Source organism: Arthrobacter humicola, from assembly GCF_039531445.1.
GTDB classification, from domain to species: domain Bacteria; phylum Actinomycetota; class Actinomycetes; order Actinomycetales; family Micrococcaceae; genus Arthrobacter; species Arthrobacter humicola.
The window spans coordinates 1-92,272 of record NZ_BAAAQB010000039.1; the positions used below are offsets into that span (position 1 = coordinate 1).

The following is a 92,272-nucleotide window of genomic DNA, read 5'->3' on the forward strand; positions in this document are numbered from 1 at the left end:
ACCCTTCACCACGGACCGGCAGGCACCAGATGAGCGGCCCCGGAACCAAATCCCAGGAGCCGCTCATCTATGCCTCTTGACAACCAGAACTACATATCAGTCTGACACTGCAGTCGACAACGACCCGCCAACACCCTTCACCACGGACCGGCAGGCACCAGATGAGCGGCCCCGGAACCAAATCCCAGGAGCCGCTCATCTATGCCTCTTGACAACCAGAACTACATATCAGAATTTAAGCGTTCCCAAGGATCCCTTCAGGAGGCATGCCATGGACTTCGACACCGCCCTCGCCCAGTACCACGACGCGTTGGACACCTTCGCCAGAGGCGACGCCGAGCACCTCAAGCGTTTGTACTCCCACGGCAACGACGTCGTCCTCGCAAACCCGTTCGGCCCTGCTGTCCAGGGCTGGGCCGATGTCGAAGATCGAACGGATTTCGCAGTAGCGCACTTCCGTGGCGGGGAGTGCAGGTCATTCGAAAGCCTGTACCGTCTGGTGTCGGCTGACACAGCCATCATCCACGAAGTCGAACACTGGAAGGCCATGGTTTCGGGGCGGGCGGAAGCAAGTCCGTTCACCCTTCGGGTCACCACGGTCTTCCGAAAGGAAGACGGTACGTGGCGTGTCCTGCTCCGCCACGCGGACCCGATCAGCAGCCCAGACGATAACGGACCACTCCGGGGCGGGACTGCGTAGTCAAATGGCCCGCAGTATCAGCAGTGGCGGGAGCTACTGCACAGGTTCCACGAGCCGTTTCCGCTGATCGAACACTACGGGCTCGTGAACTCTGTTCCTCGGTAGAGTGCCCGTATGCTGGCTGGCGGACGCCGTCCCGGAAGGGATCCCCTACCGGGCACCTCACCACGGAACAGCCGCTTTCACACCAATCGCGGCGCGGCATGCCTTGAACTGAACATCGCGAGACGGGGGGTAGCCTTCTGGCTATGCAGCCACTCGTGGCGACTTGCATCCGACGGCCGTTTCATTGGGGAATCGTCATCATCGCCGATGCCAGGTCTGGAAGCCAGATTCCGGACGTGGACCCCGAGAAAGCTGTTTCGTCGAACGAACATGGCATTGTCGCGCTGATCCGTCATGCACAGGACATCGACACGTTCGAGGGCGAATTCGACTGGGCCGAGGCTCAAGTGCTCGTTCGCCTTCTGACCCGGCCGGAGCCTCCCTCGACGGATAGGCGCGAGGTGTTCCGAGGAAGGCTAATGATAGCTAGCGGCAGAATTTCAATCGGGGACGCCGATGGTGAAGTAGTCCATCCCGCCCACGAAGGTTGGAACGAGCTCATCGTCACGGTCGCGTCCAATGTCGCTGTCAGCAACCTCTCACCGGAAGAACTCCGGATCGACCTTATTCCCGCCGGTTAGCGTTCGAGCTTTCAGCAAGAACGAGGCGCCCGAAAGCTGAACACCTGCAGGCAAGCTAAGGCTATGGCATCCAGATCTTGGGCATTACGGTGGCTCCATGAGGGACAGGATGCTGCCGATCATATGCGGGACGACAGAGTTCCATGACGCCCTCGACCACGACAAGACGGAAGGCTGGCGCCATGCGAAAACTGATCTACGGCATGAACCTGACCCTGGACGGGTACATCGCCGCGGCCGGCGACGACATCGGCTGGGGCGGGCCGGGCGACGAACTGTTCCAGTGGTGGCTCGACCAGGAGCGGGCTAGCAGCCTGTCGCTGTACGGCCGCAAGCTGTGGGAGACCATGAGCTCCTACTGGCCGACCGGCGACCAACAGCCCAACGCGACCCCGGCGGAGATCGAGTTCGCGCGGAACTGGCGGGACACGCCGAAGGTGGTGTTCTCCTCGACGATCGACAAGGTCGACTGGAACACCCGCCTGGTCACCGGCGACGCGATCGCCGAGATCACCCGGCTCAAGGCCGGGGACGGCGGCCCGATGAGCGTCGGCGGCGCAATGCTCGCCGGGGCGGCCATGCGGGCAGGGCTGATCGACGAGTACGCACTGGTCACCCATCCAGTCCTGGTCGGCGGCGGCACGCCGTTCTTCACTGCGCTGGACAGCTGGGTGAACCTGGACCTGGTGGAGACGCGGATGTTTCCCGGCGGCGTGGTCCTGACCAGGTACGAGACGAGGCGCTGAGCGCGATTCCTCCGCGCGGTCGGGGAAGTACATCCACCACCAGCCGCCCCATGGCGGTGGCCAGCAGATAGTCCGGAGTGTGCCTGCGCACCGCCCCCGCCCCGCACATCGGCGACATAAATGGCGGTCGCCAAGGCGAAGGGCCGCCTCCATGGGAAACAGCCGAAGCTTTCCACGAAGCAGGAGGCCCACCTGGTCTCCGTTGACCAGGCAGGAGTGCACACGACGGCGGAACCTGCCGAACTCTTCACCGTGGCGCGCTCAACCGTATACCCGCGCCAACAGAAGCGCAGGCGACATCGCATGACCCTTGGCGCAGACACCAAGGGCAGTGATTTCAGCGTTGACCTGTATCTGCGCCGGTACGGACTACCACCACAGGGCAATGGGCATGGTGCACTGCATGGCTCGACACCGACCCCAAGAGCATTCCGGCGAAGCCGCCGTGGCCATGCGATCCGACCACCAGGAGATCGGCTCCGGCTGCAGCCTTCGCGAGTACGTCGGCGGAATGCCCCTCCGTCACCTCAGCGGTGACCGCAAGGCCGGTTCCGGTTGCCCGCCGCAGCGCACCAGCGTTTGCCCGCCGGGCGTTGTCGCCGAACGAATCATGGTCCTCAGCCTTGCCGGCAGCATCACCGATGACGGGGTAATGCCATGCAGTGACGACGTGAACCTCCCCGGTTCTCAGCCGGGCCTCCTCAAGGGCCCAATCCAACGCCGCCAGCGACGAGTCCGACCCATCGACCCCGACGACAATCCGGAAAACCGTACCCGCCGCCATCGTGCCTCCCTACGGAAACTGCGTGTTCGCCACACGGCGTCGTGCCGCACGGCCCACGATCCTCCCGTCGCACCGTGGAATCAAGGCGCCACTGTTGGAGGCGGCCGTGGCGGGCAACGAGAAGGGCGCCGGAGGACAGGTCCTCCGGCGCCCTTCTCAATCCACGGGCAGCCACTCTCAGGAGAGGAGCGCCTGCATAGCGACATAGGCGGCGATCACCAGCACCAGGATGCCAAAGCCCCGCTTGAGGACTTTGTCCGGGATGCCGGTGCCGATCCGCCCCGCCATGAGCGATGCGACCATTGCGGCCCCGGCAAAGGCTGCCGTGACGGCCCAGTCGATCTGCAGATCACCCAGGTGGGCGGCGAAGCCGGCCGCCGAGTTGATCACGATGATCACCAGGGAGGTCCCGACGGTCAACGCCATCGGGAGTCCGAGAACCAGGGTGAGCGCCGGGACGATCAGGAAGCCGCCGCCGACGCCCAGCAGACCGGTCAGGAACCCGACGACGGCGCCGGTGGCGATTGCCTTGGGCAGGCAGCTGCGCCAGTTGACGCCGCCGCCGGGCAGTGCGCAGGCACCGCCCAAGGACTTGGACGGCATCAGCATCCGGATGCCGGCGAAGACCATGATTGCGGCAAAAGCCAGCAACAGGATCTTCGGGTCCAGAAGCCGGTTGACCATCGCGCCAAGGTACGCCGTCACGGTTCCTGCCGCGCCGATGATCAGCGCCAGGCGCCAGTTGACGCCGGCCCGCAGCCGGGGCAGCACCGCGACGGCGGAGGAAGCGCCGACGACGACCAGCGACGTCGGGATTGCCGCCGCAAGCGGCAGCCCCACGCCATAGACCAGGGCGGGCACGGCGAGGATGGATCCGCCGCCTCCGACCAGGCCCAGCAGGCCACCGACGATCAGCCCGAAGGCCGCCGCGGAGATGATCATGCCCGGGCGTCCAGGTTCTTCAGGGCCTGGTGCGCGGTGGGCTCGTTCGCAGAGCGGTTCCACGGCATCTTGGAGAGCATCTGACCCATGGCACAGCTGTTGGTGGCCGCGGAGAACGTCAGGCCGGCGCCGATGCCGCCGGCAATCAGGCCGAGTTTGGGCGAGATGAACTTGCTGCCGAGCACGCCAGCAAGGACAAGGGAGCCGGCGGTCATCCGGACCTGACGTTCCAAGGCCCAGGCGCCACGGCCGCGGACAACGTTCCCGCCGGCCGCTTCATAGGCGGGCACCCCGCCGGACAGGACACTGGCACTGGCCAGGCCGACGGCGTCCAGGTGCTTGCGGGCCTGCTCGGCCCGGTTGCCGGACTGGCAGACAAGGACCACGCGGGTGCCCATCTTGGCCGCGAACTCTTCGGTGTGTTCGCTCAGCATGGCCAGCGGCACATGGTAGGAGCCATTGATGTGCATGGCATCGAACTCTGCGCCGCTTCGCACGTCGATGATCATCAGATCATCGTGGTTGTCTTCCCAGGCCTTCAGGGTCGAGGCATCGATGGATTTGGGGGCTGCATCAAGGGCATTGGTCGTGTTCAAGGAAGTCATGATCTCTTTCGGTATATCTTGGAGCATTTCTTGTGGCGGCCCCGCGCTTGCGGGTGGCCGCCCTCCACCGCCCGGTTCGCCATGTCAGGGACACGGTCCGGGCAAATGGAAGCCCGGGCTGCATGTGGGGGCATGCCGCCCGGGCAGTCTGGTGTGATCAGGCGGTCGGGAAGCCCGCGGCCGTCCAATCAAGCATTCCGCCGGGCACGGTGTACGCCGTGTAGCCCGCGGCCGACAGCTGGTCCGCGGCGGCCGCACTCCGGCGTCCGCTGCGGCACACGGCGATGACGGGACGGGCCTTGTCCAGCTGGCTGAGGCGGCCGGCCAGTTCGCCAAGGGCAATGTGCCTGGCACCGGGGATCATGCCTTCAGCGATTTCGGCTGTTTCGCGCACATCCACAATCTGGGCATCGCTGCCGCTCTTGAGCTGTTGTGCGAGCTGCTGTGGGGTGATTTCCATGTGCTGGACCTTTCGGTAGGACGGGGCTGAGGTGCCACACAAACTAAGGACCCGGCGGTTCCCGGCGGGCATCTCCCTCCTTCAATAATGATACCCCCAGGGGTATAAAAGCAAACCGGCACCGCCCTTGAAGTAATACCCCCCGGGGTATAGAATTCCTGCATGGCAACCATCGACATTTCCGAAAAGACCTTCAACGACACCATCACCGGCAACGGCATCGTGCTGGTTGACTTCTGGGCAGCCTGGTGCGGACCTTGCCGGATGTTCGCCCCCACCTTCAGCAAGGCCTCCGAGAACCACAAGGACGTCGTCTTCGCCAAGGTGGACACGGAGGCCGAGCCGGGCCTCTCCGCTGCCGCCCGTATCACCTCCATCCCCACCCTGATGGCCTTTCGGGAGGGGATCCTCGTCTTCTCCCAGCCCGGGGCAATGAACGCGGCCGGGCTGGAGCAGCTCATCACCGCCATCAAGGACCTGGACATGGACGCGGTCCGGGCAAAAATGGCCGCTGTCCCGGCATCGTAGGACAACCCGAGCACAGCTAGGCACAGCCATGGATACGAACAATACGGTCGCGCCGGAAACCGCAGGCGGCGATGCCCAGGGAAGGGTCCACGAACGGCTCAGGTCCCTGGGCGCTGACTGGCGCCGGCTTCGCGGCTGGCAGCGGTCACGGGTGGCCGCCGCGGGCATCGCCGCTGCCGCCGCCGCCGCGCTTGTGGTCTCAACGAATGGCATGATGACAGCAGTGGGTGCCCCGTGGTGGTCTTTTGTGATCGGCGGGGCCGGTTCGCTCCTGGCCGGACTGGTGGTGGGCAGTTACATCAGCGCACCCGTCGGGGCCGAGGCGACCTGCTCTTTCCAACCACGCCGGGCTCGTAGGGCCGCCCCGATGCCTGAGGCATCGGGCATCACAGACGGATAAACGACCAGTTTTCCGGCAGCCGGGGCCTTCATCACCCCAGCATGGACGCCGGCGGCAGGGCAAACGGCGCGGCGGGGAACTGCTGCGCTGCAGCATCCATGAGGTGCCCCCATTGGCCTCCGGCAATATCGGCGCCGTCGACGGCGGCATAGTACTTTCCGTTGATGGTGATGTTCTGGTTGACCCAGCGCGGGCCGATGCCCTGGTAGCTTCCGAACCATGATGCTGTGGATATGCCCGAGGTGGCACCGACGGTCCAGGTCATGGTGTTTCCGTCGGTGGTGCCGGTTTTGGCGAAAATGTCATGGCTCTTGGTGACCGGGATGTTGTAGCCGGAGCCCCTGGTCAGCACGTTCTTCAGGGCGTAGGTGACGCCGGCAGCGACATTGGGGTCGATGGCTTGCCGGCAGTCCGCGCCGGGCACAGGGTAGTTCCGTCCATGCGGGCCGGTCACCGAGTCCAGGGCGATCGGGTCGCAGTGCACTCCCTTGGCGGCGAACGTGGCGTAGGCGTTGGCCATGGTCAGCGGGGCGACGTCCTGGGTCCCGATCAGGTTGGCGATGCTGGACAGGTCGTAGGGCTGGTTCGTGTGTCCGTTGGTGACTCCTGCCGCCGTCGCCATTTTTTGGATGTTGCAGAAATCCAGCTGGGCGGCCGACTGGAAGGTGATGGTGTTGATCGACTGGTAGAGGCCCTGCAGGACACTCATCGGGTAGTAATGATTGGGGTCGTCGTTCGGCAGCGGGGTCTGGCCGAGGGCCGGGTCGTAGGATCCGGTGGTGACACCGCAGGAGTTCTTCCAGGGGTATCCGGCCCTGTAGACGCGGACCGATCCATCCAGCTGGGTGGCCATCGATTTTCCGGCGTTGAGCCATTCCGCGAAAATGAACGGCTTCATGGTGGAACCGATCTGGAACCCGCCGGCACCGTCGAGCGGCTGGCCGTTGGCGTCCTTCTCGGGCAGGGCGAAGTTGCCCATATAGTTGCCCGGCGCCGTGGCAGGGTTGTAGACGGTGTTCTGCGCCATGGTCAAAACCTTGCCGGTTCCGGGTTGGACGCTGACCAGCGAGGAACCGCGCTGCAGGGGATCCGCGGCGGGCAAGGAGGCGTCAACTTGCTCCTGGGCTACTTTTTGGAGCGCCGGGTCCAGTGTCGTGTGGATGGTGAGCCCGCCCAGGTAGAGGAGCTTCTTGCGGGCCGCTTCATCGGCCCCGAAGGCGGGGTCGTCGAGGATCAGCCGCTGGACGTAGTCGCAGAAGTACGGCGCCGTCGCCGCGCCGAAGCAGCCCTGGCTGCTGGGGTGGACGTTCAGTCCAATCGGCGCTTCCACGGCGGCGTCGTGTTCCGATGCGGTGATACGTCCTTGTTGGAGCATCTTGTCCAGGACTTCGTTCCGGCGGGCCACCACATGGTCAGGCTCGGTGAGCGGGTCGTAGTAGACGGGACTGTTCACGACGCCGGCCAGGGCTGCGGCCTCGGGCAGGGTCAGGGCACTGGCGGGGACGTTGAAGTATTCTTCGGCGGCGGCGTCGATGCCGTAGGCGCCGTTGCCGAAATAGACGATATTCAGGTAGCCCTGCAGGATCTGGCCCTTGGAGTATTTCGTCTCCAGGGCAATCGCAAGCTTCATCTCCCGCAGCTTGTCGCCGATCGTCTTGGCGTAGCCCAGCTTGACCTGATCGCCTTTGCCCTGCTGGACAAGGGATTCGATGATCATGTTGTTCACGTACTGCTGCGTGATGGTCGAGGCGCCCTGGCGTCCGCCCTGCGCGGTAGCCACGATCGCCCTCAGGATCCCGGTGGTGTCGATTCCCCCGTGCTGGTAGAAGCGCGCGTCCTCGATGGCGACGATCCCGTCCCGGATGAACGGGGACATCTTGTCCAGCGTCACGGGCGCACGGTTTTCTGCGTAAAAGGTGGCAATCACGGACCCGTCGTTGGCCAGCACCGTCGAGGCCGCGGGCGGGGCGCTCATATCCAGGTCATCGGGCAGCCGGTCAAACATGCCGATCGAATTGCTGACAGTTGTTCCCGCCACGGCGGTCGCCGGGAGGAAGAGCCCCGCGACCAGGACGCCGCAAAGTGCGCCGGCACTAACGAACGAGAGGATCTTCCCCCATCGCGAGTCCCTACTCGGCATCGGCGTGTTCCCTCGGTGCACTCTCCTGTTTCGGCCGCAGGCCGGACGACGGCGGTTGTTCATCGGCGTCGACGCCGGCGTCGATGCGGGCTCCATCCGGCAAGGCGACCGAGCGACCGCGGCGGAAGAGCAGGACGAATCCGGCGGCCCCTGCCAGGAAGATCAGTGCCGCCACCCAGGTGTTCACCCTGAGCCCCAGTATCAGGTTGGCGTAGTCCGAGCGCATCAGCTCAAAGGCAAACCGCCCGGCCGTGTAGCCCGCGACGTAGAGAGCGAAAACGCTTCCGGCTCCGAGGCTGAATCGCCGGTCCAGGTAGAGGATCAGGAAGCCGACCGCGACGCACCAGAGGGACTCGTAGAGGAATGTGGGCTGGAAATAACCGAGAACGACCGGAGCGCCGGAGGCGTTGGTGAGCGCGGACCCGGTGGCGTAGTCCATCTGGTGGATCTGGAGTTTCCACGGCAGCGTGGTCGGGTCCCCGTAGAGCTCGTTGTTGAACCAGTTCCCCCAGCGCCCCAGGGCCTGGGCAAAGAGCACGCCCGGCGCCACCGCATCCAGGAATGCAATGAGTGACACATTCGACCTGCGGCAGCCGATCCATGCCCCAAAACACCCCAAGGCGATCGCGCCCCAGATGCCCAGGCCGCCGTCCCAGATGGCGAACGCATTCCAGGGGTTCGCTCCGGGAACGAAGTACAGCTCCGGATCGGTGACGACGTGGTAGATCCGGCCGCCGACAATTCCTGCAGGCACCGCCCACAGGCAGATATCCAGAACCTGCCCGGCGTCGCCGCCGCGGTCCGCCCAGCGGCGGGATCCCAACCAGACGGCCACTGCGATGCCGGCCATGATGCACAGGGCATAGAAGTGAACGGTCAGCGGGCCCAGATGAATGGCACTGACCGTGGGTGAAGGAATGAAGGAATCACTGTCAAGAATTAGTTCGGTCACAGAACTATTCTATAGGGGGAATATTCGGGATAGGCTGGCGTCGTGGACATGGCCGATGTATCGATACAGGAAACGGGGACGGCCGGCACCGCCGCGTGGTCATTGACCGGCGCCATCACACGTCTGCGCCGCGTCCTGCGCTCGAGCGTGCGGCAGGAGTTTCCCTGGGAATCACTGCCCATGGCCCAGGTCGAAGTCCTCCAGCGGCTGGCCGACGAACCGGGCCTGGGCGTTAGCGGGCTTGCCGCTCGTCAGCGCTTGGCAACCAACACGGTGAGCAACCTGGTCCAGCAAATGGTGGCGTCCGGACTCGTTGAACGCCTGGCCCGTCCCGGCGATCGCCGGTCCGTGAGCCTGAGCCTGACCCCTCAGGGCACTGAGGTGCTAAGCGCGTGGCAGGCAGCCAATGACCGGCGGCTCGGCCATGCCCTAAAGCGTTTGCCGTCGACCTATCAGAAAGCCATCGAAGACGCTGTGCCAGCCCTGGCGGCGCTCGCGGCCCTGCTGGAATCCGACGAGCAGAACCGGGACAGCCGCCCGGGAACAGAGCCGACCCCGCCCAGATGAGTGCTACAGGCTAACGCGGCCCTCACGCAGCGCCCGATGGCGCGGAATCAGTCTCCGATTCCTCCGTCGGCTTCCGCCGGACCAGTGCGGTGGGGATGTTCTTCGAGAACAGCAGCGAAAGCGATCCGATGAACACCAGGGCCACCATCGATGCCCTGAGCGAGGACACCTGCGAGTCGGCGTAGAGCGTAGTGAGCGTGGCGGCGTCGCCAGGTGAAAGGCCCGCCTGCGTCGCAATGTCGTCCACGGTGGACACGGGCACAATGTTGACGCCGGCCTGCGTTTGGGCCGCAACGAGATCCTTCACGTTGCTTGGAAGGTCGCTGCTGTCCACAGCACCCAGGAACGAGCTTGAGAGCGACGCGATCAGGACGGATCCGATGAGGGCCGTTCCCAGCGAGGAGCCGAGGTTCTGGAAGATCCCCTGGAGCCCGCCGATCTCACTGGACCGCTCGACCCCGACACTCGACATCGTCACGTTGCCGATCTGGGATGCCAGCAGCCCCAGGGCGGCTCCCGCGAAGAACATTCCGACCGCAAAGAGCACGCTCCGGAGGTCCAGGGACACCGATCCGAGCAACACGAAACTGCTCGCCACCAGGATGAGCTGCCCGAGCCGAACAATGCGGCGCGGGGACCAGATGGCCGTCAGCCGGGTGCCAACAACCGAGAACAGAATCAGCGAAACCGAGAGCGGAAAGATCTTGATGCCGGTATCGAGCGCGTTGAGTCCAAGGGTCATCTGCAAATACACCGGAATCATGAAGAACAGGCCCGCCGTGATCATGTATTGGGCGGCGAGGACGGACAAGCCGGAACGCAGCTGCTTGATTGACAACATCGAGACGTGAACCAGCGGGGGACGCCCCCGCCGGATGAGTGCTTCCTGCCGGGCAAAGAAGGCCCACAGCAGGAATCCTCCGGCCAATATCAAGTAAGGCACCAGGGACAGGCCCAGCGGATTGATGGGAACGCCGCCGATCTCCGGCGAGTGCTTTGGCAAAATCCAGCCCCACGTCTTGCTTTGGAGCATGGCGAAAACGATCAGGGTCAGGCCCGCCGCCGAGAGCAGGACACTGACACCATCAATTTTGATGCTTTGCGGGCGGCTGGTGTCGGGCACAAGGCGTGAAAGGACGACCACGGCCGCCATCACCACGACTTCGCCAACGAACACATACCTCCAGCTCAGGTACGTTGTGACGTAGCCGCCGATGAGGGGGCCCAGTGCGACGGCGGCCCCCGAGGTCGCCCCGATGATCGCGAACCCTGTCACCCTGTCCTGGTCCTGGTAATTGTTGGCGATGAGGGCCGCGATAGCAGGTATCACCAGAACGGCCCCGACGCCTTCGATCACGGACCACCCGATGAAGAGGACCACGATGTTGGGGCTGAGTGCGGTGAGCAGGGAGCCGCAGGCGTAGATGATGGAGCCGATGACGAAGGCGCGCCTCCGCCCCCAGACGTCGCCGAGTTTCGCGCCGAGCAGCATCAGTGAGGCCATGGTCAGCGTATAGAAGGTGATGGCAGCCTGCATCGCGGCTACGGTCGTGTTGAGGTCATTCACGACCGTCGAGATCGAAACGTTCATCACGGTGCTGTCCAGCACCATGACGAATTGTGCGCAGCCTAGGATGATGCCGGCGGTCCACTTCTTCATTTGGTGACACGCAGTTCTCGAGGTGTTGTGCGCAGCCGCTGCGGGGCGCGGCGTGCGCCTGGCTCACGTCATGCCGCCGCACCGGGCCCAGCGGCGCAACTCAACAACGGTCCGCCGGCCCCGCTGACGGCACGGGCGACGATGAAGCCCATGAGGGCAGGACACAAACGGCCGGTCAGGCCCGGCTCAACGCTTTCGCCTTGAGCGCATCGAACTCGCCCTGGGTCAGGGTGCCGGCGTCGAGGAGCTCCTTGGCCTTGGCGATTTCCTGGGTGGGGGACGCCGTGGCAACGGAGCGGATGTATTCAGTCGTTTCGGCTTCCGCCTGGCGTGCACTCTTGGCCTGGCGTTCCGCCATGCTGCGGCCGCGCGCGATCAGGTAGACAAGAACGGTGAGGAACGGCACGAAGACCAGAAATAGTATCCACACGGCCTTGAGCCAGCCGTTGAGGTCGCGGTCCCGGAAAATATCGGAGATCACGGCAAAAAGTGCAAACAGGTACGAGACGAAGGCAAATCCCCAAAAGAATAGCCAGATGACGTTCCAGAATTGCTCCACGGGAGCCATCCTTTCGTTCCGAGGAAGCCCTGCTGGCATTCCCTTAAGGGCCAAAGTAGCCTTCCCTGGCACTCGCCATTAGGACCATAAGGCCTGTATTGAGCGGGGTGGGGCCGCCATGCTCCATCTCTATGCACGGAGAGCGCAACCGCCTCGAAATCCGGCATTACCCAAGTGACATTTATCCCAAGGCCCTGGCCTTGAGCATCTGGAATTCGTCGCGGGTGATCGTGCCTTCATCAAGGAGCCTTTTCGCCGCCGCGATCTGTTCGGCGGGGTTGCTGTTGGCGGTCCGACGAACGTAGTCCGCCATGTCATCACTGGCCTCTCTCTGGCTTGCGTCCTGCCGCACGGATTCCCGGACGGCCATTTGCTGCCCGTAGAACAACATGTAGGCAAGGCAACCGAGGAGCGGGAAGAGGAGAACGGCGAGAATCCACATGGCCTTTACCCACCCGGGGCGCAGACGATCCGAAAAAATGTCCTTGATGACCAGAAACAGCACTATCAGGTACGCGGCGAACATAACGAACGAAAACATGAGCCATATGGCATCCCAAAAACCCATTGCCTCCGCCTTTCGAGAGACCTTGATGCCTTCATGAGCCGGGGCGACTCAGGCGATCGACTCAGCTCGCCCCAAGCCTACGCACGGGGCCCGCATTGTCAATGAATCGCATTGTCTCTCCAGTGGGCGACGTCGGTCCTCGTCCAGTCGGACCGGACTCGACGAGGTGAACGAACGATGAATTATTGTTCCTTAGCAACGACGGCGGCACGCCGCCTGATAGCATCAGCCCAAATGGGCACACCCGGCGCGGTGGATGGCGTCATTGAGGGTCGACGGCGACCAAGTCTTGGGCCGCGGTCCGGGCATGTCTTGAGAGATTTGGGCGTCACCACTTCCTGGGAGGACCTCATGACCGACGACACGGCGCCGCCAGCGGCACCTCGAATTGCCACCGCTGAGCATGCCCGGCTGGCCGAGGCCACGGGTGCGGCGGAGGATGTCCTGTTCGAGGCGAATCCCTGGTACGAGTGGGGGCCTTACCTGTCGGAGCGGGCCTGGGGCACGGTTCGGGAGGACTACAGCGACGGTGGTGACGCGTGGGATTATTTTCCGCATGACCATGCCCGGTCCCGTGCGTTCCGATGGAACGAGGACGGCATGGCGGGGCTGTCCGACATTCACCATGACCTGTGCTTGGGGTTGGCGCTGTGGAACGGGGCCGATCCTATCCTGAAGGAGCGGATGTTCGGGCTGACCGGTCCCCAAGGCAACCACGGGGAGGACGTCAAGGAATACTGGTGGTACCCGGACGCGTTGCCCAGCCATGCATGGCTGCGGTGGCGGTATCACTACCCCCAGGGAGAGTTTCCCTATCAGCAGCTGGTTGAGGAGAACGCCCGTCGTTCCCGGGACGAACCCGAGTTCGAGTTGCTGGATACCGGTGCCTTCGACGGGGGCCGGTACTGGTCCGTGGACGTCGCATACGCAAAGGCCTCACCGACCGAGGTACTTGCCCGGATCACCCTCGAAAACCATTCAGCCGAGGAAGCAGCGATTTCGGTGTTGCCCACCATGTGGTTCCGCAACACGTGGCGGGTCTCGGGCGGCGAGGCGCCGTCGTTGTTCCTGGACGGAGACGGGGTTGCGGTCGAACACCCGCGACTGTCCGGCTACCGCCTCGATGCCGCTCCCACCAAGGACGGCGTCCGGCCACAGGCGTTGTTCTGTGACAACGAGACGAACACAGCCCGCCTGTTCGGGTCGGCTCCGGTCACCGCCTATCCGAAGGACGGCATCAACGACCACGTCGTCTCGGGCGCAGACACCGTAAATCCGCAACATCGGGGCACCAAGGCATCCTGGTGGTATCAGGTGACCGTGCCGGGAGGCGGTCGGGTCGAGCTGCGGCTGAGGCTGCACCGGCCGTTCCCCGACCAGGCCACTCCCCCCGCCGGCTGGTCCGACTCCTACTTCGATGACGTCATGGCAGCCCGGGAGCAGGACGCGGACGAGTTCTACACAGCGATCGCCCCCGCTGAGATCGGTGCCGAACCGATGCAGGTGATGCGCCAGTCCTGCGCAGGGCTGATCTGGAGCAAGCAAATGTACCCGTATCGGGTCAACCGGTGGTTGGATGGCGACCCCACCCAGCCGGCGCCGCCGGCCGGGCATCGTAACGGCCGGAACACGGGGTGGCGGCACCTGGACTCGTTCGACGTGCTTGCCATGCCCGACCCGTGGGAGTACCCGTGGTTCGCGGCCTGGGATCTGGCGTTTCACTCCATCACCTGGGCGCACCTGGATCCCGCGTTCGCCAAATACCAGCTGTTGGTGCTCCTTCGGGAGTGGTTCCAGCATCCGAACGGCGCGCTGCCCTCCTACGAGTGGAACTTCGACGATGTCAATCCGCCCGTCCATGCGCTGGCCGCCATCCGGGTGTTCGTCATCGACGGCGGCACCGACCTGCACTTCCTGAAACGGGTGTTCAACAAGCTGCTGCTGAATTTCACCTGGTGGCTCAACCGGCAGGACCCCGACGGGAACAACCTGTTCGGCGGCGGCTTTTTGGGTTTGGACAACATCAGCCCAATCGACCGATCCCACCTGCCCCCCGGCTTCAAGCTGGACCAGGCCGACGGCACCGCATGGATGGCGTATTACTCCGTGGCCATGCTCACCCTGGCCACCAAACTCGCCGAATACGACGACGTCTATGAGGACATGGTGGTGAAATTCCTGGAACAGACCGTACTGATCATGGACGCACTGGAGGATTCAGGCTGCTATGACACCGAGGACGGCTTCTTCTACGACCGGCTCACCGACCCTTCCGGGAACAGCTTCCCGATCAGGGTGCAGACCCTCGTCGGGTTGATCCCGGCACTGCCCGCGGTCGCGCTCCCCACGCAGGACACGGACCGGAACCGCCGGCTGCGGAAGCGGTTCGCCGGACGGTTGGAACAGACCGAGCGGCACGAGATCCTCGATTGGCAGGTCCGTGGCTCCGGGGAGTCCAGGCGGACGCTGCTGTCGGTCCTCCCGATGGACAAGCTCGCCCGGCTGTTCGGTACCTTGTTCGACGAGGAGGCATTCCTGTCTCCCCACGGCCTGCGATCGCTCTCCAAGCGCCACAACGCGCCCTACACGGTTCCGGGACTGCCCACCGCCGCAATCCAGTACGAACCAGCCGAATCGCGGACCGCCATGTACGGCGGCAATTCCAACTGGCGGGGACCTGTGTGGCTGCCGGTCAACTACCTCATCATCCGGGCGCTGCTGCAGTACGACCAGTTCTTCGGTCCCGACTTCACCGTCGAATACCCCACCCGTTCCGGTCACCGCCTGACCCTGCGGGAGATTGCCGGTGACCTCAGCGATCGCCTGGTGAGCATCTGGCTCCCCGGGCCGGACGGACGCCGACCGGTCTATGGTGGCGCGGACCTGTTGCAGAACGATCCCGCGTGGAAGGACAACCTGCTGTTCTACGAGTACTTCCACGGCGACAACGGGGCCGGACTCGGCGCCATGCACCAGACCGGGTGGTCCGCGCTGGTCGCGGACCTCCTTCTGGACCCGCCCCACCATAGCCACCGGCTGGTGTTCGGGGACACCGCGGACCCCACCACCACGACAGGACCGCAGGAAACGCACCACCGAAACCATGTCCAACAAGACTGAGGGGCGGCTGTCCGTCTCAGGAGAGTCACGATCGGCGAGGGAGTTGTGATGGACGGGATGCCAGCGCCGGACCGGCCACCGGGCCTGACGCCACCGGTGGCCCACCCCTTTATCTACGAGATCAACACATGGGCATGGCTCGAATCACTCAGCGTGGAAGAAAACAAACCGATCGATCTTGGCTCCGTCCCGCCTCGGCACTGGGACGAGATTGCCGGCCTGGGCTTCGATTCGGTCTGGTTGATGGGAGTCTGGCGTCGCAGCGCCGCCGGAATCGCGATCGCACTGGCAAATCCAGCCCTGCGGTCCGATTTCCAGGCCGCTCTTCCCGATTGGCGTGCCGAGGACGTCGTCGGGTCGCCGTACTGCATCAGGGACTATGTGGCCGACGACCGCCTCGGTGGCCCCGCCGGGCTTGCCGCCGCCCGGGAGGCGCTCGCCGCGCGAGGTCTCCGCTTGATCCTGGACTTCGTGCCGAACCATGTCGCCCCGGATCATCCGTGGACCACGGGGACACCCGGGCTCTTCGTATCGGGAACTACCGCGGATCGGGACCGGGATCCGACGTCCTTCATCGAGGTGGGCGGCCGGGTGCTCGCCAACGGACGGGACCCCTACTTCCCGGCGTGGCCTGACGTCGTTCAGCTCAATGCCTTCGACCCGGCCCTGCGATCGGCGGCAGTGGAGACGCTCAGATCGATCGCCGATCAGTGCGACGGGGTACGTTGCGACATGGCGATGCTGGTCATGAACGACGTTTTCGCCCGCACTTGGGGTGCCCGGGTCGGGCCGGCACCCAGCGCAGAATACTGGCCCACGGTGATCACCGCCGTCCGCGAATCCCACCCGGGTTTCGTGTTCCTCGCCGAAGCCTATTGGGATCTTGAGTGGTCCCTGATGCAGCAGGGCTTCGACTACTGCTACGACAAGCGCCTGTATGACCGTCTTCTCCGCGGCAGTGCCGAGGAGGTGCGGCTCCACCTGCTGGCGGAGCCAACGTATCAGAATGCCCTCGTCCGGTTCGTGGAGAATCACGACGAGCCACGGGCCGCGGCTGCGTTCGGGGGCGGCCGGACACAGGCGGCAGCGGTGGCGGCACTGACCCAGACCGGGGCTCGGCTGATTCACCACGGCCAGCTGTTGGGGCGGCGGGTACGCCTTCCCGTGTTCCTCGGTCGTTTCCCTGCCGAGCCGGCCGACGACGAGCTGGCGGCCTTCTACCGCCGGCTCCTGGCGGTTGTCGCCGACCCGACCCTTCGGGCCGGGCACTGGCAATTGTGTGAACGGGCGGGGTGGCCGGGCGACAACACCTTCGAAAACCTCGTCGCCTGGAGCTGGAACGGCGCCACCCGGTGGCTGATCGTCGTGAATCTGAGCGATGCGCCCGCAACAGGTCGAGTGAGCGCGCCGTGGCCGGACCTGCGGGGACACCGGTGGCAGTTGACCGACCCGACCCGGGACATGCGTTTCGACCGCGCCGGCGACGATCTGGCCGACGGGCTGTTCGTCAGGCTTGACGCATGGCAATGGCATTTGCTCCGCCTCGACCCATTGCCGGAAGGCGCTGACCACGGCTGACGGCAAAGTCCGCTACAACGGCGACCCTAGAAGAAGTGCCGTTCGCTGGCGGCGTCAGGCGAGGGATGCACGACGGGAGCCTCGCCGAGTTCGAGCAGGATGTCGTTGATGCTCAGCTGGCCGTCCAGTTGTGGGTCCAGCTGCACCGGGACGATCGCGTCCGGGACGGCATCGGTACTCATGCCACGATCATATGTGCGGACCGGCACGGGGCCCGGGGGCCACGCCGTCCGGGCATTATGCGCCGTCGTAAGCCTGATTGCGCATGGCGAGGCTGCCACCGGCCGGACACCACGACGCCGGAGCGGCAAGGCTACGCTTGTAGGTATGCCTTCTCGAAGCCCGCAAGCCCCCCGCCCGTCAGTCCACGACGCCGCCAAACCCGGCCTCCCGCCCGGGCAGACGGCGGCCCTGGCCGCCTGCGCCGATGCCTTCCTGATTCTGCTCTTCGCGGCGATTGGCCGCGACGCGCACCAGCGGGGTGAAATCATCACGGGCGTCTTTGCCACCGCGTGGCCGTTCCTGGCAGGCGCGGCACTTGCATGGCTCGTCCTCCGGCTGTGGCGCGACCCCCTGCGGCTGTGGCCGGCCGGCGTCGGCGTCTGGCTCGGAACAGTCGGCGTCGGCATGATTCTGCGCGCCGTCACCGGGCAGACGGTGGTGCTGCCGTTCATCATCGTGGCCCTGCTGAGCCTCGGGGTGTTCCTCCTGGGTTACCGCCTTGTGGCAGCCGGCGTGCGGCGGCTGCGTTCACGCCGCCGGCAGGCCTGATGCACTAGGCTTGCAGAAGATGGCAGGGCCCGCACACGGGCCGCCGACAGGCCCGCAAACGGCGCAACCGATCCGGAAAGGCTCACACGTGGTCACCGCATTCGTCCTGATCAAGACAGACGCTTCACGCATTCCGGAGACCGCTGAGGAAATCTCCGCCATCACGGGCATCAGCGAGGTCTATTCGGTGACCGGCGAATGGGACCTGATCGCCATTGCCCGGGTCGCCAAGCATGAAGACCTGGCCGAAGTCATCGCGGACAAACTCTCCAAGGTTCCGGGCGTGGTGCACACCACCACACAGATCGCCTTCCGCGCCTACTCCCAGCACGACCTCGACGCGGCTTTCGCCCTCGGGTTCGAACAGTAGCCGGCACCAAGTAGCGCAAACGTCAGGGGCGGGGCCGGCAGATTCTGCCGGCCCCGCCCCTGACGTTTGCGGCTCAGGCAGCCTGCGACAACGCGACCCACCGGTCCAACACCGCGGAGGCCGCCCCGGACTCAATGGATTCCTCGGCCCGCTTCAGCGCAGCCGCCATGCGCTCCGCGAGAGGACCGGCGGCGTCGAGGTCGAACGCCACGAGGCCGGCGGCGGCATTGAGCAGCGCCGCATCGCGGGCCGGCCCGGGCGCGCCGGCGAGGACAGCACGGACGACGGCGGCATTGGCCGCAGCGTCGCCGCCGCGCAGCTCCTCCAGCGTCGCCTGCCGGATACCGAGTTCCCGCGGGTCAAACGTCTCTTCTCTAACCTCGCCGTTGCGGATCTCCCACACCCGGGACGGGCCGGTGGTGGTCAGTTCATCCAGGCCGTCATTGCCGCGGAACACCAGGCCCCGGCTCCCCCGCTTGGCCAGCACGCCGGCCACGAGGGGGGCCATCCGTTCATTGGCGACCCCCACGGCCGAAGCCTGGACATGTGCCGGGTTGATCATCGGGCCCAGGAAGTTGAACGCGGTCGGGACGCCGAGTTCCCGGCGGGCGACGGCGGCATGCCGCATCGAGGGGTGGAACACCTGGGCGAAGCAGAAGGTGATCCCGGCTTCTTCGGCGTTGAGCGCCACGCGGGCAATCGGCAGATCCAGCCGGACGCCGAGCGCCTCCAGGACATCGGCAGATCCCGACGACGACGACGACGCCCGGTTGCCGTGCTTGACCACCTTCGCGCCGGCGCCGGCACAGATCAGCGCGGCCATCGTCGAGATGTTAACAGTGTTCTGCTGATCGCCGCCGGTGCCGACGATGTCCAGCTTCTCGCCGGCTATGTCAATGGGGTTGGCGTTGGCCACCATGGCTTCCACGAGGCCGGCAACCTCATCAACGGTCTCGCCCTTGGACCGCAGGGCCACGAGGAAACCGGCCACCTGGACCGGCGTGGCCTCGCCCGACATGATCGAGTTCATGGCCCATTCGGTGCTCCCGGCGGTGAGGTCCGCGCCGCCGATGAGTGCGTTGATGAGCCGCGGCCAGGTGTTGCCTGCCGCCTGTGCGGATGCCTGAGAAGTCACCTCCCGATGCTATCGAGGTCGGCCCCGCAAAGACCAATGTGAACCCCTCCGGGAACTTTTCCGCGCGAATTCGCGTCTTTGTAGAAAAAGTCCTCCGAAATGGCGGTTTGCGTTGGGCAGGACGGACTTTTATAGACATAATGTCTATGTGACATCTGCGACCCATGCCCCCAGTACCCCGGCGCACCCGACGCTGAACCGCCCGAACATGGTTTCTGTTGGAACCGTTGTGTGGCTGTCCAGTGAGTTGATGTTCTTCGCCGGTCTCTTCGCCATGTACTTCACACTCCGTTCGACCTCCGGACTGATGTGGGCTGAAGAGACAGCCAAGCTCAACTTCCCCTTTGCGCTCGTTAACACGATCGTCCTTGTGGCAAGTTCCTTTACTTGCCAGATGGGCGTCTTCGCTGCGGAGCGGCTCCAGCCGCGCCGGACCGGCGGAGTCTTCAGCTTCACCCGCTGGGGGATGAACGGATGGTTCATCCTCACGTTCCTCATGGGTGCCTTCTTCGTTGCCGGTCAGACGACCGAGTACTCCATGCTCGTATCCGAGCACGTCTCGCTGTCCTCCAACGCCTACGGTTCCGCCTTCTATATAACGACAGGCTTCCACGGCCTGCACGTCATCGGCGGCCTGATTGCCTTCCTGCTCATCTTGGGCCGCTCCTTCGCCGCGAAGAAGTTCGGCCACTTTGAAGCAACCTCGGCGATTGTCACCTCGTACTACTGGCACTTCGTGGACGTCGTCTGGATTGGCCTCTTCCTGGTCATCTACGTCCTCAAGTAGCCCTGACTTGACTCTTTTTCTACAAGAGGCAGAATTTCAAGAAGCGGCTCCAGGAGCCACCGCAGGATCGAATAAAGGAACCACCACGTGAAGGCACTCTCGCAGAAGCGACGTCACCCACTGGCAGCAATTGCGCTGCTGCTGATGGGCCTCTTGGTCACGGGTGGGCTGTACGCCGTTGCCACCACCGTCAACCAGGCCAAGGCCGACACCAACACCTATAGCGCAAGCGACGTAGAGGAAGGCGGCAAGCTCTTCGCCGCCAACTGCGCAACCTGCCACGGCATGGGTGCCAGCGGCTCTCAGTCCGGACCGTCGCTTGTGGGCGTCGGCGCCGCCGCTGTTGACTTCCAGGTCGGCACCGGCCGCATGCCCATGCAGATGAACGGCCCGCAGGCCCAGAAGAAGCCCAACCAGTTCAACGAGGAACAGACCAAGCAGCTCGCTGCTTACGTTGCCTCGCTGGGCCCCGGCCCGGCCGTCCCCGAAGCGGGTGTGCTCGATGAGAAGGGCGACGCCGCCAAGGGCGGGGAACTCTTCCGCACCAACTGCGCCATGTGCCACAACGCCGCCGCCGCCGGCGGTGCCCTGACCCGGGGCAAGTTCGCCCCGGCGCTCTCGGGTGTCTCCGGACAGCACATCTACGAGGCCATGGTCACCGGCCCCCAGAACATGCCGGTATTCAATGACGCGAACATCTCCCCCGAGGGGAAGCGCGACATCATCACCTACCTGAAGCAGATTGAATCCAATGGCTCGCCCGGTGGCGCAGATCTTGGAGCTTTGGGACCGGTTTCCGAAGGTCTCTTTGTCTGGATCGCCGGGTTGGGCGTCATCATCGCGTTCACGATCTGGCTCACATCCCGCACCTCCTAAGCGGACCTTGCACCTGTAAGAATTTTCTGCTGACCCGTCAGCAGTTTGAATTGAAACCTAACTCGGCATAGGCCGAGACGAGAGAAGGATGAGGCGAATTATGGGCAACCATAGTGACGGCAGTCCGAACCACTCGGGCACCGTAGCTACGGCTGGTCAGAATGAGGTGGAGAAGTTCCAGGATCCTGGAATTCCCCCGCACCGTTTGCGCCTGGCTGACACGGACCCGAGGGCCGCAAAGAAAGCAGAACGGCAGGTAGCCCTTCTGTTTGGCACCTCGGTCGTTGGCACCCTGATATTCCTGGTGTCGTACTTCGCGATCGATCTGGGGAACGATTCCTCGATCGCCACGATCCGACTCCAGAATGCCTTGCTGGGCATCGGCACCGCGTTCGCGATGCTGGGCATCGGCACCGGCATCGTCCACTGGGCCAAGGCCCTGATGCCGGACCACGAGGTCTCGGAAGAGCGCCACGCGATCCGCACCGAGGAAGACCGCCAGGCTGCCGTCCGCATCGTTGATGACATTGTCGAAGAAACCGGCATCAAGCGCCGGCCGCTGATCCGCAATACCCTGCTCGGCGCGGTCGCACTCGCGCCCCTGCCGGCCCTCGCCATCTTCGGTGACCTCGGCCCCCGGCCGGACTTCGCGCTGGCGCACACGCTGTGGGCTCCGGCCCCGGATGGCAAGCTGAAGCGCCTTGCCCGCGACCCCGATGGCACTCCCATCAAGGCCGCGGACGTCACCATCGGCTCCGCTTTCCACGTCATCCCGGAAGGGCTGAACGAACTGAGTGAAGGCAAGCTGAACGAGAAGGCCAAGTCCGTCGTTCTGCTCATGCGCCTGGACCCGAACGAGCTCCACCCTTCCCCCGGCCGTGAAAGCTGGGCCTACAACGGGATTGTCGCGTACTCCAAGATCTGCACCCATGTTGGTTGCCCTGTTGCCCTGTACGAGCAGCAGACCCACCACCTGCTGTGCCCGTGCCACCAGTCAACCTTTGACCTCACCCAGCAGTGCAAGGTTATCTTTGGCCCGGCCAGCCGTCCTCTCCCCCAGCTGCCTATCGCAGTCGACGCCGAGGGCTACCTGGTCGCCACGAGCGACTTCCATGAACCCGTCGGACCGAGCTACTGGGAGCGTGAGCAGCATGTCCTCAACAACAACGCCTGATGCCCCTGTCTTCGTCGCCAAGACTACAGGCGGCCGCATCACCGACTTCGTCGACCAGCGTGTTGGCGGCTCCGGAATCCTCCGCGAATTCGGCCGGAAGGTCTTCCCTGACCACTGGTCATTCATGTTTGGCGAAGTGGCACTGTACTCCTTCGTCATCCTGCTCCTCTCGGGCACGTTTCTGACGTTCTTCTTCGATCCGTCCATGGCGGAAACGCACTACGCGGGCTCGTACACGCCGCTGAAGAACGTTGAAATGTCCGTGGCGTACAGCTCCTCCCTGAACATCTCCTTCGATGTCCGCGGCGGTCTGTTCATGCGCCAGGTACACCACTGGTCCGCACTGCTGTTCGTCGCCTCCGTGTCTGTGCACATGCTTCGCGTGTTCTTCACCGGCGCTTTCCGCAAGCCCCGCGAGCTGAACTGGGTGGTGGGCGGCGTCCTGCTCATCCTGTCCATGGCTGCAGGCTTCACCGGCTACTCGCTCCCCGATGACCTGCTCTCCGGCAACGGCCTGCGCATCATCGACGGCGTCATCAAGTCCATTCCGGTCATCGGCACCTACACCTCGTTCTTCCTCTTCGGCGGCGAGTTCCCTGGCACCATGATCATTAGCCGCCTCTACATGCTGCACATCCTCCTGGTTCCCGCGCTCATCCTGCTGATGATCGTGATGCACCTCTTCATGGTGGTTGTGCACAAGCACACGCAGTACCCCGGCCCCGGCCGTAACGACGGCAACGTCGTCGGCTACCCCCTGGGTCCGGTTTACGCGGCGAAGGCCGGTGGCTTCTTCTTCATCGTGTTCGGTGTGGTCGCCCTCATGGCGGCGTTCTTCACCATCAACCCGATCTGGAACTACGGTCCGTACGACCCTTCACCGGTGTCGGCAGGCACGCAGCCTGACTGGTACATCGGTTTCGTTGACGGCGCCCTGCGCCTGATGCCGGGCACGATCGGCGACTGGAAGGTCGAGCAGGTGTGGTTCGGCTACGTCTTCACCTTCAACGTCCTTCTGCCGGCGCTCGTCCCGGCCGGCATCCTGTTCACCGTGATGTTCACCTACCCGTGGATCGAACGCTGGATCACGAAGGACAACCGCGAGCACCACGTCCTGGACCGTCCCCGCAACGCTCCTACCCGTACGGCCATCGGCATGGCGGGCTTCGTTTGGTACTGCGTGATGTGGGCCGCCGCAGGCTCGGACCTCATCGCCACGCACTTCAACGTTGCCCTGAACGATGTGACCTACTGGCTGCGCGCGCTGTTCTTCGTCGGCCCGGTGATCGCATTCGTCGTGACTAAGCGCGTCGCCCTGGCGCTCCAGCGCAAGGACCGTGAGATCGCCCTGCACGGCCGTGAAACCGGACGCATCGTGCGCCTGCCGCACGGTGAGTTCATCGAGGTTCACGCCCCGCTGGACGAGTACAAGCGCTATAAGCTGGTCGGCTTCGAGTCACCGGCCCCGCTTCCCGCGGTGCCGAACGAACACGGCGTCGTGGACCGCAAGGAAAGCCGCCGCGCCAAGCTCTCCCGCTGGTTCTTCGAGGACCGGGTTGCCCCGGTCACTCCTGCCGAGTTGGAAGCCGCACACGGCCACCACGGCAGCCACGAGGCCGTCGAGGCAGCAGCTTCGCAGAAGACGCTGAGCCACTAGGCAGCACCAAGCAGCACTAGCAGAAAGGCCCGGTCCCCCTTGGGACCGGGCCTTTCTGCATCTGGCTGGCTGCTGTGGCTACGGGCGGTAGCCCGAGGCGTAGTTACGAGTGGGCCGGACGCCGGGGCGCTGCAGGGGCACCCAGAGCTTGTACCGGTCGGCCCGGTAGTAGGACACGGAGTAGTCCACCATCGCGCGGGCCACAAAAGCATGGCGCTGGATCTTCAGCAGCGGCGTGCCGACCTCCACGTTCAGGAGCCTGGCCGTTGACGGCGAGGCGGCCGTCGCCTCGATCATGTCCTCGCCCCATTCCATGACCAGCCCGTAGCGTTCGCTCAGCACGTTGTAGAGGGACGTGGGCGGTGCCTCATCCAGCAGGCCCGGCACCCGGTGGGCCGGGATGAAGTTCTCGTCCACGCTCATGGGCTCGTTGTCGGCCAGCAGCAGCCGCCGGAACCGGACCAGAGGCGTGCCCTCCTCCAGTTGCAGCTCGCGGGCCAGGAAGGCGCTGGCGCCGATCTGTTCGAAGCTCAGGACCTTCGCCGCCGGGACCATGCCGCGGCGCTGCATCTCCTCACTGTACGAGGTCAGTTTGACCTGGAGGTCGAGTTTGGGCTTGCGCACGAACGTGCCAAGCCCCACGACGCGTTCAATCACTTCCTCGCCCACGAGCGCATCGATGGCCTGGCGGACGGTCATCCGGGCGAGTCCGAACCGCTCGGCGAGGTCGCGCTCAGACGGCAGCGCCGAACCCGGCGGGCAGGCCGCAGCGATGTGCGCACGGAGGATTTCACGCAGCTGGACGTAAATGGGGATGCCGCTCTGCCGATCAATGTCGCCAACCATCGCGGACGCGTTAGAAGACGGCATGATGCAGCCTCGCAGCGGGTCCCGGCGTGGGAAAAACAGTCATGTATCAAGGGTAAACCCGCAGCCCCGCAGGTCTAGACCACCCGGCCGTCGCAGTTCGTCCCGTCCGCTCCCCCGCGACTACCCTTGAAGATACGGACCGGCACCAGGTGACCTGATCCTGTCGCTCCGGACTGGTTCCCCGTCCGGATGCGCGCGTCCGCCAGACCATCATGAGCAGAACCTGCACCAGCACAAGGGAGTCCCGTTGCCAGTTCGCAAGGCAATCGTCACGGCCGCCATCGGCCTTCACGCCCGCCCGGCGGCGGTATTTGTCCGCGCCGTCACCGCCACCGGGCTTCCGGTGACCATCAGCAAGGACGGCAGACCGGGCGTGGACGCCCGCTCGCTGCTGGAGGTCATGACCGAGGACTTCGCATGTGGCTGTGAAGTGGAGCTTGCCGTCGCGGCGGACGCCCTCCCGGGCCGTTTCACCCTGGCGCAGGCAGAGAACGCACTCGAGGAGCTTAGGATCCTCCTCGAATCGGCGGCCGCCGCCTGAGGCCCCTGGGCGGCGCTCCCGGTTCGCGGTGCGGACTCGGATTACCGCCCCGCCTGCGGACCGCTCTCTGAACTTCCCCAGCCTTAAGCACGCATACGACGGCGGGCCCCACCTTTGTGGTGGGGCCCGCCGTCGTATGCGATATGGAGATTTGTCCGTGTGGACGCTAGTGAGCGTGGTCACCGCGGCTGTACTCGTAGACCCAGCCGACCAGCGCGACGACCGCGAGGCCGCCCGCGATGAAGACAATCCAGAATCCGACGGCCATGCCGAGGAATCCGGTAGCGCAGGCGATGCCGAGAACCAGCGGCCACCAGCTCCAGGGGCTGAAGTGGCCCTGTTCGCCGGCACCTTCGTGGATTTCGGCGTCGTTGCGGTCCTCGGGTCGCATACCCACGCGCCGGCCGGTGAAGCCGAGGTAAGCACCGATCATGCCGGCAAGGCCACCGACAAGCAGGATGGCAAGTGCTCCCACCCATTCGGTCCAGTTCGTCAGGTACCCGTAAATGAACGCCACCGGGACAAAGAAGAAGACGCCGAGGCCAAAGATCCTTGATTCGATTTTCACTTGCCGGAGTCCTTCTGGTCGGCGTTACCGAGCGCTGCTGCTGCCGGAGCAGGAGAATCGACGGTGTAGTTCTGGGAGAGCTCCGGGTGGTGCAGGTCCAGCGCGGGACGTTCGGAGCGGATGCGGGGCAGGGACGTGAAGTTGTGGCGCGGCGGCGGGCAGGACGTGGCCCACTCGAGCGAGGCACCGAAGCCCCACGGGTCATCAACTTCCACGCGGTCGTTGCTGCGCCAGGTGATGTAGATGTTCCAGAAGAACGGGATCAGCGAGGCGCCCAGGACGAACGAGGAGATGGTGGAGAACTGGTTCATCCACGTGAAGTTGTCCTGCGGCAGGTAGTCGGCGTAGCGGCGCGGCATACCCTCGACACCCAGCCAGTGCTGGATCAGGAAGGTGCCGTGGAAGCCCAGGAACAGCATCCAGAAGTGGATCTTGCCGAGACGCTCGTTGAGCATCTTGCCGGTCCACTTGGGCCACCAGAAGTAGAAGCCCGCGAACATGGCGAACACGACCGTACCGAAGACCACGTAGTGGAAGTGCGCCACGACGAAGTAGGAGTCCGAGACGTGGAAGTCCAGCGGCGGCGAGGCCAGGATGATGCCGGTCAGGCCACCGAAGAGGAAGGTCGCCAGGAAGCCGATGCTCCACAGCATGGGGGTTTCAAAGGTGATGGAACCCCGCCACATGGTGCCGATCCAGTTGAAGAACTTCACACCGGTCGGAACGGCGATCAGCATCGTCATGAAGGAGAAGAACGGCAGCAGGACCGAGCCGGTGACGTACATGTGGTGTGCCCACACGGTCACGGACAGTGCGGCGATGGAGATGGTCGCGTAGACCAGGCCCTTGTAGCCGAAGATCGGCTTGCGGCTGAAGACCGGGAAGATCTCCGAGACGATGCCGAAGAACGGCAGGGCGATGATGTACACCTCAGGGTGGCCGAAGAACCAGAACAGGTGCTGCCAGAGGACGGCACCGCCGTTCGCGGGGTCGAAGATGTGAGCGCCAAAGCGGCGGTCGGCACCGAGCGCAAACAGTGCGGCGGCCAGCGGCGGGAAGGCCATCAGGACCAGGATGGACGTCACGAGTGCGTTCCAGGTGAAGATCGGCATGCGCCACATGGTCATGCCGGGGGCACGCATGCAGATGATCGTGGTGATGAAGTTGACGGCGCCGAGGATGGTGCCGAAGCCGGAGAGCGCCAGGCCGAAGACCCAGAGGTCACCGCCCACGCCGGGGCTGAACGTCGTGTCAGACAGCGGCGCGTAGGCGAACCAGCCGAAGGACGCGGCGCCCTGCGGGGTGATGAATCCGGACACCGCAATGGTGGAACCGAAGAGGAAGAACCAGAAGGCCAGTGCGTTCAGTCGCGGGAACGCGACGTCGGGTGCACCGATCTGCAAGGGCATGATGACGTTGGTGAAGCCGGCGAAGAGCGGCGTCGCGAACATCAGGAGCATCACTGTGCCGTGCATGGTGAAGAGCTGGTTGTACTGCTCTTTGGTCTGCAGGATCTGCATGCCCGGCTCGAAGAGCTCGGCACGGATCAGCAGCGCCATGATGCCGCCGAAGCAGAAGAAGATGAACGACGCGATCAGGTACATGTACCCGATCGTCTTGTGGTCGGTCGAGGTGATCCAGTTGACGACGATGCGTCCCTTGGATTTGGGTACTACGGGAGCCTCGAGGATCCCGGCGGATTGAGTGTAAGTTGCCACGTCGCTCCCCTTACTTGGTTTCGGTCGGGACCGGGTTGCGGTCGTACTCGTCACCGAGCAGGCCGGTGTTCCCGTCCTGGCGCAACTGGTTCATGTGCGCCTGGAACTCCGAGTCGGAGACAACCTTCACGCGGAACAGCATTTCGGAGTGGTACTCGCCACAAAGTTCGGCACACTTGCCGTCGTAGGTTCCCTCCTTGGTGGGAGTGAACCGGATGTAGTTGGTCTTGCCGGGGATCATGTCGCGCTTCTGCAGGAAGGCAGGCACCCAGAAGGAGTGGATGACATCGCGGGAATTCAGTTCGAGGTCAACCGACTTGTTGACCGGCAGGTAAAGGGTGGGCAGCTTTTCCTTGTCCACGTCGTTACCGGTCAGGTGGGCCTGGACGCCGGCTTCGTGGACGTCGTCGGTGATGACGTCGCCCTTCTTGTAGTTGAAGTCCCATGCCCACTGCTTGCCGCGGACGTCGACGACGACGTCGGCCGGCTTGGAGCGGTCATCGATCTGCTGCTGGTCGCGGTCGGTGAAGTAGAAGAACACCAGGACCATGAAGAGCGGGATCGTCAGGTAGAACACTTCCAGGGGAAGGTTGAAGCTGTTCTGACGGGGGAAGCCCACCGTGCCCTTGCGGCGGCGGTAAGCAACGATGCACCAGATCATCAGGCCCCAAGTGATGATGCCGACGACCAGCGCGGCAATCCATGAGTTGACCCAGAGGTCCATGATGCGGTCAGTATTACTGGTGGTGCCACGTTCGGTGGGCAACCAGCCCCTCTGTACCTCTGGTGAACATCCAGTCAAAGCCAACGCGCCGGCTAGTGCCAAGCCAGTGATCGTAGTGATCTGTTTGCGTCGGCTGCCGGTTCGGTTCTGCGAACTCACAGACGGCCCTTCCTACTTGTTGCTGTTGCCCCGCGAATTACGGGCAGGGCAAACGAAAAGTTTTACTACTCGGTGTAGAGCTTACCGCTCCCCGGGAGTTTTCGCCCACATGTCCGCGCCGTGCGTCGGGACCTTTTTCCGGGTCCCGCTCGTTGAGGCCCGGGCGGCACTAAGGCCGGGCAATATGCCCGGCCTTAGTGGAAGGAATTAGTGGAAAGAATCCCCGCAGGCGCAGGAGCCGCCGGCATTCGGATTGTCGATCGTGAAGCCCTGCTTCGAGATGGTGTCCTCGAAGTCGATGCTGGCACCGCTGAGATAGGGAACGCTCATCTTGTCGACGACGACTTCCACGCCGTCGTAGTCGCGCACAGCGTCTCCGTCGAGCAGGCGCTCGTCGAAGTAGAGCTGGTAGATCAGGCCGGAGCAACCGCCGGGCTGCACGGCAACGCGCAGGCGCAGATCAGTGCGGCCTTCCTGCTCGAGGAGGCTGCGGACCTTGCCGGCCGCGACGTCAGTCAGCATGACTTCGTGCGTGGCCAGCTCGCCGGCCTCGGGGGCCGTGGCGTCGGCGCTGTTTTCATTGGTTGTAGTGCTCATGGCCTACCTTCTTGCAACGGTGGTGGCGGCCCCGCTTGCGCGGTGCCCGCCCCTACTTAAACGGTATGGGCTATAGCTACATGCTACGTCGATCAGCCCTGTAGCTCTAACTCCTGACGTAACCGTCCCAGCACGCTGGATGTTCCCCGGGAACGGAGGTTAGAGCGCCCCTTCCTCGTTGAGGCGCGCCAGCAGCAGCGCCTCGGCGATGATCGCGTTCCGGAAGTCGCCCAGGTGGAGGGATTCATTGGCGCTGTGCGCGCGGGAATCCGGATCCTCGACGCCGGTCACCAGGATCTGCACGTCCGGGTACAGCTCGGTCAAGTCCGCGATGAACGGGATGGACCCGCCGATCCCCATTTCCACCGCCGGTACGCCCCAGGCTTCGCCGAGGGCCCACATGGCCACGCCCGCGGCCTTGGAGGCCGTGTCCGTCAAGAAGGAGTTGCCGCTCTCCCCCGGCGTGAACACCACCTGCGCGCCGAACGGCGCATTGGCTTCGACGTGCTTGCGGACGGCTTCCATGGCGGCTGCCGGATCCTGCCCGGGAGCCAGCCGCAGGCTGAACTTGGCCCGGGCGCGGGGCAGCAGGGTGTTGGAGGCGACGTCGACGGCCGGAGCGTCAAAACCGATGATCGACAGGGCCGGCTTGGTCCACATGCGTGAGGCAATGCTCCCGGTCCCGGCGAGCTTGACGCCGTCGAGCACGGAAGCGTCCGCCCGGTATTCCTCTTCGGTCAGGTCCACGGTGACGTCGTCACGGCTCACGAGGCCCTCGATCGCGACGCTGCCATCGGCGTCGTGAAGGGTCGCGATCAGACGGGACAGCAGGGTCGGCGCGTCAAGCACCGGACCGCCGAACATGCCCGAATGCACCGCGTGGTCGAGCACCTTGACTTCGATGGTGCCGTCCACCAGGCCGCGCAGGCTCGTGGTCAGGGCCGGGATGCCGACCTTCCAGTTGCTGGAGTCGGCCACGACGATCACGTCAGCGCGCAGCAGTTCGCGGTGGGTCTCGAGGAATGTCCGGAACGTCGGTGAACCGGCCTCTTCTTCCCCTTCGAAGAAGAATGTCACGCCGAGGCCAAGCTCGTCACCGAGCACGCGCGTCACGGCGGAGTAGGCGGCGACATGGGCGAGGATGCCCGCTTTGTCATCCGCGGCGCCGCGGCCGAAGAGCCGCCCGTCGCGTTCGACGGCGGTAAAGGGGTCGGTTTCCCACAGCGCGAGGTCGCCGGTGGGCTGGACGTCGTGGTGGGCGTAGAGCAGAACGGTGGGCTTGCCGGCGGCGGCCGGGCGGCGGGCGACGACGGCGGGCCCGCCTGGCGTTCCGTCTTCCTTGTCGCAGCGGAGGATACGGACGTCTTCGAAGCCGCTGGCGCGCACGAGGCCGGCGACGGCGTCTGCGCTGCGGTTCAGCGGGGCCGGGTCAAAGCTGGGCCAGGCGATGCCCGGAATGGCGACAAGGTCCTTCAGCCGGCTGATCGTTTCATCGAACGATTCCGTCACGGCCTGGCGGAGGGCCTCGGCATCGATGGTGCCGGCGTGGTCCATGGTGGTTTGCGGGTTCCCCGCAGTTGATGAAGTCATGGCGAAAACACTACCGTGTGCTGGATCACGGCAAACAGCGTGAGGGCGTGGCTGACCGCGTGTGTGCTGGGTCTCGCGCCGGGATCTGCGGGGTATTCTTTAGGGGTGTTTGGACGAAAAAAGGAAGCGCCCGCGGCGCAGAACGTAGTTGACCAGCAGGCGGCCGAGGCGGCAGCCCGGGGCACCGTGACCGGCAAGGGCGCGCCCACGCCCAAGCGGAGCGCCCAGGAGGCCGCCCGCAAGCGGCCGCTCGTGCCGGAAGACCGCAAGGCTTCCAAGGCGGCCGAGCGCGCCGCCGTCACGGAACAGCGGCTCAAGATGCGGCAGGCCATGGACAGCGGTGACGAGAAGTTCCTGCCGGTGCGCGACAAAGGTCCGCAGAAGCGTTTCACCCGTGACTACGTCGATGCCCGCTTCAGCCTGGGCGAGTACCTCATGTTCGGGGCACTCCTGTTCGTCGTCATCTCGCTGCTGGTGCCGGCTTCCAGCCAGCAGATGATCTACGTCCTGGGCGCCTTCTGGGTTATGTTCCTGGCCGTCTTCGTGGATGTCTTCATCCTCTCCCGCAAGCTCAAGAAGCGGCTCAGCGAGAAGTTCGGCGAGGTGGAACGCGGCACCGTCTGGTACGGCTCGATGCGCTCCCTGCAGTTCCGCCGGCTGCGCCTGCCCAAGCCCCAGGTCAGCCGCGGAGAGTTCCCCGCCTGATCATTTGTCCCTAGGATTTCCAACCACGAAGCCCCCGGCAGTTCAATACTGCCGGGGGCTTCGTCGCGCGGGGCAGGTGGGCCGGCCCGCGGCGGCTTAGCGCCGGCTTGGGTGCGTGGCCAGCAGCCGGTTGATGCGGGCGGCCCAGAACGGGCCTTCGTACAGAAACGCCGTGTAGCCCTGGACGAGGGTGGCGCCGGCGTCCAGCCGCGCCTGCACATCCTGGGCGGTTTCGACGCCGCCCACGGAGACGAGGGTCAATGCGCCGCCCGTAACGGACTTAAGCCGGGCCAGGACCTCCAGCGCCCGCTTCTTCAGGGGCGCCCCGGAGAGTCCCCCGGCCCCGCAGGCCTCGACCTTCTCCGGGCTGGCCGAGAGTCCGGTGCGGGCGATGGTGGTGTTGGTCGCGATGATGCCGTCCAGCTTCAGGTCCAGCGCCAGGCGCGCGACGTCGTCGATGTCCTCGTCGCTGAGGTCGGGTGCGATCTTGACCAGGAGCGGAACGTGGCGGCCCGCCGCTTTGTCCGCTTCCTCGCCGACGGCGGTCAACAACGGGCGCAGGGTCTCGACGTCCTGCAGCAGCCGCAGGCCGGGCGTGTTGGGCGAGCTGACATTGACCACCAGGTAGTCGGCGGCCGGGGCGAGGCTGCGTGCGCTGATCAGATAGTCGGAGACTGCATCCTCGAGTCCCACCACCTTGCTCTTGCCGATGTTGACCCCGATTACGGGCCGCACGCCGGGGTAATGCCGCTGCAGGGCGGCCCGGGCGGACTTCAGACGCGGAGCCACCGCCGCGGCGCCGTCGTTGTTGAACCCCATCCGGTTGATGACGGCCCGGTCCTCCACGAGGCGGAAGAGCCGGGGTGCCGGGTTGCCGGGCTGGGCCTGGCCGGTGATGGTGCCGACTTCCACGTGGCCGAAGCCGAGCTCGGTGAGCGCCTCGATGCCGTGGCCCTCCTTGTCGAAGCCGGCCGCGAGGCCGAACGGCGACGGGAAGGTCAGGCCAAACGCCTCGGTCTGCAGGGACGCCGCCGGGGCGGTGAACTTCTGCAGCACCCGGCCGGCGCCGCAGCTGTGGGCCAGCCGGATGGCCTTGAACCCGATCTTATGGGCGCGTTCGGCGTCCATCCATGAGAAGGCCAGCCGGAAGAATGTGGGATATACGCGCATGCCTCTAGTTTTCCGGTTCGGGCCGTCCAGACCAAACCAGCGCGCTACGGGCAACCGTTATGACTGCCGGTATGACGGCCGTTGCAACTGCGGTGCTGCGTGCCGTGGATGCGGCGCCCAAGAACCCCGGGGCGCGTTAGCATGAAGCCATGACCAGCATTGATGGTGTCGGGACGGGCAGCCGTGGGGTGCCGGGGCGCGGGATCGAGGCCGATGTCGTGGTGGTCGGCGCGGGCCTGGCCGGGCTCGTGGCCGCGGCGCAGGCGTATGCTGCCGGCCGGCGGGTGGCGCTGCTGGATCAGGAGCCGGAGGCATCCGTCGGCGGCCAGGCACACTGGTCCTTTGGCGGCCTCTTCCTGGTCAACTCCCCCGAACAGCGCCGGCTCGGCGTGCGGGACAGTGAAGAGCTGGCCCTCGCCGACTGGCACGCGTCCGCAGGATTCGACCGGCCCGAGGATGCGCTGGCGAAGGAGTGGGCGGCGGCGTACGTGAACTTCGCGGCCGGGGAAAAGCGCGCCTGGCTCGCCGCGCTGGGCGTCGGGCTGTTTCCCCTGGTGCAGTGGGCCGAACGCGGCGGCTACGGCCCGGACGGCCACGGCAACACGGTCCCGCGCTTCCACGTCGTCTGGGGCACGGGACCCGCCCTGCTGGCGCCCTTCCTGGCAAAACTCCGTGAAGGCGTTGACGCCGGACGCGTGAGCTTCCATTTCCGGCACCGCGCCACCGGGCTCATCAAGACTGCGGGCCGGATCAGCGGCGTCCGCGGCGAGCTGCTCGAGTCCAGCGCTGCGGGGCGGGGCGAAAAATCCTCCAGGCACCGGGCCGGCGACTTCAAGGCAGCGGCAGCAGCTGTCGTGGTCACGACCGGCGGGATCGGCGGGAACCACGAGTCGGTCCGCAGACAGTGGCCGGGAGGCGGAGCGCCGGAAACGATGCTGAGCGGTGTGCCCGCCTCGGTGGACGGAGACTTTCTGCCGGCCGTGAGCCAGGCCGGCGGGAACCTCATTAACGGCGACCGGATGTGGCACTACCCGGAGGGCATCCATAACCATTCCCCGGTCTGGCCGCGGCACGGCATCCGGATCCTGCCCGGGCCTTCGGCCCTGTGGCTGGATGCGGCGGGGCGGATGCTCCCCCCTCCCCTGTTTCCCGGCTTCGACTCCCTCGGGGCGCTGCGCCACATTCTGACCACCGGACATGCCCATTCGTGGTTCGTCCTTAACAGGACGATTGCCCTGAAGGAGTTCGCACTTTCCGGCTCCGAGCAAAACCCCGATCTCACGGGCAAGGACGTCCGGCTGCTGGCCTCGCGGCTGCGGCCGGGCAGCGACACGCCGCTCCAGCGCTTCCTGGACCGCGGGGTCGACTTCCTGCAGGCCAAGACTCCCGCCGGGCTGGCCGGAAAGATGAACGACCTCACCGGCGCCGGGCTCATTGATGCCACGGAACTGGAGCGCCTGGTCCGTGCCCGCGACCGGCAGTTTTCGAGCGGGTTGGGCAAGGATCCGCAGCTGGCCGCCATCCGGGCCGCCCGCCGCTTCGCCACGGACAAGATCATGCGGGTGGCGCCACCGCACCGGCTCACGGATCCGCGGCACGGGCCGCTGCTTGCCGTCCGGCTCTCCGTCCTGACGCGCAAGAGCCTTGGCGGCCTCCACACGGATCTGCAGTCGCGGGTGCTGGACGCAGCCGGTCAGCCCGTACCGGGACTGTTCGCGGCCGGTGAGGCCGCCGGGTTCGGCGGAGGCGGAATCCACGGCTACCGCGCGCTCGAGGGGACCTTCCTGGGCGGATGCCTCTTCTCCGGACGCTCAGCGGGCCGCGCCGCGGCGCTGGCCGTCTAGTCAGCAGCACAGTCAGAAGCATGGGAGGAATGTCGATGCAGTGGCAGACCGACATCCTGGGGGACGATTTCCAGGCGTGTGCCTTCGAGGCGGCCGGCCCCGACGGCGTACTGCGCACCGCCACCCTGGTCCGTCACACCCCCGCCGGCCCGGAGGGCGCCGCCGCAGCCGGGACAGGAACAGCGCTGCCGGCGCGGGCGGTCCTGTTCCTGCACGGGTGGAGTGACTACTTCTTCAACGAGGAACTTGCGGAGTTCTGGACCGGCAAGGGCTTTGAGTTCTTCGCCCTGGACATGCACAACCACGGCCGCAGCCTCCGGCCAGGAACCCACGGCGGCTACGTCGCGGACCTGGACAACTACGACGCCGAGATCACGGCGGCGATCGGCATCATCGCCTCGCTCCGGCCGGCCGGCGCGGCGCCGCAGCTGGCGCTCATGGGCCACTCCACCGGCGGGCTGATCGCGGCGCTGTGGGCGGACCGGCATCCGGGAGTGGCGTCGCAGCTGGTCCTGGACAGTCCGTGGCTGGAAGTCCATGGCAGCCCGGCGTTGCGCCGCGCCGCGCGGACCATGGTGGAGCCCTTCGCCCGGTTCTGGCCCGAGTCGGTGATCCGGCTGCCGGAGCGGGCCTTCTACTGGCGCAGCATCAGCAGCGCGGCGGAGGGCGAATGGGCATTGGACGACGCCTACCGTCCGCCCCATGCCTTTCCGGTCCGTGCCGGCTGGCTCAGCGCCGTGCTCTCCGGACAGTCCAAGGTGGCACGCGGACTGACCATCGACGTACCCATCCTCGTGCTCATCTCAGCGGCCAGCGCCAACGGGATGTTCTGGAAGGAGTCCATGCGCCGCACCGACGCGGTCCTGGACGTCAACACAATCGCCCTGCGCGCCCTGAGCCTGGGCCGCACCGTCACGCTGGAGCGGATCGACGGCGCGCTGCACGACGTCTTCCTCTCGGCGCCGCGGGTCCGCGCGGACGCTTATTCCCGGCTGTCCCGCTGGATGAGGGCCTACGTGTTTGATTGAGGCTCAGGCGCCTTGGCTGCCTGTGGCGGGAGCGGCGTCGACGGCTCCGCCGTACCGCCGGTCGCGCTGGGCATAGATCTCGACGGCGTCCCAGAGCGTCCGCCGGTCCACGTCCGGCCACAGGGTGTCCAGGAACACGAATTCGGCGTAGGCGGACTGCCACAGCATGAAGTTGGAGAGCCGTTGCTCGCCGGAGCTGCGCAGGAACAGGTCAACATCCGGCAGGTCGGGCTCGTCCAGGAACTTCTGGATGGTCCGTTCGGTGATGGCCCCCGGTTTGAGCCGGCCCTGCGCCACTTCCTCCGCGATCGCGGCGACGGCATCGGCGATCTCGGCGCGTCCGCCGTAGTTGACACACATGTTCAGGGTGCAGGTGCTGTTGCCGCGGGTGTAGTCCTCGGCCTCTTCGAGTTCGCGGATCACCGAGCCCCACAGTTTCGGGCGCCGCCCGGACCAGCGGATGCGGACCCCCCACTCATCGAGCTGGTTCCGCTGCCGGCGCAGCACGTCCTTGTTGAATCCCATGAGGAAGCGCACCTCCTCCGGGGACCGGCGCCAGTTCTCGGTGGAGAAGGCGTACACGCTGACGTGCTCGATCCCCAGTTCGATCGCGCCGGCCATGACGTCCAGGAGGGCAGGCTCCCCCGCCTTGTGGCCCTCGATCCTTGGCAGGCCGCGCTGGTTGGCCCAGCGGCCGTTGCCGTCCATGACGATCGCGACGTGCCGCGGAATGAACTCCGCGGGGATGGCGGGCGGAACAGCCCCGGACGGGTGCGGGTAGGGGGCCACCACCGGGGCTGTCCGGCGCCGGACCGCCCCCTGCTTTGCCTGGCTCTTCTCCAGGTTCCTTCCCAAGCTTCTTCCCAATGCCACTTCTACGTTCGCTCCACATGTTTGAGGGATTTCAGGACTCTCTCCAGGTGCCACTGGAGGTAACTTGCCACCAGGCCGGCCGCTTCCCGCCGGTGAAGGGACGCCGAGGCATCCGCCGTCGTCCAGTTCCCGGTGAGCAGGGCACCCAGCAGGAGCACCGTCTCCGCGGCCGGCGCCGGGGAACCCGGCGGCCGGCACTCGGGGCAGACCATGCCGCCCAGCGGTGCGGAAAAGGCGGTGTGCGGGCCGGGTGCACCGCACCTGGCGCAGTCGGTGAAGCTGGGCGCCCAGCCGCCGGTCGCGAGGGCGCGCAGCAGGTACGAGTCGAGGATGAGCTCGGGGGCGTGGTCGCCCCTGCTCAGCGACGCCAGCGCTCCGACCAGCAGGTTGTATTGGGCGGTGCCGGCCTCGCCGTCGACGTCGGTGAGCCTCTCCGCCGTCTCGGTCATGGCCGCGGCCACCGTGTAGCGGCCGTAGTCGGCGGCGATGTTGCCGCCGTAGGCGCCCTTGGCCACGGCCTGCGTCACGACGTCCAGGGTGCGGCCGGAAATCAGTTGGAGATCGGCCACCATGAACGGCTCCAGCCGGGCGCCGAAACGGCTGCTGGTGCGGCGGACACCCTTGGCCACCGCACGGACCTGGCCGTGGTGCTTTGTCAGCAACGTGATGATCCGGTCCGCCTCGCCCAGCTTGTGGGTGCGCAGCACGACGGCGTCATCACGGTAGGCGCGCGCTGCAAAGGATTGTTGGACCACAGTTAATCTTCGCACTCTCTGTGCGGAAACACGGCACGGGCAACGCCCTGTTGGAGCAAAGAAGACTGCGCCGCCGGAAGGTTCCGGCGGCGCAGTGCGCTGTGCCTCAGTTGCGTCAAGGGCCGAATCAGGCGCGGGCGTCCCGGATGGCCCGGTTCACGGCCGAGATGACTGCCTTGAGCGAGGCCGTAATGGTGTTCGCGTCGATCCCGACACCCCACAGAACCCGCTCGCCCACGGCGCATTCGACATACGCGGCGGCCAGGGCGCTGCCGCCCTCGGACAGGGCGTGCTCGCTGTAGTCCAGCACGCGGACGTCGACGCCGTCCTCGCGCAGGATGCTCAGCAGGGCCGCGATGGGGCCGTTGCCGGTGCCGGTGCGGCGGACCTGGGCGCCGTCGATCTTCAGCGACGCGGTCAGGGTCATCGCCCCGGCCTCGTCCGTTTCGGTGCCAATCGCCCCGAGCGCGTAGCGTCCCCACTGGGTGTCGGCGGCCGTGGACGGCAGGTATTCGTCCTGGAAGACCTGCCAGAGCTGGGCACCGCTGACCTCGCCGCCCACGGTGTCGGTCTGCTTCTGGATGACGCCGGAGAACTCGATCTGGGCGCGGCGAGGCAGGTCCAGGTTGTGCTCGTTTTTCAGCAGGTAGGCGACGCCACCCTTGCCGGACTGCGAGTTGACGCGGATGACGGCCTCGTAGCTGCGGCCGAGGTCCTTCGGGTCGACCGGCAGGTACGGAACCTGCCAGGTGTAGTCGGCGACGTCCTTGCCGGCGGCGGCGGCGTCCTTTTCGAGGGCTTCCAGGCCCTTCTTGATGGCGTCCTGGTGCGAGCCGGAGAACGCCGTGAAGACGAGGTCCCCGCCGTACGGCACGCGCTCGGCGACCGGCAGCTGGTTGCAGTACTCCACCGTGCGGCGGATTTCGTCGATGTTGGAGAAGTCGATCATGGGATCGATGCCCTGGACGAACATGTTCAGCCCCAGGGTCACCAGGTCCACGTTGCCGGTCCGCTCGCCGTTGCCGAAGAGGCAGCCTTCGATCCGGTCTGCGCCGGCCAGGTAGCCGAGCTCGGCGGCGGCGACGCCGGTGCCGCGGTCGTTGTGCGGGTGGAGGGACAGGATGATGCCTTCCCGCGGGTGCAGGTTCCGGCTCATCCACTCGATGGAGTCGGCGTACACATTCGGGGTGGCCATCTCGACCGTGGCGGGCAGGTTGATGATGACCTGGCGGTCCGCCGATGCCTCGAAGACGTCGGCGATCGCGTTGCAGACGCGCACGGCGTAGTCCAGCTCGGTTCCGGTGAAGGATTCGGGCGAGTATTCGTAGGTGATGTGGGTGTCGACGAGGGTTTCCTCGTACTTCTTGCACAGCCGGGCGCCCTGCAGGGCGATGTCCAGGATGCCGTCTTCGTCCTGGTTGAACACGACGCGGCGCTGCAGGACGGACGTGGAGTTGTAGAGGTGGACGATGGCCTGCTTCGCGCCGACCAGGGACTCGTATGTCCGCTCGATCAGGTGTTCACGGGCCTGGGTCAGCACCTGGATCGTGACGTCGTCGGGGATGTGGTTGCCCTCGATCAGCTGCCGGACGAAGTCGAAGTCCGTCTGCGACGCCGAGGGGAAGCCGACCTCGATCTCCTTGTAGCCCATCCGGACCAGCAGGTCGAACATCTTCAGCTTGCGGGCCGGGCTCATGGGATCGATGAGGGCCTGGTTGCCGTCGCGCAGGTCCACGGCGCACCAGCGCGGGGCCTTCGTGATGAGCTTGTCCGGCCAGGTGCGGTCCGGCAGTTCAACGGTGATCTGGTCCTGGAACGGGATGTAACGGTGGACCGGCATTCCTGAGGGCTTCTGTGCGTTTCGCATTACTATCGGGGCCTTTTCTGTGATTCCTGGTGAAAGGGTGGCCGGGCAACACAAACTCCGCAGCGAGGGTTGGCCTTGCGCTAGATCGCGTCTGAGGCCTCGCCGCGGCAGCTAAGGAGAAGCAGTTCTGCGCGCACCTTTTCACAGTAACACGGGTGCGTAAGATGAAGGAGCCAGACCACCGCAACGTCCACCATGCAGACCGTGCACCGACACAAGCTCCGGTGCCGGCCTGCCTCTCAAAGGAGCATCCGTGCCACTTTCGGGGATCGACCTGTCCACCATCGATGCCGGCGTCCGTCCGCAGGATGACCTGTACCAGTACGTGAACGGCGGCTGGCTCACGAGCACGGTCATTCCGGACGACCGGCCGCTGGAGGGCACGTTTACGGCCCTGAGGGACGCGTCGGAGCTTGCCGTGAAGGAGATCATCGAGCAGGCGGCCGCCCGCGGCGCAGAGGCCACCGGCATCGAGCGGAAAATCGGGGACCTCTACAACAGCTTCATGGACGAGGCCGCGGCCGAGGCGAAGGGCCTGGACCCGCTCCGGGCCCGGCTGGCGGAGGTGTTCGCCACGACGTCGGTTCCCGAACTCGTGGCGCTGGCCGGACGGCTGTTCCGCGCCGACGTGGGCGGCCTCTTCTACATCTACCCCGCGCCGGACGCCGGCAACCCGGACCGGATCCTGCTCTACACCGGCCAGGGCGGCCTCGGCCTTCCGGACGAGTCGTACTACCGCGAAGAGAAGTTCGCGGCCATGGTCCAGGCCTACCAGGAGCACGTCGAGGCCATGCTTGCCCTGGCCGGCGTTGCCGATCCCGATGGCGCGGGCGGGCGGGTCGTCGCGCTGGAAACCGCACTGGCCTCGCACCACTGGGACAACGTGACGCTGCGGAATCCGCAGAAGACGTACAACCTGAAGTCCGCCGCCGAGGCAGCGGAACTCTTCCCGCTCCTGGCCGACTGGTTCGACGCGGCCGGCATCGCCCCGGAAAAGCGCACCGAACTCGTGATGAGCACTCCCGACTTCTTCTCCGGCGCCGCCTCCTTGCTGGACAGCGAACCGCTGGCCACGTGGCAGGAATGGCTCGCCATGCGCGTCGTCAGCGCCGCTGCCCCATACCTGTCCTCCGCGTTCGTGGACGCGAACTTCGCCTTCTACGGCACGACCTTGAGCGGGACGCCGCGGATCAAGGACCGCTGGAAGCGCGGCGTCGCGGTAGTCGAGGCGGCCCTCGGCGAGGCCGTAGGCCAGATCTACGTTGCCCGGCACTTCCCGGAAGGCAATAAGGCACGTATGCAGGGCCTCGTGGCCAACCTGATCGAGGCGTACCGGGAGTCCATCACGGGGCTGGAGTGGATGGGCGAGGAAACCAAGCTCGAGGCGCTCAAGAAGCTGGACTCCTTCCGCGCCAAGATCGGCTACCCGGACAAGTGGATCGACTACTCCGCCGTCGAGGTCGATCCCGCCGATCTGCTGGGGAACGTGGAGCGCGCGCACAGCGCCGACGTCGACCGTCACCTTGACGAGGTCGGCAAACCTGTGGACCGGGAGAAGTGGCTCATGACCCCGCAGACGGTCAACGCCTACTACCACCCGCTGCTCAACGAGATCGTGTTTCCCGCCGCCATACTGCAGCCTCCCTTCTTCACCGCCGACGCCGACGACGCCGTCAACTACGGCGGCATCGGCGCGGTGATCGGGCACGAAATCGGCCACGGCTTCGACGACCAGGGCTCGCAGTATGACGGCAGCGGCCTGCTCCGGAACTGGTGGACCCAGGACGACCGCACCGCCTTCGAGGCCCTGACCTCCAAGCTGGTGGCGCAATTCGACGCCCTCTCCCCCACGGCCGCGCCCGGCCATAACGTCAACGGCAAGCTCACCCTGGGCGAAAACATCGGCGACCTCGGCGGCCTCACCATCGCCTACAAGGCCTACCTGATCAGCCTCGACGGGCAGGAACCGCCGGTGCTCGACGGGATGACAGGATTCCAGCGGTTCTTCGCGTCCTGGGCCGCGGGGTGGCGGCAGGTCATCCGGACGGAGGAAGCCGTCCGCCGGCTGGCGACGGACCCGCACTCCCCCAACGAATTCCGCACCAATGCGATCGCCAAGAACCTGGATGCCTTCCACGAAGCGTTCGGCGTCACCGAGCAGGACGGCATGTGGATGCCGCCGCAGGAGCGCGTCAGCATCTGGTGATGCCGGTCGCCGGCCCCAGCACCGGCACCAGCACCGGCACCGGCACCAGCACCAGACGACGGAAGGGACCACCCATGGCCCGCGTTTTCATCACCGGTTCGACCGACGGGCTCGGACTCGCCAGCGCCCGGACGTTGTTGGACGAAGGCCATGAGGTCCTGCTCCACGCCCGCTCCAGGGAGCGCGCGGCTTCCCTCGCTCAGCTCGCTCCACAGGCGGCCGGCATCGTGATCGGGGACCTCAGCAGCGCCGCCGAAATCCGGGACCTCGCCGGGCAGGTCAACGGGCACGGGCGGATGGACGCCGTCATCCACAATGCCGGCGTCTACGTTTCGCCCACGCGCGTCGCGACCCCGGAGGGGCACTCCCTCACGTTGGCGGTCAATGTGCTCGCGCCCTACGTGCTCACCGCGCTCATCGAGCGGCCCGGCCGCCTGGTCTACATCAGCAGCGGCATGCACCTCGGGGCGAACGGCAATCTCCGGGACATCGACTGGACCGAGCGGCGCTGGAGTGCCAGCACCGCTTACTCGGAGAGCAAGCTCTGCGTTTCCGCGCTCTCGGCCTCTGTCGCGCGGCACTGGCCCGCAGTGCTCAGCAACTCCGTGGACCCCGGCTGGGTGCCCACCAGGATGGGCGGCCCCGGCGCGCCGGACGACCTTGTCTTGGGCCAGGACACCCAAAGCTGGCTCGCCGTAAGCAACGACCCCGGCGCGCTGGTCTCGGGCAAGTACTGGCACCACCGCCGGCAGCGGACGGCCGCACCGGAGGTCACGGATCCCGGCTTCCAGGACAGGCTCACCGACAGGCTCGCCGAACTGACCGGCGTCGCGCTGTTCTAAGTCACGCTGGTCTCAAGAAACGCTTTTCCAACGCAGCGAAACCGGACGGCCCCTGAGGATCAGCGGGTGATCAGGGCCGGGTTCGCCTGCTGGCAGACGGTGTCGCCGGCCGTCTGGTTGACGATGTCCGCGGGCAGTTGCGGCGTCGCGGCGGCTGTCGGTGTTCCGTTGGCGAAATCGGCGCCCAGGTACACCTGGACTCCGACGACACCGGCCGCCGGGAGCACCTGGCCCGGCGCCACGCCGAGGAGGGCCGCGACATCGGCGGCCACGTCAGCGTAGTCCGCACCGTAGTAGACGGCAGTGGTCGCGACGGGCCGGGCCGTCAGCTGGCCCACCTTGGTGAAGCCCGCGCCCTTGATGGCCTGGATGATCTCCTGGGCCCGCGTGGGCACCCCTGAACCGTTGGCAACGGTGACCGGCTGCAGCGTCTTGTCGTAGGCCGGTGCCGGGGCGCTCGGGGCCGGTGTGGCACTGGCAGCCGGGGCGGCGCTCGGCGTCGCGGTCGGATCCGTCAGGTCAACGTCGTTGCGCATGGCGGCAAAAAGCTGCGACGCCGCGGGTTCGGCCAGCTGCAGCCGGTTGGGGTCCGATTCGGCCGGAACGGTGGGCGTGGCCACGAAGGCCACCTTGCCGACGTCGATGTTCTTGAGCCGGTTGCCCACGGTCAGCAGCGTCGGCACCGACGCCAGGCCGTCGTCGATGGTGAGGTTCTTGGTGATCGCGTCCGCGATGCCGAGCATCCGTGCCGGGTTGGTGAGGGTGCCGTCGCTCTTGATCTTCCGGGTGAGGGATGACAGGAAGCCCTGCTGGGCCTTGATGCGGCCAAGGTCACCGCCGTCACCGAAGGCGTGCCGCGTGCGGACGAAGGACAGCGCCTGCTCCCCCTGCACGGTGGACGTGCCCTTGGGCAGCCGGAGCTTGGAGTCGGGGTCGTAGACGGCGTCACTGACGCACACTTCCACACCGCCGACGGCGTTGGAGAGTTCCTTGACGGCGTTGAAGTCCGCCATCATGAAGTGGTCAATCTGCAGTCCGGTGAGCTTGTTGACGGTGTCCACGGCGCAGCCGATCCCGGCCTCGGACATTGCCGAGTTGATCATGACGCCCTTCTGGGCCGGGTAGACCTTGTTGGTCTTCGGATCCGTGCACTGGGGGATATCGACCAGGAGGTCGCGCGGGAAACTGACGACGTTGACGCGCTTGTTGTCCGCGGAGATGTCCATGAGCATCATGACGTCCGAGTGCCCGTAGCCGGTGGAATCAGCGCTGGAGCCGTACTGGGCATTCTTCCCGTCGCGCGTGTCCGAGCCGAGGATCAGGATCTGCATCCGGTCCGTCGAGTCGTTCACGGAGTTCTCGGACTTGACGCTGCCGGCGCTCAGCGGGGCCTTGGTGATGTTGCCCTGGAGCCGGATCACCCAGTAGGCGCCAAACGCGATCACGCCGACCAGGAGGACCGCGAGGACGCCCGTGGTGACTTTCAGCCAGGTGGGAGTCCGCCGGACGGCGCCGAGGTGGCGGGCCGGCCCGACGGCGGTGTCGCCGGTGTGGCGGGCAGCAGCGGATGACCGAACCGGCGGGGCGGATCCGTCGGCGCGGTTATCACGGGGTCGAGCCACTTGTTGAGCCTTCCTTCACGAACGGGGAGTTTGCCCATTTTAGTGTCCGAAACTGAGAAAATGCCGATGGGCCCGCTCTTGGGAGCGGCGGGGCGGACCCGCGGCCCGGTCACAGCCCAACTGGCGGCCCCGTTGGAGGCCTTACTAAAGGTACGGCTCAGAAGCCGAGTTTGACGAGCTGCTTCGGATCGCGCTGCCAGTCCTTGGCCACCTTGACGTGCAGGTCGAGATAGATGCGGGCACCGAGCAGCGCCTCAATCGCCTTGCGCGCGTTGGTGCCGACCTCGCGGAGCCGGGCGCCGCCTTTGCCGATGATGATGGCTTTCTGGGACGGGCGTTCCACGTACAGGTTGACGCGGACGTCGAGGAACGGCCGGTCTTCGGGACGCCCTTCCCGCGGCACGATTTCATCGACCACGACGGCCAGGGAGTGCGGCAGTTCATCGCGAACGCCCTCAAGGGCAGCTTCCCGGATGAGTTCGGCGATCATGACAGCTTCGGGCTCGTCCGTCAGGTGCCCGTCCGGGTACAGCGGCGGCGAGGCCGGCATGTGGCTGATCAGGACGTCGGCCACGGTGTCGACCTGGAAGCCGTCGGTGGCGGAGACCGGGACGATGTCGTTCCAGCCGTCCTCGCCGCGGACCTCGCGGCCGAGGGCGGCGACGGCGAGCAGCTGCTCAGTGAGGGCCTGGCGGTCCACGGTATCGGCCTTCGTCACGATTGCGATGATGGGCTTGTTGCCGACGGCGGCCAGCTGGGCGGCGATGAACTTGTCGCCCGGGCCGATCTTTTCGTTGGCAGGAAGGCAGAAGCCGATCGCGTCGACCTCGGCGAGGGTGTCCGCGACGAGTTCGTTCAGCCGCTTTCCCAGCAGGGTGCGCGGGCGGTGCAGGCCCGGGGTGTCCACGAGGATCAGCTGGGCGTCGTCCCGGTGAACGATGCCCCGGATGGTGTGGCGCGTCGTCTGCGGCTTGGCCGAGGTGATCGCCACTTTCTGGCCGACAAGGGCGTTGGTGAGGGTGGACTTGCCCGCGTTGGGGCGCCCTACCAGCACCGAGAAACCGGCGCGGTAGCCGCCGTGGGCTGCTTCGCCGTCGGACTTATTCTGCTTGCTCACGTGAGACTCCCTGTTGAATTGGTGCGGCCTCGTCGAGAAGGTCTTCAAGGTCAGTTTCTTCTTTTGCTACGGTGGCCGCAATGATGTGGCTGACGCGGTTCCGCCGGCCCTCGAGCCGGTCGGCGCGGAGGGACAGCCCGTGGACCTGGACGGTGCTGCCGACGATCGGCACCCGCCCGAGGGCCTTGGCGAGCAGGCCGCCCACGGTGTCCACTTCGTCGTCGTCGAGCTCCAGGTCGAAGAGCTCGCCGAGGTCATCGATGCTCATGCGGGCGCTAACCCGGTAGCTCCCGTCACCGAGTGCCACGGCCTCGGCGCTTTCGGTGTCGTATTCGTCCACGATCTCACCGACGATCTCCTCGATGAGGTCCTCGAGCGTGACCAGCCCTGCTGTTCCGCCGTATTCGTCGATGACGATCGCCACGTGCGTCGATTCCTTCTGGAGTTCCCGCAGCAGGTCGCTGACCGGCTTCGAATCCGGCACATAGCGGACCTCCCGGGCGAGTTCGTCGACCACCGGCGGCTCCTCGGCCGGGCCCAGGTTGTGCAGCGCAGCGGCGACGTCCTTGAGGTACACAATGCCCAGGATCTGGTCGGTGTTTTCGCCGATGATCGGGATCCGCGAGTACCCGGAGCGCAGGAAGAGCGACATTGCGCGGTGCAGGCTGGATCCGGAGTCGATGGTGAGGATGTCGGTCCGCGGCACCATGACGGAACGGACCAGGGTGTCCCCGAAGTCGAAGACCGACTGGATCAGCTCGGCCTCGTTGTCCTCGATCACGTCGGACTCGGTGGCGCGGTCCACGAGTTCGCGGAACTCCTCTTCGCTGAAGAAGGCCTCGTTGTCCGCCGGCGCGCCGGGGGCGACTGCGCTGCCCAGGCTGACCAGCCAGCCCGGAATCGGGCCGAGCACGGCATAAAGGAATCGAACGAGCGGCGCGCTGAAGCGGACCAGGGCGGCGGAGTGCACCCGGCCAAGCTGCCGGGGAGAGACGCCGACGATCACGAAACCGATCACTGCCATGATGCCGGTGGCGGCCAGGCCGGCGAGCCACACGTTGTCCAGCAGGCTGTGCAGGAGTACGGTCACGGCGACGGCGGAGGCCATCTCGAACCAGATCCGCCAGAACCGGAGGGCGCGCATGTGTCCCACGGGCTGCGCCAGGATCCGCTTCAGCGACGTGCCCCGGCTGTTCAGGACCGCCTGTTCGGCGTCGTGCCGGGGCAGGAAGTTGAAGGCGGACTCGGCAGCGGTCAGCACCGCGGCAAAGCTAAGGAACACCAGCGCCATGCCGGCAAGAATCAGTGGGGTCACTGAATCGTCTCTGACGGGGCCTCTTTGCCGGTGAACGCGGTCAGGAGTTCGCGCTGCAGCCCGAACATCTCTTCCTTTTCCTCCGGCTCGGCGTGGTCATAACCCAACAGGTGCAGGATGCCGTGCGTGGTGAGAAGCAGCATCTCGTCCTGGGTGGAGTGGCCGGCGTTCCGGGCCTGGACCTCGGCCACCTGGGGGCAGATGGCGATATCGCCGAGCATGCCCTGCGGGGTCGGCTTGTCCGGCGTGCCCGGGGTCAGTTCGTCCATCGGCACCGAGAGGACATCGGTGGAGCCGGGCTCGTCCATCAGTTCGATGTGCAGCTTTTCCATGGCCGGTTCGTCCACCAGCAGGATGGACAGTTCCGCCTGCGGGTGGATGTAGAGGCGTTCGAAGATGAAACGCGACAGGGCCACGAGCTCGGACTCGTCGACCGCCACGCCGGATTCGTTGTTGACCTCAATGCTCATGCGTGTTCTCCCCGCGTCTCCCGGGCAACGGAATGCTTGACCCGGTTCCTCTGGACTTCGTCCCAGATGCTGTAGGCGTTGACGATGTCCCCCACCAGGCGGTGCCGGACGACGTCGGAGGCATCCAGCACGGAGAAGTTGACGTCCTCGATCCCCTGCAGGATTTCCTCGACGATCCGCAGCCCTGAACGGGTGCCGAAGGGAAGGTCCACCTGGGTGATGTCGCCGGTGACTACCATCTTGGAGCCGAAGCCCAGGCGGGTCAGGAACATCTTCATCTGCTCCGGCGTGGTGTTCTGGGCCTCGTCGAGGATGATGAAGGCGTCGTTGAGCGTGCGGCCGCGCATGTACGCCAGCGGGGCCACCTCGATGGTGCCGGCGGCCATGAGCCGCGGAATGGACTCGGGGTCCATCATGTCGTGCAGGGCGTCGTACAGCGGCCGCAAGTAGGGGTCGATCTTGTCGCTCAGGGTGCCCGGCAGGAAGCCCAGACGCTCCCCCGCCTCGACGGCAGGACGGGTCAGGATGATCCGGCTGACTTCCTTCTGCTGCAGGGCCTGGACCGCCTTGGCCATCGCCAGGTACGTCTTGCCGGTACCGGCCGGCCCGATCCCGAAGATCACCGTGTTGGCGTCGATCGCGTCCACGTAGTTCTTCTGGTTCAGCGTCTTGGCCCTGATGGTCTTGCCGCGGGTGGAAAGGATGTTGGTGGTCAGCACTTCCACGGGGTTCTGCAGTGACTGGCTGCGGAGCATGGACACAAGCTGCTGCAGGACGGCAGGGGTGATGACTGTGCCCCGGGCCACCAGCCCGCGCACCTCGTTGAGCAGGCGCATGATGCGCGGCACGTCGGCGGCCGGACCGCTGATCGCGAGCTCGTTCCCCCGGACATGGAAGTCAACGGCAGGGTACTGGTTTTCGATGAACCGGAGGGCTTCGTCATGGCTGCCCAGCGACTGGACCATCTGCTCTGAGTCGTCGAACAAGACCACCTCCGTCCGCAACCCTGGTAGGGAGTGGGGGAATTCCCCTGCGGTGCGCTCTCCGGCGCTGAACCGGGCCTTGCCGTTCGCTGCTTCAGTCATGGTGTTGGCCCGCGGGCCTCTGGTCCCCTCCAGTATGAATATGGTCGGTCCCCGTGATCCCTGCCGACGGCGGTTCGCACCGCCCGCGGCCGGGGTCACCGGGTCCTTCCATCTTACGCCAGCGCGGCGCGCCCGACGCCGGTCAGGGTCCGGCGCCGCCCGCGTGCCGGGCCGCTGAGGCGCACCAGGACGTCGCCGTTAGTTGTAGGTGTTCCCGAAGATAACGTAACCATCAAGCCAGTGGGCCCCTGTGCGCGGGAAGGACGGGTCGGCGCTATCCGGCTCCGGAGCGTCCTCCTGGACCGGCCGGGCGGGCGCCTCCGTCATCAGGGACCAGGCCGCCCAGACGCCGCCGGCCGCCAGCCCGAGACCGCACGCCAGCGCGATCCACACGGCGCTCATGCCGTGCCCCCGGGGATGATGCCCAGCAGACGGATGCCGTCGCGATGCCCGTACATCCGGCGTCCGTGGCACCCTGCACTGACGACCCGGACGACTGCTGAGTCGGGCGTCTTGGAATCGGTGCGACCCACGTAGGCGTGGTGAGCCGAGATGACCACTTCGACACTGGATCCGACTTTTATGGAGCCCCAGTCTTCAGGGAAACCCCGCGCGTCGAAAGTGTCCGGCAGTGGGGTTCCGCGGCGACCCCCGCGGCGCGATGGCGACCTCAGCATGGTCATCCCACGCTCTCCAGCACCCCTGCCCGGGATTGGACGCCAACATAGCTGCCCCGGTAGAAGAGCAGCGGCTCAGCGTCGGCGCGGGCGCTCAGTGCACGGACCGCGGCGACAACAATCGTGTGGTCCCCGCCGTCGTATTCCTGGCGCAGTTCGCAGTCCACCCAGGCCAGCGCGTGGTCGAGGACAGGGTTCCCCAGCGGCGACGGCGAGTGGTCAACGCCGGCGAATTTGTCCGCCCCGGAACGGGCGAACTGCGCCGCCAGGTGCTGATGTTCGGCCGGGAGGATGTTCACGGTGAACCGGCCCGCCTCGCGCAGCAGAGGCCAGGTGCTTGAGGTCCGCGCAGGACTGAAGGACACGAGGGCAGGTTCCAGCGACAGAGAGGAAAAGGACTGGCACGTAAAGCCGGCGGGACCGTCCTTCGTTGCCGCGGTGATCACGGCCAGGCCGGTGGCGAAGTGGCCCAGGATGGTCCGGAGCCGGCGCGGGCTGAGGTCAGAATGTTCCGTCATGGCGGGTCCTTTCGAAGTCTGTGCCCTCAATCAACCACCCTGGACGCCGCTTCCCAACCCCGGCTGAAACGCACAGTCGCGCTGCGACGCAGCGCGTCACGGACCGAAGCATGACGTAAAGAATCTGTCGCAGCGCCGGCATACGGTATTCACATGCTCAATATTCGTGAAGGGCGCCCGGGAATCGACCCGGTGGGTCTATCCCGGAAACGCCGACGTGCTACCCGAATTCCGGAACACCGGAATAGGCTGAGGCAGTCCCTTCACTGCTGAAGTGCATCGCCACCGGGGCCGGACCTCTCGTGGCAGCCGCTGCCCGGCGGGACATGGTTCCCGACATTATGTATCAACTTCGCATCGGCCTCATATCGTTCCCGTTGCAGTTCCGCCGGGCGCCCCCAAACCGGGCTTTCGCCCCGGGCCCGTGTGCCATGCTGGAATTCGGCTGTCCTCCAGGGCTCCGGGCCGGGCGCCCGGCAGGCCAAGGACAGGCAGCCACCGGCGGTCCATGCCGCCGACAAAACGGATCATTCCCGCCCGGCGCGGCGTGGCACACGAAGGGGCAGCAGCATCAGGCAGCGTGAGGGTCAACAGTCAGCAGCGGGACGTGTCCGTCGCGTCGCGCTGGTGCTCGTGCTGCCCGCCGCCCTCCTTCTGTCCGGCTGCGTGGCGACTCCTCAGGGCGGCATCACTAATTCCAGCAGCCCGTCGGAGCTAATTCCGGACGCGGCGTCGGGCGCCCCCACCACCAGCGCTCCGCTGGAGACCGCGCAGACCTCCAACAAGGCCCCGGTGTACTGGATCGGGCGGAGCAACGACAACGCGTTCCTGTACCGCGAGTTCCGTGACGTCCCGGATCAGGACAACCCGGTCACGCGCGCTCTGCGGGTGATGATGTCCCAGAAGCCGCTCGACCCGGACTTCTTCACGCCGTGGCAGAATCCGAAGAAGCTGTCGACGTCGATTTCCGGCAAGAACGTGATCACGGTGGATGTCTCGGCGGATGCTTTCAACAGCAACGTGGACGCGGCCATGGCCGAGCGCGCCATCCAGCAGCTCGTCTACACCGCGACGGCAGCTGCCGCCAGCGCGGGCCTGATCGATTCCGGACAGCAGGTCCAGGTGGTGGTGCTCGTCGACGGGCATACGGACTATGTCGCCTTCAACCACGTCCGGCTCGGCGCTCCGACGTCGCGCAGTGCCGGGATGGTTGCCCCCGTGTGGATCATTGATCCGCAGGAAGGCATGTCCGTCGCTGACGGGTCCGTCAAGATCAGCGGCCGGAGCACCGTTCAAGGCGGGAAGCTTCGCTGGGAGATCCTCAAGGTGGACGGCGATAACGCCAAATCCGCCTATCTCAATGGCAACGCGACGGCTTCGGCCGATTCCGCGCAGTCCGGGCTGTTCACCCTGTCCGTGAACCTCGGCCCGGGACGCTATGAAGTCCGCGTGTCCCAGGTGGACCCGGCGGACAGCTCCAGGGAAGTGTTCACCGACACCCGCGGCTTCACGGTCAACTAGTCACGGGCAAATAGTAACGGGCAAATAGTCATGCTGCCGGCTACCAGCGTCCGAGGATATCGCTGGCCAGCACGGTGGCGGCGGGTCCTGCCGTGGACGTGCGCAGCACATGGTGGCCCAGCAGGGCTGTCACCGCTCCTGCGTCGCACAGCCGGGTGACCTCCCGCGGGCTGATGCCGCCTTCCGGGCCCACGATCAGCAGAACTTCACGGGGCCCGTCGCCGCCGGGCGCCGCCTCGCCCTCAGCAGCACTGTCCAGCCACGCCTCAAGCACTTGCCGCAGGGGGCGGACGGCGTCTTCGTGCAGGATGACCGCGAGGTCCGCGGCTGCCACGGCCGCCTGCAGCCCGGCACCGTCGACGGCGGCCCGGACTTCCGGGATCCAGGCCCGGCGGGCCTGCTTGGCGGCCGCGGTCACCACCGACTGCCACTTCGCATGCGCCTTCGCGGCACGTTCGGCCTTCCACCGCACGATGGACCGCTCGGCCTGCCAGGGAATGACGGCGTCGATGCCCAGCTCGGTGGCGGTTTCGGCCGCGAGTTCGTCGCGGTCGCCCTTGGCGAGGGCCTGGACCAGAACCAGCCGGATCGCGGGTTGCGGCTCCGCCACGAGGTCCAGGCACTCGACGGTCAGTTCGCCGGGAGCGACGGCGGCGACGGTGCCCGTCAGGCGCTTGCCGGCGCCGTCGGCGATATCCACGGCCTCCCCGACGGCGAGCCGCTTGACGGTGATGGCGTGGCGGGCTTCGGCGCCTTCGAGGACGAAGGCCGAGCCGGGGACCTGCTGGTCCAGTGTCCCTGGGGCGGTGAAGAAGACCGGGTTACTCACCGCTACAGGTTACCGAGCCGATCCCGCAGTTTGGCGAAGACGCCGCCGCTGGCGGCAAGCTTTCCCGCGGTGAAGTGTTCGCCGCGGTGCTTGGCCAGCTGGCGGAGGAGTTCTTCCTGGGCGTGATCGAGCTTGACCGGCGTTTCGACCTGCAGGTGCACCTTCAGGTCGCCGCGGCCGTGGCCGCGCAGGTGCGTCACACCGAGGCCGCGCAGGGTGATGATCTCGCCCGACTGGGTGCCGGCCTTGACGTCGATCTCCTGCTCGCCGTCGAAGGTCTCCAGGGTGATTTCGGTGCCGAGCGCGGCAGCCGTCATGGGGATGTTGAGGCTGGCGTGGAGGTCGTCGCCGTCGCGGACGTAGGTAGGGTCATTGTTGACCCGGATCTCCACGTACAGGTCACCGGCCGGGCCGCCGGCGGGGCCCGCCTCGCCCTGCCCGGACAGCTGGATACGGGTGCCGGTGGCAACGCCGGCCGGGACCTTGACGGTCAGGGAACGGCGGCTGCGGATTCGGCCCTGGCCGCTGCACTCGTTGCAGGGGTCCTTGATGACGGTGCCGAAGCCCTCACAGGAGCCGCAGGGAGCCGACGTCATGACCTGGCCGAGGATGGACCGCACAGCGCGCTGGACCTGGCCGCTGCCGCCACAGATGTCGCAGCGGACCGGGTGGCTGCCCTCGCGGCAGCAGGAGCCCTCGCAGGTGGGGCAGATGACGGCCGTGTCCACTTCGAGCTTCTTGTTGACGCCGAACACGGCGTCGCGGAGGTCGATCCGTACGCTGATCAGCGCGTCCTGGCCGCGGCGGATCCGGGACGCCGGGCCGCCCTGGCCGCCGCCGGCGCCGAAGAAGGTCTCGAAGATGTCCTGGAAGGCGAAGCCCTGGCCGGAGTAGCTGCCGCCGCCGAAGCCGTTGTCGGTGCCGTTCTCATTGCCGGTGGTGTCATAGACCCGGCGCTTCTGCGGATCGGAAAGGACCTCGTAGGCGTGGGTGACCGCCTTGAACCGGTCCGAGGCGTCCTCCCCCGGGTTCACGTCAGGGTGAAGGGTCCGGGCCAGTTTCCGGTAGGCCTTCTTGATTTCCTCCCCCGTTGCGTCGCGGGAGACTCCAAGAACGTCATAGTGGCTGCTCAAAGTGTGTATCTCTTCCTTGTTGTTCTGCCTGTGGGGCACTGCCTGTCGGGCAAAAAGTAGCGTTCGGTCCCGGGCCGGTCAGGGCCCAAGGATCCTCGAAAGGTAGCGGGCCACCGCGCGGACGGCGGCCATGGTGGTGGGATAGTCCATCCGGGTGGGCCCGAGGACTCCGACCTTGGCCGTGGCGTCCGGCCCGTAGGCGGTGGCCACCACCGAGGCCTCGGCGAGGCCGTCGTAGGGGTTCTCCCGTCCGATGCTGACCGTGACACCGCGCGGGTCTTCGGCCATTTCGCTGAGCAGGCGCAACATGACCACCTGCTCCTCGAGGGCTTCCAGCACGGGGCCGATGCTGAGCGGGAAGTCCACGTTGGAGCGGGCCAGGTTGGCGGTGCCGGCCATGACCATGCGCTCCTCGCGGCTGCTCGTCGCCAGGGCCTCGAGGCCGCGGGCCAGGGCCTGGGCTGCGCCGCGGCGCGCCGGCGGGCCGCTCGCGACGACGGCGGGCAGCAGTTGCGGCATCAGGCTCAGCGGGGTTCCGGAGAGGCTGGCCAGGAAACGGGTGCGCAACTCCGCCAGTGCGTCGTCCGCAATCTCCTGGCCGACGTCGATCACGCGCTGCTCCACCTTCCCGGTGTCCGCGATCAGGACCGCCAGGACCTTCCGGGGCGCCAGCAGCACGAATTCGATGTGCCGCACCCGGGCGCGGCTGAGCAGCGGATACTGCACGACGGCGACCTGGTTAGTCAGCTGGGACAGGAGCCGCACGGTGCGGTCGAGGACGTCGTCGAGGTCCTCTGATCCTTCCAGCAGCGCCTGGATGGCCCGGCGCTCGGCCGGAGACAACGGCTTGACGGCCGAGATCTGGTCGACGAAGAGCCGGTAGCCCTTGTCCGTCGGAATCCGGCCGGCACTCGTGTGCGGTGCCGTGATGAGGCCTTCGTCTTCCAGTGCAGCCATGTCATTGCGGATCGTGGCACTGGAGACACCAAGATGGTGCCGTTCAACCAGCGCCTTGGACCCGACTGGCTCGCGGGAATGGACGTAGTCCTCCACGATGGCGCGCAGCACTTCGAGTTTGCGTGGTTCGCTCACGCTCCACCTCCAATCGACGGTCCCGCAGCCGGTGCCGCCCCAGGACCGTTCGGTTCGCGTCCCCGCGTGCTGCGGGGGCGGTCCGTGACCGGACAGGGGTTAGCACTCGACATGCCTAAGTGCTAACCAGTCTAATATGAGTCGCCGCGTTGTTAGCATTGGATTCGCTCCGGGCGTTGCCTGCGGGATCTCGGGGATCCGTCACGACGGCGCGGGAACCGCGGCAGCCGCTACCGTCACCGCGCCCCTGTGGTCCGGCTCGGGCCCCTTCGGGCCCCGGAGAGTTCCACTGACCGCCGTACATTCCGAGTGCAAAGTAAGCGTGTAGAGATGTCGTACCAGAACTGGGGGCCCCAGGACCTGTCCGCCCCCGCCAAGACGCAGTTGCCGGAAGTCCCGGTGGAACGCGGGATGGTCCTCGAGGAGGTCCAGTCCGGCTGGGTGGGCGCCGTGACCCGGGTGGAGAAGTCCGGCGGCATGCACGTGGTGGCGCTGGAGGACCGGCGGGGCAAGTCCCGGTCCTTCCGCCTCGGCTTTGGCTTCCTTTTGGAGGGGCAGCCGATCCGGCTGATGCCTCCTGCGCCGAAGGCGGCGCCCGCCGCCGGTCCCGGCCGCACGGCGTCGGGCTCGGTCCGGGTGGCGGGACAGCGCGCACAGGTGGCCAAGGCCAGCCGGATCTGGGTGGAAGGCAAGCACGACGCCGAGCTCGTGGAGAAGGTCTGGGGCGATGACCTCCGGGTGGAGGGAATCGTCGTCGAGCCGCTGCACGGCATTGACGACCTCGCGGCCGCGGTGGCGGAGTTCCGCCCGGGTCCGGGGCGCCGGCTGGGCGTGCTGGTTGACCACCTGGTGCCCGATTCCAAGGAGTCGCGGATCGCCGACGCCGTCATGGCTTCGCCGGGTGCCGCGGGCAACGTCCTGATTGTGGGCCACCCCTACGTGGACGTGTGGCAGGCCATCCGGCCCTCGGTCCTGGGGATTGAGCGGTGGCCGGTGATCCCCCGCGGCGTGGACTGGAAAACCGGCATCCTGACGGCGTTCGGGTGGCCCCGCTCCACCAAGGAGGACATCGGCCTCGGCTGGCAGAAGCTCCTCGGCGCGGTCCGCAGCTACGCCGACCTGGAGGCGTCCCTGCTGGGCCGCGTCGAAGAGGTCATTGACTTCCTGACCGTGCCGTAGCGCGCCGCGGCGGCCGCTCCGTGATCTCCATTTACGCGCCCAAGCAAGTATTCTTGAAACGGCGGCCGCGCTCCCAGCGCGGTCCCGGCTATTCCAGGCACAACCCAGGCAGCAACGCATCACCGCAATCCGAAGGGCTTCACCGTGGCAGATAACGCACGCGAACACACGGGCAACCAGGCCGGCCATGGCCAGCCCCCGTACCATGGCGTTCCGGCAAATGCGCTGCCGCTGACGGCCGGCGAGGACCGGCAGTGGGCCACGCTGGCGCACTTCGGCGGCATCCTGGGCTGCGTGCCGTCGCTGCTGATCTACTTGATCTTCAAGGACCGTGGCCCGTTCACGGCCCAGGAGTCCAAGGAAGCCCTCAACTTCACCCTGCCGCCGACCATCGCGGCCGTGCTCGCCAATCTGCTGGTCTTCATTCCCGTGGTGGGCAACCTCTTTGCCGTGCTCGCCACGGTGATCTGGATCGCCGTGACCTGTTTCTCGGTGGCTGCGGGCATCCATGTCAACCGCGGCCAGCCGCACCGCTACGAGTTCAACCTGCGCTGGATCAAATAGACCGGGATCAAGCAACCCGGCGCTAGGCCGGCCCGGCCCCAAACCTCCGGTCCCGAACAGAATGAGCCGGCCGCTGCCCCTTTGGGGGCAGCGGCCGGCTCATTGTGTATCCACGGCCCGGGCGCGGCCGGGCTCCCCCGGCCAAGGGAGCAGCTTCTTAGTCCGGCAGGATCCTGCGGACCACGGCGTCGGCCAGGAGCCGGCCCTTGAGCGTGAGGACCAGCCGCCCCTTGAAGGCGGCGGCGGGGTCCACCAGGCCGTCGGCGATCAGCCCGGCGACCGCGTGCCTGCCGGTGTCCCCCAGGCCGCCGAGGCTCGGGATGTCCAGCCCGGAGTTCAGTCGGGCCTCGAGCATGACCCGCTCCACGTTGCGGGTCTCGGTGTCCAGCGTTTCCCGTCCGGCGGCCGGCGACGCGCCGGTGCCGAGACGGTTGGCGTAGGCGGTGGGGTGTTTGACGTTCCACCAGCGGACGCCCCCGACGTGCGAGTGCGCCCCGGGGCCGATGCCCCACCAGTCGTCCCCCCGCCAGTAGGCGAGGTTGTGCCGGCAGGCCTGTTCGGGGGTGCGGGACCAGTTGCTGACCTCGTACCAGGCGAGCCCGGCCGCGGAAATCAGTTCGTCGGCGAGTTCGTATTTGGCGGCGTGGTCGTCGTCGTCGATTTCCGGCACCTCGCCGCGGCGGATCTGCGCCGCAAGTTTGGTGCCGTCTTCCACAATCAGTGCGTAGGCGCTGATGTGGTCGGGACCGTAGGACAGGGCGGTCTCGAGCGAGTAGCGCCAGTCAGCCAAGGATTCCCCCGGCGTTCCGTAGATCAGGTCAAGGCTGACCGCGAGCCCCGCCTGCCGTGCCCACTGCACCACCTCGGGCACCCGGCTGGGCGTGTGGGTGCGGTCCAGGACCTTCAGGACGTGCGGCACGGCCGACTGCATGCCGAAGGAGACGCGGGTGAACCCGGCGTCGGCCAGCAGCTGCAGGGATTCCGGGGTGACGGAATCCGGATTGGCTTCCGTGGTCACTTCGGCGCCGGGCTGCAGGCCCCAGGCCCCGATCGCAGCCGTGAGAATGCGCGCCAGGTCCTCCGCCGGCAGGAGCGTGGGCGTGCCGCCGCCGAAGAAGACGGTGCTGAGCGGGCGTTGGGGCACGCCGGAATTGTTCAGGACGCGGGCGGCGAAGTCCACCTCGGCGATCGCGGTGGCGGCGTAGGCGTCTTGGGAGGCCCCGCCGCCGAGCTCGGTCGCGGTGTAGGTGTTGAAGTCGCAGTACCCGCAGCGCACCGCGCAGAACGGGATGTGCACGTAGAGCCCGAAGGCGCGCTGAGCAGCGCCGTCGGCCGCCTGGGCGGGCAGGAGCCCGTCCGACGGCGCCGGGTCGCCGAGGGGAAGGACGCTAGGCACAGGCCCGGCCTGCCGGCACGGCAGCAACAGTCATGGCAAGCACCGCTACTTCTTGGCCTTGTCCTTGGACTCGTCCGTGGTGAGGGCGGCGATGAAGGCTTCCTGCGGGACCTCGACACGGCCCACCATCTTCATGCGCTTCTTGCCTTCCTTCTGCTTCTCCAGCAGTTTGCGCTTTCGGGTGATGTCACCGCCGTAGCACTTGGCAAGCACATCCTTGCGGATGGCGCGGATGCTTTCGCGGGCGATGATCCGTGAGCCGATGGCGGCCTGGATGGGCACCTCGAACTGCTGCCGCGGGATGAGTTCGCGCAGCTTGCCGGTCATCATCACGCCGTACGCGTATGCCTTGTCACGGTGCGTGATCGCGGAGAACGCGTCCACCTGCTCGCCCTGGAGCATGATGTCCACCTTGACGAGGTCTGCGACCTGGTCGCCGTCGGCCTTCCAGTCCAGCGAGCCGTAGCCGCGGGTCTTGGACTTGAGGATGTCGAAGAAATCGAAGACGATTTCGGCCAGCGGCAGGCGGTAACGGATTTCCACCCGGTCCTCGGAAAGGTAGTCCATGCCGCCCATGACGCCGCGCCTGCTCTGGCACAGCTCCATGATGGCGCCGACGAACTCGTTCGGTGCCAGGATCGTTGCAGCCACCATCGGTTCGCGGACTTCAGCGACCTTGCCGGTGGGGTACTCGCTGGGATTGGTGACGTGGACGACCTTTTTGTCCTCCAGCGTCACCTCGTACTCCACGTTCGGGGCGGTGGAGATCAGGTCCAGGTTGTACTCGCGCTCGAGCCGCTCGCGGGTGATTTCCAGGTGCAGCAGGCCCAGGAAGCCGACGCGGAATCCGAAGCCCAGCGCGGCGGACGTCTCAGGCTCGTACACGAGCGCGGCGTCGTTGAGCATCAGCTTCTCCAGCGCGTCGCGGAGCACCGGATAGTCCGTGCCGTCCAGCGGATACAGGCCGGAGAAGACCATCGGTTTTGCATCGGCGTAGCCGGGCAGGGATTCGCTGGCCGGTTTGGCGAGGTTGGTGACGGTGTCGCCCACCTTGGACTGGCGGACGTCCTTCACGCCGGTGATGAGGTAACCCACTTCGCCGACGCCGAGGCCCTTGGACGGTGTGGGCTCCGGGGAGCTGACGCCGATTTCCAGGAGTTCGTGGGTGGCGCGGGTGGACATCATCTGGATGCGTTCGCGCGGGTGCAGCATGCCGTCGACCACGCGGACGTAGGTGACGACGCCGCGATAGGTGTCGTAGACCGAGTCGAAGATCATGGCCCGTGCCGGGGCGTTCGGATCGCCGACCGGGGCGGGAAGGTCGCGGATGATTTTGTCCAGCAGGACTTCCACGCCGGCGCCGGTCTTGCCGGAGACGCGCAGGACGTCGTCGGGGTCGCCGCCGATCAGGTTGGCGAGTTCGGCCGCGTACTTCTCCGGCTGGGCCGCCGGGAGATCGATCTTGTTCAGGACCGGAATGATCGTGAGATTGTTTTCCATCGCCAGGTAGAGGTTGGCGAGGGTCTGCGCCTCGATGCCCTGGGCCGCGTCCACGAGCAGCACCGCGCCTTCGCAGGCCGCGAGTGAGCGCGAGACCTCATAGGTGAAGTCCACGTGGCCGGGAGTGTCGATCATGTTCAGCGCGTAGCTGACGCCGTCGAGCTCCCAGGGCATGCGGACTGCCTGGGACTTGATGGTGATGCCGCGTTCGCGCTCAATGTCCATGCGGTCCAGGTACTGGGCCTTCATGTCACGGGACTGGACAACGCCGGTGTACTGGAGCATCCGGTCGGCCAGTGTGGACTTGCCGTGGTCAATGTGCGCAATGATGCAGAAGTTCCGGATGATGGCCGGATCTGTTGCGGCGGGCACCGGGGCGGTGCGGGCCATGGGAGACACGCAGGGTCCTTACTGTTGGCATTTCTGGTGGCTTGTCCACGGGTCGGCGCGGATGCTGGTTCCCCATCCTGCGACGTGGCGCATTTGTCGTTCCTATAGTCTCCCACGTCCGGGCCCGTGGCAGTGCATCCCTGCATTCCGTTGCGGACTCTGCCCAGAGCCTCCCGGTATGGTTTCCCCATGGCTTGGAACTTACGCTCGATCGGCACCGCGGTCCGCGACGCACTGCGCTTCTTAGACAAACTTGGCGGCTCCGCGCCGGGCACCACCCGCGGACCCGCCGCAAAGCCGACACGCAAACCGGCCGGGAAGCCGACTGCGAAGCGGCGGCCGGCGCAGTCCCGGACGGGAGCTTCGACCCGGACGGGCGGCGCCCCTGCCGCCGGACTGACCGGGACCTACCCCGGCGATTTCCGGGGACGCGCGACGGTCCGCTATGCCCCCGCACCGAACGGCCTACCCGAGCCCGGCGAAATCGTGTGGACCTGGGTGCCCTATGAAGAGGACTACTCCCAGGGCAAGGACCGTCCGGTGCTGCTGGTCGGCACCACCGGCCGCTACCTGCTGGGCCTGATGCTGACGAGCAAGGACCACGACGGCGACGCCCGCCGCGCGGACGACTACGTGGACATCGGCACGGGACCATGGGACCGCCAATGGCGGCCGAGCGAAGCGAAGCTGGACCGGGTTCTGCAGATCAACTCGAGGGATATCCGGCGCGAAGGAGCGGTCCTGGACGCGGGCCGCTTCGACCTCATCGCCTCGGCCCTGCGGAGGCGCTACGGCTGGAGTTGACCCGCCTGGCGCCGGGACGCACCGCCGGATCGCCGCCGCACTCGTGCCCGCAGCGGCATCTCTGCTATTATTTAGAGCTGTGTGTCCGTGCAGGTCGACGGCCACAGATGGTTGGTCGCCATAGGTATCCCCACGCCGCTCAGTCAATGGCCAATCTGAAAGCCCTCTAGACCATTTTCCGCATTGAAAAAGAGAGTTCACACGTGGCTAATATCAAGTCCCAGAAGAAGCGCATCCTGACCAACGAAAAGGCTCGCCTGCGCAACAACGCAGTCAAGTCCGAGCTGAAGACTGCCATCCGCGCCGTCAACACCGCCGTTGAGTCCACCGACAAGGATGCCGCGTCTGCTGCTCTGGTAACTGCCAGCCGTAAGCTGGACAAGGCTGTCAGCAAGGGCGTTCTTCACAAGAACAACGCTGCAAACCGCAAGTCCGCGATCTCCAAGAAGGTCAACGCACTCTAAGGTTTTCCAGTTCACCTGAACTGATGATTGTGGCCGGCACCCTGTGGGTGCCGGCCACATCCAGTTAAGCCGCGGCGTTGTTAGATGCGCGCCAAGTAGCGCTTCGCTTCACGCAGTCGTGCCGGCGGCGCGCACCCGGGCGTCAGGACCTCCGGACCGACGTCGCAATCACCGTGACGGCGTGTTCCACGGCGTAGACGGGATCGCGGGACAGGCCTTTGACCTGCGCGTCAGCCTCGGCGGTGACCTGGATGGAGCGGACCAGCCCCTCGGGAGTCCAGCGCCGGACCTCCCGCTGGGCCTGTTCAACGAGCCACGGCTGCATCCCCAACTGTTTGGCAATCTGCGAGGACGAGCCCTGTGCGCCGGCCACCTTTGCCAGGGAGCGCAGTTTGGATGCCAGGGCCGCCACGATCGGTACCGGGTCCGCGCCGGTGTCCAGGGCGTGGCGGAGCGTGGAGAGGGCGAGAGGGCCGTTCCCGGCCATCGCGGCATCGGCGACCTTGAAGGCCGTTGCTTCGACCCGGCCGCCGTAGTACCTGTCCACCATGGCGGCATCCACGGCCGTGGTGGCGTCAGCGATCAGCTGGCTGCAGGCGGCCGCGAGTTCCGCGAGCTGCGCACCAACCGCGTTGACGAGGGCGTGCACGGCGTCGGGTTCGATGCGCCGGGAGGCCGCCTTGAACTCGGTCGTGACAAACGCGATCTTCTCGGCGTCTTTCTTCAGGGGCTGGCAGTCAACGACCGGCCAGCCGCCAGCCTTGATCGTATCCAGTAGCTTCTTGCCGCGGACTCCCCCGCCATGACGGAGCACCAGGACGGCATCCGGCTCCGGCTGTGCCACATACTTCAGGGCATCGGCAAGGAACGCATCGTTCATCGCCTCGAGTCCGTCGATCTCGATAAGCTTCTGCTCGCCGAAGAGTGACGGGCTGACGTTCATGGCCAGCGACCCGGCCGAGTAGCTCGCGGCGTTAAGCCGGGTGACTTCGACGTCGGGTGCCGCCTCGCGGACCTGCCCGCGAATACGGTCCATGGCACGCGCGCCCAAGTAGTCCTCCGGCCCGCCCACCAGGACGACAGCCGCAGGTGTCACATCGCGCCAGGTGGCGCTCTTCGTCGCCGAGGTCCTGGGCCGTGGGGTCTGGGCAGCAGCCACTCGTGATTCCTCCCGGAAGTTGGTTTGCAGACTCTAAGCGTCCCACGCCCGGACCGGTGCTCCAAGCCGTACCCCTCGCTCTGCCGGGCAGCCTGCCGGGCGGTCTGCCCGGACCGTCGGACGGACCCCGGGGCCCGCATCGCCGGCGGCCAGCCGGCCAGGACGGCGACGGTCCACGCGTGTGCCGCCAGCGACGACCGAACCACCGCGGCGGGATGCAGGGCCAGCCACACCATGCCGAGCACAGTCGCGGAAAAGATGCCCATGGTGGCCGCACCAAAGCCTCCCTCCGGCCACGGCAGGGTGGCGCCCGGGAGGGCCGCGAAGAAGCGCGCGATCCCCGCCACTGCGCCGGCCAAGGCGGCAGCCGGGGCCATCAAGAGCTCGGCGGCGGCAGGGACTACGGGAAGAAGGACCGCGGCTGCGGTCCCGAGCAGCGTTACGGGCGCCACGAGCGCTGCGGCAGCCACGTTGGCGGCCAACGCGTAGGCGCCGAACTGCGGCTGCAGCAAGACGATCACGGGACCGCAGAAGAGTTGGGCGGACAGCGGTACGGCCACGCCGCCCGCGGCCCAGCGCGGCACCGGCGCCGGAATCCAGTCCATGATGCGGCGTCCCGCAATCACAATTCCCAGCGTGGCCAGGACCGAGAGCACAAAGCCGAAGCTTGTCGCCAGGACCGGCTGTACAAGCAGCAGGCATATGACGGCAACGCACAGGAGGCTGAGTCCACGCCCTGCCCGGCCAGACGCTATTGATGCGAGACCGATGCCGCCCATGAGCGCGGCCCGCAGCACGCTGGGGTCCGGCCCGACCATGAGGACGAACAGCCCGAGCCCGGCGAGGCTGGCCGCTGCGGCGGCCACGCGTGGCAGACGCAGCGTGCGGGCCGTGAGCAGCAGCGTCCCCAGGATCAGGCTGCAGTTCGCGCCGCTGACGGCGGTCAGGTGCGTCATCCCGACTGTCTTCATGGCGTCTTCCAGTTCCGCGTTCAGGGCACTGGTGTCGCCGGTGACCATCCCGGGCAGCAGCCCGCTGGCGTCGCCCCCGAACCGGGCAGCGGCGGCGGTGAAACTCCGGCGCAGCCCGCCGGGAGCTTTCTGCCAGAACCCGGGGCCGCGCAGCACCGTGGGCGCGGACGAGGCTGAAAGGATTCCCGCGTCGGGCTCCCCCGGCGCAGCGGCGCGCACTCTTCCGGTGGTGCGCAGCTGCTGGCCCGGAACTGCGTGTTCCCACGCCGTTCCTCCCATGACGACGAACCGTGCGTCACCGGCGATCCTTCGGCCGTCGAAGGTCACGACCTTTAGCGTCACGGGGACCGCCCAGCGGTCTGCCAGGCCGCTCGCTCCGGGAGTCCTGAGCCGCCGCGGCGCGCCGGCAACCTCCACTTCCGCGACCACGGCTGCCCGGGCATCCACGGCCTCAGCAATCGCGCCGTCATGCCGCCGGGATGACTCGACGGCGGCGTGCGCGCCCGCCGCGACGGACAACAACAAGGCCGCGGCCAGGGTGGCGCGGAAGCTGCGCGGGGCCGCCGGCCCATGACGCGGGTCATACCGCAAGATCTCACGGCCGGGCCCGGCACGCCCCACAGTGCGCCGCCCAACGTGGGAGTGACCAACGTGGGAGCAACCCGCCACGACCAGCAGCATTGCCCCGGCCGCCGCCATGCCGCCGCAGAGAAGTGCCAGCTCCGCCGGATTCAACCAGTTGCCGGCGACGGCGGTCCCCCACACCAGAAGGGCCGGCGGCACGAGGCGCAGATCCGCCCGCCGTTGCCGTTCCCTTCGGCGCCGTTCCGCCGGGCGCCCGCGCCCGGCATCCGGCTGCAGCCCGTGATTCCATAACAGCGATGTCCGTGGCCCTCGAACCCCGGCGCCGGCCTCCGGGCCACCGGCTTCCCCGAGTGCCGGCGAGCGGACGGCCGCGTCGGCATACCGCTGCCAGAGGTTGCGTCCGCCGGGCACAGGACCCCGCCCAGTGTTCGTCTCCACGCCTCGTCGCTGCGCATCAGCTTCATTCCGGGGCGCGTCAGTGTCATTCCGGGGCATTTCAGACGCTCACTAACGGCAGCAGGGCCTCGAGCAACTTCGGGCCTATGCCGTCCACCGCATCGAGTTCCTGCACGGTCTTGAACCGCCCGTGCTGCGTCCGCCAGTCCACGATCCGCTGTGCCAGGACCGGCCCGACGCGCGGGAGGGTTCCCAGTTCCTCGAGCCCGGCAGTGTTGAGGTTGATCTTTCCGCCGCCGCCTTGGCTCGTGCCGGCCGCGCCGGAACCCGGCGGCGAAGCGCCCCCGCCGTCGGACGCACCGGCCTGATCGGGTTCGCCGCGTATCGGCACGAGGACCTTCTGCCCGTCCTCCAGCACGGCTGCAAGATTGAGCCGGTCCTGCTCCGCGGTATCCGTAGCCCCGCCCGCAGCCGCGATCGCTTCGTAAAGCCGACTCCCTGCCGGCAACTGAACCACCCCAGGTCTGGCCACGGCACCGGCGACATGCACCGTGATCGTTCCTGCCCCAGCGCCGGCATCGTCTACCGGCGGCGCACTGGCCACCGCGGCCGACTGGGCCGGTGGCGCCTCCGTCGCGGGGGCGGACTCGCTGAGCGGGGCCATCCGGGGGCCTCCGGTGCCCGCCTGCCACCAGAAACAGCCGCCCAGCACCGCGGCCAGGACACCCAGCAAAGCCGCAGCCCTCACACCTGTCCTGGCCCGCAGCCGCGCGGAAAGCGGGGGCCGTCCGTCCCGCCGGTGCCCGGCGAGTCCACCCAAGTGGCCTGCGGGGAGACCTTGCGGGGGCGTCTGGACGTCCAGCAAGCCCGGGGAGGGCGCCGCCGCCCTGCCAGCATCCGACGCTGAGCCCGGGTACTCGGAGCCGTGGGCATGACGACGGTTCCCGGCGTCCCCGGAACTTCCTAGCATCGCTGCCAGGCGTTCCCGGGCAACGCTGGCGCCTGCGGCGGATTCGGCTCCCGGGTCCCGGCGTGACATGGGAACGACTCTAGGAAACCCGCAGCGCCACCGACATCCCGGACCGGCCGTATGTGGAAATACCTGCGTAAAACACGTATTGGAGCGCCAGCAGGCAAGTATTCCCTACGCTGGTGCCCGCCAGGACCCGGTGGTAACGTCTGGATCCTCATCGAGAAACCTTGCCGGCTGGGGGCAATCTTGATCGTCTGGCTGTGTCCGCCAGACGTCGAAAGCTGGTGTGCAATGAAGTGGTTGTCTGGGCCTGCGTCGGTTGCGGCTCTTGGCGTCGCAGCAGTGCTGGCACCTCCTGCGGCGGCAGACACAACGCAAGCTACCTCGACCCAGGTCGTGAACTTCGCGGTTGACGGCAGTTACTGCCCGCAGCACGGCCTGTACGGCATAGCGCACGTGACGGTTGACGGCAGCGCGGGAATGTCTGCCGACCAGAATTTCATCTGGACTACGCAAACAGCGGCCACGTCCATCCACTCGGTCCCGCCGCAGGGCGCCGTCGCGAACGTCACGATTGTCTATCATTGCAATGTCCAGGTGCTCTGGTGGCTGGAGCCGGGCGACGCCCGAAGGGTGACCGCGGCCCTTTGGGTCAACGGCTCGGCCCCACAGCCCAACTACACCATCGGGCCGAATCAGCCGACGCCTCCGCGGGCCTCACCACCGACGCCGACGCCGACCCCACAGCCAACCGCACAGCCGGCCCCTCAACCGTCGTCTCAGCCCACCCCGCCGCCGGCCTCGCAACCGGCATCTCAGCCACCGGCACACTCTGCCTCGCAACAGGCGTCGCTGCCGGCGTCGCTGAAACCCGCACAGCCTCCACAGCCCGCACAGCCGCTGGCCCCGGAACCGGCACTCCCGCCGACGTCCCAGCCAAGCACACAGCCTCCGACCGCGCCGACCACGCCACCGACGCCGGAACCGACTGCGGAACCAACGTCCCAGCCGAGCACACCGCCGACACCACAACCGACGCAGGCGCCAACCACACAACCGACGTCACAACCGACAGCGGATCCGACGCCGGAACCAACCTCAGGAGCGACGACGCGGCCGACGTCTCCGCCGACCTCCCTGCACACGCCCCGGCCGACCCCGTGAGGGGCAGCTTCCAGCCGGAAATCACTGCTGATAGGTGATGTAAGCCTCGTACTGCACCCGCCACTTGTCGGCGGCCTTGGGGTCCGGAACGGTGGTGGTGAGGAACTGGACACTGGTGACTTGGCCTTTGAGGTATTTCAGCCATTTCGTCACCTCTTCGGCGACGTCGCGATCGAACTGGGCTACGTGGTGCACCTGCATTGCCATGACGGCCTCCGGTTGCGCTGGGGTTCGGTGCAGTGACTTTACCGCCAGCGCACTTTCCCGGCCAGAGTCCTCTGTCCGCAGCAGAGGCAGGCGTTAGTCGCCAGCTTCAGCGGCGGCCCTGCCCGCGCCCGCTTCCCAGATGTCGGGGGTACTGCCCTCCCCCACGATCACTGCCAGCACGCCGAGCCCAGCGTGGGCAGCCAGGACAGCGGGGAGGGCGCTGATCTGGGCCGGCGGGCAGGCCGGCAACGCTGCCGCGAGGCGTCTGGCAAGCTCCTCGGCCTGGGCCTGATTGCCGAAGTGATGCACGGCCAGCCGTGCCTGCCCGGCCGGGCGGGCGGAGGCATCGGCGGCAACGATTTCTTCCAGCCGCGCAATGGCCTTCGCCGCGGACCGGACTTTTTCCAGCGGAATGATGCGGCCGCCGTCAACGGCAAGGATGGGTTTGATGGAGAGCATGGTCCCCCAGAGCGAGGCGGCCGCCCCGATCCGGCCGCCGCGGCGCAGCTGTTCCAGGCTCGGAACGTAGAAGTACACTTTGGTGCGGTCCAGCCGGTCCTGCGCGAAGGCCTTCACTTCGGCCGCGTTCCTGCCCTCGGCCGCCGCGACAACGGCGCCCTGCACGCCCATCCCCTGCGCCATGCCGACGGTCCGCGAGTCGATGACCTCCACCGGGATGCCGACCCGTTCGGCCGCCAGCCGTGCTGCGTCGGCGGTCCCGGACAGGTCGCCGGAAATATGGATCGAAACCACGGACTGGAAGCCACGCCCGCCGGCCGCCCGGTAGGCGTGTTCAAACTGGCCGGGTGAAGGACGCGAGGTCTTGACGGGCTTTCCGCTGGCCAGGGCCACGGCGATCGTCTCGGCGATGTCGTCCTCGCCTTCGCCGTAGATTTCGGCGCCCACCATGACGGGCATCGGCACCACCGTGAGCCGGCCGTCAGCGCTGAACTCACGGACCCAGTCGGCGGGCAGCGCAGCGGCAGAGTCCGTGACCACCGCAACCTGCACGACGGCGCCCGGTACGGCTTCGGGGCCGACGCCGGCCCGGTGGCCCGGCCGGAGCCGGACGAACCGCTCGCGCAACCACGGCCAGCCTGATTCGCGCTCTGGCACCGGGGACCTCCTGCTGTCGGTATGCCTGGACTGGATCGTTTGGATTGGACCTGCGGCCACGGGGTCCGTGCCCGCCGCGTCGGCACCACGGGCCTTGGCGACACTGGCCGCCGGCATCTGCCGGCGGCCAGTGTCAGGCTAGAGCGTCTGGCTTCTACGTCCGGCTAGGCCGGGACGATGTTGACCAGTTTAGGCGCCCGCACGATCACCGTGCGGAGGGCCCGGCCGTCGAGGGCCCGCTGAACGTTTTCCGAGGCCAGCGCCAGTTCGCGCAGGTCGTCCTCCGAGATGTCCGGGGAAACCTCCAGACGGTCCCGCACCTTGCCCTGCACCTGGACGACGGCGATGACCGTGTCCTCCACGAGCAAGGCGTCGTCGTGCGTGGGCCATCCCGCGTTGGCGACCGACGCCGGGTGCCCCAGGACGTTCCACAGGTCCTCTGCGGTGTACGGCGCAAACAGGCTCAGGATGACGGCGACGGCTTCGACCGCTTCGCGGACCGCAGGGTCCGCCCCGCCAGCACCGGTGGCTGAATCTATGGTTTTGCGGGTCGCGTTGACCAGTTCCATGAGCTTGGCGACGACCACGTTGAACTTGTTGTGATCCAGCAGGGCCTGTGCGTCGGCGATGGTGCGGTGGGTGACGGTGCGCAGGGCACGATCACCCGTGGCGAAGTCGACGCCGGGTTCGCTCGTCACGTCCTGGCCGAGCCGCCAGGCGCGGGCCAGGAATTTCGCGGAACCAGACGGCGAGACATCTGCCCAGTCGACGTCGTCCTCCGGCGGGGAGGCGAAGATCATGGTAAGGCGGACGGCGTCCACGCCATACTTGTCCAGCTGTTCGCCGAGGTCGACGCCGTTGCCCAGGGACTTGCTCATGGCCTTGCCGCCGTTGAGCACCTGGCCCTGGTTCAGCAGCGCACGGAAGGGCTCGTCGGCGTCGATCATGCCGAGGTCGTGGATGACCTTGGTGAAGAACCGTGCATAGAGCAGGTGCAGGATGGCGTGTTCGACGCCACCGACATACTGGCCTACCGGCATCCAGTCGTTGATCTTGGCGGGGTCAAACGGGCCCTCGGTGAACTCCGGGGAGACGAAGCGCAGGAAGTACCAGGACGAGTCCACGAAGGTGTCCATGGTGTCCGTGTCGCGCTTGGCCGGGCCGTGGCACGCGGGGCACTCGACGTTGACCCAGGCCTCGGCGGCGGCCAGCGGGGACGTGCCCTTCGGGGACAGGTCCTCGCCGCGCAGGTCCGCCGGCAGGGTCACGGGCAGCTGGTCGTCCGGGACGGGGACCTCGCCGCAGGCCGGGCAGTGGATGATGGGGATCGGGGTGCCCCAGAACCGCTGCCGGCTGAGCAGCCAGTCACGCAGGCGGAAGTTCACGAACTTCTCGCCGGTGCCCTGCTGCTCCAGGATCGCGATGGCGGCCGGGATGGCTTCGGCCTTCGCCAGCCCGTCCAGTGCGCCGGAGTTGATGAGGGTGCCTTCGCCGGCGGTTGCCGTGCCGGAGACTGCGGGGTCTTCCTCGCCGGTGTCCAGCACCGCCCGGACGGGCAGGTCGAAGGTTTTGGCGAAGTCGAGGTCGCGCTGGTCATGGGCCGGGACGGCCATGATGGCGCCCGTGCCGTAGTCGGCCAGGACGTAGTCCGCGGCCCAGACGGGCAGCTTCTCGCCGTTGAGCGGGTTGACCGCATAGCGGCCGGTAAACACTCCGGTCTTCTCGCGTTCGGTGGACTGGCGCTCGATCTCGGACAGTGCCTTGACCTGTTCGCGGTAGGCGTCCAGGGCCGCGGCGTGCTCGTCGGTGACCAGCTCGACGGCGAGCGGCGCGTCGGCGGCGACGACGAAGAACGTGGCGCCGTAAAGGGTGTCCGGGCGCGTGGTGAAGACCGTGACGTCCTTGGCGGCCTTGCCGCCGTCGGCCTCGATCACAAAGTTGACGTGGGCGCCCTCGGAGCGGCCGATCCAGTTCTTCTGCATGGCGAGGACGCGCTCGGGCCAGTGCCCGCGCAGTTCGTCCATGTCATCGAGCAGCCGGTCCGCGTAGTCGGTGATCTTGAAGTACCACTGGTTCAGCGACTTCTTGGTAACGGGCGTGCCGCACCGCTCACAGGCGCCATTGACAACCTGCTCGTTGGCCAGCACGGTCTGGTCCTTGGGGCACCAGTTGACGGGCGAATCCTTGCGGTACGCCAGGCCGCGCTCGTAGAAACGTTTGAACAGCCACTGCGTCCAGCGGTAGTACTCGGGGTCGGAGGTGTGCAGCCGGCGGGACCAGTCCGCGGAGATGGCATAACGCTTGAAGGACGCCGCCTGGGTGTCGATGTTGGCGTAGGTCCACTCGCTGGGGTGCGCGTTGCGCTTGATGGCGGCATTCTCCGCGGGCAGGCCGAAGGAGTCCCAGCCGATCGGGTGCAGCACGTCGTAGCCCTGCTGACGCAGGTAACGGGCTACCACGTCGCCCATCGCGAATGCCTCGGCGTGGCCCATGTGAAGGTCACCGGACGGGTACGGGAACATGTCCAGCACGTAGCGGCGTTCCTTTGAACCGTCGTCGAGCGGCGTGAAGACCTTCAGGTCTTCCCAGACCTGCGGCCATTTGGCTTCCATCGCCGCGAAGCTGTAGGCACCTTCCTCGGGCCCCTCCGCCGCGGCTGCTGGTGATCCGGTCTGTGTTTCCGGCTGAACGCTCACTGCTGGCCTCTTCTGTTCTATACGGCCTGTTAACTCAAGCCTGTCTACCGTCAGGCCTGCCTGCCGCCAGGCCTGTTTACCTTCAAGTCTGCACTGTCTTAAAGACTGCACCGCCAAAGCCGGTTGCCCGGCCCTGGCTCCTTGCTGTCCGTGCGCGGCGCTTCCTGCCGTTACCGCCTGCCCTGCGGTCCGGAACAGAGCCCGGACACACAAAAGCCCCTCGACATGGAGGGGCCGCCGCTCGGCAATCCGAGGTCTCTTCGGGATCGAGGTCTCGTCGGGATGCCGGGCGGCTAACTAAGCAGGAGCACAGCGCGCATAGGACCACTTTAGCCCCTCGGGCTGATTCGCGCTGAAACGACAGTCCGATGCGGCCCGGGAGTCGCGGGCGCACGGACCGGTCCCCCGCCGTGCGGGCGATTGTGCCCGAAATTGTTATAAATGCCTCACCTGCGGACCCGCGGTACCTACGGTGAGCCCAAAATGGCTGCCGGCAAGTAGTGGAAACGAAAATTCAGGCAGCGACCAAAGTAAAAACAAGCAGAAATGTCGGCATCACCCGGGTGGGAAGCGTCGGTTTTCGGGCCCCTCCGGGTGATCGTCAATAAAAAAACGCATTATATGCCGCCTAACTGGGAAAGACCCGTGAATCCCCCCGATGCAGCCTCACAATTTCTGCTTGCCAAACACTTCAAAGGGGAACACCATTCGAGATAGGTCAGCAATTGGGATCTCGCCGGGGGGATTCGCACATGGTCTCGGGTTGAGGAGCCTGTCATGAGTCACTTGCGCACTACTTCTATGCAACCAGCAAAAACCCTCAGTGCCCGCCCGTACCGCGGCGGCCCCCTGGAACAGGCCTAGCCATGTTCGGCTGGATTACCCGTTTCAGTATGCAGTTCCGCATCCTGGTCCTCGCCCTGGCCGCGGGACTCATTGCCTTCGGGGTGGTGAACATCCCGCATATCGCCGTCGACAGCATGCCCGAGTTCGCGCCCGCGCACGTCGAGATCCAGACCGAGGCCCTGGGCCTGTCCGCCGCCGAGGTCGAGCAGCTCATCACCTCTCCCATGGAAGCCGACCTACTCAACGGGGTGGCCTGGCTTGATGAAATCCGGTCCAAGTCAGTCCCCGGCCTGTCCTCGATCGAGCTCGTGTTCGAGCCGGGCACCGACCTTCTGCGCGCGCGCCAACTCGTGGCCGAGCGCATGACCCAGGCCCACGCGCTGCCCAACGTCTCGGCGCCACCACTGATTATGCAGCCGATGTCGTCAACCAGCCGCGTGCTCATGGTCCGGATGACCTCCCAGCAGCTCTCCGGCATCGAAATGTCCGTCCTGGCCCGGTGGAAGATCAAGCCGCGGCTCATCGGCATTCCCGGTGTCGCCAACGTGTCCATCTGGGGTCAGCGCGAACAGCAGCTCCAGGTCGAAGTCACTCCCACGCAACTCCGCGACAAGGGCATCACACTCGAGCAGGTCATCAAAACCACGGGCAACGCCGTCTGGGTGTCTCCGCTGAGCTTCCTTGAGGCATCAACGCCCGGCACGGGCGGGTTCGTGGAGTCGCCAAGCCAACGCTTGGGCATTCAGCACGTCCTGCCCATCCGGACGCCCGGCGACCTCGCCAAGGTCAGCGTCGAAGACGCCGGCTCTCCCATGCTCCTGGGTGAGATTTCCCAGGTGAAGGAGGACCACCAGCCGCTGATCGGCGACGCCGTCGTCGGACAGGATGCAGGCCTGGTGCTGGTGGTGGAGAAGTTCCCCGGAACCAGCGCGCTGCAGGTCACCAGGGATATCGAGGCTGCCTTGAACGACATGCAGCCGGGGCTGTCCGGAATCCAGATGGATACGTCCGTCTTCCGGCCCGCCTCGTTCCTGCAGGATGCAGTGGACGGTCTTGGCGTGGCACTGCTCGTGAGCCTCTTAATCGCCATCCTGCTCTTCTGGATGCTCTTCCGTTCCTGGCGCGTCGCGGTGATCGCCCTTGTGGCCCTCACGACTACCGTCATGGCGGCCGGGGCGGTCCTCTACCTGCTTGACGCCACACTGAACATCTCGATCCTCGCCGGCATCCTGCTGGGCGTGTCCGTGATCGTGGGAGACATTGTGGAGGATGTTCAAGCGCAGCGGCGCCGGCCCCTGCGGGCCACCGGAACCGAGACTGAAGCCACCATCAGGTTCCGCATGGTGCAGCTGGTCCGCAGCGTCCGCACCCCGTTGTTCCACGGGTCCCTCGTCATGGCCATGGCGCTCGCGCCGACGCTGTTCGTTACGGGAGTCGGCGGCGCGTTCTTCCAGCCGTTGTTCTGGTCGATGGCGCTGACGCTTGCCGTCTCAATGCTGGTGGGCTTGTCCGTGACACCTGTCCTGGCGTATCTCCTGCTGCCCCGCGAGACGGCCCCGCGGCCTGACTTGCCCGTTGTTGTCCGGGCCAAGTCCTACTATGACCGGGCGCTCGAGGGCGCGCGGTCCCTCACCGCGGTCGGCATCGTTGCTGTCGCCGTCGTTGGCCTGCTCGGACTCGCCGCCGCATCCCAGCTGGTCGGAACCCGAGCGGTCGTTCCGACCATTCCGGACCGGACGCTCCTGGTGCAGTGGGACTCCATGGCCGGCACGTCCAACGACGAAGTCCGCAGGGTGGCGTCGAAGGCGTCCGAAGAGCTGCGGGCACTGCCGGGCGTTTCGGGAGTCGGCGGACATATCGGCCGCGCCATTTCCTCCGACCAGGTGGTGGGTAACAGCTCCGCGGAACTCTGGGTGTCCATCACACCGGACGCCAATTTCACCGAGACGGAAAAAGCTGTCCGCGACGTCGTCCAAGGCTACCCGGGCATCGCCCACAACGTCGTGAACTACTCCCAGCAGAAGATCGGTGAACAGCGCAGCAGCATGGATCCGGGATTCGCCGTCCGCGTCTACGGCACCGACATGCCGGTCCTGCGCGAAAAAGCCGAAGAGGTCCGCAAGGCCCTTGAGACGGTTGACGGCGTGCAGAACCCGACCATCAACGCCGGCGCCATGACGCCCATCGTCGAAGTCGAAGTCAACCTCGCCGAGGCGCAGAAAGTCGGCATCAAACCCGGCGATGCGCGGCGCGCCGCCGCGGCCCTGATGCAGGGCATTGTGGTCGGCAACCTCTTCGAACAGCAAAAGGTCTTTGAAGTGGTGGTGCGCGGCGCGGTGGACGTCAGGGACGACCTGACCAGCATCCGCGAACTGTTGCTCGACACGCCAAGCGGCGGTCAGGTCCAGCTGGGCCAGATCGCCGACGTCCGGCTCGTACCAAACGAAGTCGTGATCATGCACGATGACACCTCGCGGAGGATCGACGTCGTTGCCGACGTCAGCGGGCGGCCGCTGGCGGATATCCAGCGCGACATCAACGCGGCGATCTCGCAGATCCAGTTCCCGCTGGAATACCACGCCGAAATCCCCACCAAATACAGTGAACGACTGGCCGGAGACTCCCTGGTGTTGTGGATCGGCGCGGCGGCCCTCATTGGCATCCTGCTCCTGCTACAGACAGCCGTGCGGAGCTGGAAGCTGGCCCTCGCCGTCTTCCTGTCCCTGCCGGCCGCGCTGGCCGGGGCCGCCATCGCGGCGTGGATCGCGGGGGACGCAATCACCGTGCTGTCGCTCACCGCGTTTGCGGCGCTGCTGGCCGTCGCCGGCCGCAACGCGGCATTGCTCTCGGCCCGTACAGATGAGCTGTGGCGGGCGGCCCCGCAGGAGTCCCGTGAAGAAGCCGTCTTGACTGCAGCGCGGGAGCGGGTGTCGCCCATCCTGAAATCCGCCCTGATCACGGTGGCGATCCTCATCCCGCCGGGACTCTTCGGCGGCGCCGTGGGCGGGGCCCTCCTGGGGCCGATGGCCCTGATCATCGTCGGCGGACTCGTCACTACAACCCTCATCGGGATCTTCGTGCTCCCCCTGCTCGCGCTCTGGTTCGGGCCCCGGTCCGCCCCCGAAGAGTGGGCGGAAGTCTACGAAGCCGAAGTTCCCGTCCAGCCCGTTATGCAGGAAAAGGTGGAAGCAAAATGACCAGCCAACAGCCCCTGCGGCGCCTGCCCCTGGCGGCCGCTGTCTGCGCAGCCCTTCTGTTCGCGTTGCCCTCGTGCGCCCAGACGACGGCGGCAACGCCCGCCGCCGTCTCGGCCAACGAACCCGCCAAGGTGGAGAAGAATGCCGCGACCGGCATCGCAAAACTGACCTTGACCGAAAAGGGAATCGAGCGCCTGGACCTGACGACCGATACCGTCAAGGCCGGCACGGGGACGGCCGTCCTGCTGCCCTATGCGGCCCTGCTCTACGACGCCAGCGGCAAGACCTGGGTGTACACCAACCCGGCCCCGCGGGTCTACCAGCGGGAACCGGTCACGGTGGCCAAGGTGGAGTCCGGAGTGGTCACCGCTTCGGCGGGGCCCGCGGTGGGCACCGCCGTCGTGACCGTCGGCGCGGCTGAACTGTTCGGCGCCGAGTTCGATACGGCCCATTGACATGCGCCGGATTGTCGCTGCGAGCCTGAGGTTCCGGTCGATCATCATTGCGATGGCCGCCGCCCTCATGATCGTGGGCGGCGCGCAGCTCAGCAGTGCTTCGGTGGATGTTTTCCCGGAGTTCGCGCCGCCCCGTGTCGAGGTCCAGACGGCGTGTCTGGGGCTCACGGCCTCCGAAGTTGAGGAACTGGTAACGGTTCCGATGGAGGAGGCCTTCAACGGCATTGACGGTTTGGACCAGATGCGGTCGAAGTCGGTGTCGCAGCTGTCCGCTATTGTGCTGGAGTTCAAGCCCGGAACCGACCTGCTCACGGCCAGGCAACTGGTGTCCGAGCGGATGGCAACCGTCATTCCGACCCTGCCCACCTGGGCGGCGCCGCCGCTGATGCTCCAGCCGCTGTCCTCCACCAGCCGCGTCATGAAGATCGGGCTCTCCTCCGAAACCCGCTCCCTGATCGAAATGTCCATGATTTCCTACTGGAACATCAGGGCGCACCTGCTCCGGGTGCCGGGCGTCGCGAATGTGGCGATCTGGGGCGAACGCCTTCAAATGCTGCAGGTCCAGGTAGATCCGGCCAAACTGGCTGCCAACGACGTCACGCTGGAGAACGTCATGAACTCCACGTCCGATGCCCTGGACGCCGGCCTGCTCAAGTACTCCCCCGGCGCCCTGATCGGCACCGGAGGGGCGCTCGAAACGCCGAACCAAAGCATGGGCATCAGGCACGTCCAGCCCATCACGTCCCCGGCGGACCTTGCCCAGGTGGCGCTGGAGGAGCGTGAAGGCCTGCCGCCGTTGCGGCTCGCCGACGTGGCGAACGTCGTGGAAGACCACCAGCAGCTGATCGGTGACGCGGTGATCAACGGCGGCCCCGGCCTCATGCTGATTGTCGAAAAGCTGCCGTGGGGCAACACGCTCGAAGTCACGCGAGGGGTTGAGGAGGCCCTCCAGGAACTGCAGCCCGGCCTGACCGGGATCGCAGTCGACACCACGTTGTTCCGGCCCGCCTCGTTCATCGAGGAGTCTCTCGGCAACCTGGGCCTCGCGCTCCTGCTGGGCTGTTTCCTGGTGGTCCTGGTGCTGAGCGTCTTCCTGTTCCAATGGCGGACCGCGCTGATCAGCGTCATGGCCATCCCGTTGTCCCTGACAGCCGCCGCCCTGGTGCTCTACTGGACCGGAGGAACGATCAACACCATGGTGCTGGCCGGGCTGGTGATCGCCGTCGGGGTGGTGGTGGACGACGCCATCATCGACGTCGAAAACATCGTCCGGCGGTTGCGGCACCACCGTGCCAGCGGAGGAACCGAAAGCACCGCCCGCGTGGTGGTCAATGCCTCCCTGGAGGTTCGCGGCCCCATCGTCTACGCCACGCTGATCATCGTCGCAGCCACTGTGCCGATCTTCTTCCTGGACGGACTGACAGGCGCCTTCTTCCGGCCCCTGGCCATCTCCTACACCCTGGCCGTGATGGCGTCCATGCTGGTGGCCCTCACGGTCACGCCCGCCATGGCGTACATCTTCCTGCGGAATGCCACGCTGGAAGACCGGGATCCGCCGGTGGTCCGGGTCCTCAAACGCTGGTACGGCGCCGCACTCCGGCCCATTGTGCGGCGGCCGCTCCCCGGCTACCTCGCCGTGGCAGCGTTCGGCGTCGTAGGCATCATCGCGGCCCCGCTACTGGGCCAGTCGCTGCTGCCGTCATTCAAGGAACGCGACTTCCTCATGCACTGGGTCACGCAGCCCGGCACCTCCAACGCCGAAGAAGTGCGCGTGAGTCAACTGGCCTGCAAGGAGCTGATGACCGTTCCGGGCGTCAACAACTGCGGGTCCCACATCGGTCAGGCATTCGCGGCCGATGAGGTGGTGGGCGTCAACTTCGGTGAGAACTGGATCAGCGTCGACCCCTCGGTCGACTACGACAAGACCCTGGCCTCCATCCAGCAGATCGTGGACGGCTATCCCGGCATCCACCGGGACGTCCAGACGTACCTCAAGGAACGTGTCCGCGAGGTGCTGACCGGCACGGGCTACTCGATCGTCGTCCGCGTCTACGGCGATGACCTGGACACGCTGAAGAAGCAGGCGGACAAGGTCAAGACGGTCCTCGCCGGCATCGACGGGGCACTCGGGGCCAAGGTTGCCCTGCAGGTCAACGTGCCGCAGGTCAATGTCGAGGTGGACCTGGACGCCGCCAACCGCTACGGGCTCAAGCCCGGTGACGTCCGCCGTGCCGCGGCCACCCTGGTTTCCGGGGAGGAGGTCGGCGACGTCTACCGCGACGGCAAAGCCTACGACGTCCAGGTCTGGAGTCCTCCCGAAATCCGGACCAGCGTCACCAGCATCGAAAACCTCCCCCTGGACACCCCGAGCGGACAGCGGATCCGGGTGGCCGACGTCGCCAGGATCTCGGTGAAGCCCACCCCCAACGTCATTGAGCGTTCGGAAGGGTCCCGGCGGCTGGACGTCAGCGCCAACGTCAAGGAAGGCGACCTCGCGAGGGTCGTCGAGAAACTGGAATCCGAACTCAAATCGGTGGAGTTCCCCACCGGCTACAGCGCGGACATCCTGGGCGAATACGCAGAGCGGCAGGCCGCCTCCCAACGGCTGCTCCTCTTCGCGATCGGTGCCGTCATTGTGGTGTTCCTCCTGCTCCAGGCAGCATTCCGCAGCTGGCGGCTGGCCACGCTCGCCATCCTGACTCTGCCGGTCGCACTGGTGGGCGGGGTAATCGCCGCGCACATGAGCGGCGGAATCCTGTCCCTTGGCTCGCTGGTCGGGTTCCTGACCGTGATGGGCATCGCCGCGCGCAACGGCATCCTGCTCATCAACCATTGCCAGCACCTGGAGCAGTTCGAGGGCGTGCCGTTCGGCCGGGACCTGGTCCTGAGGGGTGCCGCCGAGCGGTTGTCACCGATCCTGATGACCACCCTGGCCACCGCACTGGCCCTCGTGCCGCTGGTGGTGATGGGTACCAGGCCGGGTCATGAGATCGAGCACCCGATGGCCGTAGTGATCCTCGGCGGACTGGTGACCTCGACACTGGTCAACTTGTTCATCGTTCCATCGCTCTACTTGCGGTTCGCCAAGAAGGGTCCGGCACGTGACCGCGAGCCCCGCCAGCCGGAGCCCGTACCCGCCGCATAGCAGCAACCACCAACACTGAGAGGGCAGACAGATGACTCCACGAGGTAAGAGATTCACCGCTTACGGCACGGCGTTCCTGTTGGTGGTGGGGTCGCTGACGGCGGCGACGGCGGCAACTGCGGCTGCCGCCGCGCCGGCGGCCACCAGTTCCCAGGAACTGTGCGGCCCCGGTTCGGCACTGTCATTCAACCGTTCCGCCTTCCCGGCAAAGCCCCTGATCAACAACCAGTGGCTCACGCTCAAGCCCGGCATGCAGTACACCACCACCGGCAAAGTCGTCTCCGCGGACGGGACCACCGTACGCAAGGTTGTCAGCACCGTCACGGGACTGACCAAGGTGATCGACGGCGTCACGACGATCGCGATTTGGGACCGCGACTACTCCGACGGTGAACTCGTGGAGTCCGAGCTCGCCTTCTTCGCCCAGACGACGAAGGGGGCGGTGTGGCTCTTCGGCGAGTATCCGGAGGAGTACGAGAACGGCAAGCTTGCCGGCGCGCCCAGCACCTTCATCAGCGGCATAGACAAAGCCCGGGCCGGCATCGCGATGCAGGCCGAGCCGCATCGGAACACGCCTGCCTACGTCCAGGCCTACGCCCCCACCGTGGACTTCCTGGACTGCGGCGGCGTCAAGTACAAGCACCTGTGCGTCTGTGTCCCTACAGGGTGCTACGACGACGTGATGGTGATCGATGAGTTCAATCCACTGGATCCGCCCAGCGCCGGCCACCAGCGCAAGTACTACTCGGCCGGGACCGGGCTCATCAAGGTGACAGCTGTCGGCGGGGAAGACCAGGAGTTCCTGGATCTGGTCAACATCAAGAAACTCTCCAGCGCCGAGCTTGCAAGCGTCAACGCGCGTGCGCTGGCGATCGACCGCCGGGGCTACACGGTCAGCAAGGACGTCTACGCCAAGACACCGCGCGCAGTCGTCTCGACGCCCTAACGTCCTGTCACCGGCCACAAAAGAGCTCCGGCCGGGGAATCCTGGCCGGAGCTCTTCCGTGTCCGCCGGAACTACCGGCTGGCGGGTTGGGACGTGGTGCTACTTCACGTCCGCGTCAACCCAGTCCATGGACTTGGTGACGGCCTTCTTCCAGAGGCGCATCTGGCGTTCGCGCTCGGACTGGTCCATTTGCGGCTCCCAGCGCTTGTCCTCGGCCCAGTTGGCCGAGCACTCGCCCAGGTCCTTCCAGAATCCGACGGCCAGGCCGGCCGCGTAGGCTGCGCCCAGCGCCGTCGTCTCGACCACCTTGGGCCGGATGACCGGCACCCCGAGGATGTCCGCCTGGAACTGCATGAGGGCATCGTTGGCGACCATGCCGCCGTCGACCTTCAGCTCCGTCAGCGGAACGCCGGAGTCGGCGTTGACCGCGTCCAGCACCTCACGGGTCTGGAAAGCCGTGGCCTCCAGTGCCGCGCGGGCAATATGGGCCCTGTTCACATAGCGTGTGAGGCCCACAATGGCGCCGCGGGCGTCCGAACGCCAGTACGGCGCGAAGAGGCCCGAGAACGCCGGCACAATGTAGACGCCGCCGTTGTCCTCCACCGAGGCGGCCAGGGTCTCGACCTCCGGGGCGCTGCTGATCATGCCGAGGTTGTCCCGCAGCCACTGGATCAGCGAACCGGTGACGGCAATGGAGCCCTCCAGCGCGTAGTGCGGTGCGGCGTCGCCCAACTTGTAGCCAACCGTGGTCAGCAGCCCGTTCTTCGAGTGGACGATTTCCTCGCCGGTGTTGAAGATCAGGAAGCAGCCCGTGCCGTACGTGTTCTTGGCTTCACCGGCGTCGAAGGCGGCCTGGCCGAACGTGGCCGCCTGCTGGTCGCCGAGGATCCCGGCCACGGGAACCTCACGCAGCAGCTGGGACGTGTGCACAGTGCCGTAGACCTCGGAAGAGGACTTGATGGTCGGCATCATGGAGGCCGGGACGCCGAACGCGTCCAGGATCTCCTGGTCCCAGGACAGCGTCTCCAGGTCCATGAACATGGTCCGCGAGGCGTTGGTCACGTCGGTGACGTGGACGCCGCCGTCGGTCCCGCCGGTGAGGTTCCACAGCACCCAGCAGTCCGTGTTGCCGAAGACGAGGTCGCCGGCCTCGGCCTTGGCCCGGGCGCCTTCGACATTGTCCAGGATCCACTTGATCTTGGTGCCGGAGAAGTAGGTCGCCAGGGGCAGGCCGACCTTCTGCTTGAAGCGTTCCGGACCGCCGTCCTTGGCGAGTTCGTCGACGATCGGCTGCGTGCGGGTGTCCTGCCAGACGATCGCGTTGTAGACCGCCTCGCCGGTGGTCTTGTCCCACACAACGGCCGTTTCGCGCTGGTTGGTGATGCCGACGGCGGCGATGTCGTGGCGGGTCAGGTTCGCCTTGGACAGTGCCGAGGCGATCACCTCGCGGGTGTTGTTCCAGATTTCCGCGGGGTTGTGCTCCACCCAGCCGGCCTGCGGGAAGATCTGCTCGTGCTCCATCTGGCCCGAGGAGACAATGCTGCCGCTGTGGTCGAACACGATGGCGCGGGTGCTCGTGGTGCCCTGGTCAATGGCGACTACGTACTGGTTCATATTGACGTCCTTGTCTGTTTGGCGTAGCAGGTGAATTGGCGATTAGTGAGGGATTACCGGGGCGATGATCGGCACGACTGCGGCTACGATGCCGGCCAGTCCGCCGCCGATGAGGGGTCCGACGACGGGGATCCAGGAGTAGCTCCAGTCACTGGAACCCTTGCCCTTGATCGGGAGCAGGGCGTGGGCGATGCGGGGGCCGAGGTCACGTGCGGGGTTGATGGCGTAGCCCGTGGGCCCGCCGAGCGAGACACCGATGCCGACAACGAGCAGTGCCACCGACAGCGGGCCGAGTCCGGAGGGCGTTCCGCCGAAGGTCAGGATGACGAACACGAGGACAAAGGTGCCGATGATCTCGGTAATCAGGTTCCACTGGTTGGAGCGGATCGCCGGGCCGGTGGAGAAGACGGCCAGCTTGCTGGCGGGCTCGGGCTCGACGTCGAAGTGCTGCTTGTGGGCCAGCCACATCACGATGGCACCCAGGAAGGCACCGAGCAGTTCACCGCCGAAGTAGGTCAGTGTCGAGGCGAAGTCGACTGGAACGCCGGGAGCGTACAACTTCTTGCCGTTGAGCAGCAGACCAAAGGTCACCGCAGGGTTCAGGTGCGCCCCTGACTGGGCGGCAACGTAGACACCGGAGAAGACGGCAATGCCCCATCCCCAGGTGACCATCAGGAACCCGCCGTTGTTGCCCTTGGTGCCTTTGAGCGCAACGTTGGCCACCACGCCGCAACCCAGCAGGGTCAGCATTGCGGTGCCGAATACTTCGGACAGGAAAACTATTCCAAGAGACATCTTTGACTCCTCTATTTTCTGTTGTCGGCCTCCGCGAGTTTGGAGGCCGTGGGGCCGGCAGCATGTTGGTGCTGCCGGCCAGCCACTGCGCCGGCCGCCGGGGCGGACCGCGCAGTGCTTGCACCCGGGCTTCCCTGCCCGGGCACGCAAGTCGAATCAGGCGACCAGGCTGTGGACCCGGACGCCGTGGAACCGCTGAAGCACCTCCTGTGCGTGGGTGATTTCCGTGGCCCGGCGTGCCGCATCCCAGCCGAGCGGGCCGGAGAGGATGTCGGCAATTTCGTTCAGCAGTTCGCCGGTCACGAGGCCCCGGAAGGCCAGGGACGTGCGGCGGATGAGGACGTCCACGAGGTGCCCGATCTGCTCGTGTGCCGCCATGAACTCCAGTTCGCGGGTGCTGAGCTCGCGCGTGGAGTGCAGCAGCCTGTCCGCCTCGCCGGCGTTGGCATCATCCAGGAACCGGATGACCTCTTCGGCGCGGGTCCCGTAGCGGGTCAGGAGTCCGGTGACGCGGGCGGCGTCGCGGCCGGCGGACATGTGGGCCTTGATCCAGCGTTGGACGCCGTCCTCGCTGTCCGGGAAGCCCGCGCCGCCGCCGATGGCGAGCTTCGCCGTCGAGAGCTTGCGTTCCATGCCGAGTTCGGCCAGGACGTCGTTGCTCAGGTGCTCGGCGAGGGCACGGAACGTGGTCCATTTGCCGCCCACCAGGCTCAGCACGGCCCCGCCGGCGCCCGCACGGCGTTCGATCCGGTAGTCCCGGCTGACGAAGCCCGGCTGGGTGGCGTCGTGCTTGGGAAGCGGCCGCACTCCGGAGAACGTGTAGACGATTTGTCCCCGGTCCACCGTGATGTCCGGGAAGACGTGGCCGATCAGGTCAAAGAAGTAGTCGATTTCCGCCTCGGTGCAGACGGCGTCCTCGGCCATGTCGGCGTCGACGTCCGTGGTGCCGACCAGGACGCGGTCCCCCATCGGGTAGATCAGCACGATCCGGCCGTCGGTGTGTTCGAAGAAGATTTCGCGCCCGTTGCACGCCGCCAGCAGCTCCGGGTGGTCCAGCACGATGTGCGAACCCTTCGTTCCGCCCATGAAGGACGACGCCGCCCCCATGGCCTCGTTGGTCAGGTCGACCCAGGCGCCCGTGGTGTTCACGATGACGTCGGCGGTGAAGTCAAACACCTCGCCGCTGAGCTCGTCGCGCAGCTGAACGGTCGTTCCGGTACCGGTTCCGGCGGCGCTTCCGGTGCTGCCGCCCATGGAGACGAGCGAAACGTAGTTGCTGGCCCGGGCCAGGTGGCCGTCCGCGCCGCCGGCTTTCTCGCCGTCCTGGAGCACATCGAGGGTGAGGCGCTCGGGGTTGTGGACCGAGGCGTCGAAGTAGGTGGCCGCGTATTTGATGCCCGGGTGCAGGCGGGGCAGTTCGGCCAGCGCGCGCTTGCGGCCGCGGAACTGGTGGCGCGGCACCGTGCCGCCGTCGCGGGAGAAGAAGTCATACATGCTCAGGCCGAGCTTGATCAGGAATGCGCCGCGTTCCGTGTGCTTGCCCTGCTTGTGGGTCAGGAAGCGCATCGGGGCGGCCAGGACACCGGAGAAGGTGCTGAAGATGGGGATGGTGGTCTGCAGCGGCTTGACGTAGTGCGGTGCGATCCGCAGGAGCCTGTTGCGTTCGACGACGGACTCCTGCACGAGGCGGAACTCGCCGTTTTCGAGGTAGCGGATGCCCCCGTGGATCATGTGGGAGGAAGCGCCGCTGGCGCCCTGGCAGTAGTCGCCGCGCTCCACGAGCGCGACGTCGACGCCCTGGAGGGCCAGGTCCCGGAACGTGCCCACCCCGTTGATGCCGCCTCCGATGATCAGAACCTGCGCGTGCCGCCGCGTCCGCAGCTTCTGCACCGAGGCGCGATCGTTGGCCGGTGTGCGGGCTGAGTCCTTCTGTCCCAAAACTGCTCCCTTGGGTTTGGTTCTGTGCGGCGCGCCCCATGGCGCGGCGCCGTTCAACACTATTCTTTGGAGTAATGGAAAATGGAGTCAAGCACTATGCACAAACGTGCAGACGGGAAATTTCATGACACCTCCACGCCAGTCCGACGCCCTCCGCGCGGCCCAGCTGTATTACCTGCAGGACCTGACCATGGACGCGATTGCCCGGGAGCTCCGGACGTCCCGGTCCACGGTGTCGCGGCTTCTCTCGGCGGCCCGCGATTCGGGACTGGTGCAGATCCAGATCCGCAGCCCGCTGGACACCGGACCTGAGCTTGAAAGCATGATCCGCGCCGAATACAAGGTGGATGTGCACGTTGTTCCCGTGGTGGACACGCTCAATGAGGCGGAAACACTGGACCGTGTGGCCATGCAGGCCGCCAGGACGATCGGGCCCCTGGTGGACTCGAACGCCATCATCGGCGTCGCCTGGGGGTCGACGCTCAGCGCCGTGAGCCGGCACCTGACCCGCAAGATCACGCACGACAGCGTGATCGTCCAGCTCAACGGCGCCGGAAACATGCAGACCACCGGCATCACCTACGCCTCGGACATCATGCGCCGGTTCGGCAGCGCCTACGGTGCACGGGTTGAACAGTTCCCGGTCCCGGCCTTCTTCGACCACGCGGCGACCAAAACGGCCATGTGGAATGAGCGCAGTGTTCAACGCATCCTGGAGCTGCAGTCCCGGATGAGCATCGCGATCTTTGGTGTGGGATCGGTCGACGCCGACTACCCCAGCCACGTCTATGCCGGCGGCTACCTCGATGAGGACGACCTGGACGTCCTCGCGAATTCCGATGTGGTGGGCGACGTCGCGACGGTGTTCTTCCGCGCCGACGGGTCCTCGGACGGCATCACGCTCAACGAGCGCTCCACCGGCCCGGACCTCGCCCAGCTGCGGCAAGTGCGGCGGCGCATCTGCGTGGTGTCCGGCGCCTCCAAGATCAACGGGCTGCGGGGCGCCCTCGCAGCAGGACTGGCCACCGACCTGATCCTGGACGAGGCCAGCGCCCGCAGGCTGGTCCGGTTCGACGGGCCCGCCTGAGCGGGTTCGGGGCAGGCACGGAACGGGTGCGGGGCGCGGCGACCCGAAGCTGCGGCCGGCACCTTCGGTCCGCCACTCGGGAGCGCCAGTGGGTAAAGTCAGTGTCATGAGAATCTCCCCCCGGCTGACCCTGAATAACGGCGTGATGATCGACCGGCTGGGATTCGGGCTCTATAAGGTCCCTCCGGCCGACGCCGCCAATCTGGTGACCATGGCGATCGAAGCCGGTTACCGCCACTTCGACACGGCCGCGATGTACGGCAACGAAACCGGTGTGGGCCGCGGCATCGGTGCCCTGTCCGGATTTGAGGGCACCGGCGGCGGTCCCGGGGAAACCGCGCCGTACGTGTCCCGCGAGGACCTGTTCGTCACAACCAAGGTCTGGAATGACGACCACGGCTACGACGCGACGATGCGGGCGTTCGACACCTCGATTTCCAACCTCGGCCTGGAATACATCGACCTGTACCTGATCCATTGGCCGTGCGCCCGGCGGGGCCTCTTCCCGGAAACGTACCGGGCCATGGAGACGCTGTACCGGGAGGGCAAAGTCCGGGCAATCGGCGTCTCCAACTTCCAGCCGCAGCATCTGGACCGGCTCCTGGACACCGCGGAGGTGGTCCCGGCCGTCAACCAGATTGAGCTGCATCCCTGGCTGCAGCAAAATGAACTGCGCGAAAAGCACGAGCTCCTGGGCATCCGCACCGAGGCGTGGAGCCCGCTGGGCCGCGGCCAGGTCCTGAAGGACCCGGTGATCCTGGCCCTCGCCGCCGAACACGACCGCACGCCGGCGCAGGTCATCCTCCGCTGGCACCTGCAGCTGGGCAACATTGCCATTCCCAAGGCCAGCTCGTCCGGGCGGATCCGTGAAAACCACGAGGTCTTCGACTTTGAGCTCTCCCCGCTGGACATGACGGAGATCGCCGCGCTCGAACGCGGCTTCCGGACCGGCTCCCACCCCGACAACGTCACCTAGGATTCGACCCCATGGAACAAGTGGACACCGGGTCCTCACGCACGCCCCTTCTCAGCAACGGACTCGCCGCGCGCACCCGTGCCGCGACCGTCGAGGTTGACGGCGCCTCCATTGCCTATTGGGTCTACGAACCCGCCCAGGTCACGCCCGGGACCCGCACGATCCTGGTGGTGCACGGGTTCCGTGGCGACCACCACGGCCTGCTCCGGATCGCCGACCAGCTGACGGACATGCGCCTGATCATGCCGGACCTGCCGGGCTTCGGCGGTTCGGCGGCCTTCGAGGACACCGAGCACAGCGTTGACGCCTACGGCCGGTTCCTCAGCGGCTTCATGGCGGCGCTGGGCCTGGGCCCGGACACGGTCCTGCTCGGCCATTCGTTCGGGTCGATCATCGCCAGCCACTTCGTGGCGGCCAACCCCGGTGCGGTATCCGAGCTGATCCTGATCAACCCCATCGCAGCGCCCGCCCTTGAAGGCCCCAAGGGCGTCATGACCAAGCTCGCGGTGTTCTACTACGAGGCCGCGGCACGGCTTCCCCGGCGGCTGGGGCTGGCGCTCCTGCGCAGCCAGGCGATCGTGCGGGTGATGAGCGTGACCATGGCCAAGACCGGGGACAAGGACGTCCGCCGGTTCGTGCACGCCCAGCACAGCGCCTACTTCTCCTCCTTCGCGGACCGCGACAGCCTGCTGCAGGCCTTCAAAGCCTCCGTCGGCAGCAATGTCTCGGAGGTGGCCGGCCACTTGACGCTGCCCGTGCTGCTGATCGCGGGAGAAAAGGACGAGATCGCCATGTTGCCGGACCAGCACAAACTCGCCGCACGGCTTCCGGACGTGACGCTGGAAGTCATTCCCGGCGTCGGGCACCTGATCCACTACGAGACCCCCGAACCCGCCGCCCGCTACATCCGACTCTTCCTGAAGGACCACGCCGCGTGAAGATTCTCATCGATGCCCGCTTCACCCGGCTGGACCACCACGACGGCATCAGCCGCTACGGCGCCAGCCTGATCGCTGCGGCCGCCAAGATCGCAGACGTCTCGATGCTGATCAGCGACCACCGCCAGCTCGCGCTCCTGCCGGACGTTCCGTACACCGTCATCAACAGCCCGCTGTCCCCGGCCGAGCTCTTCGTGGCGGCACGGGTCAACAAGCTGGGCGCTGACGTGGTGGTGTGCCCTATGCAGACCATGGGCAGCTGGGGCCGCAAGTATGCCCTGGTGCTGACCCTGCACGACCTCATCTACTACGAGCACCCCACGCCTCCGGGGTTCCTGCCGGCCCCGGTCCGGGTCCTGTGGCGGCTGTACCACAAGGCGTTCTGGCCCCAGCGGCTCCTGCTGAACCGGGCGGATATCGTGGCCACCATCAGCTCCACCACCGCGGCCCTGATGGCGAAGTACCGGCTCACCCGGCGGCCGATCAGGATTGTGGGCAACGCCCCGCAGCACGGCCACACGCCGCGGGATCCCGGGGCCGGGGCCGACAAGACGCTGCTCTACATGGGTTCGTTCATGCCCTACAAGAACGTCGAAACCATGATCCGCGGCATGGCGGAACTGCCGGAGATGACCCTCCACCTGCTCAGCCGCATCGCCCCGGAGCGGCGGGCCGAACTTGAGGCGCTCGCCCCGGCGGGTGCAAACATCGTCTTCCACAACGGCGTGACCGATGCCGAATATGAGGCCCTCCTGGCGCGCACCACGGCCCTGATCAGCCTCTCCCGGGCCGAAGGCTACGGACTGCCCCTGGTCGAGGCGATGTCGCACGGCACCCCGGTGATCGCCAGCGACATCCCGATCTTCCGGGAAGTCGGCGATGACGCCGTCAGCTACGTGCATCCTGACTCGCCGGCCGAGTTTGCCGAGGCGGTCCGCCAACTCGAGGACGCTGACCTCTGGAAGGCCCGGTCACGCCGGTCCGTGGAGCGTGCCGCGGACTTCAGCTGGGACGAGTCCGCGCGGCGGCTTGTGGCCGTCGCGGCCGAGGCCGTCGCACTCCGGAACGGGCACAAGGGCTAGCCCGCGAACTGCAACTAGAGGACGTCGACTCCGTCGAGGCGCAGCTGCACGGGATCATCGCTGCGCTTTGCCGCGGCGGCGGCCTTGACGGCCCGCAGCACGGCCGTGACGTCGGCGGCCTGGGCGTAGGGGATGAACAGCAATGTCCGGACCTCTTCGCCGGAATCGCGTGGCGTCGGGCGGGAGGCGGCCGGCAGCATGAGCGGCGCGGGTCCGGCCGTCCGGAGGACGGTTCCGTGCGCCGCGAGGCGCTGCTGCACGGCCTCGGTGAAATGTCCGACGGCGGTCCGGACCCCGGTGATCGAAGCGACCCGCACGGCGGGCGGCAGCTGCAGTTCCTGCCGCAGCGCCAGTTCCCGGCCGGCGTACCCGGCAGGATCCCAGCGCAGCAGGGCACCGACCCCGGCGGCGTCGTCGGCGGTAATGACCACGAGGCCGCCCTCCGGTGCCGGCCGCACCAGGGCCGCGGCGTTGAACCAGCGGCGGACAGCGTCCTCTCCCGCCCTCAGGTTTTCCCGGCGCAGCAGCGAGTCGCCGTCTAGCAGCAGCGCCGCGGCGTAGCCGCCCGGGGCCACCGGCTCGGCACCGACGGTGGCCACCACGAGGGCCTTCGTGTCCGGGACTGTGGCCTTGACCTGGTCCCCGGACGAGGTGATGACCGGTTTGCCCGGAAATGCCCGGCCCAGTTCCTCTGCCGTGCGGAGGGCGCCCGTGGCGCCGCGCCGGAGCCGGACCCCGTTGCACGTGCCGCACCGCCAGGCCGGGGCCGGCGAGGAGCACCAGCGGCACTGCGGCACGGCGGTGCTTCCGCTCGGACCGGCGATCGCCAGGGGCCCGCTGCAGGCGGTGCAGCGCGCCGGTTCGCGGCAGGTTTCGCACACCAGCGACGGCGCGTAGCCGGCACGGGCCACCTGGACCAGGACCGGGCCGCGTTCCAGTCCCTCCTTGGCGGCGCGCCAGGCCGCGCCCGGCAGGCGGGCGATGCGGGCCAGCGGATCGTGCTCGAGTTCATAGCTGTCGGCCGTGTTCAGCACGCGCGGCGCCGTCCGCCGGATGACCGTCCGCTCCGCTTCCACGGGCCGCGCCCAGCCGGATTCGACCAGCCGCTCCGTTTCGGTGCTGCGTGAATGGGCCGCGAGCAGGCATGCGGCGCCTTCCTGGCCTGCGCGGAGGAGGAGGACTTCGCGGGAGTGCGCGTACGGGGAGCGTTGCTCGATGTGGAGGTCGTCGCCGTCGTCCCAGCAGACCACGAGCCCGAGGTTGTGCACCGGTGCGTAGGCCGCGGAGCGGGTTCCCACGGCTACCCCGGCGGCACCGCTGAGCACGCGCAGGAAACTGCGGTAGCGCGGTGTCTGGCCGTCATCCGCGGTGAGCCGGGCGACGTCGCCGGCCGGGAGGAGTTCCAGGAGGGCGGACTCGACCCGGTCCAGGTCCCGGTAGTCGGGAACCACCACGACGGCCCCGCGGCCGGAGAGCCGGACCGCGGCCACGGCTTCGGCAACCAGCCGAGGCCAGCCGCCGGGTCCATACCCCTGCAGGGCGGTCAGCACGGCCCGGGGCGACTCCCCTGCGCCGAGGTGGGCAAGGAACGCTGGACCGTTCCGGTAGGAGGCCCAGACGCTGCCCGCGCCGGGTGAGGACAGCGACACGCCGGTCGCAGACCCGGACAGCTCAGGACCTGACGGGTCAGGACCGAATAGCTCAGGATCGAGCCGGCCCTCCGGGGCGTATTCCTTTTCGAGTTTAGCCATGCGTGGGGGCACGGCGACGCGCAGGACATCGCTGACGGTTCCGGCGTACCGCGCGGCGATCCGGCCGGCGAGCCCGGCGACGGCGGGGGTCAGGACCGGGACGGGTGAGACGACCTTGTACAACGGCACGAGGGGGTGCCCGGCGTCGGACGTCGCCGTGCGGTCCAGCAAGTATCCCGCCAGTTCCTGGCCATTGAACTTGACCTTGACCCGGACGCCCGGGCGGGCTTCGGCGTCGAGGGCGGCGGGCACGCTGTAATCAAAGGGCCGGTCCAGGTGCGGCAGGGAGGATTCGATCAGTACCCGTGCCACCGGCAGGTCGGCGGCCAGCGCGGGTCCGGTTACTTGCGCGGCCGAGGCGGGAAAGCCGTGGAGCAGGGACAGCTGCTGGGGTTCGCCGGGCGCGCTGCCGGCAGGCTGAGGACTCACCGCCCACACCTCCCCTCCGGATCGTTTCGACAACGGCTAAATTGCATGTAGCCAGGCCACCTGACGGCGGCCTGGCTACAGCAGATCACAAGGCACTGACATTTAAGGCACTGACATTTATGGGAGCAGCAATAACGTTTCCATCACCAGTGCGGTCTCGGGTCTTAGGCGTTGAAGAAGGCCTTCAGCTCGTCCACCCGGTCCAGCCGTTCCCAGGTGAAGTCCGGGTCTTCGCGGCCGAAGTGCCCGTGGGCGGCGGTCTTGGCGTAGATCGGGCGCTTGAGGTCCAGGGCGTCGATGATGGCGCGCGGGCGGAGGTCGAAGATCTCCGCGATCGCGGCGCTGATCCGGGCCGGGTCGACGGTTTCGGTGCCGAACGTCTCAACGTAGGTTCCCACCGGGCGGGCCTGGCCGATCGCGTACGCGATCTGGATTTCGGCGCGCTTGGCGAGGCCGGCCGCTACCACGTTCTTGGCGACCCAGCGCATGGCGTACGCGGCCGAGCGGTCCACCTTCGACGGATCCTTGCCGGAGAACGCGCCGCCGCCGTGACGGGCCATGCCGCCGTAGGTGTCGACGATGATCTTGCGGCCGGTCAGGCCGGCGTCGCCCACCGGGCCGCCAATGACGAAGGCGCCGGCGGGGTTCAGGATGTTGTGCGTCCGCGAGGTGTCCAGGTTGGACAGTGCCATGACCGGATCCACCACGTGCTCGGCGAGGTCGGCACGGAGCTGGTCCAGGCTGGCGCCCTCGGCGTGCTGGCTGGAGATGACGACGGTCTCGACCGAGACCGGGCGGTCGCCGTCGTAGCCCACGGTGACCTGGGTCTTGCCGTCGGGGCGCAGGTACGCGAGCTCGCCGTTCTTGCGGACCTCGGTCAGCCGCTCAGAGAGCCGGTGCGCGAGCCAGATCGGCACGGGCATGTAGGACGGGGTCTCGTCGCTGGCGTAGCCGAACATGAGTCCCTGGTCGCCGGCGCCCTGGAGGTCGTAGTCGTCCTCCTGGCGTCCCTCGCGCGCTTCGAGCGAGTTGAACACGCCGCCGGCGATGTCGTTGGACTGCTGGCCGATGGAGACCGAGACGCCGCACCGGGCGCCGTCGAAGCCGTTGGCCGAGGAGTCGTACCCGATGCCCAGGATGGTCTCCCGGACGATCTGCGGGATCTCGACGTAGGCGTCGGTGGTGACCTCGCCGGCCACGTGGACCAGCCCGGTGGTGGCCAGCGTCTCCACGGCCACCCGGGACTCCGGGTCCTTGGCGAGGAGGGCGTCGAGGATCGCATCGCTGATCTGGTCACAGATTTTGTCGGGGTGGCCTTCTGTCACGGACTCGGACGTGAAGAGCCGGAGCGCGGCGGGCGTAGACCCGTGGAAGTCAGGGATGTGCAGCGGTAAAGTCACTCAACTACCTTACTGGTTGGAAAACGGACGTCCGGCGGCGTGTGTCTCCATGCTAAGGAGACCTTGGTTACGCCGGGCCTAGGCCGGCGGTACAACCCGGCTCAGCTCGGCGCTGACCCGGTCGATCACGGCAGCCGCAACGTCGGATTTGGAACCCGACGCCTCTTGGGGTTCGGAGCCGGCGCGGGAAAGGATGACTACGGAGTTCGTGTCTTCGCCAAAGACCTTGTCCCGTCCCACCTGGTTGACCACCAGCAGGTCACAGGCCTTCCGGTGCAGCTTGGCCAGGGCGTACTCGAGCACATCACCGCCGGCGTCGCCGGTCTCGGCGGCGAAGCCGACGATCAGCTGGTTCCGGGAGGCGGCGTCGCGGACCTCGACGAGCTCCCGCAGGATGTCGGGGTTGCGCACCAGGTTGATCACGGGGTCCGCGACGTCGTCGCGCTTCTTGATCTTGGTTCCGGAGACGTCCGCGGGGCGGAAGTCCGCGACGGCGGCGGCCATGATGACGACGTCGGAGTCCGCGGCCGCGTGCAGCGCCGCCTTCCGCAGTTCCAGGGCCGTCTCCACCTGGACGAGTTCGACGCCGGCGGGCGCCGGGACCTCCATGTGGGCGGCCAGCAGGCGGACCCGGGCGCCGGCATCGAGGGCGGCGGCGGCCAGGGCCACGCCCTGTTTGCCGGAGGAGCGGTTGCCGAGGAACCGCACGGGGTCCAGCGGTTCCCGGGTGCCGCCGGCACTGATGGTCACGGTGAGCCCGGCCAGGGGCCGGATGGCCGACGGCACGGCGTCGGCCGGATCCGAAGGAGTGCGCGGCTCCATGTCCGGGGTGGCCGGAGGTGCTGCCGGAGCGGCGGCCGCACCGGCGAGGGCCATGGCCGCGGTGAAGATCGCCTCGGGCTCGGGCAGCCGGCCGGGGCCGGAGTCGGCGCCGGTCAGCCGGCCGCTCGCGGGTTCCAGGACGGTGACGCCGCGGCTGCGCAGGGTTTCGACATTGGCCTGGGTGGCCGGGTGCTGCCACATTTCGGTGTGCATGGCCGGGGCCATGAGCACGGGGCAGTCGCCGGCCATGAGCAGGGTGTTGGTGAGGAGGTCATCGGCCTGGCCGGTGGCCGCACGGGCCAGGAGATCGGCCGTGGCAGGAGCCACCACGATCAGCTCGGCCTCGTGGCCGAGCCGGACATGGTTGACGGTGTGGACGGCGTCGAACACGCTGTTGCTCACCGGGCGCCCGGAAAGGGCCTCCCAGGTGGCAACGCCGACGAAGCGGGTGGCCGCCTCCGTGGGGATGACGGTGACGTCGTGGCCGGCTTCAGTAAAAAGCCGGAGGAGCGACGCCGCCTTATAGGCGGCAATCCCTCCCCCGACTCCGAGGACTATTCGCACGTAAGACTCCGTCTGCGTCTGCGGAACTACTCTGCAGGCTGGATCGGCGTGGAAACGAGCTTGCCTTCGTTGATTTCGCGCAGGGCGATCGAGAGTGACTTCTCGTTGAGCTTGGTGTCGACCAGCGGACCGACGTACTCAAACAGGCCCTCGTGCAGCTGGGCGTAGTACGCGTTGATCTGACGCGCGCGCTTGGCACCGAAAATCACCAGTCCGTACTTCGAGTCGGCGGCCTTCAGCAGCTCGTCGATCGGCGGGTTGATGATGCCTTCAAGGTTCGTGGACACGAATTCTCCAAATTCTAACGGGCCGGTACGTCCCGGCGCCTGAGCTACGGGTTCGGGGTCAGCCCCATGAGTGAAACAAGCTCGTCCGCTGCCCGACGAACGTCATCATTGATGACGGTGTGGTCGAACTCCGGTTCAGCGGCAAGTTCTAGTTTAGCGGTTTCCAGCCTCTGCCGCTGTTCTTCGGCGCTTTCGGTGCCGCGGCCGACCAGCCGGCGGACCATTTCGTCCCAGCTCGGAGGCGCCAGGAAGACAAACTGGGCGTCCGGGACGGCCTCCTTGACCTGCCGCGCGCCCTGCAGGTCGATCTCCAGCAGCACGGAGCGGCCCTCCGCGATGGCGGCTTCCACCGTGCTGCGCAGCGTACCGTAGCGGTTGCGGCCGTGGACCACGGCCCATTCGAGCAGCTCGCCGTTCTCGATCAGGGAATCGAATTCCTCGGCCGACTTGAAGAAGTAGTGGATGCCGTCGTGCTCCCCCGGCCGCGGCGGGCGCGTCGTGGCCGATACGGAGAGCCAGACGCCGGGATAGTTGTCCCGGATGTAGGTGGACACGGTGCCTTTGCCAACAGCCGTCGGTCCGGCGAGGACTGTCAGTCCCGGTTTCTTGCTCACATATTCCTTTGGGCGGTGGTGGGGCAGCTCGGCGGAGCGAACTATTTGTCGTCAATAAAATCTACCAGCGCCCGGCGCTGGTGGATTCCCAGGCCGCGGACCCGTCTGGACTGGGCGATGCCGAGCTGCTCCATGATGGCCGCCGCGCGGACCCGGCCGATCCCGGGGAGGGCCTCCAGCAGCTCGACGATCCTCATGCGGGCAATGGCGTCGTCGGTTTCGGCGGAACTGATGACGTCGGCAATGCTCAGCTCCCCCGTCTTGAGCCGCTCCTTGGCCGCGGCCCTGGTGGCCCTGGCTGCAGCGGCCTTGCGAAGGGCGTCGGAACGCTCCTGCGGAGTGAGGGGTTTCAAACTCATTGAAGTCCTCCCTGCATGGCCGGACTGCATAGCCGGACGGGCACCGTTGCCCATGCCGCAGTCCTGTCCTGAACCTACCGTCTGGTGACCGCAGAAATCAATGGAAAACTCTGGCCGCCCCGGGACGGGACAGCTCTCGAAGGGGAAAGCCCGCGTCCCGGGACCGGCGGCGCCGGGCCCGGGACGGTCCCGGCGGCGGTGTCAGGCCGCGAGGAGCTCCTCGAGGGTACGCCGCGCGGCGTCCTGAAGGGCCGACACCGAC

The 92,272-nt window shown here is 66.7% G+C and carries 83 protein-coding genes and 1 pseudogene; 35 read left to right on the forward strand and 49 right to left on the reverse strand.

Features of this window, described 5'->3' with window-relative positions; all coding sequences use genetic code 11:
- Nucleotides 1–271 precede the first annotated feature (271 nt).
- The 4 genes and pseudogenes from ABD243_RS15905 to ABD243_RS15920 all read left to right on the forward strand — a co-directional run.
- Entirely contained in the window at nucleotides 272–700 is a 429-nt protein-coding gene (locus tag ABD243_RS15905) for a YybH family protein (protein ID WP_116768748.1), read from the forward strand.
- A gap of 248 nt (nucleotides 701–948) precedes the next feature.
- Nucleotides 949–1,386 (forward strand): hypothetical protein, encoded by a 438-nt coding sequence (locus ABD243_RS15910; RefSeq protein WP_344367407.1) that lies wholly within the window; start codon nucleotides 949–951, stop codon nucleotides 1,384–1,386.
- 182 nt (nucleotides 1,387–1,568) lie between these two features.
- Entirely contained in the window at nucleotides 1,569–2,132 is a 564-nt protein-coding gene (locus ABD243_RS15915) for a dihydrofolate reductase family protein (RefSeq protein WP_344367408.1), read from the forward strand.
- 120 nt (nucleotides 2,133–2,252) lie between these two features.
- Nucleotides 2,253–2,420 (forward strand): annotated as a pseudogene (locus tag ABD243_RS15920) (recombinase family protein); the annotation flags it as partial.
- Nucleotides 2,421–2,469: 49 nt separating this feature from the next.
- Here ABD243_RS15920 and ABD243_RS15925 read toward each other — a convergent pair.
- The 4 genes from ABD243_RS15925 to ABD243_RS15940 all read right to left on the reverse strand — a co-directional run bounded on the left by ABD243_RS15925 (nucleotide 2,470) and on the right by ABD243_RS15940 (nucleotide 4,923).
- Nucleotides 2,470–2,916, reverse strand: a complete 447-nt coding sequence (locus ABD243_RS15925; protein ID WP_344367409.1) for a universal stress protein — start codon at nucleotides 2,914–2,916, stop codon at nucleotides 2,470–2,472.
- Between the two features lie 177 nt (nucleotides 2,917–3,093).
- The gene (locus ABD243_RS15930) at nucleotides 3,094–3,858 is read right to left on the reverse strand and encodes a sulfite exporter TauE/SafE family protein (protein ID WP_344367410.1); all 765 of its coding nucleotides are present in this window, start codon (nucleotides 3,856–3,858) and stop codon (nucleotides 3,094–3,096) included.
- Complete coding sequence (locus ABD243_RS15935; RefSeq protein WP_344367411.1) at nucleotides 3,855–4,463, reverse strand: rhodanese-like domain-containing protein; 609 nt, start codon at nucleotides 4,461–4,463, stop codon at nucleotides 3,855–3,857. Before ABD243_RS15935 ends, ABD243_RS15930 begins: the two co-directional genes overlap by 4 nt.
- Before the next feature lie 157 nt (nucleotides 4,464–4,620).
- Complete coding sequence (locus ABD243_RS15940; protein WP_344367412.1) at nucleotides 4,621–4,923, reverse strand: rhodanese-like domain-containing protein; 303 nt, start codon at nucleotides 4,921–4,923, stop codon at nucleotides 4,621–4,623.
- A 162-nt stretch (nucleotides 4,924–5,085) separates the two neighbouring features.
- Here ABD243_RS15940 and trxA point away from each other — a divergent pair, with 162 nt between their 5' ends.
- Nucleotides 5,086–5,451 (forward strand): thioredoxin, encoded by a 366-nt coding sequence (gene trxA, locus ABD243_RS15945; RefSeq protein WP_116768741.1) that lies wholly within the window; start codon nucleotides 5,086–5,088, stop codon nucleotides 5,449–5,451.
- Between the two features lie 28 nt (nucleotides 5,452–5,479).
- Nucleotides 5,480–5,851, forward strand: a complete 372-nt coding sequence (locus ABD243_RS15950; RefSeq protein WP_344367413.1) for a hypothetical protein — start codon at nucleotides 5,480–5,482, stop codon at nucleotides 5,849–5,851.
- A gap of 31 nt (nucleotides 5,852–5,882) precedes the next feature.
- Here ABD243_RS15950 and ABD243_RS15955 read toward each other — a convergent pair whose 3' ends face one another.
- Complete coding sequence (locus tag ABD243_RS15955; protein ID WP_344367414.1) at nucleotides 5,883–7,991, reverse strand: transglycosylase domain-containing protein; 2,109 nt, start codon at nucleotides 7,989–7,991, stop codon at nucleotides 5,883–5,885.
- A complete protein-coding gene (gene lgt, locus ABD243_RS15960; RefSeq protein WP_344367415.1) occupies nucleotides 7,981–8,943 on the reverse strand; it encodes a prolipoprotein diacylglyceryl transferase in 963 nt (320 codons plus the stop codon). Before lgt ends, ABD243_RS15955 begins: the two co-directional genes overlap by 11 nt.
- Nucleotides 8,944–8,991: 48 nt before the next feature.
- Between lgt and ABD243_RS15965 the strand changes: the two genes are divergently transcribed.
- Nucleotides 8,992–9,510, forward strand: a complete 519-nt coding sequence (locus tag ABD243_RS15965; RefSeq protein ID WP_344367469.1) for a MarR family winged helix-turn-helix transcriptional regulator — start codon at nucleotides 8,992–8,994, stop codon at nucleotides 9,508–9,510.
- A gap of 22 nt (nucleotides 9,511–9,532) precedes the next feature.
- Here the strand turns inward: ABD243_RS15965 and ABD243_RS15970 are convergent, their stop codons facing one another.
- The 3 genes from ABD243_RS15970 to ABD243_RS15980 form a co-directional block, all read right to left on the reverse strand.
- A complete protein-coding gene (locus ABD243_RS15970) occupies nucleotides 9,533–11,170 on the reverse strand; it encodes an MFS transporter (RefSeq protein WP_116768738.1) in 1,638 nt (545 codons plus the stop codon).
- 175 nt (nucleotides 11,171–11,345) lie between these two features.
- Nucleotides 11,346–11,729: an SHOCT domain-containing protein gene (locus ABD243_RS15975; protein WP_425547226.1), complete on the reverse strand. Its 384-nt coding sequence runs from the start codon at nucleotides 11,727–11,729 to the stop codon at nucleotides 11,346–11,348.
- A 181-nt stretch (nucleotides 11,730–11,910) separates the two neighbouring features.
- Nucleotides 11,911–12,270 carry a PLDc N-terminal domain-containing protein gene (locus ABD243_RS15980; protein WP_344367416.1) on the reverse strand — a complete coding sequence of 120 codons (360 nt, stop codon included), beginning with the start codon at nucleotides 12,268–12,270 and terminating at the stop codon, nucleotides 11,911–11,913.
- Nucleotides 12,271–12,648: 378 nt separating this feature from the next.
- On the opposite strand from ABD243_RS15980, the gene ABD243_RS15985 reads away from it, so the two are divergent.
- Nucleotides 12,649–15,417 carry an MGH1-like glycoside hydrolase domain-containing protein gene (locus tag ABD243_RS15985; RefSeq protein WP_344367417.1) on the forward strand — a complete coding sequence of 923 codons (2,769 nt, stop codon included), beginning with the start codon at nucleotides 12,649–12,651 and terminating at the stop codon, nucleotides 15,415–15,417.
- Between the two features lie 48 nt (nucleotides 15,418–15,465).
- The gene (locus tag ABD243_RS15990) at nucleotides 15,466–16,995 is read left to right on the forward strand and encodes an alpha-amylase family protein (protein ID WP_344367418.1); all 1,530 of its coding nucleotides are present in this window, start codon (nucleotides 15,466–15,468) and stop codon (nucleotides 16,993–16,995) included.
- Between the two features lie 26 nt (nucleotides 16,996–17,021).
- On the opposite strand, the gene ABD243_RS15995 is transcribed toward ABD243_RS15990, so the two are convergent.
- Nucleotides 17,022–17,177: a hypothetical protein gene (locus ABD243_RS15995; RefSeq protein ID WP_161958273.1), complete on the reverse strand. Its 156-nt coding sequence runs from the start codon at nucleotides 17,175–17,177 to the stop codon at nucleotides 17,022–17,024.
- 145 nt (nucleotides 17,178–17,322) lie between these two features.
- On the opposite strand from ABD243_RS15995, the gene ABD243_RS16000 reads away from it, so the two are divergent.
- Both ABD243_RS16000 and ABD243_RS16005 read left to right on the forward strand, forming a co-directional pair.
- Complete coding sequence (locus ABD243_RS16000) at nucleotides 17,323–17,766, forward strand: DUF3054 domain-containing protein (protein ID WP_344367419.1); 444 nt, start codon at nucleotides 17,323–17,325, stop codon at nucleotides 17,764–17,766.
- Nucleotides 17,767–17,854: 88 nt separating this feature from the next.
- Nucleotides 17,855–18,136 (forward strand): Lrp/AsnC family transcriptional regulator, encoded by a 282-nt coding sequence (locus ABD243_RS16005; RefSeq protein WP_091251634.1) that lies wholly within the window; start codon nucleotides 17,855–17,857, stop codon nucleotides 18,134–18,136.
- A gap of 73 nt (nucleotides 18,137–18,209) precedes the next feature.
- Here ABD243_RS16005 and trpD read toward each other — a convergent pair whose 3' ends face one another.
- A complete protein-coding gene (trpD, locus tag ABD243_RS16010; protein WP_116767724.1) occupies nucleotides 18,210–19,271 on the reverse strand; it encodes an anthranilate phosphoribosyltransferase in 1,062 nt (353 codons plus the stop codon).
- A gap of 148 nt (nucleotides 19,272–19,419) precedes the next feature.
- Between trpD and ctaE the strand changes: the two genes are divergently transcribed.
- The 4 genes from ctaE to qcrB all read left to right on the forward strand — a co-directional run bounded on the left by ctaE (nucleotide 19,420) and on the right by qcrB (nucleotide 23,765).
- A complete protein-coding gene (ctaE, locus tag ABD243_RS16015) occupies nucleotides 19,420–20,058 on the forward strand; it encodes an aa3-type cytochrome oxidase subunit III (RefSeq protein ID WP_202615894.1) in 639 nt (212 codons plus the stop codon).
- An 87-nt stretch (nucleotides 20,059–20,145) separates the two neighbouring features.
- Nucleotides 20,146–20,934 carry a cytochrome bc1 complex diheme cytochrome c subunit gene (qcrC, locus tag ABD243_RS16020; protein ID WP_344367420.1) on the forward strand — a complete coding sequence of 263 codons (789 nt, stop codon included), beginning with the start codon at nucleotides 20,146–20,148 and terminating at the stop codon, nucleotides 20,932–20,934.
- 100 nt (nucleotides 20,935–21,034) lie between these two features.
- A complete protein-coding gene (gene qcrA, locus ABD243_RS16025; protein WP_344367421.1) occupies nucleotides 21,035–22,108 on the forward strand; it encodes a cytochrome bc1 complex Rieske iron-sulfur subunit in 1,074 nt (357 codons plus the stop codon).
- A complete protein-coding gene (qcrB, locus tag ABD243_RS16030; RefSeq protein WP_344367422.1) occupies nucleotides 22,086–23,765 on the forward strand; it encodes a cytochrome bc1 complex cytochrome b subunit in 1,680 nt (559 codons plus the stop codon). The genes qcrA and qcrB overlap by 23 nt, the downstream gene beginning before the upstream one ends.
- A 78-nt stretch (nucleotides 23,766–23,843) precedes the next feature.
- On the opposite strand, the gene ABD243_RS16035 is transcribed toward qcrB, so the two are convergent.
- Entirely contained in the window at nucleotides 23,844–24,635 is a 792-nt protein-coding gene (locus ABD243_RS16035; protein WP_116767714.1) for a GntR family transcriptional regulator, read from the reverse strand.
- Between the two features lie 247 nt (nucleotides 24,636–24,882).
- Between ABD243_RS16035 and ABD243_RS16040 the strand changes: the two genes are divergently transcribed.
- Nucleotides 24,883–25,176, forward strand: a complete 294-nt coding sequence (locus ABD243_RS16040) for an HPr family phosphocarrier protein (RefSeq protein WP_116767712.1) — start codon at nucleotides 24,883–24,885, stop codon at nucleotides 25,174–25,176.
- A 166-nt stretch (nucleotides 25,177–25,342) separates the two neighbouring features.
- On the opposite strand, the gene ABD243_RS16045 is transcribed toward ABD243_RS16040, so the two are convergent.
- From ABD243_RS16045 to ABD243_RS16065, 5 genes are all read right to left on the reverse strand, one after another.
- Nucleotides 25,343–25,744 carry a cytochrome c oxidase subunit 4 gene (locus ABD243_RS16045; protein ID WP_116767710.1) on the reverse strand — a complete coding sequence of 134 codons (402 nt, stop codon included), beginning with the start codon at nucleotides 25,742–25,744 and terminating at the stop codon, nucleotides 25,343–25,345.
- Nucleotides 25,741–27,462, reverse strand: coding sequence for an aa3-type cytochrome oxidase subunit I (gene ctaD, locus ABD243_RS16050; protein ID WP_116767708.1), 1,722 nt, complete (start codon nucleotides 27,460–27,462; stop codon nucleotides 25,741–25,743). The genes ABD243_RS16045 and ctaD overlap by 4 nt, the downstream gene beginning before the upstream one ends.
- Before the next feature lie 10 nt (nucleotides 27,463–27,472).
- Nucleotides 27,473–28,345: an aa3-type cytochrome oxidase subunit II gene (ctaC, locus tag ABD243_RS16055; RefSeq protein ID WP_116767707.1), complete on the reverse strand. Its 873-nt coding sequence runs from the start codon at nucleotides 28,343–28,345 to the stop codon at nucleotides 27,473–27,475.
- Between the two features lie 207 nt (nucleotides 28,346–28,552).
- Nucleotides 28,553–28,942 (reverse strand): HesB/IscA family protein, encoded by a 390-nt coding sequence (locus tag ABD243_RS16060; protein ID WP_091251656.1) that lies wholly within the window; start codon nucleotides 28,940–28,942, stop codon nucleotides 28,553–28,555.
- 159 nt (nucleotides 28,943–29,101) lie between these two features.
- A complete protein-coding gene (locus tag ABD243_RS16065) occupies nucleotides 29,102–30,532 on the reverse strand; it encodes a dipeptidase (RefSeq protein ID WP_202615893.1) in 1,431 nt (476 codons plus the stop codon).
- 105 nt (nucleotides 30,533–30,637) lie between these two features.
- Here ABD243_RS16065 and ABD243_RS16070 point away from each other — a divergent pair, with 105 nt between their 5' ends.
- Entirely contained in the window at nucleotides 30,638–31,237 is a 600-nt protein-coding gene (locus ABD243_RS16070) for a DUF3043 domain-containing protein (RefSeq protein WP_116767703.1), read from the forward strand.
- Nucleotides 31,238–31,333: 96 nt separating this feature from the next.
- On the opposite strand, the gene ABD243_RS16075 is transcribed toward ABD243_RS16070, so the two are convergent.
- The gene (locus tag ABD243_RS16075; RefSeq protein WP_116767701.1) at nucleotides 31,334–32,407 is read right to left on the reverse strand and encodes a quinone-dependent dihydroorotate dehydrogenase; all 1,074 of its coding nucleotides are present in this window, start codon (nucleotides 32,405–32,407) and stop codon (nucleotides 31,334–31,336) included.
- A 149-nt stretch (nucleotides 32,408–32,556) separates the two neighbouring features.
- On the opposite strand from ABD243_RS16075, the gene ABD243_RS16080 reads away from it, so the two are divergent.
- Nucleotides 32,557–34,251: an FAD-binding dehydrogenase gene (locus tag ABD243_RS16080; RefSeq protein WP_344367423.1), complete on the forward strand. Its 1,695-nt coding sequence runs from the start codon at nucleotides 32,557–32,559 to the stop codon at nucleotides 34,249–34,251.
- Between the two features lie 35 nt (nucleotides 34,252–34,286).
- Nucleotides 34,287–35,279 (forward strand): alpha/beta hydrolase, encoded by a 993-nt coding sequence (locus ABD243_RS16085; RefSeq protein ID WP_344367424.1) that lies wholly within the window; start codon nucleotides 34,287–34,289, stop codon nucleotides 35,277–35,279.
- Nucleotides 35,280–35,282: 3 nt separating this feature from the next.
- Here ABD243_RS16085 and ABD243_RS16090 read toward each other — a convergent pair whose 3' ends face one another.
- From ABD243_RS16090 to leuA, 3 genes are all read right to left on the reverse strand, one after another.
- Nucleotides 35,283–36,134, reverse strand: a complete 852-nt coding sequence (locus tag ABD243_RS16090) for an isoprenyl transferase (RefSeq protein WP_344367425.1) — start codon at nucleotides 36,132–36,134, stop codon at nucleotides 35,283–35,285.
- Nucleotides 36,135–36,154: 20 nt separating this feature from the next.
- The gene (gene recO / locus ABD243_RS16095) at nucleotides 36,155–36,907 is read right to left on the reverse strand and encodes a DNA repair protein RecO (RefSeq protein ID WP_344367426.1); all 753 of its coding nucleotides are present in this window, start codon (nucleotides 36,905–36,907) and stop codon (nucleotides 36,155–36,157) included.
- Nucleotides 36,908–37,034: 127 nt separating this feature from the next.
- The gene (leuA, locus tag ABD243_RS16100; protein WP_344367427.1) at nucleotides 37,035–38,774 is read right to left on the reverse strand and encodes a 2-isopropylmalate synthase; all 1,740 of its coding nucleotides are present in this window, start codon (nucleotides 38,772–38,774) and stop codon (nucleotides 37,035–37,037) included.
- 253 nt (nucleotides 38,775–39,027) lie between these two features.
- Between leuA and ABD243_RS16105 the strand changes: the two genes are divergently transcribed.
- Together ABD243_RS16105 and ABD243_RS16110 are read left to right on the forward strand one after the other, a co-directional pair.
- Complete coding sequence (locus tag ABD243_RS16105) at nucleotides 39,028–40,980, forward strand: M13 family metallopeptidase (protein WP_344367428.1); 1,953 nt, start codon at nucleotides 39,028–39,030, stop codon at nucleotides 40,978–40,980.
- 74 nt (nucleotides 40,981–41,054) lie between these two features.
- Complete coding sequence (locus ABD243_RS16110) at nucleotides 41,055–41,822, forward strand: SDR family NAD(P)-dependent oxidoreductase (protein ID WP_344367429.1); 768 nt, start codon at nucleotides 41,055–41,057, stop codon at nucleotides 41,820–41,822.
- A 59-nt stretch (nucleotides 41,823–41,881) separates the two neighbouring features.
- On the opposite strand, the gene ABD243_RS16115 is transcribed toward ABD243_RS16110, so the two are convergent.
- From ABD243_RS16115 to ABD243_RS16150, 8 genes are all read right to left on the reverse strand, one after another.
- The gene (locus ABD243_RS16115) at nucleotides 41,882–43,444 is read right to left on the reverse strand and encodes an LCP family protein (protein WP_344367430.1); all 1,563 of its coding nucleotides are present in this window, start codon (nucleotides 43,442–43,444) and stop codon (nucleotides 41,882–41,884) included.
- A 157-nt stretch (nucleotides 43,445–43,601) separates the two neighbouring features.
- Nucleotides 43,602–44,561, reverse strand: coding sequence for a GTPase Era (era, locus tag ABD243_RS16120; RefSeq protein WP_116767683.1), 960 nt, complete (start codon nucleotides 44,559–44,561; stop codon nucleotides 43,602–43,604).
- Nucleotides 44,545–45,876, reverse strand: a complete 1,332-nt coding sequence (locus ABD243_RS16125) for a hemolysin family protein (protein WP_116767681.1) — start codon at nucleotides 45,874–45,876, stop codon at nucleotides 44,545–44,547. The genes era and ABD243_RS16125 overlap by 17 nt, the downstream gene beginning before the upstream one ends.
- Nucleotides 45,873–46,346 (reverse strand): rRNA maturation RNase YbeY, encoded by a 474-nt coding sequence (gene ybeY / locus ABD243_RS16130; protein WP_091251681.1) that lies wholly within the window; start codon nucleotides 46,344–46,346, stop codon nucleotides 45,873–45,875. Before ybeY ends, ABD243_RS16125 begins: the two co-directional genes overlap by 4 nt.
- Nucleotides 46,343–47,431 (reverse strand): PhoH family protein, encoded by a 1,089-nt coding sequence (locus ABD243_RS16135; protein ID WP_116767679.1) that lies wholly within the window; start codon nucleotides 47,429–47,431, stop codon nucleotides 46,343–46,345. The genes ybeY and ABD243_RS16135 overlap by 4 nt, the downstream gene beginning before the upstream one ends.
- Nucleotides 47,432–47,629: 198 nt before the next feature.
- Nucleotides 47,630–47,833, reverse strand: coding sequence for a hypothetical protein (locus ABD243_RS16140; protein WP_344367431.1), 204 nt, complete (start codon nucleotides 47,831–47,833; stop codon nucleotides 47,630–47,632).
- The gene (locus tag ABD243_RS16145) at nucleotides 47,830–47,991 is read right to left on the reverse strand and encodes a hypothetical protein (protein ID WP_344367432.1); all 162 of its coding nucleotides are present in this window, start codon (nucleotides 47,989–47,991) and stop codon (nucleotides 47,830–47,832) included. The genes ABD243_RS16140 and ABD243_RS16145 overlap by 4 nt, the downstream gene beginning before the upstream one ends.
- 119 nt (nucleotides 47,992–48,110) lie before the next feature.
- Nucleotides 48,111–48,626, reverse strand: a complete 516-nt coding sequence (locus ABD243_RS16150) for a flavin reductase family protein (protein ID WP_344367433.1) — start codon at nucleotides 48,624–48,626, stop codon at nucleotides 48,111–48,113.
- A 627-nt stretch (nucleotides 48,627–49,253) separates the two neighbouring features.
- Between ABD243_RS16150 and ABD243_RS16155 the strand changes: the two genes are divergently transcribed.
- Complete coding sequence (locus ABD243_RS16155) at nucleotides 49,254–50,147, forward strand: GerMN domain-containing protein (protein WP_237563483.1); 894 nt, start codon at nucleotides 49,254–49,256, stop codon at nucleotides 50,145–50,147.
- Between the two features lie 40 nt (nucleotides 50,148–50,187).
- Here ABD243_RS16155 and ABD243_RS16160 read toward each other — a convergent pair whose 3' ends face one another.
- The 3 genes from ABD243_RS16160 to hrcA all read right to left on the reverse strand — a co-directional run bounded on the left by ABD243_RS16160 (nucleotide 50,188) and on the right by hrcA (nucleotide 53,201).
- The gene (locus ABD243_RS16160; RefSeq protein WP_344367434.1) at nucleotides 50,188–50,976 is read right to left on the reverse strand and encodes a 16S rRNA (uracil(1498)-N(3))-methyltransferase; all 789 of its coding nucleotides are present in this window, start codon (nucleotides 50,974–50,976) and stop codon (nucleotides 50,188–50,190) included.
- A gap of 2 nt (nucleotides 50,977–50,978) precedes the next feature.
- Nucleotides 50,979–52,109 carry a molecular chaperone DnaJ gene (dnaJ, locus tag ABD243_RS16165; protein ID WP_116767672.1) on the reverse strand — a complete coding sequence of 377 codons (1,131 nt, stop codon included), beginning with the start codon at nucleotides 52,107–52,109 and terminating at the stop codon, nucleotides 50,979–50,981.
- Between the two features lie 78 nt (nucleotides 52,110–52,187).
- Nucleotides 52,188–53,201, reverse strand: a complete 1,014-nt coding sequence (gene hrcA, locus ABD243_RS16170; protein WP_116767670.1) for a heat-inducible transcriptional repressor HrcA — start codon at nucleotides 53,199–53,201, stop codon at nucleotides 52,188–52,190.
- A 330-nt stretch (nucleotides 53,202–53,531) separates the two neighbouring features.
- On the opposite strand from hrcA, the gene ABD243_RS16175 reads away from it, so the two are divergent.
- On the forward strand, nucleotides 53,532–54,380 hold the full coding sequence (locus ABD243_RS16175) for a DUF3097 domain-containing protein (RefSeq protein WP_344367435.1): 849 nt from the start codon (nucleotides 53,532–53,534) through the stop codon (nucleotides 54,378–54,380).
- Nucleotides 54,381–54,524: 144 nt separating this feature from the next.
- Nucleotides 54,525–54,944, forward strand: a complete 420-nt coding sequence (locus tag ABD243_RS16180; protein WP_091251696.1) for a DUF4870 domain-containing protein — start codon at nucleotides 54,525–54,527, stop codon at nucleotides 54,942–54,944.
- Nucleotides 54,945–55,101: 157 nt separating this feature from the next.
- Here ABD243_RS16180 and hemW read toward each other — a convergent pair whose 3' ends face one another.
- Nucleotides 55,102–56,340, reverse strand: coding sequence for a radical SAM family heme chaperone HemW (hemW, locus tag ABD243_RS16185; RefSeq protein ID WP_344367436.1), 1,239 nt, complete (start codon nucleotides 56,338–56,340; stop codon nucleotides 55,102–55,104).
- Nucleotides 56,341–56,385: 45 nt separating this feature from the next.
- Nucleotides 56,386–58,239 carry a translation elongation factor 4 gene (gene lepA, locus ABD243_RS16190; RefSeq protein WP_202615892.1) on the reverse strand — a complete coding sequence of 618 codons (1,854 nt, stop codon included), beginning with the start codon at nucleotides 58,237–58,239 and terminating at the stop codon, nucleotides 56,386–56,388.
- A 180-nt stretch (nucleotides 58,240–58,419) separates the two neighbouring features.
- On the opposite strand from lepA, the gene ABD243_RS16195 reads away from it, so the two are divergent.
- Nucleotides 58,420–59,034, forward strand: a complete 615-nt coding sequence (locus ABD243_RS16195) for a type II toxin-antitoxin system PemK/MazF family toxin (protein ID WP_344367437.1) — start codon at nucleotides 58,420–58,422, stop codon at nucleotides 59,032–59,034.
- A gap of 203 nt (nucleotides 59,035–59,237) precedes the next feature.
- On the forward strand, nucleotides 59,238–59,498 hold the full coding sequence (gene rpsT, locus ABD243_RS16200) for a 30S ribosomal protein S20 (protein ID WP_091251700.1): 261 nt from the start codon (nucleotides 59,238–59,240) through the stop codon (nucleotides 59,496–59,498).
- Between the two features lie 142 nt (nucleotides 59,499–59,640).
- Here rpsT and holA read toward each other — a convergent pair whose 3' ends face one another.
- The 3 genes from holA to ABD243_RS16215 form a co-directional block, all read right to left on the reverse strand.
- A complete protein-coding gene (gene holA, locus ABD243_RS16205; protein WP_116767660.1) occupies nucleotides 59,641–60,657 on the reverse strand; it encodes a DNA polymerase III subunit delta in 1,017 nt (338 codons plus the stop codon).
- Nucleotides 60,591–62,411, reverse strand: coding sequence for a ComEC/Rec2 family competence protein (locus ABD243_RS16210; protein ID WP_344367438.1), 1,821 nt, complete (start codon nucleotides 62,409–62,411; stop codon nucleotides 60,591–60,593). The genes holA and ABD243_RS16210 overlap by 67 nt, the downstream gene beginning before the upstream one ends.
- Nucleotides 62,412–62,709: 298 nt before the next feature.
- Nucleotides 62,710–63,648 (reverse strand): helix-hairpin-helix domain-containing protein, encoded by a 939-nt coding sequence (locus ABD243_RS16215; RefSeq protein WP_344367439.1) that lies wholly within the window; start codon nucleotides 63,646–63,648, stop codon nucleotides 62,710–62,712.
- A 581-nt stretch (nucleotides 63,649–64,229) separates the two neighbouring features.
- Here ABD243_RS16215 and ABD243_RS16220 point away from each other — a divergent pair.
- On the forward strand, nucleotides 64,230–64,784 hold the full coding sequence (locus ABD243_RS16220; RefSeq protein ID WP_344367440.1) for a hypothetical protein: 555 nt from the start codon (nucleotides 64,230–64,232) through the stop codon (nucleotides 64,782–64,784).
- Here ABD243_RS16220 and ABD243_RS16225 read toward each other — a convergent pair.
- The 3 genes from ABD243_RS16225 to leuS all read right to left on the reverse strand — a co-directional run bounded on the left by ABD243_RS16225 (nucleotide 64,768) and on the right by leuS (nucleotide 68,765).
- Nucleotides 64,768–64,953: a hypothetical protein gene (locus tag ABD243_RS16225; RefSeq protein ID WP_090581036.1), complete on the reverse strand. Its 186-nt coding sequence runs from the start codon at nucleotides 64,951–64,953 to the stop codon at nucleotides 64,768–64,770. The genes ABD243_RS16220 and ABD243_RS16225 overlap by 17 nt on opposite strands.
- 93 nt (nucleotides 64,954–65,046) lie before the next feature.
- Nucleotides 65,047–66,069: a DegV family protein gene (locus ABD243_RS16230; protein WP_344367441.1), complete on the reverse strand. Its 1,023-nt coding sequence runs from the start codon at nucleotides 66,067–66,069 to the stop codon at nucleotides 65,047–65,049.
- A 164-nt stretch (nucleotides 66,070–66,233) separates the two neighbouring features.
- The gene (gene leuS / locus ABD243_RS16235; protein WP_344367442.1) at nucleotides 66,234–68,765 is read right to left on the reverse strand and encodes a leucine--tRNA ligase; all 2,532 of its coding nucleotides are present in this window, start codon (nucleotides 68,763–68,765) and stop codon (nucleotides 66,234–66,236) included.
- Nucleotides 68,766–69,658: 893 nt separating this feature from the next.
- Between leuS and ABD243_RS16240 the strand changes: the two genes are divergently transcribed.
- From ABD243_RS16240 to ABD243_RS16255, 4 genes are read left to right on the forward strand one after another with little or no spacing between them, the layout of a single operon-like run.
- Entirely contained in the window at nucleotides 69,659–72,808 is a 3,150-nt protein-coding gene (locus ABD243_RS16240) for an efflux RND transporter permease subunit (RefSeq protein WP_344367443.1), read from the forward strand.
- Nucleotides 72,805–73,263 carry a hypothetical protein gene (locus ABD243_RS16245; protein ID WP_344367444.1) on the forward strand — a complete coding sequence of 153 codons (459 nt, stop codon included), beginning with the start codon at nucleotides 72,805–72,807 and terminating at the stop codon, nucleotides 73,261–73,263. Before ABD243_RS16240 ends, ABD243_RS16245 begins: the two co-directional genes overlap by 4 nt.
- Before the next feature lies 1 nt (nucleotide 73,264).
- Entirely contained in the window at nucleotides 73,265–76,408 is a 3,144-nt protein-coding gene (locus ABD243_RS16250) for an efflux RND transporter permease subunit (protein ID WP_344367445.1), read from the forward strand.
- A 31-nt stretch (nucleotides 76,409–76,439) separates the two neighbouring features.
- Nucleotides 76,440–77,354 carry a hypothetical protein gene (locus ABD243_RS16255; RefSeq protein ID WP_344367446.1) on the forward strand — a complete coding sequence of 305 codons (915 nt, stop codon included), beginning with the start codon at nucleotides 76,440–76,442 and terminating at the stop codon, nucleotides 77,352–77,354.
- Nucleotides 77,355–77,453: 99 nt separating this feature from the next.
- Here ABD243_RS16255 and glpK read toward each other — a convergent pair whose 3' ends face one another.
- From glpK to ABD243_RS16270, 3 genes are all read right to left on the reverse strand, one after another.
- Nucleotides 77,454–78,968, reverse strand: coding sequence for a glycerol kinase GlpK (gene glpK, locus ABD243_RS16260; protein ID WP_116767644.1), 1,515 nt, complete (start codon nucleotides 78,966–78,968; stop codon nucleotides 77,454–77,456).
- 42 nt (nucleotides 78,969–79,010) lie between these two features.
- Entirely contained in the window at nucleotides 79,011–79,763 is a 753-nt protein-coding gene (locus tag ABD243_RS16265) for an MIP/aquaporin family protein (RefSeq protein ID WP_091251809.1), read from the reverse strand.
- A 156-nt stretch (nucleotides 79,764–79,919) separates the two neighbouring features.
- The gene (locus ABD243_RS16270) at nucleotides 79,920–81,701 is read right to left on the reverse strand and encodes a glycerol-3-phosphate dehydrogenase/oxidase (RefSeq protein WP_425547229.1); all 1,782 of its coding nucleotides are present in this window, start codon (nucleotides 81,699–81,701) and stop codon (nucleotides 79,920–79,922) included.
- 124 nt (nucleotides 81,702–81,825) lie between these two features.
- Between ABD243_RS16270 and ABD243_RS16275 the strand changes: the two genes are divergently transcribed.
- The 4 genes from ABD243_RS16275 (at nucleotide 81,826) to ABD243_RS16290 (ending at nucleotide 85,784) form a co-directional block, all read left to right on the forward strand.
- On the forward strand, nucleotides 81,826–82,788 hold the full coding sequence (locus tag ABD243_RS16275; protein ID WP_091251872.1) for a sugar-binding transcriptional regulator: 963 nt from the start codon (nucleotides 81,826–81,828) through the stop codon (nucleotides 82,786–82,788).
- A 106-nt stretch (nucleotides 82,789–82,894) separates the two neighbouring features.
- Complete coding sequence (locus tag ABD243_RS16280) at nucleotides 82,895–83,764, forward strand: aldo/keto reductase (RefSeq protein ID WP_344367447.1); 870 nt, start codon at nucleotides 82,895–82,897, stop codon at nucleotides 83,762–83,764.
- A gap of 11 nt (nucleotides 83,765–83,775) precedes the next feature.
- Entirely contained in the window at nucleotides 83,776–84,702 is a 927-nt protein-coding gene (locus tag ABD243_RS16285; RefSeq protein ID WP_344367448.1) for an alpha/beta fold hydrolase, read from the forward strand.
- Complete coding sequence (locus tag ABD243_RS16290; RefSeq protein WP_344367449.1) at nucleotides 84,699–85,784, forward strand: glycosyltransferase family 4 protein; 1,086 nt, start codon at nucleotides 84,699–84,701, stop codon at nucleotides 85,782–85,784. The genes ABD243_RS16285 and ABD243_RS16290 overlap by 4 nt, the downstream gene beginning before the upstream one ends.
- Nucleotides 85,785–85,798: 14 nt before the next feature.
- Here ABD243_RS16290 and ABD243_RS16295 read toward each other — a convergent pair whose 3' ends face one another.
- The 6 genes from ABD243_RS16295 to mihF form a co-directional block, all read right to left on the reverse strand.
- Nucleotides 85,799–87,964 (reverse strand): primosomal protein N', encoded by a 2,166-nt coding sequence (locus ABD243_RS16295; RefSeq protein ID WP_344367450.1) that lies wholly within the window; start codon nucleotides 87,962–87,964, stop codon nucleotides 85,799–85,801.
- A gap of 164 nt (nucleotides 87,965–88,128) precedes the next feature.
- Nucleotides 88,129–89,364, reverse strand: a complete 1,236-nt coding sequence (metK, locus tag ABD243_RS16300; protein WP_116767633.1) for a methionine adenosyltransferase — start codon at nucleotides 89,362–89,364, stop codon at nucleotides 88,129–88,131.
- A 78-nt stretch (nucleotides 89,365–89,442) separates the two neighbouring features.
- On the reverse strand, nucleotides 89,443–90,750 hold the full coding sequence (locus ABD243_RS16305; protein WP_344367451.1) for a bifunctional phosphopantothenoylcysteine decarboxylase/phosphopantothenate synthase: 1,308 nt from the start codon (nucleotides 90,748–90,750) through the stop codon (nucleotides 89,443–89,445).
- Nucleotides 90,751–90,776: 26 nt separating this feature from the next.
- Complete coding sequence (rpoZ, locus tag ABD243_RS16310; RefSeq protein ID WP_091251816.1) at nucleotides 90,777–91,037, reverse strand: DNA-directed RNA polymerase subunit omega; 261 nt, start codon at nucleotides 91,035–91,037, stop codon at nucleotides 90,777–90,779.
- 44 nt (nucleotides 91,038–91,081) lie between these two features.
- Complete coding sequence (gene gmk, locus ABD243_RS16315; protein WP_344367452.1) at nucleotides 91,082–91,651, reverse strand: guanylate kinase; 570 nt, start codon at nucleotides 91,649–91,651, stop codon at nucleotides 91,082–91,084.
- A gap of 41 nt (nucleotides 91,652–91,692) precedes the next feature.
- Nucleotides 91,693–92,010, reverse strand: a complete 318-nt coding sequence (gene mihF / locus ABD243_RS16320) for an integration host factor, actinobacterial type (RefSeq protein ID WP_091251818.1) — start codon at nucleotides 92,008–92,010, stop codon at nucleotides 91,693–91,695.
- Between the last annotated feature and the right edge of the window lie 262 nt (nucleotides 92,011–92,272).

What these genes read in the sequence shown, in the direction of transcription:
- ABD243_RS15930 (WP_344367410.1), bottom strand. Translation starts at nt 3,858, where the DNA reads ATGATCATCTCCGCGGCGGCCTTCGGGCTGATCGTCGGTGGCCTGCTG.
- ABD243_RS16285 (WP_344367448.1), top strand. Translation starts at nt 83,776, where the DNA reads ATGGAACAAGTGGACACCGGGTCCTCACGCACGCCCCTTCTCAGCAAC.
- ABD243_RS15940 (WP_344367412.1), bottom strand. Translation starts at nt 4,923, where the DNA reads ATGGAAATCACCCCACAGCAGCTCGCACAACAGCTCAAGAGCGGCAGC.
- ABD243_RS16255 (WP_344367446.1), top strand. Translation starts at nt 76,440, where the DNA reads ATGACTCCACGAGGTAAGAGATTCACCGCTTACGGCACGGCGTTCCTG.
- ABD243_RS16240 (WP_344367443.1), top strand. Translation starts at nt 69,659, where the DNA reads ATGCAGTTCCGCATCCTGGTCCTCGCCCTGGCCGCGGGACTCATTGCC.
- ABD243_RS15915 (WP_344367408.1), top strand. Translation starts at nt 1,569, where the DNA reads ATGCGAAAACTGATCTACGGCATGAACCTGACCCTGGACGGGTACATC.
- ABD243_RS15980 (WP_344367416.1), bottom strand. Translation starts at nt 12,270, where the DNA reads ATGTTTTCGTTCGTTATGTTCGCCGCGTACCTGATAGTGCTGTTTCTG.
- leuA (WP_344367427.1), bottom strand. Translation starts at nt 38,774, where the DNA reads ATGCGAAACGCACAGAAGCCCTCAGGAATGCCGGTCCACCGTTACATC.
- ABD243_RS16215 (WP_344367439.1), bottom strand. Translation starts at nt 63,648, where the DNA reads ATGTCACGCCGGGACCCGGGAGCCGAATCCGCCGCAGGCGCCAGCGTT.
- ABD243_RS15935 (WP_344367411.1), bottom strand. Translation starts at nt 4,463, where the DNA reads ATGACTTCCTTGAACACGACCAATGCCCTTGATGCAGCCCCCAAATCC.
- ABD243_RS16035 (WP_116767714.1), bottom strand. Translation starts at nt 24,635, where the DNA reads ATGCCGTCTTCTAACGCGTCCGCGATGGTTGGCGACATTGATCGGCAG.
- ABD243_RS16245 (WP_344367444.1), top strand. Translation starts at nt 72,805, where the DNA reads ATGACCAGCCAACAGCCCCTGCGGCGCCTGCCCCTGGCGGCCGCTGTC.
- ABD243_RS15905 (WP_116768748.1), top strand. Translation starts at nt 272, where the DNA reads ATGGACTTCGACACCGCCCTCGCCCAGTACCACGACGCGTTGGACACC.
- ABD243_RS16250 (WP_344367445.1), top strand. Translation starts at nt 73,265, where the DNA reads ATGCGCCGGATTGTCGCTGCGAGCCTGAGGTTCCGGTCGATCATCATT.
- ABD243_RS16085 (WP_344367424.1), top strand. Translation starts at nt 34,287, where the DNA reads ATGCAGTGGCAGACCGACATCCTGGGGGACGATTTCCAGGCGTGTGCC.
- ABD243_RS15985 (WP_344367417.1), top strand. Translation starts at nt 12,649, where the DNA reads ATGACCGACGACACGGCGCCGCCAGCGGCACCTCGAATTGCCACCGCT.
- ABD243_RS16175 (WP_344367435.1), top strand. Translation starts at nt 53,532, where the DNA reads ATGTCGTACCAGAACTGGGGGCCCCAGGACCTGTCCGCCCCCGCCAAG.
- ABD243_RS15910 (WP_344367407.1), top strand. Translation starts at nt 949, where the DNA reads ATGCAGCCACTCGTGGCGACTTGCATCCGACGGCCGTTTCATTGGGGA.
- ABD243_RS16195 (WP_344367437.1), top strand. Translation starts at nt 58,420, where the DNA reads ATGGCTTGGAACTTACGCTCGATCGGCACCGCGGTCCGCGACGCACTG.
- ABD243_RS15950 (WP_344367413.1), top strand. Translation starts at nt 5,480, where the DNA reads ATGGATACGAACAATACGGTCGCGCCGGAAACCGCAGGCGGCGATGCC.
- ABD243_RS16140 (WP_344367431.1), bottom strand. Translation starts at nt 47,833, where the DNA reads ATGAGCGCCGTGTGGATCGCGCTGGCGTGCGGTCTCGGGCTGGCGGCC.
- ABD243_RS15995 (WP_161958273.1), bottom strand. Translation starts at nt 17,177, where the DNA reads ATGAGTACCGATGCCGTCCCGGACGCGATCGTCCCGGTGCAGCTGGAC.
- ABD243_RS16080 (WP_344367423.1), top strand. Translation starts at nt 32,557, where the DNA reads ATGACCAGCATTGATGGTGTCGGGACGGGCAGCCGTGGGGTGCCGGGG.
- ABD243_RS15925 (WP_344367409.1), bottom strand. Translation starts at nt 2,916, where the DNA reads ATGGCGGCGGGTACGGTTTTCCGGATTGTCGTCGGGGTCGATGGGTCG.
- ABD243_RS16265 (WP_091251809.1), bottom strand. Translation starts at nt 79,763, where the DNA reads ATGTCTCTTGGAATAGTTTTCCTGTCCGAAGTATTCGGCACCGCAATG.
- ABD243_RS15965 (WP_344367469.1), top strand. Translation starts at nt 8,992, where the DNA reads ATGGCCGATGTATCGATACAGGAAACGGGGACGGCCGGCACCGCCGCG.
- ABD243_RS16280 (WP_344367447.1), top strand. Translation starts at nt 82,895, where the DNA reads ATGAGAATCTCCCCCCGGCTGACCCTGAATAACGGCGTGATGATCGAC.
- ABD243_RS15955 (WP_344367414.1), bottom strand. Translation starts at nt 7,991, where the DNA reads ATGCCGAGTAGGGACTCGCGATGGGGGAAGATCCTCTCGTTCGTTAGT.
- ybeY (WP_091251681.1), bottom strand. Translation starts at nt 46,346, where the DNA reads ATGAGCATTGAGGTCAACAACGAATCCGGCGTGGCGGTCGACGAGTCC.
- ABD243_RS15990 (WP_344367418.1), top strand. Translation starts at nt 15,466, where the DNA reads ATGGACGGGATGCCAGCGCCGGACCGGCCACCGGGCCTGACGCCACCG.
- ABD243_RS15970 (WP_116768738.1), bottom strand. Translation starts at nt 11,170, where the DNA reads ATGAAGAAGTGGACCGCCGGCATCATCCTAGGCTGCGCACAATTCGTC.
- ABD243_RS16060 (WP_091251656.1), bottom strand. Translation starts at nt 28,942, where the DNA reads ATGAGCACTACAACCAATGAAAACAGCGCCGACGCCACGGCCCCCGAG.
- qcrB (WP_344367422.1), top strand. Translation starts at nt 22,086, where the DNA reads ATGTCCTCAACAACAACGCCTGATGCCCCTGTCTTCGTCGCCAAGACT.
- mihF (WP_091251818.1), bottom strand. Translation starts at nt 92,010, where the DNA reads ATGAGTTTGAAACCCCTCACTCCGCAGGAGCGTTCCGACGCCCTTCGC.
- ABD243_RS16135 (WP_116767679.1), bottom strand. Translation starts at nt 47,431, where the DNA reads ATGACTGAAGCAGCGAACGGCAAGGCCCGGTTCAGCGCCGGAGAGCGC.
- glpK (WP_116767644.1), bottom strand. Translation starts at nt 78,968, where the DNA reads ATGAACCAGTACGTAGTCGCCATTGACCAGGGCACCACGAGCACCCGC.
- qcrA (WP_344367421.1), top strand. Translation starts at nt 21,035, where the DNA reads ATGGGCAACCATAGTGACGGCAGTCCGAACCACTCGGGCACCGTAGCT.
- trxA (WP_116768741.1), top strand. Translation starts at nt 5,086, where the DNA reads ATGGCAACCATCGACATTTCCGAAAAGACCTTCAACGACACCATCACC.
- ABD243_RS16275 (WP_091251872.1), top strand. Translation starts at nt 81,826, where the DNA reads ATGACACCTCCACGCCAGTCCGACGCCCTCCGCGCGGCCCAGCTGTAT.
- ABD243_RS16110 (WP_344367429.1), top strand. Translation starts at nt 41,055, where the DNA reads ATGGCCCGCGTTTTCATCACCGGTTCGACCGACGGGCTCGGACTCGCC.
- ABD243_RS16150 (WP_344367433.1), bottom strand. Translation starts at nt 48,626, where the DNA reads ATGACGGAACATTCTGACCTCAGCCCGCGCCGGCTCCGGACCATCCTG.
- ABD243_RS16075 (WP_116767701.1), bottom strand. Translation starts at nt 32,407, where the DNA reads ATGCGCGTATATCCCACATTCTTCCGGCTGGCCTTCTCATGGATGGAC.
- ABD243_RS16225 (WP_090581036.1), bottom strand. Translation starts at nt 64,953, where the DNA reads ATGGCAATGCAGGTGCACCACGTAGCCCAGTTCGATCGCGACGTCGCC.
- ABD243_RS16000 (WP_344367419.1), top strand. Translation starts at nt 17,323, where the DNA reads ATGCCTTCTCGAAGCCCGCAAGCCCCCCGCCCGTCAGTCCACGACGCC.
- ABD243_RS16065 (WP_202615893.1), bottom strand. Translation starts at nt 30,532, where the DNA reads ATGACTTCATCAACTGCGGGGAACCCGCAAACCACCATGGACCACGCC.